Raw genomic sequence first — 115,343 nt, forward strand, 5'->3', positions numbered from 1 at the left:
GGATGTCGGTCGACGGAAGTAAGACTGGCAGGCCAGGAATGACAGTGTGACAGCAAAATGAATTTTTGTCGATGGGGATATTAACTTTTCTGTGAAAAATTGTCTTATAAGCTGCTTTATTTACAATTGGCATAAAAGATGATGGGTTTATAACGATTATAACATAAAAATAAATTCAATAACAGATAAAAAGTAAATTAATTATGGCATTAAGTATCAAACCTATCGGAGACAGAGTAGTAGTAGAAGCTGCTCCAGCAGAAGAAAAAACAGCTTCAGGGTTGTATATCCCCGATACAGCAAAAGAAAAACCATCTCAAGGTACAGTAGTTGCTGTAGGTACAGGTAAAGTTGACGAACCGTTAACTGTGAAAGTTGGTGACAAAGTATTATACGGAAAATACGCAGGTACTGAAATTACTTACGAAGGAAAAGAGTACTTAATTATGCGTGAGTCTGATATTTACGCGGTTATCTAATTAATAAGAAGAGATTATTTAAAAAGAGCTTACTGGCTCAATTAAGAATTCAATAGGTTATTTTAATGAAGCTTTAAAATTAGACGGATTAAAGATAGAATTTATTTGCAGTTCAATACTAACGTCTGATTATGCTTCTTGGAAATACTAAATACTCATAAAAAAATGGCAAAACAAGTAAAATATAACGTTGAGGCTCGCGAGGCCCTTAAAAAAGGTGTAGATACTTTAGCGAATGCAGTTAAAGTAACATTAGGTCCTAAAGGACGTAACGTAATTATTGAGAAAAAATTTGGTGCTCCAGTAATTACTAAAGATGGTGTTTCGGTAGCGAAAGAAATCGAATTGAAAGACGCTTTAGAAAATATGGGTGCACAAATGGTAAAAGAAGTAGCTTCCAAAACGGCTGATCAAGCTGGTGATGGTACTACAACTGCTACTGTATTAGCACAAGCAATCGTTGCTCCAGGTATCAAATCTGTTGCGGCTGGAGCTAATCCAATGGATCTAAAACGTGGTATTGACAAAGCTGTTGCAACTGTTGTTGCTAACTTGAAATCTCAATCTCAAGAAGTTGGTCAAGACAATAATAAAATTAAACAAGTTGCTACTATTTCAGCGAACAATGACGAAGTAATTGGTGCTTTGATCGCTCAAGCAATGGAAAAAGTAGGTAACGACGGTGTTATCACTGTTGAAGAGGCAAAAGGTACTGAAACAGAAGTAAAAACTGTGGAAGGTATGCAATTTGACCGTGGTTATTTATCGCCATATTTTGTGACAAATTCTGACAAAATGGAAGCGGAACTAGATAACCCATACATCTTGATCTACGACAAGAAAATCAGTAACATGAAAGAATTGTTGCCTATCTTGGAGAAACAAGTTCAAACTGGTAAACCATTATTGATCATTGCTGAAGACTTAGATGGTGAGGCACTTGCAACATTAGTTGTTAATAAAATCCGTGGTTCGTTGAAAGTTGCAGCTGTTAAAGCTCCAGGTTTCGGTGACCGTCGTAAAGCAATGTTAGAAGATATCGCTATCTTAACTGGTGGTACTGTTATCTCTGAAGAAAGAGGTTTCAAATTAGAGAATGCTGAGTTATCTTACTTGGGTCAAGCTGAAAAAGTTCAAGTTGACAAAGATAACACAACTATTATCAATGGTTCTGGTAATGTAGAGGATATCAAAGCACGCGTTGCTCAAATCCGTTCACAAATCGAAACAACAACTTCTGATTACGATCGTGAAAAACTACAAGAACGTCTGGCAAAATTGTCAGGTGGTGTAGCTGTGTTATATGTAGGTGCGACTACTGAGGTTGAAATGAAAGAGAAAAAAGACCGTGTTGATGATGCTTTACATGCAACTCGTGCAGCTGTTGAAGAAGGTATTATCGCTGGTGGTGGTGTTGCATTCATTCGCTCAACTGAAGCCTTGGTAAACCTTAAAGGTGACAACGAAGATGAGCAAATCGGTATTGACATCATTAAACGCGCTATCGAAGAGCCATTACGTCAGATCTGTAATAACGCTGGTATTGAAGGTGCAGTAATCGTTCAAAAAGTGAAAGAAGGAACTGCAGATTTCGGTTACAACGCACGTACAGACCGTTACGAGAACTTAATCGCTGCTGGTGTAATTGATCCAACTAAAGTATCTCGTGTAGCATTGGAAAATGCAGCTTCAGTTGCTTCAATGTTATTGACTACCGAGTGTGTCTTAGCTGACGAAGCTGAAGAAAACCCTGTAGGTGCTGGTGCTCCTCCAATGGGTGGCGGTATGGGTGGAATGATGTAAGATTCATCCTTATAAAAAAAACCTGTTATCTTAGATAACAGGTTTTTTTATGCCTTGTACTTAATGACGCCTTCTGTATTTCTCGTAATAATGATCGTATTCTCGAGGTGAATAATTACGTTTAGTACCCCATTCCTGCAGCTCGTCATTAAAAAAATGTAACCAATATTGACGAAATCCTGAGGCTGAATCTACTGGATTTTCAAGTTGAGGAGTATTATATTCGTATATTTCTAAGATGCCTTCCTGATACTTCTTAGCAGCCACAATAGCGTCTGGTTTTCCAAGTTTTTGAATAACTTGTGCTTTGGTCATACCAACTTGTATCTTTGTAAGATCAGGCCCTTGAAGTATTTTGCAGTTTGAAAATAAAATCAACGTAAATATGGTCGCTAATGTTGCTCTGAAAATCCTGTTGTAGTTCCTTTGAATCATAATATGTTGTTTCTTGTAAGATAGGGATTGCATCAAATAGTTTAATCATTTTTAATCTAATAACCTTTCGCTGTATCGTCTCCACGTGGGTCGGCTCCTGTCTGTAATTTACCATTTGGTAATACAAGTATATTCTCCACACGGCCGATTGCCCCTCTCGGATTTATCGTATAGCCATCTTTTGTCAATTGGCCACGTAAATTGGAATTGATAGCGTTATTTTCGACATCAATGCGATCAGGAAGCCATTGATGATGAAATCTTGGCAGGCTCACAGCAGATTGTGCATTTTGTCGGAAGTCAATAACGTTGAGGATAGTCTGAAAAACAGAGGTAATGATGGTTGATCCCCCCGGGGTTCCCACAACCATGAATAGTTTGCCATCTTTTTCTACAATAGTGGGTGTCATTGAGCTGAGCATTCTTTTGCCGGGCTGAATCTCGTTCGCTTTTTCCCCTGTAAGCCCATACATGTTTGGGACACCGGTCTTCACAGAGAAATCATCCATTTCATTGTTTAGGAGAAAACCTGCGCCGGCCACAAATACTCCCGAGCCATAAGAATCATTGAGTGTTGTTGTAATGGATACTGCATTCCCTTGCTCGTCTACGATATTGAAATGTGTCGTTTGTTCACTTTCATAGCCAGGAATGACATCTGCATTGACATCTTTGCTTAATGTCGCTTTACGGAAATTGAATGAATTGAGTTTATGTGCATTTGAGCTGGAGTCAATAAGCTGTTGGACGGGTACCCTAATAAAATCAGGATCTCCTAAATATTTGGCCCGATTGGCATATACATAGCGTTCAGCTTCGACCATGACACGAATGGTTGAATCGGTTTGAAAGCCCCAGCGTTGAAGTGGAAACTGTTCGACTGATTTGAGCAAGGCCAAAAGAGATGTTCCCCCACTCGAAGGCGGCGGCATGGAAATAACTTTGTGCCCCCTGTAATTTGTGGAAATTGGGGTACGCCAAATTGCCTGATAATCCAGTAAATCTTGATGATTGATAATGCCTTTCCCTTTGTCCATTTCGGCAACAATTAAGTCGGCCGTTTTACCTTTATAGAAGCCGTCTCGCCCTTCTATTGCGATTCTTTCCAGCGTTTTCGCGAGTTCCTCCTGGATAAATGGGTCAGCTGTTTTCCAAGCTGTGGTTTTGATAATTGCAGCACCAGAGGGATTCAGCTTGACAAAACGATCTTTATGGCTTTCAAACTCATTGGCTTGTCGTTGACTGATTTTAAAACCTGTTCTGGCGAGCTGTATTGCTGGGAGTACGAGATCTTTCCATTGCAACTTGCCATACTTTCTGTGTGCTTCCCACATACCGGCAACAGACCCAGGGATGCCTGAGGCCAATTGACTGTAAAGACTCAACTCAGGAATAACATTACCTTGGGCATCGAGATACATATCCCGGGATGCTTTTTGAGGAGCTTTCTCACGAAAATCTAGGGCATCTAAATTACCCCGATGATCGCGATAGAGCATAAAGCCGCCGCCGCCAATATTTCCTGCATTTGGATAAACAACTGCCAAAGCAAATTGCACGGCAACTGCAGCATCTATTGCATTTCCACCTTGTTTTAAAATCTTTACGCCGACTTCTGAAGCCAAAGGATACGCTGTGACTACGGCAGCCTTATTAAAAGTACTGGCCTGCTCGACCTTAGAATTTAGCTGTTGTTTTGTCGCACAAGAGGCAAGGCATATGCTCGCTATGAGCGAATAGGTTATGAATTTATACATCGTATTCGATTTAAAACTTTAAATATTATCTCAAAGAGTTGTACAAACAATACTATCTCCAATTATTTAAGTTTTTCGTTGTTTTTATGGCGGTCGGCATCCCGAATTGATTTCTTTTGAAGATTTTGTTCCAGAGCTTCTGTTAGATCAATTCCCGTTTGATTGGCAAGACACATCAAAACGAATAATACATCGGCCATTTCATCTGCTAAATTGACTTCTTTGTCTGATTTTTTGAAAGATTGCTCTCCGTATTGTCGAGCCATTATTCGGGCAACCTCACCGACTTCTTCCATGAGTATGGCGGTGTTTGTCAGTTCGTTGAAATAACGTACTCCGGTACTATTGATCCATTTGTCAATAACCTCTTGTGCTTCTTTAATTGTCATCTTTTTCAATAAAAAATTAAAAGTTGTCCTTATCTTTTGTATCCATGACGATGGTAACTGGACCATCATTCAGTAGGTCGATTTTCATATCTGCTCCGAATATGCCAAGTTGAACCTCTTTTTGGAGCAATTGACTTAACAATAAAGCCATCTCTTCATACATTGGTTTGGCTTTATCCGGTCTTGCTGCTCTGATAAAAGAAGGTCTGTTTCCTTTTTTTGTTTGAGCAAAGAGGGTGAATTGTGAGATGAGTAAGATATTTCCGTCTATGTCCTGTATCGATTTATTCATCAGGCCCTGTTCATCCTCGAAGATGCGTAAGTTGATGAATTTCTGTCCTAACCATTTCAGATCTTCTGTTGTGTCAGCTTCTTCAACTCCTAATAAAATCATTAAACCCTTCTGGATCTTGCCTGTAATCTGATTATCTACCGTACAAGAGGCGTTTTTCACTCGTTGTATAACTGCGCGCATAATGAAAAGTATAAAACCAAAGGTAAAAATTCCGATTGTTAAACACGATGTAATGTGCAATTTATCCGCCATATTAAATAAAAAACGTCTCTTGCTTCCTCAGGAAAAAAGAGACGTTTTTTTATTTAAATAAATTGTTTCTAAAATTTGAAATTCAAGCCCAATAGGAAATTTGTTGGTGCTTGTGGGAAATAGAAATTATAATATTTTCTGGTATCACCTTCCATCCAACCGAAGGTGTAGCCATTGGCTTCGTACTTTTCGTTTAAGATGTTGTTGACCTGTAAAGTTGCACTGATGTTTTTGATACCTAATGCTGTAAAGCTATAGTTTGCTAACAGATTGTTGACAAAATAAGAAGAAATGCTCCTCTCTTTCGCCGATGAATTATCTAGATATTGTGTTCCTACAAATTTGGATAGAAGAGAGAATGTAAGTGACGTTATCGGACTATAAGAAAAATTACTTGACAAAATCGTTCCCGGAGATAAAGCAATGTTTGTTTTTGAATAAAATATCCTTGTATCACCGATTACCTCTTCAAAGTCTTTAATTTTATTTTGGCTGAAACTAGCTGTTGCTTTCCAGTTGAACTGTTTGCTGATGTTCCATGATCCATCGAATTCAAGCCCCATTCTATAGCTATCTTTGACATTTTGTCGAATTGGAGAGCCAGTATCACTGATTTCGCCTGTTGGGATCAACTGATCTTTGTAAAACATGCCATATCCATTCAATCCGATGTTGAATTTTTCATTTGTAAAACGATAGCCAAATTCGATGTCCTGCATTTTTTCCGGGGTAGGGTCTGGTAAGGCGCTATTTTTCTCTATAAAATCCTTGCGAACAGGTTCTTTTTGTGCAAAGGCATAAGAAGCGTATACATTTGAATGGTCATTTAGCAAATAAGTTGCACCAGCTTTAGGGTTCAAGAAATTAAACTTAGGATGATAATTATAATTTTTCACCTTATCATCATCACCATACATGTGGTAATCTACATTCCGATATTGAATATCGGCCATTAATATCCACTTGTCTAGTTTGTAATCGACCTTTAAGAAATTACTGAAATCATTTTTTTGTGATTTCCCGAAGTAATATTTGTCGTCAAGAAAACCGGTTGATGCATATTGTGCCCAAATCACCTGGCCATAATGTTTTCCTTTGTATTGATTATAAGCTCCACCCCAAGTAATTTCAAGCTGATCATTCGGTCTGTAATTTAGGGCATAGGTCACGCCATAAAAATAATTATCAAGCCATCTCCTACGGACGAGATCTGTTTTTTGTATGGTATCTTTACCAATGATGACGTTAGGCAAACCGTATTTACTTAGTTTATCTCCCGGTCTCATTTCTTCATAGTAACCATAACCTCTTGTATAGTGTAAGGCTGTATTGAGTGTCAATTTGTCGTTCAGGATATTGGTATAATGAAGTTGATGATGTTTCTGCGTATAATTATCTGTTTGATTTTGATACGTATATAGATTATAATTCCGGCCAGCGTTCATGAAACGATCCTTCTCTGCGTCCGAGATTTCGAGTGCATTATCAGCATAGTCATCCATGCGCGATCGATCGCCAGTAATCAATGGTTCAGGAACGCCATTCCAGGCTTGATATGTCTTTTCTTTTCCCCAGAATACAATTCCTTTTAAAATATGTTTCTTGCCATAATAGCCTCCGTCCACATAGAAAGACTGTAAGTCTGAACTACCTCTCTCGATATAACCATCGCTACTGATTCGAGATAATCTGGCATTGAAGGCAAATTTGTCGTTAATTAGTCCGGTACCTACCTTGACTGTATTTTTCCAGGTATTGTAGGAGCCAAATGAATTGTTGAGTTCTGCGTAAGGGGGTTCGACTAAAGTATTGGACTGAATATTTAATGAGGCTCCAAATGATCCGGCACCATTCGTCGAAGTCCCAATACCACGCTGAACTTGGATGCTCTCAGTAGAAGAGGCAAAGTCGGGAAGGTTTACAAAAAATGAACCCATGCTCTCCGCATCATTTAAAGGGATTCCATTTAATGTTACGTTGATTCGTTGATTATCCGATCCCCTGATTGTCATTCCGGTATAACCTATGCCTGCACCGGCATCGGAATTGACCTGCACGGATGGAGTCTGATTTAAAAGGAATGGGATATCCTGGCCGAGGTTGTTACGCGTTATTTCTTCTTTGGAGATGTTTTTAAAGGTTGTAGGAGCATTTCTTTTGGCACGGGTAGATTGAACAAGCACCTCTTCCATTTGAATTGTACTAGGTTCTAACGCTACCGTAAGCTCCAAATTGTCTTTAACATCCACATTTTGGCTCCATGTTTTATATCCAAGAGAAGATACCTGGATCTGGTGCTTACCTGTATTGATACGATATAGTTTAATCAGCCCATTTTTGTCCGATTGGCCAGCAAAGGATGCTTGTCCATCTATAGATATGGAAACATACTGTAAGGGGGTCTGATTGGTATTGTCTACAGCTTTAATTGTCAGATTTTGTTGCGCAATGGCAATTTGGCTTGAAATAGTAGCTAAGGAGCTACAAATCAAAAATTTGATCATGGTAATGTATTTTGTTTGAGTTAAACAAATCATAGCAAGGGGTTACTACGACCGCACTATTTAACTAACCTCTCCCTACGCCAGCATTATCTGGATCAGGTGTACAGAATTTAATCTGTTGGGTATAATCTCAGCCTTTATTTGTGTTCCTGACAAAACAAGGCACCCCTATTCGATGCTGCGAATATATAAATTTAAAATTGAAATGAAGTATAAAGAAGTAATTTATGACAAATGAAAAAGAGCGGATTTGCGGTATTATTTCTTTTTGGTTAAAAATTTGTGCAAATTGTTGTTTTTGGTATTTATTGTTCTTTTTAGGTACCTTGGCATGAATTTTTCTACTAAAGGTATGTATTCATACAGGTCAAAAAAATTTAGTTACTAAATTGATAGTGAGGAGATAAAATGTTAAAATATTTAAGCGCTAATTATATTCTGCCGATTACTTCAATGCCAATAAAAGACGGTATTGTTTCGGTAGATGAGGAGGGGGTAATTCAAGGTATCTATGACCCAACTTCATTTACACCTTCAGATAAAACGAAGGTTGAGAGATATGAAGGAGTGATAATTCCAGGTTTTATCAATGCACATTGCCACATTGAATTGTCGCATATGAAAGGTATTGTTCCTAAAGGTACGGGGCTTCCGAGCTTTCTCAGTAAGGTGATGACAACGCGGTCGGCATCGATGAAAAAAATAGATGACGCTATGGCCAAAGCCGATCGAGATATGTACGAAAATGGTATTGTCGCAGTCGGAGATCACGCCAACACTGATAATTCTTCAAAATTGAAGGAAGATTCACAGATATTATATCACACATTTGTGGAGGTGCTCGGAATTGAACCTGAAGAAGCTGACTTTAAGTTAAAGGAGGCTAAATCGTTGACCCAAGAGTTTAGGAATGGGCATGTATCCATTACTCCGCACGCTCCCTATTCTTGTTCGAAGGTCCTTTTTAAAAAATTCAAGAAGATGGTTCCGGAAACAAATATTATCAGTATTCACAATCAAGAAAGTGAAGAGGAGAATAAACTGTTCCGTTATAAAATGGGTGAGTTCTTGGACTTTTATAAAAGTATAGGAAAAAATGCTGATGCGATTAAGGCGCAGGCAAGAAATTCGATTCAGTCTTATCTTCCTTATTTGCCTTATCCAAATAAATTATTGTTGGTTCATAACACCTATACCTCTCTTAAAGATTTGGATTTCGTAGAACGTATGGATCGTGATGTGATGTGGTGTCTCTGTCCAAAGGCCAACCTTTATATTGAGGGAACATTGCCAAAGGTTCAGAATTTTATGAATGCCGGACAGCGTTTAGTAATCGGAACGGACAGTTTAGCTTCAAACGATACATTGTCCATTTTGGAGGAGCTAAAGGTATTGCATGCGCACTTTGAGGATCTGGATTTCTTGCAGACTATTCAATGGGCTACAATCAATGGTGCTATCGCGTTGAACATTGAGGATGAATTTGGCTCCCTTGAAGTGGGTAAAAAACCTGGGATTGTGTTGTTGCAAGGTATGGAACACATGCGCCTAAATGAAGATGTTAAGGTAAAACGTTTAGCGTAGTATTTAATTCCCCAAAACTTCTGTACTTTTGCTCTTATTGAACCGTCCATGACTATAATAACGAAACTATAGTCATGGTAAGTTCCATCTGACCGATGGAAGAAAAAATAAGTTACAGATGAAACATTTGAATATTTCAATAAGAGGTAAAGTACAGGGTGTCTTTTTTAGATTGACAACCAAGGCGGTTGCAGATCAAGTCGGTGTTAGAGGCTTTGTTGTCAATTTAAAAGATGGTTCTGTCTATATAGAGGGCGAGGGCGACGATTTTGCGCTAGATTCACTATTGGAGTTCTGCCAAGAAGGACCCGAGGGTGCAATCGTTGAAAGTGTTGAGGTAAAGGAAGGCGAAATGAAGGGCTTCTCCAATTTTGAAGTAGTTAAAAGAGTTCAATCTTAAGTCTTTTCCGCCTTGTCAGTACTTAAAAAATTCGCCGGACAGACCATGATTTATGGCCTGAGTACGATTATAGCCCGTATGCTGTATTTCGTCATGACGCCATTGTATGTCCTCAAATATCCACCTGCGTCCTACGGAATATTTACTCATATGTACGCCTGGGCATCCATGATCAATGCCGTTTTGGCATTTGGTATGGAAACAACTTTTTTTAGGTTTCTCCAAAAAGTCGAAGAAAAGGATAAAAAGCAGGTTTTCAATAACAGTTTTATCGTCATTGCCTCTTTGGCAACATTATTTTTTATTACGGCCATAGTCTTTGCTGGCACTATTGGTAGCTGGTTGAATAAGGGAACTTACAATGCCGATTACGAGAGCTATGTGAAGTATTTCGCCCTCATATTGGCATTGGATGCTTTAGCTATTGTTCCTTTTGCGAAATTGAGATCGGAGGGAAGGCCTATTCGATTTGGTGCTATTAAATTGGCCAACATCGGTATTATGGTTATGCTTAACCTATTCTTTATTGCGCTAGTTCCCTATCTGATAAAAGATGGTGGTGCTTTGGGCACTTGGTGTTCCGGTTGGTATAGAAATGAATGGATAGGTTATATATTTATTTCTAATATTGTGGCAAGTGCAGCAACCTTTCTATTGCTCCTGCCTGAAATGAAAGGGTTTTATTTTAAACCCGAAAAGCAGCTAATCTTAAAGATGCTATCGTATAGCTTTCCGATTTTAATTGCCAATATTTCTTATATCATCAACGAAAATTTAGATAAAATTGTGTTGCCAATCTACCTGCCTAAGGATATTGGTGATCGCGATTTGGGGATCTATGGAGCCGTTGGAAAATTAGCGATGTTTCTGAGCATTTTTGTTCAGGCTTTTCGATTGGGTGCCGAACCATTTTTCTTTTCTTATGCAAAAAATGCTAATGCAAAGAAGACCTATGCGTTGATTATGGAATATTTCGTAATTGCCATGATGTTAGTTATGCTGGGGATTACAGCGAATATTGACTGGCTGAAGTATTTTATTAAAGGAAATGTGGAAACTCGTGACTTATATTGGTCTGGACTTTTCATCGTTCCGCTATTACTATTCAATTATGTGCTGCTGGGAATCTATATGAATCTTTCGGTATGGTATAAGCTTTCTGACCAAACGCGGTACGCTTTGTATATTTCATTGGTAGGCGCAGGAATAACTGTCGTTGCGAATTATTATCTGATTCCTAGATACAGTTATGTTGGAGCATCAATAGTCACATTTTTAGCCTACTTTTCTATGGTGGTGCTATCTTATGTATGGGGACAAAAACATTATCCTATACCTTATAAATTGGGCAAGATCCTGATATATATAATTGTAGGAATATGTTTCTCCTATCTATCCTATTTTGTATTTAATCATAATACCTTCGTTGGTAATGGGCTTTTGATTGCTTACATTGGAGGTGTATTTCTGATGGAAAGAAATCACCTCAAGCGATTCATAAAGAAAGACGCTTAAACGAAAAAAGGTCGTGCTAATGTTAACTTAGCAGACCTTTTTCTTTATAAATCGTAGACTTCAGGATTATACCATTTCTGCCGAGAAATTGTGTTCAATTTCATGAAGTACCTCAAGAATCTCTGCCTGGCTTTGAAGGCTAACCAATTTCATTCGGTGTTCTTTAAAGTTGGGGATTCCTTTGAAGTAATTCGCATAATGCCTGCGCATTTCAAAAATACCCAATTTGTCACCTTTCCATTCAATGGATTTGTTCAGATGTGTTCTGCAAACCTCGACACGTTCGGCAATAGTTGGTCCTTCTAAACGCTCACCAGTATTGAAAAAATGTTTTATTTCTCTAAAGATCCAGGGGTATCCGATTGCTGCACGGCCAATCATAATGCCATCCACTTCAAACTCCTGCCGCCATGCCGCAGCTTTTTCGACAGAGTCTACATCGCCATTGCCAAAAATTGGAATCTTGATGCGCGGATTGCGTTTGATATCACGAATCATAGACCAGTCCGCCTGACCTTTATACAGCTGCGCGCGCGTACGTCCATGAATCGCAAGTGCTTTGATCCCCACATCTTGTAACCTTTCGGCAACTTCGTATACATTTTTTGTGTTGTCATCCCAGCCAAGACGTGTTTTCACCGTTACGGGTAGATCCGTAGCCTCAACGACAGCTTTTGTCATTGCAACCATTTTATCGATGTCCTGTAGCAGGGATGAACCAGCTCCTTTACAGACTACTTTTTTAACTGGACAGCCGTAATTGATGTCGATTAAATTAGGCCCTGCTTTTGTGCAGATCTCAGCAGATTGACGCATACTTTCAATATCTCCACCAAAGATCTGAATGCCAATAGGACGTTCATATTCAAAAATATCAAGTTTTTGAATTGACTTTGCAGCATCCCGAATTAAGCCTTCCGAGGAAATAAATTCAGTATACATTAAATCAACACCATTCTGTTTGCACACATAGCGAAACGGAGGATCACTTACATCCTCCATCGGAGCTAATAACAATGGGAATTTACCCAAATCAATATTTTCACCAATCTTGACCGACATCTTCGATAATTTTTTACAAAGGTACAAAATTTGGCATTAGTATAAAGTTAGCTAACTGTCACGAGTTTAGAGCCGATTTTTGATCTCTTCAGATCCTGTCGAACGTTGACCGTTCGAATCGCTAACCCCGCCAAATTCAGAGTTAAGTGAAAGTATAGTCTTCCTAACGTCAGGGTTTGATTTCCTTATATTTCTTTTACAAATTCTTTGATAGCTTGTCCAGGATCGGCTGTCTTCATGAAATTTTCACCAATTAAAAATCCTTGGAATCCAGCTCTTTTTAGAGCTTTAATTGTCGAAGGATCAGATATACCGCTCTCAGACACTTTAATATATTCTGTTGGTATTTTGTTCAGGAGATCATAAGAATGCTGAATGTCGACAGAAAAATCTTTAAGGTTTCTATTATTGACACCAATTGCGTCAATGTCATCGAAAAGATTATCCAACAGTTCCTGTTCGTTGTGCACCTCAAGTAAAACATTTAAACCCAATTGGTGTGCATAGGCTGCAAATTCCTGTATTTCCTCCTTTTTCAGACATGCTGCAATTAAGAGGATGATATCTGCTCCATAAGCTTTCGCTTCGGTGATCTGATATTTATCCACGATGAATTCTTTTCTTAAGATAGGAATGCTAATAGCCTCGCGTGCTTTCGATAGATCTTCTAAATTGCCTTTGAAAAATTCGCTATCAGTAAGAACCGAGACTGCCGAAGCACCTGCCTCCTCGTATGCCTTTACAACATCTTCCACTGCTGAAGTACTATTGATGTCTCCTTTTGATGGCGATGCTCTTTTGTATTCCGCTATAATTCCTGTTTTTTCAGGATCAAGAATAGATTCTCTCAACGATAGACAAGCCACACTGAAATAGGGATAGTTTAATAGTTCCTCAAAAGGAACTAAAGCTTTTGCTTTTTCTACTTCTATTTTTTTTCGTTCAATGATTTTATCAAGTATAGTCATTTTTTTAGATGTTAGATTCCCAACCAGTTTTCAATTAATTTTTTACCATTTGTGGTCAATACCGACTCTGGGTGGAACTGCATTCCCCTTACATCGTATTCGGTATGGGTTAAGGCCATAATGATGCCATTCTCGTCGGTTGCCGTTACCTTGAGGCTAGCTGGTAGGGTGTCTTTGTTTACAGCCCAAGAATGGTAGCGTCCAATTTTGGAATCTTTTGGGAAGTCCCGAAACAATTTCTCTGACTCATCAACAACAGAAATATTTGTTGCTACGCCATGCAAAGGTTTTTCCATATTGAATAGTGTACCACCAAAGACTTCTGCAATAGCCTGTTGGCCTAAGCAAATACCCAATATACTTTTATGTGGAGCGTAGGTACGGATAACATCAAGTAATAATCCAGCTTCTTCTGGAATACCTGGGCCCGGCGAAAGAAGTATTTTATCGAAAGCATCAATATCTTCCAGTTTAAATTTATCATTTCTCCATACAACATATTCTTGATCTAATTCCTGTAACAAATGGACCAAGTTGTAGGTGAACGAATCGTAGTTGTCTATAACGACTATTTTATTGTTGCTCATAACCTTTTGCTATAAAATCTTGATTAATATAATTTTCAATTTCCTGGAATATGGACTGAATAAATTCGATTGGCAAATGAAATCTTTTTGCCAGTAGGACATAATTACTGTCCAGGTTCCGAATGATATTCTGCTCTTCGTTTTGCTCATCCTCGAAGGACTTGCCTTTGCCGATATAGGTTTTTCGTAATGCCAATAGCTCAACGATGCGGTTGTCAATGGTGTCTACCGAATCATGGATATGTTGCTTGTTGACACAGTATTCCAATGGTCTGATCATAATGTTTCTGCTAATTGTAATGCTTTTCGTAGCGCAGCAATTTTGTTATTTACTTCTTGTAGCTCCATTTCGGGGTCTGAATCTAATACGATACCGCCACCGGCCTGATAATGTAAGGTGTTTTGCTTACTTAGGAAGGACCGGATCATAATGGCATGATTAAAGTCTCCGTTAAAACCCATGAATCCGATTGCACCCGAATAAAATGAGCGTTGTAATCCTTCATAACGATCAATCAATGTCAACGCCATATGTTTTGGAGCACCTGAAAGCGTACCCGCAGGATATGTATCACCTACGATGTCAAATGGGTTGATATTATCTTTTAATGTGCCCGTTACTTTGGAGACCAAGTGGATAATATGCGAGTAATATTGTGGTTCCATGTAGGACTCAACTTTAACTTGGGTGCAATGTCTACTTAAGTCATTGCGGGCAAGATCGACGAGCATAACATGTTCGGAAGTCTCTTTTGGGTCTTCTTTGAGCTTGGTGGCTATCTTTTGATCTTCCTCCATGTTACCTGTCCGTTTGAATGTTCCTGCGATAGGGAAAATCGTCGCTTGTTTCCCGTGGATACGCAGTTGAGCCTCAGGCGATGATCCGAAAAGTTTAAAGTCACCATAATCAAAATAGAAAAGATAGGGCGAAGGGTTGATGGAGCGGAGCGCACGATAGACATTGAATTCATCACCGGAGAACGGTGTCTTAAAGCCTCTGGATGGAACGATCTGGAATACATCACCACGTTGGATATGCTCTTTCATCTTCTTAACCAACTGACGGTGTTCTTCATCGGTACGATTGGAGCTTTCCTCGCCAGCTAGTTTGAAGGTATATTCAGGGAAGTTTTTGTTCTGAATAAGGAACTGCATTCTTTCAAGTTCTGATTCTTCGTCATCCAGCAGATGTTCAAAAATATAGAGTTGATTACGGAAGTGGTCGATGGCAATGACATATTTGTAAACATGATATTGCATAAACGGTATTTTCCGTGCCGGATCTACCGTTGTTGTTAGTTTGATGTCCTCAAAGTGTTCAATACAATCGAAGGTGAAGTAACCAAATAGGCCATTGGAGATCAAGTTAAGTTCAGCAATTGTATGATCTTCGAAGGAATTCCTAAAATCGGAAACTTCTTGACGTAATTCGATTTCGTGCGCATTTTTTACGATACGTTCTCTACCCGGATAAGTGAGCGTCAGCTCTTTCTCATCGAGCTGGATTCCGGCAATTGGTTGACAACAGATGTAACTGATGTTGTTGTCGCGACTATGGTAGTCGGAGCTTTCCAGTAACAATGAGTTTGGAAAGATATCTCTTAGGCGAAGATAGATGCTCACTGGTGTAGTTGTATCCGCGAGCAACTTTCTGGTTTTTGTTTTGAATGTATACTTCATTTTTTGTGTCTTATCTTCTTGTTGTAAACTATGCATAAAAAAACCCCGATACTGGTCAGCATCGGGGTTGGAATTTCCATAAATGGTTTTGGTTGATTATGAAATATTATGACAATACCAATTAGTTCCCGATGCTTATTGCTTCAGGCCACCACCAATTTGTATTTGTATATCTTCGTGTCATTATTACACAAATTTATAAAAAAAAAATAAATAAGCAAACTTTTTGTGACAAAAAAACAAAAATTCACCTTATTTCTTAATCATTTAATAAATCAGGACGTCTTTCTTGCGTTCTTTTTAACTGTTGTTCATCTTTCCATGCAGCGATTTTTGCCTCATGACCACTAAGGAGAATATCAGGTACTTTGTGGCCTTTCCAGTCTGCAGGGCGTGTATAGATAGGCGCATCTAGTAATCCATCCTGAAAAGAATCTGAAAGCGCGGATGTCTCATCCGACAAAACTCCGGGAATCAGACGGATAACAGCATCTGTAACAATCGCCGCTGGAAGCTCACCTCCGGACAGTACATAATCACCGACTGAGATCTCTTTTGTTACATAAATATCACGGATACGTTGATCTATTCCCTTGTAATGCCCACAGAGAATCATCATATTTCTTTTTGTAGATAATCCATTCGCAATATCCTGATTGAATGTTTCACCGTCGGGAGTCATGTAAATGATCTCATCGTATTCCCGTTCAGCTTGCAATTGCTCTATACACTTGGCAAAGGGTTCTATTTGAAGGACCATGCCCGATCCGCCCCCGTACGGATAATCATCGACACTTTTGTGTTTATTTGTTGAATAGTCTCTTAAATTGTGGACATATATTTCAGCCAAGCCTTTGTTCTTTGCTCGTTGCAAAATAGAGTGTGCAAATGGACTTTCCAAGAGGTCAGGTAAGACCGTAATAATATCAAAACGCATGGGGCAAAGATACACAAAAATGCACCATTGTCTATTTATAAGATTGATTCGCTTATCTTTGTGCCAAAATTAAGTGTATATACAGTGATTGACGTAAATAATATTTCTGTTTCCTTTGGGGGAACAACTCTTTTTTCAGATGTATCTTTCTCCATCAATGAGAATGATAAAATCGCATTGATGGGTAAAAATGGTGCCGGTAAATCCACCTTACTGAAAATTATCGCTGGAGTGGGTAAACCTACTACAGGTAATGTTGCTGGTCCGAAAGATGCCATTATAGCCTATTTACCGCAACATTTGTTAACAGAGGATAACGTGACTGTTTTTGAAGAAACATCAAAGGCTTTCGAAGAAGTCTATGGTATGCGTGATGAGTTGGAAAACCTGAATGAGCAATTAAATATCCGTACAGACTATGAGTCTGACGATTATATGCAATTGATCGAACGTGTATCCGAATTAAGTGAAAAGTTCTATTCGATTGAGGAAGTTAACTATGATGCAGAAGTTGAAAAGGTCCTGAAGGGGCTCGGTTTTGAGCGTTCGGATTTTACAAGACAGACTTCTGAGTTTTCCGGTGGTTGGCGGATGCGTATCGAATTAGCTAAAATATTATTGAAAAAGCCCGATTTGATTTTATTGGATGAGCCAACCAACCACATGGATATCGAGAGTATCCAATGGCTGGAAGATTTCTTGGTCAATTCGGCTAAAGCAGTTATCGTTATTTCGCACGACAGAGCATTTGTCGACAATATCACCAATCGGACCATCGAGGTGACGATGGGAAGGATTTATGATTATCGTGCCAAGTATAGTCATTACTTGGAATTACGTCAGGAGCGTCGCCAGCATCAGCTAAAAGCGTATGAAGAGCAGCAACGCTTTATTGCGGACAATCAGGAGTTTATCGATCGTTTCAGAGGTACCTATTCTAAAACATTGCAGGTGCAATCACGTGTAAAGATGCTGGAGAAATTGGAAATCATTGAGATAGACGAGGTAGATACTTCTGCACTGCGTCTTAAATTCCCACCATCCCCGCGCTCAGGTCAATATCCTGTTATCGTTGAGGATCTAACCAAGGTTTATGATGAACACGTCGTATTTCAAAAAGCAAATATGGTCATCGAACGTGGTGAAAAGGTCGCTTTTGTCGGGAAGAACGGTGAGGGTAAATCGACCATGATCAAAGCAATTATGGGGGAAATCGATTTCGAAGGTACGCTGAAAGTAGGGCACAATGCAAAAATTGGGTACTTTGCACAAAATCAGGCCGCATTACTTGATGGAGAGATGACCGTTTTTGATACCATTGATCAAATCGCTGTAGGTGAAGTGCGTGTTAAAATGAAAGATCTCTTGGGTGCTTTTATGTTTAGTGGTGATGACACGACGAAAAAGGTGAAGGTATTATCTGGAGGAGAGCGAACTCGTCTGGCCATGATAAAACTTCTTTTGGAGCCAGTGAATGTATTGATTCTCGATGAGCCTACCAACCATTTGGACATGAAGACCAAAGATATTATCAAAGATGCCTTAAAGGATTTTGATGGTACGTTGATCCTTGTTTCACACGACCGTGACTTTTTGGACGGCTTGGCTGAGAAAGTCTTTGAATTCGGAAATAAACGCGTACGGGAGCATTTTGAAGATATTAAAGGTTTCTTGGAATACAAGAAGATGAGTAGCTTGAAGGATATTGAACGTTAGCATCTAAATAAACGTAGTATAAAACCCGGTAGGGGACTCAGTTTTAAAAAGCGGCTTTTATATCAAAAAGCCGCTTTTTTGCGTTTTAAACAATGATTAAATCGAATCTTCAAGCTTTTGTCCCTTAATCCCAAAGCGTGTGAAAGATACCTTCCCGATCAATACCACTACTCCGAGTCCAACTATTCCAAAATCGTAGTTATTCTTTTTATCTATGCTTATCGTTTAATACCGTTTTTCTAAGTTGATATTTACCGTTTATGTTGATACTATGAAAGACAATTATCAGCAGATCGGTATGCGGCGCTTTTCTCGCTCCAATTAGTTTGCTGGTATTGAGCCTTTTGTTGTAAACCAACAGATAATCCGTATATTGAGCTCTCCTAAACATCAATTTTATTTATGATCATTGGATTAGACATTGGGACATCATCTGCGAAAGCTGTTGCATTTGACTACGAAGGTAACATCTTGTCGCAGCATAGCATATCTTATCCTATATTAAACCCGTCGGAAGGCTGGTACGAGCAAGATCCGGAGATTGTTTATGCGGCATGTATTGAGTCTGTTCGGTATGTAATGATTAGCTTAAGGCAATCTCGTGCTGAGATACCGAAACCCGTATGTATTTCGGTGAGCAGTGCTATGCACGGACTGATCGCTGTTGACTCGGCGGGGCAGCCACTTAGCAATTGCATTATATGGGCAGATCGCAGAAGTGAGCATATTGCGGTTGCCTTGGAGGCAAGTGAGGCGGGCAGGCTGCTTTATCAGCAGACGGGTACACCAATACATCCCATGTCTTTGCTTTGCAAATTAATGTGGATAAAGTCCAACGATCAAAAATTATTTGCGCAGTCGCACAAGTTTATCGGTATCAAAGAATTTCTTTTTTACCGGCTCTTTGGAGTTTACGTAGTCGATCATTCCATCGCATCTGCAACTGGGCTTTTCGACATACATCACCTAACATGGTCTGATCAGGCGTTAAGCTTGGCAGGTATATCGGAAGAGCAACTAGCATCTCCAGTTCCGGTCGATTATATTTTAAATATGCCTAGCCAAAAAATTGCGGCCTTGATGCAGATCCCTGAAGATACCCCTTTTGTTATAGGTGGTAGCGATGGCTGTTTGGCTAATCTCGGGGTAGGGGCTATAAGTCCCGGAGTGGCTTCGGTAACAATCGGTACCAGTGGGGCTATTCGCGTAGCAAGTTCGCAGGCAAATCAAGAAAAAAAACAGAGACTATTTACATATCTACTTAGACCAAATGAATATATAATTGGTGGTGCGGTTAACAATGGCGGTGTATTACGCAACTGGTTTCGAGACAACTTTTTGTGCGAATTTACCCAAATGGAAGCAGATGGAGATCCTTCTGCGTCGTTAAATGCTTTGGTCGACTCCGTCGTTCCCGGGGCGGAAGGCTTGATATTCTTGCCCTATCTAACTGGTGAACGGGCACCACATTGGAATTCCAATGCAAAAGGCGTTTATTTTGGAATACAGTTGCATCATGGCAGGGCGCACTTTGCACGTGCCATGATGGAAGGGATGTTGTTTGCAATTTACAGTGTAGGACTCGCCTTAGAGGAGAACACCGGTCCCATTCATACGATCTTTGCAAGCGGCGGCTTAGCGCGTTCATCGTTGTTGGTGCAGATGCTTGCAGACATTTTCAATAAACCTGTATTTACCAAAAATACAGTAGAAAGCTCTGCTTGGGGAGCAGCATTGATAGGCTTGGAAGCCTTGGGTATACAGGGAGGTGGTCCTACTATAAAAATCAAACAAACGGAAGGAAAGCAAGATACCGAGCACTGTTATAAACCGAGTGCGGAGAATCACGCTGTATATGTTAGAAACTTCCAAAAATTTGAACGCCTGTACCATTTATTGGAAGCGGAGTTTTAACTAGATATAAATCATTATGCCTCTAATCATCGTTATTTTGGGAGTAGCTTTACTACTTCTTTTAGTCACTGTCGTCAGGTTAAACACGATCTTTTCATTACTGATAACCTCCGTTGCGGTCGGTTTTGCGATGAATATGAGTGCCGTCGATATCCTTAAATCTGTTGAAACTGGAGTGAGTACCACTATGGGCCAGTTGGCACTATTGTTGGCTTTCGGGGCTCTACTGGGGAAATTGATGGCGGAAGGTGGTGCTGCAGAAAAGATTACAACGGTGCTAACTGCTGTATTTGGCAAAAAGAACTTACCTTGGGCAATGGTTCTCACGGGCTTTTTAGTAGGAATTCCCTTATTCTACAATGTCGGTTTTATCGTCTTAGTACCATTCGTTTTCATGGTATGTGCTTCCAATAAAATGCCATTGCTTTACGTCGCCATTCCGTTGCTGGCAGCGCTGTCCGTGACACACGGTTATTTGCCTCCACATCCGGGAGCTACGGCCATAGCGCTTACCTACAAAGCGGATATAGGTTTAACAATGGTGTATGGCATTATTGTGGCAATTCCTGCCATAATTATCGGTGGACCGCTCTTTGGCAGGATGCTTAAGCGTATTCCGACCAACCCACCCACTGAGTTTTTTCCTGAACACAATCAAGCAGATCGAAAAGAGCTTCCCGGATTTGCAATTAGTATATTTACGGGGCTTTTTCCAATAATTTTAATTGCTTTTGGTTCATTTTCCCATCTAATATTTCCAGAAGGCTCCTCTTGGCTGAAGGCACTACGTTTCTTGGGTGACCCGGTGGTGGCTTTAATGATTGCATCGCTAATGGCGATGTACACAATGGGTATCCGCCAAGGCAAAAGTTTGCGGCAGCAGTCAGCAAGTGTGGAAGAAGCAATCCGCGGGATAATGATGATCCTTTTTATCATTGCAGCATCAGGCGCTTTCAAGCAAATTTTGGTAGATAGTGGTGTAGCGAATTACATCGCTGACCTAACCGCAGACCTGAGCTTGTCGCCTCTTGTGCTTGCATGGTTAATAGCCGGTATCATTCGCCTAGTTATCGGTTCGGCTAGTGTTGCTGGGCTCACGGCAGCGGGCATTATGCTTCCCATTGTGCAGGGAGGAGAGGTTACTCCTGAATTAATGGTGCTAGCGACGGGAGCGGGTAGTCTCATGTTCTCACACGTCAACGATCCGGGGTTTTGGATGTTTAAATCTTATTTTGGAGTGAGCATGAAGGATACGTTTCGCTCATGGACGGTGATGGAAACGCTCGTTTCTGTTATTGGGTTGATCGGTGTCTTGATTTTACACTGGCTTGGTCATTGACAGCGAATGGGAAAGTTTCATATTGCTAGGATACATTAATAGGACAGAGCGTCTTAAACGAATATTAAATTATATAGGCCCATAATCGGTTGATTATGGGCTTTTTTTTGATGAAAACCTTTGTTTGGTTTTTTTTTTCTTAATATCGTGACAATGAGCCAAATTTTGTTGTTCTAAAACTATGCAGAGATTACATCGTTTTTATATTTTTTTTATTGATTTGGGTAGGAAGCTGCCTCCCCGGGCTGTCAGCTTTCGGGCAAATTATCGCCTATACCGTCGACAATTTGCCAAGCCCCAAATTACAGGGACAGGATTATTTTGTCTCCAATCCTGATGGGATTCTATCCTCGGGTACAGTGGCCGAATTAGATGGCTTATCGACGCAGATTGAGGCTGCTACAAAAGGTGAATTTGCAATCGTTGTTGTGAATGATTATGTTGGCGACAGTGATTTCGAATTTGCCTTAAAATTATTCAATACCTGGGGTATCGGTAAGAAGGAAAGTAACAATGGGCTTTTGTTGTTTATTGCTAAAGACCGACATGAATACCGTTTTATTACAGGGTATGGTATGGAAAGTATTTTGCCCGATGCCTATTTAAAACGTATTGGAGAAAAATATCTCGTACCCAATTTTAGGAATGAAGATTACGACCGCGGTGTTAAGGAGGCCGCAGAATTTATTAAGACAATACTTACCTCACCGGATAGTAAGGCCGAGCTGGAACGCTTGATGCCAGAGGCAACGCCGGTCTGGAGCTTTAAAAGTCCTATTCTGCGAAATTCACTGTTGGTTTTAGGTTTATTTGCGATCTGTTATATCTGGTTGGGCGAAGTGACGCGAGCGATCAAAGGAAAGTTGACCAAAAAAAGTAAATATTTTCCGCCTTTAGTCAGTGGATGTGGCTGTATGGGGATATTAATGTTTATCTCGGTGTTTATCTGTGCATTTGCCCTCAATAATTTTGAGAAGGTCTATCAGTGGAAAAATCTACCTTATTTTATAGTTGTTTTTGGTAGTATTACCCTGGCGATGAAATACAATGCAAGCCGCACGCAAATTGTTAATTCCTATCAGGATGAGGAAAATATTCAAAGGGCTCTACGTAAATTTCGTGTCTGGGGTTTGGTTCCGCTATTACTGAGTCCATTGGCACTATTTGATCTCATTGGATTAAACAAGCGCATTCGGAAGAATCAACTTCGATTGATGCCGCCAGATCAATCTGGTCGTTGGTTGCGCATGAATAAGGATGATGTATCTACCCGTGAAAGTGCGTACCTGGATAAGGGGCAGCTTTTGGAGGAAAAAATCGGTAGTCGTTCGTATGAAATCTGGATAGATCAGGCGACCAATGAAACAAAGCTGGTTCCCTGGGACGAGAATGTTGGGTTCAGTGAATGTTCTGCATGTCATTATAGAACTTTTGAGACTGGACGTACCAAGACGATACGTGCAGCAACTTATAGTTCGCAGGGATTGGAGGAACGCTTTGACTTATGTAAGAATTGTGGACATCGGGTATCTCATGGTGAACACTCGACTCCAGTTAAAGTGCGCTCAACATCGAGTAGCTCTGGTGGAGGATCTAGCAGTAGTGGTGGCGGTGGAAGCTTTGGCGGCGGATCTTCTGGTGGGGGTGGTGCCGGTGGAAGATGGTAATCGGTAATTTAGGGCAAAAAAAAAAGGTTTCCAAACGGGGAGAATGAAAACCTTAAATAACCAATTATAAACCTAAATTATGATGACACAAATATAGTGTATATATTACACTATGCAAATTTTTTTTTAAAAAAAATGAAAAAATAAATTACAGCTAGCGCGAGATGATTTCTGTTTATAAATTAAAACCAAAATTTCAGCAGTTGCTGATGCCGATCTTGAACTTTTTACATAGAAAAAAGGTAACGGCAAACCAGATCACGATCGGATCTATTGTATTGTCTTTGATCATTGCTTTACTGTTTTGGTATGCTGATCGTTTCCCGATTTTCTTTTTGGCCCTGCCAATCGGATTGTTATTACGAATGGCCTTGAATGCCTTAGATGGCATGATGGCACGACTTTTTAATCAGACTAGCAAGACGGGCGAAGTCTTGAACGAAGTCGGAGATATTGTTTCGGATGTCGTGCTATTTTTTCCTTTGCTGAAGTTTCATCCAGAAAGCATATATCTTATCGTCGCTTTTATCGTATTAAGTGTTGTGAATGAATTTTGTGGATTGATCGGGAAGGTGATTGCCAATGATCGTCGTTACGATGGGCCGATGGGTAAAAGTGATCGTGCTTTGCTGTTGGGGGTATATGGAATTTTAGCATTATTGCATATTTCAATGGTTACTGTTTCAGGTTATATTTTTGGTGTTTTGTGCTTACTCTTACTTTTGAGTTCGGTAACTCGATTGAGAAAGGCTTTGGCGCATGGCTGATGCCAATAGCAAGTTCGCAGATGTTCCTGTTCGTGTTAGAAGCTGGGGTTATATTGTCTTGGTGTTGGCGGTTGCCTTCGTTCCACCAACAATATCACCCTTGTTTGTGGCCTGGATAACCTTTCAAGGGATGCGCGAGTTTGCTCGTATGTTTATCCCTGAATGTAAGACGCAACCATTGGTTTTTCTTTGCATGGCATTGTTGCAAGCGTTGCTCCTATACTTTTGTTCCTATCGAGAATATCTATTGTTGGCTAGCTTCTTGTGTTTGGTGACTGCTTTGTTTTTCAAATATGGTTTAAAGGTTAAGAAGGGAGCAGTATTTGGACTATTTTTGGGCGCGGTAGCTTGTTTGCTTGCATTTAGCCATTTAGCTTTTATCCGATCCATTAAAGTGGATGGCAACCCGTTCCTAGGACTAAAATTAATCGGATATATTGTTGTGTTAACGGAACTGAATGACGTCTTTCAATACCTGATGGGTAAGTTTTTTGGCAAACGTAAAATCGTTCCGCGTATTAGTCCAAATAAGACAATTGCGGGATGTGTGGGCGGTATCAGCTTAACAATTATATTGAGTAATTTATTGGGCTATTTTTTACTGCCATTTCAGAATTTTCTATACTTTTCGTTGTTCGGTTTGTTTTTCGGTATTTTGGGATTCTGGGGAGATGTCCTTTTTTCCTATCTGAAAAGAAAGACAGGAGTGAAAGATACTGGGGCATTAATTCCTGGGCATGGTGGATTATTGGATCGTATCGATAGTCTGATCTTCAATGCGCCCCTGTTTTATGCTTTGATTATCCTGTTGTTGGGGAATTAATAGGATTTGATGAATGTGGTAGTGAGAAGGCTAACTAAAATTTCAATCTGATGGCTTATCAACGTGCTGTTTTATTTTCGGGGGGTGGAACTCGGTTCAGTCTATATCTTGGTATGTACGCTGCGCTGGATGAGCTGGGCTTAAAGCCAGATCTGCTTATCGCGAGCTGCGGTGGTTCAATGGCAGTGGCTGTTATACAGGCCTTTGCTACACATGAAGCTCGCAAGTCCTATCTGCAATCAGACGAGTTTTATCAGTTTTTCCTACATCATCGGCTTACAGAACAGCGTCGTTTGGGGAGGCTGGGCGTGTATGTTTTGAAAAAACAGTTTAATAAGAAACGGGCACCCTTTATTGAGGACGTTTTTAATCGCTATCTCGTCCATATGGAACAGGATCTTTCCTTACTATTGCCTACATTGGATAGACCATTCTCAACAGCAATTCCAGCACTTGTGGTCGGCGCTAAAGTGCTGTTCAGTCCGTCTGAAGTTGGGCAGCGGCGTGGGGACCGGAAACTATATCAAAAGATATTGATGGGAACTCAGGATGTATTGGCAAACGTGCCCGTTGAGGCAATAGGAATTTCGGCTAGTAATTACGAGCATAGTGCAGTGGCTAAAGCGGTTCATTTGAGTGCTGAGTTTTCTATGCTACAGGCGGCCCGTATTTCGATGTCCGATATGTTTTATATTGAACCTGTATGCTCCAATAAAACCTATTATACGGGTGGAGCAATTGATCTTGTACCAATGGAGCTAGCAAAGTCGCTTGCTCAAAACATCATATGTGAGCGAAAACAACCTTATAAACCGCAAGAAGAAGCGTTGGTTCGGGCAGTATTAGGCTTTAGCGGAAATAAACGATTAACAGATTTGGAACAGCAGTTTCCTTATGCACATTGGATTGATACACAGAATGCCGCGGAACAATTAGCTGGGAAATACTGTAAAAAAGGAATTGATTGGTCTAAATTTGAAGTTACGCTGTCTTTCCCGATTGATCAACAAGAATTTGCTGAAGCGATGGAAGCGCAATGGAACTATGGCTATGAGGTGACATTAAATTCATTGAAATGAAAGTATTTATTGCCGGTGGTACAAGTGGAATAGGCCTTGCTTTGGCCAAGCGTTATCTTGAGGAAGGAGCAGAGGTAGCGGTATGTGGACGTGATCTGACGAAAATGTCAGCCTATCCTTGGGGACATAGCATCAGAAGTTTTGAAGTCGATGTATGTCAATTGAGCAGCCTGCAAAATGCCGTCAGTTCATTTTGTGCACGTATGCCTTTAGACCTCTTTATCAATTGTACAGGGAGTTACGCGGATGACGTTGCTCAACAAATAAGCTATCAGGAGGCGGTGGCTATGCTCCAGGTCAATATGATGGGTACTTTAAATTGTTTTGAAGCGGCGAGAACTGCTATGCAAGGTCAGTCGGAAGGACAAATTGCAATCGTTGCATCAGTTTCGGGAACGCTCCATTTTCCCAATTCAAGCCTATATAGTAAGACAAAGCGTGCTGCAATCCAAGTGGCTGATGCGTATCGTAGGGCACTTTGTCCGTATGGAATTTCGGTTACTGTTATTGCTCCGGGCTATGTTGATACGGATAAACTGCGAGCCCTCAATAAGCAAGATTTGTCTAAAAAACCATTCTTAATCCCTGTAGACGATGCAGCACAGCGTATAATGACAGCTATCGAACAGAAGAAGAAGCAAGTCGTTTTTCCGAAGCGTATGAAGTGGTTGATGGCATCTCTGGGACTACTTCCAAATATTGTGTTGAATAAAATTATGTCAAGGAAGGCCAAATGGATGAAAAACGACTGAAAAATAGGGGGCTGCAATTTGCTGTCTTCCTTTATTGTGCGCTATTTTTCCAGTTGACTTATTCTGCTGCTGCGGTCCATGCTGCAAATCAGACTACTGTATCTTCGTTTGTGTTTCCTTTTGAACACTTTATGCCTTTCGTTTCTTGGATGATTATCCCCTACATGAGTAGCGGTTTGTTCTTCGCTTTGGTTCCTTTCTGTTGTCGAAGTCGAGAAGAGCTTTGGGTCTATACGAAGCGTTTCAGTTTCATTACCATCGTCTCTATTTGTTGTTTTTTTATTTTTCCCTTGCGATTTTCCTTTGATAGGCCTAGTGTTGAGAATCCAATTTTTAAACTTTTCTTCGCTTTTTTAAGTAAGCATGACTCTCCATTTAATCAAGCCCCTTCGCTGCATGTGGCGTATGCATGTCTGTTTTGGTCTGTGCTCGGTAGGCAGCTAAAAGGCTGGACACGCTGGATAGTGGGGATTTGGTTGCTATTCATGGGAATTGCTACACTCACTGTTTATCAGCACCATCTGGTGGATGTGTTGACCGCGATGATTCTGGCTCATGTCGGATTTGTCCTATTCCCATCTCCATCGGTATTGCTTCATGACAGCGCATCATCTACACTAAAGGCGGGGGAGTTGCCCTTTTTGCCCGGGACCGAAAAGATGAAATTAGACGAAAGGGCGAAATTAGACTTGGAGGCCGAAGTTTGTCGTAGAAACCAAGGAATTGGCTACGTTTACTACGCCATCGGCTGGTGTTTGCTGTTACTGGCATTGTGGGGCGGGACTCATGCATTTGGATTATATCTTTTGTGTTGGCCATCCTTAGTCTGTATTGCGGTAGGAAGAAATTATGTTATCAATAATCCAACGTTTCTGAAAAATGAAGAAGGTTGGATACCCGGCTTTAAGAAATTGTTTTATAGCCCATACCAATGGATTTATTGGTTGTTGTGGCGATTCGTAAGACGTCGTAATAAATCATCATTGCTTGAGATTTTACCACGTTGTTATGTAGGCCCGAGGACGACAGCAGAAGATATCCGTGTGCTTGGTCTGAATAAGCATCTGGTTGTTTTTGACCTGGCTGCAGAATTGGAAGAAATAGCGATCCTACATGTACAGGAAAACTATCATTCATTTCCATTGTTGGATATAGCGGCAATTACGCTGGCTGATGCCGAAAGGATATTGGCTGCGCTCGTCATCCGTTATCAGCAATTGAAGCGAGGTGAAAATATGATTATACATTGCACAATGGGCTACAACAGGAGTATGATTTTTGCTGTTCTATTGTCACAAAAAATATTATCTTTAGATTTAATGGATGCTATAGATTTGGTTAAATCTCATAATAAGCATCTTGTGTTGCATAAACATACACTTCAGTTGATGGAGGTGCTAGTCGAGAGAAATAGCTAGACAGTCATTTGCATGATCTTTGTTGTTAAATATGCTATTTGATATTAGTCAATAAAATTATACATGAAATCAGGTTACTTCAAGAGTTTTGATCAAGGGGAGTTATTATATCGCGTTTGGAATTATCAGGCCGGACAGCGGGCATTGATCGTACTGCACCGTGGGCATGAGCATTCGGAACGTCTGCAGGAGATGGCTACGGATCCACAGTTTGCCGATCATTCAATCTTTGCATTTGATTTGCGCGGACATGGTTATACGAAAGAACCAGTTTCACCAATCTTTATGGATTATGTACGGGATTTAGATAGTTTCGTTCATTATATAGGCCGTGAATATTTGGTTGATCCGAAAGACATTTTCGTTATCGCCAATAGTATTGCAGGAGTTGTTGTCAGTGCCTGGGTACATGATTTTGCTCCTAAAGTCGCAGGTATTGCATTGTTGGCACCTGCATTTGAAATTAAATTATATGTGCCCTTGGCAAATCAGATGATTGCTTTGGGAACAAAGCTAAAAAAAGATCTGATTATCCAGAGTTATGTCAAATCTAACGTGTTGACTCACGATATAGACCAGCAGAAGGCTTACGATGCCGATCCTTTGATTTCCAAATCTATCAATGGCGCTTTGTTGGTTGATCTATTAAAAGCTGGCGAGCGTATCGTTGAAGACGCTGCGGCGATTGATATTCCTGTGATTGTCCTTTCTGCTGAAAAAGATTATGTGGTCAAAAATTCGATACAGAAAAAATTCTTTGTGACAATTGCTTCAAAGTTGAAGACCTTTATTACATTACGTAATTTCTACCATGGGATTCTATTTGAAACAAACCGGCAGAAGGTGTACCAGTATCTGCGAAATTTTATCGACAAGGCCTATGCCCGACAAAGTCCTGAGCTGACGCTTGAACCCGATGAGTTTTCGGTGAAAGAGTATGAACAATTATACCATAAGTTACTTCCTGCGGGTGAAAAATTGAATTATGCGGTCCAGAAATGGGCATTGGGTAAAATAGGTTCCTTAAGTAAAGGAATGAATTTAGGCCTGCAGTTTGGATTTGATTCTGGGATATCGCTGGATTACGTCTATCGCAATGAATCGCAGGGTAAAAACCGCTTTGGCCGCATCCTCGACCGTGGTTATCTGGAGGCCATCGGCTGGAAAGGAATTCGCATTCGAAAACAACACTTGTTACAGTTGCTGGAAGAGCATATAACAAAAGTTAAAGCTGCTGGGAAAACCGTTAAGATATTGGACATTGCGGGTGGAACCGGAAATTACTTATTTGATATTAAAGAAAAATATCCCGAGGCCGAAATCGTGATTAATGAATTCCTGTTGTCAAATATTGCCGTAGGAGAGAAGATTATCCGTAGAAACGGATTGCAGGGAATACGATTTACCAACTATGATTGTTTTGATCCAGCTACCTATTCCAAACTGGAATTTGAGCCTAACATTGTTATTATCTCAGGTATTTTTGAACTTTTTGGTGACAATGAATTGGCAAGTAGGGCTGTAAAAGGTGCAACTTCGATTTGTGAAGAAAGCAGTCATTTGGTTTATACTGGACAGCCATGGCATCCACAGTTAAAGATGATTGCTTACGTGTTAAACAGTCATCAGAAAAAAGACTGGGTGATGCGCCGCCGTTCGCAGAAAGAATTAGACCGTCTGATGGCCTACAATGGAGTCGTTAAGGAGCGTATGCTAATCGACGACTTTGGCATATTTACAGTCTCTTCGGGGGCTGTGAAGGGCGGGTAATCGTAAAAGATTGAAAAGCTCATAGCTTAGTAGTATTTTCTTTAATCTTACTCTCAATATTTTTTAATCTTATAACAAACTCAATAAAAAGTCCCATTTCGGGAACTTTTTATTGAAATAGCTTTGATTTTGCTTATCTCAGTTTTTTTTTAAATGGAGGTAAGTAAAATGGATATCTGATTCTTATATTCTCTGATCTCCTGGATAATATGTTCCAAATTTCCATTGAAGTCTAGTAGCTGTCCGAATACCTTATCGTCTTTGGCCAATCCACCATGCTTATTGTCCTTACTGAATATTTCTTTTATAAAATATTTTATTTAAAAATTTTATAATTGTATAGAATATCTTTACATTTGTTTTAGATATAAAATAATTTTGAGTCTCGTGCTTCGGGTCGGTCTAGTAACATTTCGAATGCGTGAGAAAATTATAAACCAATATAAATTTTTATGATTATGAATAATGTTGTGAATGGTAGTGGTGGATTAAGAATTGAAAATAATGGGCCAGTTACCAAAAATGAAAATCAGAAAACAACGAACCATATCTATCTCCATCCTGGAGAGCGGAGCGGTGAATTTGAACGATGGATGCGTGAAATTGGCGGATTGCTCCAAATAGATCGAGAGTATTCTGCTTTAAAACCACTTTTAGATCTCATTGTCGCAGTTTTGGAGCCAAATCGGATTTTCCTGATACCACACCCTGCTATAGAAAAATACCAAGTTAAACCTTATGTAGAGATTATTTTGGTATTGGATGGCTGGGAATATGATTTAGATCGGAATGAACCGATCGTAAAAAGTGTTCTTGAGTTGGTGTGCTTGAAGCAGAGTACCCTCGTGTTTAATATCTTTTCGGGAGATCGATGGGAAGCAGAAATGGAAGACGGGTGCTATTACAATATTGCCCATTGTCGATCTAAATTTCTAGTGTTTTCGGGAAGTCCCTATCGTTTGGTAGAACCCGATGGGGAGTCTCTGGAAAATTTTAAAGATAATTTCTGGTCTAAGTTCAATAACAGGGTTAAGATAATCGAGCATTTTTTAGAAAAATGTAACACCCTGCTTTGTGATGAAGAAATTGTTGCGGATCTTGCCCATACCCTTTTATCGTCTTGTTTAAAACAGATTTACCGTTTGGTAATCGATACTTTTTCATTAAATGTTCCGAATTTAAATCGCCCATGTAAGGAACTTGAAGAAATGGCAGCGAGAGTACTACCACAATTACGGGGGCAGATCAAGAAAGATATTGATGCTTATATAAATTGGCGTGTAGCCGATTTTGAAGATTTAGATGAAGATACATTGCGTATGAAACGTCACATTCCGGATATGGTGGAACTTGAACGTTTATTGGACATTGCTAAAATAGCCTTCGCGCAGAAGATGGTCGTATTATTTGGTTCTAATGAAATAGTACAATAGAGTGCAAAACAATTATAGAAACGAAATATCATACTAAATATCCTGAGAAGGGTGATCATATCATCGAATGTCAGCAAGAAGAACTAAATGTATAGCCGAATGTTAAATATAGATTTGCTGTTTTCATTATATGTTCCTCAGTTAACGTGTTACCTTCGATTTCTAAAGACGATTGAATCGTTTTTATACGGTTCTTTTTTCGTAGCTCCGTACTGGGTTTATATAAATGAGCAGCATTAATTTCTCCTATTCTTTCTGAAATAGAACTAACTAATTTTAAAGTTTCACTTGTAATAATATACGGTGGTTTCATTATGATGATACTATCATTTGATACTATCAAAGATAATCATTGATCAACCTAAAAATAGCTAATGCTTAAAAAATATTTGACAGTACTCGTATCAGAAATACTGCTATTCCAGCTGAATAGATAGGTAAAGTCCACTGGAATAGCAATGTTAAATATTAGTTCTTATAAGCACGAATGGCCTGTATGATACCCTCTAGGTTTTCATTAAAGTCCTGCATTTGTGCAAACACCTTATCATCTTTGGCCAAACCACCATGTTTATTGTTCTTGCGGAAGATTTGTTTGATGTGTTCCCAGCGTTCTTGTTCCACATTGTTTATCAATCCAGCGAGTTCTTTCAATTTTAGAAGATTACTTTCTGTATCGGCAGTAAGGGTTTGTGACTCGCTTTCATAATGTGCGAGGAGAACCTGATCAATCTCCTCATCGTTCATCATGGGCACAACTTGCGCAACGAGCTTGCTCATATTCCGGTAGGATCCTTGCATTTTGAACGGCGGTTCTGTTCGGTAATTGTCCTGCATGGCCGCACTTTGAATATAATTTTGATTGACCTTGATAACAATATTTCGGATCTTTAAAACATGTTTTAATACCGTTATAAAATCATCGATATCTTGCTTCAGGTAATTGCCTTCTAAATCGGGAAGTTGATCTGCCACCGATTGCGCATAGTTCACTAAAGCATAGAAGTCGTTGAAGGATTTGCTTGCTATTTTCTCTAGGTAGCTGTTTTCAATCGCCGCATTTTCGATCAAGCTTAGATTGAATAGTGCTTCGGTATCACCGATCACATCCCCTAGATTGTAGACATCGGCACGGTTGGCAAGCATATCTGGAATCTGAAATTTGGACCCGCTTTCTGTATAGGGGTTTCCAGCCATTACGATGCAGAATCTTTTCCCGCGCAAATCATATGTTTTACTCTCGCCTTCAAAAATACCATCGATCTTACGTTGCCCGTCAGCCAATGAAATAAATTTCTGTAGAAATTCCGGATTCAAATGTTGGATATCATCGAGGTAGAGCATCACATTGTCGGCCATTTCGAAAGCAAGATTAATCTTCTTAAGTTCCTCACGTTCCCCGGAAGTTTTGGCCTCCACAGGATCAATCGAAGTAATGGAATGTCCAATTGTAGGTCCGTTGATTTTCACAAAATGTAATCCCATTGTTTTCGCGAGGTATTCCATCAATGTTGTCTTTCCGTAACCTGGTGGAGAAATGAGGAGAAGCATACCCATTCTGGCGGTACGTTTATTGTCGCCAGCTGCCCCAAGTTGTTTAGCCAGGTTATTTCCGATCAATGGAAAGTAAACCTCGTTGATCAACTTATTTCGGACAAAAGATGTTAAGACTTTTGGTTCAAATTCTCCGATTTTCAGCTCCTTGGCATATGTTTTTCCAAGCTGCTCCTTCAAAGAAGCGAATTCTTGAAAACGAGGGGCATTCAATTCGGTAAATGTCTTCAACCTACGCAGAAATTGATGGTATTGAATCTGTTCTTCTCCATTGTTCAAGATCGGATGATTTCCCTTTAATCCCTGGATGAGGGCATTGTCTTTGGCGATGATCAATTGGTATTCATCTTTTGGATAAAGAAGTGTGACTGCAGTTTCCTCAATGTACTTGTGGAAAGCCTGGTAGTCACTGTTCTCGTCGATAAAAGAATTTAGCCAATTTAAAGTCAAATAGAAACGGTCTACGAGGCTAAATTGTGTATGCTGAATATCTGCTTCAAAGAGTTTGAAACTCTTTTTGTTTTCCAATAGCCTGATGAAAGCCTTCTTCAGTTCATCCGATTGCTCACTGACGACAAACTTGCTGTAGCTTGTGAAAGTCTGGAAAAGATAGCTCGCGATCTCCTCTCCATTAATTGTCGAGCGATCCAAATGAGTGTCCCAATTGTTAAATAATTTTGTGAGTTCCTCAACGACAGATTGGTAGCGTGTGGAATTTGGAAATGCTTTTAATACGGCGTGTGTAGACTGAATCAACGCTTTCTGTTTTTCCTGTTGGTCTTGGGCCAGTGAATGCCAAAACAACTGCGCCATAGCACGCAAATGAGGATCGTAACGTAAAAGATCAAGCTTGCTGTCTAGCTGTTTGATGGTATCATAGATTACCAGGGCATCAAAATTATGCACTCCTTTGACATAACCTTCCGAATAACTTTGCTCGACAGTCTGATTGATAAACAGGTTGGCATCAAAATCGTGCTGTCCTTTAGAAGCAAGGAATGTTTTATAAGCGAGATATTCAGCTCGGTATACATCTTTGTTTTCGGAAATCAGTTCCTGATCCCAAATATCTCTAAAGTTTTCAATTTCGGAACCTTTGACTTTTTGATAGAAGCTCGTTCCGGTAAGATGGAAGTATATTTCGTCATTTTTGCGCAAGAGCGTTAAACTGAGTGACTGATTATTGACGGCAAATTTATGCTTACCAAGAGCAATAATGTTCTCTCCATCTACAAAAAGATCATTCTTGTCACGTAAAACGCGTAATGCATCCTCTTGAGATTTTTTGAGTAGGTTTTCAAGATTTTCAGCTTTTGAAACATCACTGAGCGTTTTCAGTTCTTGCACAAGTTGTCTGATTTTGTCAATCATCAAATCTGAAGCAAAGAAACTTAGGATTTCCTCACGCGTTGCAAATGTCTTTGACTTGTTTTCGATATTCTTTAATACACGAAGGCCAATTTGTTCGAGTGAAGAGCTTCGTTTGTTGATCTGTTCAACGATTTGCTCTCTGCGGGAATTAAATGCTTTGATGATTTCATCGCGCTTATCTGCTATCTTCAGGGCGAAGTCCTCAAATTCTGAGAACTTACTTTCAAGTTCTTCCAGTTGAACAATGACCTTGGTATAATACTCGTCTACTTTTTGTGTTGTCGTAGAGAGTTCAAGGTAGTTGGTGACAGACTGCTCCAGTAACGTAAGTTGGGCAGAAAATTCTGCAATGGCTTCCGTACTTTTTAATGAATTGAGTTTGCGTGTAAGCTGCGACCGGACTTCATTCAAGGAAGAGAAAATAACAGCTATCTTTTCGATGATTTTGGTGGTTTGAGTGGAGTCGTCGATTTTTAAACTGTTTAGAATATCGATCAACAGCTCCAGCTCGCTCGATATAGCCGAATTGGCTTCCTCGATCGCCTTGGCGTCATAGACTTTGATAATTGCAGCAACATTGTTTTTCTGTTGCTCCACTTTCTGCTCATAGGGGTGTAAAGCCTCGTCGCGAAGCAAGAAGGCAATTGTCTTTTCGGCGAGTTCGGTGGTGATTGACTGTAGTTTATCGAGTAAAGCATCGATGCGGACTACATCAATATATTTGACATTTTTGAGGTCAATGATTTCGCCCTGTAAACGACGTGAATCTGCCAGTTGATGAACAAGTTGATCAAGCTTCTCGACTACTGTACTATTGATGGAAAAGGTAAGCTCCTCCATTTTCTTCTCGGCACTGCTATTGAGCTCTGTGGCGTATTTACGTTGGGCTTGGACCTTAACAAATTCATCAATTGCTGTATTGGCGACCTCCTTGATCTGTGCGAGTGGCTGCCCAAGATTTGACAAGGCTTCATCCTTTATCCAAAAATAGGAGTCAAGTAGGACAGTCGATTTTTTGAGTATATCCTCGTAAAGACCTTCATAACTGTCTTCTTTGTTGATGAGCTGTATGACTTCTTGTGCCTCGGCCATGACTTGTACGATCTGTTTATTACCGACCTTATAAAGCGGATCTTCTTTTTTTAGCTCATTTTCTTTGAGTACCGCCATGTAAGGGGTTTCCCAGATCTGAACCTGATGATGTCGTGTTGCTTCAGCCTCTGTGCGGAAGTAAATTAAACTACCGTCTTTGAAAAGGGTGAAGCCATTGCAGATGATCGGAGTTTCGACATGCTGCTGAATGATGTTATAAGACAGTAAGATGTAGGTATTCGTTTCCTCCTGACAAAAGATATAGAGAAAGTCTTCGCCGTTTGGTGATGCTATGCGCCTAAGAAAACTAACCTGGTCAAACTGGACGTCAAAGATTTTATGGGTGCCATTCTGCAGGTAGTATCCGTTAGAAAAAATGATTCCTTGATTATCGGGCAGTAGAATGGCCGATTCATTCAGCGATTTAAGGTTTACTACTTCCTTTGTCCGCTGGTTAAAGACAAATGCACGGAAATCTTCTTGATACGGTTTAATACGAACGGCAATCAAATTGCCAAGGTCTGCATAGTAGTAATCCGCATCATCCAGTTGTTGGTCTGCGTTTGAAACTTTTTCGGAGAAGATTCCTTTTCCCGTATCGGTATTGTTTTCAATTTTAAAAGTAATATCGCCATTGATCGCTTCTATAAAGATCTTGTCCTTAATGGAAATGTGCGGGTGTTTTCCGAGGCGACGGTCTTCCAAGGTTGTTTTTGTCCAGTCAAACTCAAACTGATTAGGCAATTTAACCTCATGAATGCTGCGGTCGTCCTGATATTGGAGCGTTCCGTCTTTAATCAACCACTTGAATGCCTTCAGGTCAGCAGGATTTTTGCTGGTCTGAAAGACCATATAAAGATAGTTTTCCGTACGTCGAAACTTGGAAAAGATCGAGTCGCGATAGTATTTATATAAATTTTGATAATCGCCAATGAAATTAGGATCATTGATCAGATCGAGCGATTGTGGGATAAATTGATTGTTTTCGAACGTATATACACTGAAAACATCTTCGAGTTTAATTTCGGTACGTAACCCAAAATGGACGTTATAACCGAATATACATAGATTGTCCAGGGCTAAAATACCGCGAGCAACACAGTTATTTTCTGTGGTGATCCGTTGGTTGGCCTTGAGTATAAAACTTGTCGCATTAAAGACTTCCTTGCGGGCATTATTTAGTTGCTGGAGTTTGATAGAAAGCTCTTCTTTTTGTGTAAGAAGTCGCTTCCGAATAATCTCGTATGCACCTTGATCAAGGGAGTCGTTCTGATTTGTTACGTTTTCTTCTGGCATAAAACTGAGCTTTATCGACTTTGTATATGTGGTAGAATCATTATTTATTACCTGCAGTGATTATGAACATTATCTGCAGGTAATAATGGGTATTAATTACGACAGCTTTTTATTGGATATTCCCAAGTTTTTCGCTAATCCGAATAAAGAATTGATAAAGCTTTTGTCTTCGCCATTTTCAGCGTCAGTCGCCGCTTGTTGAAGTTTAATCAATGCTGCTGAAACTGTGAGGTTCTTTATATCGTTTGTGGAAATTCCATATTTATCGGCTAATCCACGCACCTTCTCTGCAAGGTCTCCTTGTCCATCTGGACCTATCAGTGAATTCTTAATAGCTGTGGCATGTTTAGAGTTGTCAATCAAGTGATCAAAACCTTTGGAATTGGAAACTTGACGGACGATATTCTCAAAGAACATGGTTTCGCCACCAACGATATCTATTTTTGCCGTTTTAAGTGCTTCCGACAATACGCCAGCTTGTGCTTGAGCAATGTCTTTTTGGATATTGATGTGTGCGAGTTCAATATCACGTTCTTTTTGCAATTGCAATTTGAATTCTTCGTGATCTCTGCCCACACCATCCAATTTCTTCATCGCCTCAGCTTTCTCTTCGATACCTTTTGCTTCGGCAAGCGCTTTCTCACGAACAACTTCCGCTTGTGCTAAGCCCTCCTTACGCATTGCTTCCGCTTTCTTCTCGATCACATTAGCTTCAACGGTACCTTGTTTTTCTTCGGCTTCGGCTTTTGCAACCATTACTTCAGCTTCGGATAAGCCAAGCGCGGCTTCCTCTTTGGCTTGTGCTTCAGCAATAATCTTACGACTTTCGGCTTCCTTCAGCGATGCTTCTTTTTTCGCTTCAGCATCTATCAATAATTCCTGAGCACGTTTTTCGGCAATTTTACGAGCGGCTTCGGCATCGATTACTTTTTTCTCCGCTTCCTGCTCTGCAGCAATTTTTGCAGCTTCGGCCGCCTTAACAGTGGATATTAATTTTTCTTCTGCTTCTTGTGATGCCGCAATAACACCAGCTTGTTTCTTTCGTTCTACTTCACGGAATACTTCGATGTCTCGGACGCCTTGTTGCTCTTCAATAACCCCTTTCTCCAATTGTACGCGTTCCTTGATAACACCTTGGATACTTTTCTTCTCCGTCTCGATTGAGCGTTCTTTGTCGATTTGGGCTAAGGTAACAATCCGTTCACGTTCAGTTTGTTCCAAAGCACGGTCTTTCTCTACGCGTTCTGCTTCCACTGCGTCCGTGCGCTGTTTGTTTTTCTCAGCAATGATAATCTGACGCAGCTTATTTTCTTCCTGTACTGCCAGTTGCTCTTCGGTAGAAATCCGGACACTTTCGTACTTGAGACGTTCTTCTTCACGGACCTTTGCTATTTCTGCTTCTTCGCGTGCTCTGATGTTATCAATTTCCCGTTTTTGTTTTTCTTCTTTTTCAGCAAGTTGACGATCAAGTTCCAAAATCGCTTCACGAGCTTCCACGTTTTGCTTTCTAATCAACTTCTCTTCGTCACGACGGATAAAATTTGCATTGATATTTTGCTTGGCTGTTAGCTCCGTTATTTTTTTAATGCCTTCACTGTCTAAGATATTGTTTGGATTGAGATGCTCAATATCTGTCTGCTCAAGATAGTCGATTGCACAGTCATCTAGAATATAACCGTTCAGGTCAGTTCCGATGATATCCAAAATTTCGTCACGAAATTCCCGACGGGCTTCATACAATTCGATGAAATCAAATTTCTTACCGACTGTTTTTAGGGCCTCGGAGAATTTAGATTCAAAAATGCTTTTTAATGTTTCCGGCTCACTTGCACGATCACAACCTAAATTTTGGGCAACATTGATCACATCATCCACACTTTTATTGACGCGAACGAAGAAAGCAACTTTGATATCTGCACGAATGTTGTCCTTGCAGATCAAACCTTCACCTTGCATACGGGCAATCTCAATTTTTTTGATTGAGATGTCCATGATCTCCATCTTGTGAAATACGGGTACAACATACATTCCTTTGTTGAATGCTACTTTTGTACCACCAACACCAGTACGGACAATTGCTTTCCCTTGTGGAATTTTCTTATAGAATGCACTCAATACAACAAAGAATGCAAAAATTAAAAAGACAGCCAATCCGACAATTAAAAGTATAATTCCGTTTAAGCCACTTAAAAATAAAAGAGGTTGATATAGCATATGATTTGTATTTATTTAGATTTTAATAGTTGGGTTTACGATTAGGATGTAAAGGAATAAAAACCCGTTCTTTTAGAACAGTTGTTTAGGTGTCGAGTCCTTTCTTCTTTTTTCATTAAATATTGTCTATCGTGATTTCTTTGGTCACATAATAATATTTCTTGTCCTTGGATTCGTCAACAATAATGACATCGTCTCCGTAGCCTATTTTCTCCCCATTGTGGCTGACAACATTGAGGCGAATAGGGTCCTGTTGGATGATAAATTCGGCAGAACCTATTTTCTTGCCTTCAATACTGGCTCTCATTTTACCCATGCGACCAAGAAAATCGTGACTTTCTTCGCCATTGTAACCTATAGTTTTAAACATTTTAGCTAAGGGTTTGGTCAGAAAATGCATTAATATAAATGTAACAATGAAAACGGGGATTAGGATTAATACAGACTTTATTCCCCAAGAAGCAACATCGATAAAGAGCGAAGAAACAATGGTAATTATCCAGCCTATAAATTTGAATAGTGTTACAATAAGCATGATGGGTACTTTGCCAACATTTATGTAATCCATTGCTTTTGCAAAAAAGCCGGTTTCTGTATTAGCGTCGGTATCCGAATGATGATGGTGCGCATGATCGCCCCCCTCAGATGCGATATCATGTGAGCCATCGACGTCCGTGACATCAGGCGTAGGATGCAGGTCTATATCTGCATCGGCATCAAAGAGATGTACTCCATCACCCATCAGAAACATAAATAACCAATACACTACAGACATGCCAGTTAAGACTGTCATAATTCCATTGGATAATGGATTAAATAAGATATTGATCAGTTCCGTCATCGTGTTATTGTTTAAATTTTCTCCCTTTTGAATGTGTAATGGAACGACCAGGAACTGCCATTGACCTCAACGTCCTGCATGGTTACCAATTCCCAGCCTTGATTTCCAAGATCATTTAAGATTTCATCAATTTTTTCGGAGTCCAACTTTGTTCCCCAGAAACCCTTAGGTTCAATTTTTAGCGTTTTATACTCAAATCTTTTCATCATTATTTAATTTTCTTTTTAGTTCTTCTAATTCGTTGTTGACGGCTTCAGACCCGCCGATGGTCTCGTTAATCTCATCAACTTTACTTTTGTTGCCTAGTGCAATCTCACCATAGGCCTTCGCTAGTGCCTCGTCTTCCTCGACTTTCTCTTTCATGCGTTCTAACATGGAAATCGTACTATTTGAATCGATATTCGCGAGCTGCCGATTGACCATTTTAGCTGCGTTAGAGACCTTCACACGTGCCTTTAATGTGGAGAGTTCACCTTCCCATTTCGATATATTGAATTTGAGAATGTCTACATTTTTGTGCAGCTCATCGGCTGAACTTTGATGAATCACAGCTTGTTTCTCCAGTTCACTAACTTCGATTAATAACTGTTTTTTCAACAACAGCGCTTCCTTTGCCAGACCTTCGGCCTTTTCTGCCGTCAGCTCCCCCTTTTGTGCCTTTTGGAGTAATAGAATAGCTTTGTTCTCAAATTCATTGGCTTCTTCTTTTTTCTTTTCACAATTGTTTTGGGTACGTATGGCTAAGGCCTTCACTTTAGCATAAGCTTCCAACGATTGTTCCAGGTCCTCTTTCATCTCACGGATACCTTGTTCCGTCATTTTGATGGGGTCTTCCATTTTGTCCACGACTGCGTGGATCTCTGCTTGACCGATTCTGAAAATTCTCTTAAAAATATTCATTATTCTATAATTTTGAAAAACTTATTAACTGATTATAATATTCACTCATCAACAGACTCAGCGAGTTGATGGCTGCATCAAATTCGTTCTGGTCGAGATTATGTATTTGTAATGTATACCGAAATATAACTTTGGTACCATCTTCCGTTAACGCAAATCCGCCGTGGATAATATCTCTATTTTTTATCAATAGTGATTTGAACATATCCATGCTGTCATTGCTGATTGTAAAAAGGTATTGCTCAAAAATCAAGATGGGTTGGGCAATGCCTACAATGAGGTTACGAATTCCGTCGTCTTCATTTTCGATGACAAAGATTCCTTCTTTTGTATCCTTATGGGTAATGGTGTAACCGATGTTGGCGATATAATTTTCAATTTTTGAGAAGTACATAATCAAGTTTTTTATATATTGCACATATTCTTTGCATAAAGGTAATAAAAATGCAAAAATATTTTGCAATAAAAATTCAATTTTTTTTAAAATGAGTAACGTAGGGAACAATATTAAGAAATTAAGAAAAGTGAAAGGAATGAGCCAACAGGCATTTGGGGATGTTTTTAATCTTACTAGAGGTAATATTTCGTCTTACGAAGAAATGCGTGCGGAACCAAAAATTGAGATTGTTCTTAAGATTGCAAATTATTTTGGCATTCCTGTGCAGCATCTTATTGAAAAAAATCTATCTGTCAATGAAATTCTTAATTTCAATGATTATTTTGAACCAAATGTTTCTATTATTGGACGTAAAAGATTGTTACAAATCCCGCTACTGGAACGGGATGCTATTTTTGAAGCGAGTACTCATTTTTCGAAATTAGATGAGCTTCCGATAATTGAATTTCCTTTGCAAAGTAGGAGCCGTCTCATCGCAATCGAATATGCTGACGCTATTCCGGTACCGAGCGATTTTTTGGCTAGCCCTCAATCCATTTTGTTTTTTGAAGAAGTTGATGTTCAAAGCTTACATACTTTGGATAAGGCCTTTGGTTTGTATTTTTCCGAGGAAGAGTTCTTTATTGGAAAATACAGTTTGCAGGAAAAGGAGATTAGTTTAGCCTTAAATGTCTGGAAGAAGGTTGATTTCACTTTGGGAGAGAAAGCATATTTCTGGAAATTGTATGCCAAGTTTGAGCGAATATAATTGCGTGGAACTTTTCCCTGCTGTTTATTTGGTATTGCCGGTATCGAGCGTATTTACATATTGTTACCATATTCTAGGTTAATGGTGTTGTTGTACTATACTTATAGGGGGTTAACAAGGGGTTTGCAGGGATTTACCCCTGCTATACCCCTGTTAACCCCCTGTTAACCCCTTGTAACACCCCTGCTAAAAGCGGCCTTGAGGTTGATCTGATGCCGACTTTCCCGCAAGAAAAGAAGACTACAAAATCAGGACTGCAGATGTTAATGCTCACAAAAAATTTTGTGAAGTCGGGCATTGTAATTAAATTAGTTCGATAACAACGTAAAACTTTTGCGCTGGTGATTCACGTTTTTGGTTCATGAGAGCTTATTCTAAGCTGTTATCTCACAATAAAAATGGAAATTTGTGCAGGATTCGATCCAAGATCAGGAGTCAACATCTGGATAGTACGATAATGTATCATCAACAGCGAGTTGGCTTTTATGGGTAAGAATGAATCTCAAGGATGGTAATGTTATAAATCGGTAATCTTATAAGTAAGATAGATAATGATGAACTTGTTGATCCGCTAAAAGTAGTGTGATTTATTTAGTTTCAGTACAACATGCATAAACGGCTAAATTACCATGGATAAAAAACTAAATTTAAATAGATGAAGAAAGTAACCTTATTAGCATTAATTGCTGGATTTTATGTTATTTCCTGTAATAATTCCACGACTAAAAAAGTCGAAGTAAAAGATACGACTGCCGCTATTGACATAAAAAAAGATACGGCCAAAACGCTGTTGGAAAATAGAGGCGGCGAAGTGCCAATACCTAAATTTAGTTCTGTTGAGACACAAAAATTGGCGGAGGATTACACAAAATATATTAAGGAATTTATCGCTGTTGCCAAGAGTGGCGATGTTGTTAAGCTCAAGGAGCTTGCGTCCAAGCGTCAGGAATGGGCGACCAAAGAAACTGAAGCTGTTTCTAAGTTTACACCGGAAGATGCCAAATTATGGAAGGCTTATGCTGAGAACCTAGGAAGAGCGTTGACAGCAAGCCTAACAAAATAAGTTGTGAACAATCGACGAGGTAGAGGCTTGAAAAATCTACCTCGCCGACCCTACTAGAAGGGGAGGTCATCTTCATTTTCGTCCGGAAGTGTTGGGCTGTCTTCTTTGGCACCGTTTGACTCTGATAAAACCAAGAAATTATCTACTTTAATTTCTGTGACATATTGTTTTACCCCATCTGCATTCTCATAATTACGATAGGTGAGTTTGCCCTCAACCATGAGTTTGGTCCCACGTTGGCATTTCTTTTCAATGGTATTGTTTTGATTACCCCAAACCACGAGTGTATGCCATTGAACTTCTTCAACCCACTCGCCGGCTTTGTTCTTGAAGAGATCATTGGTGGCGAGACGTAATACGGAATAATTGGTGCCGGTGGAAGTTGTTTTGATTAATGGATCGTTTCCTAAATGACCAACCAATTGTACTTTGTTGCGTAATGTGCTCATGCGTCTAATTTTTAAATGTTTTTAATAATTCTTATTTTAGTTGACGGTCATTGGCTATTGATGCCAGATGATCTTAAGCAAAGGTGGGGCGGAGAAAAGACTATAGTCGTCTATTTACCATTTGTATTCGACTATAGTCGATTGTAACCGTTTGTTGTCGTTTAATCTTCCGTTATGAGTTCTGTCGAGAAAGTTTGCCTTGAATGTGGCAAGGGTATATATGGTCGTTCTGACAAGCGATTTTGTGATGATGCTTGCCGGAACGCCTATAACAATAAATTAAATAGCGACCAGACCAATATGGTGCGCAATGTGAATAATATCCTACGAAAAAACCGTCGTATTTTATTGGAAGCGTTGAGTGGGGAGGGTATGGTCAAGATACAGCGGGAAAAGTTAAAGCGGTTGGGATTTGATTTTAAGTTCCATACACATACTTTTTCCAATAACAAGGGACAGACCTATAACTTTATTTATGAAACAGGCTATCTGTTGCTGGAGAATGACTGGGTATTGATCGTTCAAAAGAAACCGCTATGATTTTGAACGCAACAAATTCATTTGTATTGGTTTAGTTTGCAGCACTGAGCTTGGCCTTCCTTATTGTGATATAATTAAAAATAGTGAAGGTTAGAATCAATATGTAGTAGCATACTGGGATGAGTAAAAAATAGGCGCTATTAAAGATATCGCTTAAAAAAGACGGTAGTGAAATCTTAAAAAAATCTGCAATAATAATATAGCCTATGAAACTTCCGAGAAAAAATAGTCCAACAGCATGTATTACAATTATTTTTTTTAGGTGCTTACTGTATAAGGCGTCTTTATTTTGCTTCGTATAGCCCATAATCGCTGGGACCAATAATCCTAATAATGGATTGACCAAAAAGGTGAGCGATGCTAAATATAGCGCTTTAATACTTCCTGTTTGATTGTTGTCGATACTGATTTGATTTACATTTGGCATAATGAGTTGTTCTAAAGGTATTTCCAAGATTTGACTGATCTGTTTGAGACTAAATCCACTGATTTCTTCAGTGCCTTTTTCGATGCGTTGCACTGTTCTTAGCGATACACCCGCCTGATCGGCGAGTTCCTGCTGCGTTAGTCCCTTACGTTTTCTTGATAGTTTGATTAATTGATTAGCTGATTGACTTTCCATAGTCTAAAGATGGGGAAATAGTCATTGAATTTCAGCAAAATTGATGCGACAATAATATGCCAATATCGTGCTTTAAGATATAACAGATTAATAATCAAAAGTTTTGGGAATTTGGTAAATATTTTGAATCTTTGCAATTTAACAGAGTAATTAATAAAAACGGAAGAATATGTTTGCAATATTAGAAAATCCCGCTTCGTCCACAGAGAAGATTCTCGGGAATATTCTTCGGAATACGGCCCTTTCCTAATCTTCTTTTTTAATACGTTAAGTAACCTACGTTGATATTGGCTAAAAATTGGCTCTCTAAATGGTGGCCCACGGTTCCAATATGCTTAGCTTATTATGGAGTTTTAGAAATCCAGTTACTTTCAAGATGATTGTGAAAGCTGGATATGAATGTTATGTTTTAGAAAATTTTATGAATTCAGTAAATAAATATGTCCTTCAGGCACTGGATAACTATCCAATGTATTTGGAGGAGACCATGGAATCCTTATCCTATGCGCTGTCTTATGATGAGTCCAATACAATGGCGCTGTGTTTGATGGGAAGAGTTCATGCCGAACAGCTATTGGACTATGAGCAGGCAAAAAGGTATTTCCAGGAAGCTTTGGTGCATAATGTGCAGGCACTGGAGGTATATCCTTATTTCATTCAGACACTGATTGATATGGGGGAGTATGAAGCTGCAAAAAAGACGATTAAATTTGCTTTGACACTTCCGGCGATGCCCTTGACAGGGATATGGATCAAGAAAGCACTTTTATTTGAAAAATTGAGAAAATACAAAAAGGCATTGAAGGCGTTAAAAATGGCACAACTTGAGAATGTTGATCTTGATTTTTCGTCAAGCCTGAAGTCGATTGAAGATCGGATTAAGGGGAAACAGGAAATTAAGAACGGGAAAGAAAAGGAAAACAAGAAAGAAAGGAAGAACACTCGAAAATAGTCTCACATTATCCGAATGACGGTTTTTGTTTTGAACCAAGGTCCAATAAAGAAGCCCTAGATGAAATTTCATCTAGGGCTTTATCAATATAGTTTAAGAATTATTCTGCTCTTAAGATTTTCGCAGCCTCAACCATCGACTCTAAAGCCGCTTTGGTTTCTGGCCAAGCACGAGTTTTCAAACCACAGTCAGGGTTAACCCAAAGTTGTTCTGCTGGAACTACTGCTTTTGCTTTACGCAATAGATCTACCATCTCATCTTTGCTTGGAACACGTGGTGAGTGAATGTCATAAACACCTGGACCAATATCGTTTGGATATTTGAAATCACCAGCGAAAGCATTCAACAATTTCATTTGAGAACGTGAAGTCTCAATTGTGATGACGTCAGCATCCATTGCAGCGATATCTTCGATTACATTATTGAACTCAGAGTAACACATGTGTGTGTGAATCTGTGTATCGTCTTCTACATTTGATGAAGAAACACGGAAAGCACGTACTGCCCAGTTCAAGTAATCTTTTTGATCAGCTTTACGTAGCGGTAATCCTTCACGGATTGCTGGTTCATCGATTTGTATAATTTTGATACCTGCTTTTTCCAACGCTTGTACTTCGTCTAAGATCGCCAATGCAATTTGGTAAGTCGTTGTTGAACGCGGTTGGTCATTACGTACGAAAGACCATTGTAAGATGGTAACCGGACCAGTCAACATACCTTTAACCGGACGGTTAGTCAATGATTGAGCGTATGAAGACCAACGGACAGTCATATCTTCAGGACGGTATACATCACCATAGATAATCGGAGGTTTTACACAACGTGAACCATAGGATTGTACCCAACCGTTTTGTGTAAATGCATATCCAGCTAGTTGCTCACCGAAGTATTCAACCATGTCATTACGTTCGAACTCACCGTGAACCAATACATCGATATCCAGTTGCTCTTGAAGACGGATTGTATTTTCAGTTTCTTCAGCAATTGCTTTATCGTACTCTTCCTGTGTGATCGATCCCTTTTTCAGATCAGCTCTCCATTTACGCACATCTTTTGTTTGTGGGAAAGAACCGATTGTTGTCGTAGGGAATGCTGGCAAGTTGAACTTCGCTTGTTGCGCTGCTTTACGGTCAGCAAATGCTGAAGTACGTTTCGCATCGTCATCAGTGATATTGCTTGTACGTGTTTTAACCTCTGGTTTGTGGATCAGTGGAGAAGTACGACGGCTTTCAGCTGCAGCTTTGTTCGCTTCGAAGCGTTTTGCTGTTTCAGCATCAACTTCACCTTCTGCTAATACGGCTAAGTCTTTTACCTCAGCTAATTTTTGTTTAGCAAATGCTAACCAGTTTTTTACTTCAGCTGGTAGCGATTGCTCATTGTGTTCATTGTCTAAGTCAAAAGGAACGTGCAACAATGATGAAGAAGGAGCTACCCAAACACGGTCTTTTCCTAATGCATCAACAGCTTGTTTGATTTTAACCAATGATTTTTCGTAATCATTTTTCCAGATGTTACGGCCTTCAACAATACCCAAAGATAATGTTAATGAAGCAGGAACTTTAGCTAGTACCGTATCCAATTGGTTTTCACCGCGTACCAAATCCAAATGTAAAGCATGGATAGGTAGGTTAACTGCGATATCTTCGTTATCTTTTAAAGCTTCGAAGTAAGTCGTCGCGATTAATTTGATATTTTTTGCAGCTGCAGCTAATTTTTCGAAAGTGGGTTGATATAAAGCTTTTACTTTAGCATCTAAATCCAATGCTAAGAAAGGCTCGTCAATCTGAACATATTGCGCACCGGCCTCAGCTAGTTTAGCTAATATTTGCTCATATACTGGAACAAGTTTATCCAATAAATCGATGCGGTCGAAGCCAGCTTCTTTTTCTTTACCGATCAAAAGGTAAGTGATAGGACCTAATAGAACTGGTTTAGTATCGATGCCCAATGATTTTGCTTCGTTATATTCATTTAAGAACTTTTCGGACGTCAATTTGAATTCTTGATCTTTTGTGAATTCTGGCACCATATAGTGGTAGTTGGTATCCAACCACTTGGTCATTTCCATTGCAGTCACGTCGATTCCTTCTTGTTGGAAACCACGCGCCATGGCAAAATATAGATCTAAGCTGTAATTGTTGTCTACTTTATTCAATAAAGAATGGTAACGAGCAGGAATTGCACCAACAGTAAGGGTTAAATCCAATACTTGATCGTAAAAAGAGAAATCATTGGAAGGGATCAAATCTATTCCAGCATCTTTTTGTGTTTTCCAATTGCCTTCACGAATTTTTTTTGCTGTGTCCAATAATTCCTCAACAGAAGATTTTTTAGCCCAATAGGCCTCATTGGCTTTTTTCAATTCGCGGAACGCGCCCACACGAGGGTAACCTAAATTGTTAGTCAATAACATAATGAATGTTTTTAATATTTCTTTTTCAACTATATTTCTTGCTAGAGAGAGAAGGACACACTAGAATTCGGTGACTTCGGCTTATCATTCCCATATCAAGTAGGGTAGAATTTAGCACCTTGTCAAGGGACAGGTTGCTAAGGCTTCATCGGGTCTATTCCCTCTGCCTTTCTCTATAAGCGACGCTAAGTTAGAACATTTCTTTTTGAAATGCAAATTTTTTATAAAAGTGCGTCAATTTTTTATATTCTACTAAGGATAAAATTGTTTTGTTCTTTTCTTTTCATCCATGATTTAGTGTATGCCATGTTTCAATACGCCGTGTAGCATAAAAAATGGGGAATGACTGTTTCTCATTCCCCATTCTTTTAGCTCACCAAAAGTTTGTAACCTTTTCCGTGCACATTGACAATTTCAACTTTACTATCTTCTTTTAGATATTTACGAAGTTTACTGAGAAATACATCCATACTTCTACCTGTAAAGTAGTTGTCATCATGCCATATTTTTAATAAAGCTTCTTCCCGGGTCAGCACATCATTTTTCTTTAAACAAAGCAAGCGTAGTAGTTCCGCTTCTTTGGTGGATAGTTTTTGCATCTGTCCTTTGTAAGAAATTTGCTGACTTGTATAATCAAAGAAATAATCACCAATTTCAAATTTATCAGCAACCACTTCCTCTTCTTTGTCTCGAACACTGCGTTTCAGCAAAGCATTGATGCGGAGCAATAATTCCTCCACTCGAAAAGGCTTTGTGATATAATCATCTCCCCCTAATTCAAAGGCTTCGGTTTTATCTTCCATCATCCCCTTTGCTGTGGCAAAGATAATAGGAACAGTATTGTTTGTTTTTCTGATTTCACGTCCAACTGTAAATCCGTCCTTTTTTGGCATCATGACATCGAAAATACAGAGGTCGTAGTTATTTTTTTTGAATTGAGAAATCGCTTCATCTCCATCTGTGCATAATGTGACGTCAAATTTTCCCTTTAATTCGAGATAGTCTTTTAAAAGATCCCCCAAATTAGGATCATCTTCTGCTAATAATATCTTTTGCATAATGATTATATTAATTTTCACCAATGTCCCTTGATGCTGATAAATCAGCTTTCCTCAACCTTTGAAATTTTTTAAAGAGGAAATATACAAAAAAGGAACGTTTTATTTTTTAATAGGCAAAATTACTTCAAAGGTCGTGCCCTTATCTTTTTCACTTTTAACTGTAATTTTTCCGTTCAGCCTTCTCAGGATGTCCTGGACATAACTTAAGCCAAGACCAAATCCTTTGACATTATGAACATTTCCAGTTGGAATACGGTAGAACTGGTCGAAAATCTTTTGCAGGTGATCCCGACTCATCCCAATACCGTTGTCGGCAATGGTGATAACAATGGTATCACCAACATTTTTGGATTGAATATTCACATGCAGATCTCCTTTGTTGTACTTAATTGCATTATCCAGTAGATTATAAAATACATTTGAAAAATGCAGCTCGTCACCAACAACAACATCTTTCGCCGCCGCTAGATCTATGGAAAATTTTCCGCCGATATTTTGCATCCTTAACTGCATACTGTCGGTAACTGCTGAGACAAGATCATTAATATGCACATCCACCTGGTCTAACTTTAATGTTTCCTTTTCCAATCGGGCTAGGTCAAGCACACGTTCGATGTGATTTCCGAGTCTAACATTTTCGTCGTAGATGATATTAGCCAATTTCTGAACGCGCTTATGGTCGGCATTGATGTCTGGATCTTTAAGTGACTCGCTGGCAATCATAATTGTTGCAACAGGTGTTTTAAACTCATGCGTCATGTTGTTGATGAAATCTGTTTTCATTTCCGAAACTTTCTTTTGTCTGAAGATGATAATCAGTGTATAAGCAAAACAACCCACCAACAAGAAAAGTAGTGCCAGCATAGGTAGTAACAGATAGCCCATATTATCTGCGATTATCGCCTTTTTATTGGGAAAATAGATTGTTAATTTCCCTGGCGCAGCACCGATATCACCTTTAAAAAGTGCGGTCGAGTATTTTGTTGTATTTGTCGGGTTATTTAGAGCGGCTTCGTTTAAAATATTATTTAGTAATATATTGTTTGTACTCCATATTTCAATATTAAAAGGAGCTTTAATATCGCGTTGAGCCAACTCATCTTTGATCAGTTCCTGGACAATGATGACATTCAACCGATCCTTTAACGGACGCTTTGCTAGCTCCATTCCAATAGCAACATCTTCGATGTAATCTGCCTTTTTACCACCGAGCATAGCAACGGAGTCGTAAACGTTGAAACCGGACCAAGAATTCTTTCTGTTTAGCACATCGAGCCTTTTTTCCAAATCAGAGATGGTTTTTGCAAGTTTTGCATTCTCTCTCGGAGGTAAGGTGGCTACCCTGAATTTTGTCTGTTGATTGACCAATGGGTCCATTAGTGGGATAACAAACCGCGTGCTGTCATCTTTCCCATTCACCTGATCATCTACTTTGGACGCATTTAACATGATAAAAGCTTGTACCAGATTATCGTCGGTAAGCTCATTTGAAACAGAAAATTTGATAAATTTCTGGTATTCCGGTCTTTTGATGTATGTTTCGTAAAAAGAATTTTTGATTTCAATTACATTTGGGTATAAAGCACGCAATTGGTCTTCTTGCTCTTTAAAGTTTGAGAAAACAACATGTTGTTTGTTTTTTAATTCTTCAATTCTATACTGTATTTCGAGTTGCTCGGCCAACAGACGTTGTTTGGCCTGTTCCTGCTTGGATTTTTCAATGTTACGTTCCTGTTGAACTTTAGCAAAGTCGACCACCTCCCGTCGTTCAAGCTTTCCGGCAACAGCTGTAATCGCAGCATTGACGGACTCATCAAATAATTGGGATTTTTGACGATATGAATCTCTCAGAAAATAGAATTGCATAGCCAATACCCCAATTAGAGCTAGAGACATCAGTCCAATGATTAATACAATGCTATTTTTCTTCATTAGGGTTGGGTGTTAAATAAATGTATTTTGAATATATCACAAAGTTTATAGCACTCAGTTTATTTACCTTTTGCGTATCCATCCCTTATACCATGTGAGTGGCCATTTAAGGTCCGGTAGCTCATATTTTCTTAAATTGTTACAAATATAAAGATGCTAATGTGTTTTGAAGCTGTTTTAACAATGTTTAACAGCAATCTGTTTAAATATAGGTGCTGTTGTTTGTAAATTAGTGAATAGAAATAAATTATATGCTGAATTGGCCTATTGATAAATTAAATCTACGCAGTTGAGTCTGCTGCTGTAGAAGTGAATAAGCCGAGTATAACGTGTTCATTGGTGAAAATGAGTGCAAATACTCTTTAACAACTATATAAAAATGAAAAGCTACGTATTATTATTGGTATTATCTTCGCTAGGCACGATTGCTTTGGGGCAGGTAAAGGTAAAGCCGCAGATTCCTTTGATGGAGGAAAAAGAATCAAAGATGCCTGTCTTTAAATTGGATTCTTCAGATGAAAAGTATCATATGCCCATTAAGAAGCCAAATCGTGTGGACGGTCTAGCCCCAATGCCGGGAACGGAAAAAATGCCCAAAGGTGATGAGAAAGAAAACAATCTTCCTTTTAGCCGCTTGAATGATTCGCTAAAGGTGAAGGACTTTAAATTAAAAATCGACTCCTTGTATCCAAACAAGCAAAAAAAATAGCGTTCTATCTAGAACGCTATTTTTTTTTGCTTTAATCCTTATTGTCCATTATAGCTGGGAAACACGGATTGTATTTGTTTTGCCTTTTTCGATTAACGGTGTCGAAGCTGTATTGATAATGATAGATCCAGGTTTAACGTAGTTATTTTTTACAATAAATTTGTTAACATCATGGATAGATCCATCCGTGCTTTCGAACTTGTCGTAGATAAAAGTTTTTACTCCCCAAAGTAGGCTGAGTTGTTTCAGCAATTTTTGTGTTCCTGTGAAAACTAAGATATCTACATTTGGTCTATAACTTGTAATTTCAAACGCTGTTGCACCAGATGATGTCAATACCGCAATTGCAGATGCATTTGTTTTTTGAGCAAGGTAAACCGAAGAAGCGCAAATCGCATCCGGAATAAGTGTTCCGTCGTGGATTTCACTAACTTTCTCATTATAATAAGGATAAGAAGTTTGTTCCACGTGGATAATGATTTTGCTCATTGTTTCGATAACGATTTCAGGGAATTCACCGACTGAAGTCTCGCCACTTAACATCACAGCATCCGCTCCATCCAATACGGAGTTGGCTACGTCATTTACTTCAGCACGTGTAGGACGTGGTGTAGTGATCATACTTTCCAACATCTGTGTCGCAATGATCACTGGTTTTGAAAGATCTCTACATTTCTGTACGATGATCTTTTGAAGTCCTGGTACCTCTTCCATTGGAAGCTCAACACCCAAATCTCCACGAGCAACCATAACAGCATCTGTAGCTTCGATAATTGCATCAATATTTTCAATCGCTTCTGGTTTTTCAACTTTTGCGATTACACGTGCATGGCTTCCTTTTGCCTCAATGATTTTTTTACATTGAAAAATATCTTCTGCCGAACGGACGAAAGACATAGCGATCCAGTCTGCACCATGATCCAAGGCAAAATTCAAGTTGTCTAAATCTTCTTCGGTCAACGAAGGGATCGATACTTTAGTATTTGGTAAGTTAACGCCTTTACGTGAAGTAAGGACACCTCCGTGTACAACTTCACAGGTAACAGTGTCTTTATGATTGGTCTCTAAAACACGAAGTTGAAGTTTTCCGTCATCAAGTAAAATGATTTCGTTGGCTTCAACATCGTTAGGAAAGTTTTCGTATGTAATGTAGATTCTGTTTTCGTCTCCGATAAGTTCGTGTGTTGTGATTTCAACTTTTGAACCATTCACGAGAACAGCGCCACCTTCTTTCATTTTTCCGATCCTAATTTTTGGACCTTGTAAATCGGCTAAGATGGCAACATTGAATCCTGTTTCATTATTTATTGCATTTATAGTTTCGATTACCTTAAGGTGATCTTCCTGGCTGCCATGAGAGAAATTCAACCGGCACACATCAACCCCTTTGGCAATCATGTTGGTCAAAACTTGTTTGTCTGCCGAGGCAGGGCCTAATGTTGCGACAATTTTAGTCCTTTTTTGAACTTTTTCCATCTGTTATTTTGTATTTTAAATGTTCTTCATTAATCACAACAAATAGCTAACTATATTGTTGTGTTTTGTCAAAACTAAATCGAATTAATTTAGATCTAAACTGGGGTGTATTTGCTACACTAACCTACAGTTTGCTAAAATATGAGATTTTCTTTAGATTTCAATATTTTTGGCGATATTTCTTTTGCAATGACGACTTCGGGTAATTTGCTGATCCTTTTGATAATATGTTCCACGTCATCCTCACAGATGTAGTTTTTGATAATGATAAAAAAATCAAAGTGGGGGTTTTCGGGAATTAAATAAGTTCCTTCGATGCTCTTATTGTTGATAAGAAAATATTCCGTATCAGCATCGGGGATAAGGTAATGAAAAGCAGTGAAGTGGTAGCTTATTTTTTTCTTTGTGTCAAAGATAATATGATATTCAAGTTCTTCTTCGGGTTTGTTTTTTTGTCGACCATCATGGTCGTATTTACTTTCTTTTCCTCTGGAAAAATTCAGATTAGTCTCCTTGTTGATAAAATGGCAGAGTCGGTAATCTTTCAGAGGACAGGTGATGGCGAGTAGGGTAAAATCCAACTCTTCGTCCATATCCATATCTAATCTTGCTACTAACTTATTGACCACTTTAATGCTTAAATATATGCTCCTCTGCTAACGAAGGTACTAATAAATTTAAGGTTGGAATATACTTTTTGTGTAAAATTTGAGTTAATTAGCTGAGCGTTTGGAATACAAAATATTTTTTGTTATACTTGAACTAAGTTAATATAGAGTGGGTTAGCTAGTATAAGACGCGAATAAGTTCGGTCGCCTAACGTGGTGACTTTCATCTAAATATCAATTTAGGTTTGAATTTTGATGAAATTTATTTTTCTTTGCACAGATTTATTAAACAATTAAACTATAAAATCATGTCAGATATCGCTTCAAGAGTAAAAGCAATTATCGTTGAAAAATTAGGTGTTGACGAAAACGAAGTAACACCAGAAGCTTCATTCACTAATGATTTAGGTGCTGATTCACTTGACACTGTTGAGTTGATCATGGAGTTTGAAAAAGAATTCAACGTTGCTATTCCTGATGATCAAGCAGAGACTATTGGTACTGTTGGTCAAGCAATCGCTTATTTAGAAAAAAACGTTAACTAACTAATTTAATTAGGCTAATCGTAATAAATGGAGCTTAAAAGAGTAGTAGTAACAGGATTAGGCGCCCTTACACCAATTGGAAATACCGTCTCAGCTTACTGGGAGGCGTTAATAAATGGTGTAAGCGGAGCTGCTCCTATTACGCATTTTGATGCGTCAAAATTCAAGACTCAGTTTGCATGTGAGGTAAAGGGGTTTGATCCGCATGAATTTATGGATCGTAAGGAAGCTCGTAAAGTCGATCCTTTTGTCCAGTATGCAATTGCGTCAACAGATGAGGCAATTAAAGATGCTGGCTTAGATTTTGAAAAATTAGATACAAATCGTATCGGAGTAATTTGGGGCTCAGGAATAGGGGGGTTAACAACTTTCACTGAAGAAGTTGCAAACTTTGCAAAAGGAGATGGAACACCTCGTTTCAATCCTTTCTTCATTCCTAAGATGCTCGTTGATATTGCTCCAGGACATATTTCAATGCGTCATGGTCTTCGTGGCCCTAACTTTTCTGCCGTATCGGCTTGTGCCTCGGCTACCAATGCAATGATAGATGCTTTTAACTATATTCGTATGGGCAAAGCTGATGTGATTGTTACGGGTGGATCAGAAGCTACAGTCAATGAGGCTGGAATTGGAGGGTTCAATGCTATGCATGCTTTGTCAACCAGAAATGACGACCCTAAAACAGCCTCACGTCCTTTTGATAAAGATAGAGATGGTTTTGTTTCGGGAGAGGGTTCAGGTGCCTTGATCTTAGAAAGTTTGGAGCATGCCTTAGCACGTGGAGCAAAAATCTATGCAGAGATTGCAGGGGGTGGAATGAGTGCTGATGCGCATCATATCACAGCATCGCATCCTGAAGGATTGGGCGCAAAACTGGCTATGACAATGGCTGTAAATGATGCAGAGATGGATTTTTCAGATATTGATTATATCAATGTTCATGGGACTTCTACACCGGTCGGTGATATTAGTGAAACGAAGGCTATTGTTGACCTGTTTGGTGAACACGCCTATAAATTGAATATCAGTTCAACTAAATCAATGACAGGGCACCTTTTGGGTGCTGCAGGAGCTATAGAAACTATCGCTTCTATATTGGCTGTTCAAAATGATATTGTCCCTCCGACAATCAATCACTTTACAGACGATCCGGAAATTGATAATAACTTGAATTTTACATTCAACAAAGCGCAAAAACGTATAGTTAATGCGGCGTTGAGCAACACATTCGGTTTCGGTGGCCACAATGCTACTGTTATTGTGAAAAAATATAAAGCTTAATGTTTGATCCTTCAAACATGGTTTGATAATATGAGCTAGCGACAGGTTCTTTAACTAGGACTTGTCGCCTTATTTTTAGAAGAGATGCCTTTTGCAAGGATATATAAATTATATTTTTCGCCAGATCGGGAATACGTTAGAAAACTAAAAAACCTGCTTGGATTTGTCCCCGGAAATGTACATCTGTACAAGATGGCTTTTAGACACAAGTCTGTTGCCGTTACAATTAAAGAGGGCGCAAAGAATAGCAACGAACGTTTAGAATTCTTGGGTGATGCTGTTTTGGGTTCGGTTGTGGCTGAGCTGTTATTTAAGAAGTATCCTTATAAAGATGAAGGGTTCCTGACTGAAATGCGCTCAAAAATTGTCAGTAGAGCGAACCTAAATCAACTTTCCAGAAAGTTGGGTTTTAATGAGCTTATCCAGTTTGATGCGCGAATGATCAGTTTTCCGAATAAACAGGGATCCTTATTGGGTGATGCTTTTGAGGCATTGGTAGGGGCAGTCTATCTGGATAGGGGCTATGTTTTTACAAAGAGCTTTTTGTTGAATCGAATTATTAAACCGCACGTCGATATTCATCTATTGGAACAGACGGAAACAAACTTTAAGAGTCGATTGATTGAGTGGTGTCAACATACGGGCAAAGAGATCGTATTTCGGCAAACAGACAACCCAGAAGGGGAGTCTTCTAAAATGTTTAGTATTGAGGCGGTCGTTGATGGCGTTGTTTGTGGACTTGGCCGTGATTTTAATAAGAAATCAGCAGAGAAATCTGCTGCGGAAAAAGCCTGTGAATTCCTTAAAATTCTGGAAGTAGAATAAAGGATTTTGTTAACTTTGCCAAATATGGCAGTAGTAAAACCTTCTTTGGCAAAGGGAACGCGTGATTTTTCGCCTTCCGAAATGATCAAACGTAACTATATTTTCGATACACTGAAAACGGTATTCAGAAAATATGGCTATAATGAAATACAGACCCCTTCATTTGAAAATTTGACAACCCTTACCGGTAAATACGGTGACGAGGGTGATAAATTGATCTTTAAGATTCTTAATTCGGGTGATTACTTGGCGAAAGCGCCAGATAACCTGCTTCACGATAAAAATTCCAATAAGCTCATTCCTCATATATCAGAGAAAGCATTAAGATATGATCTTACGGTGCCGTTTGCACGCTATGTTGTGATGCACCAAAATGATATTACCTTACCATTTAAGCGTTTTCAGGTGCAACCTGTGTGGCGTGCAGATCGTCCGCAGCGCGGAAGATACCGTGAGTTTTATCAATGTGATGTCGACGTGGTCGGGTCAGAAAGTCTATTGAATGAAGCTGAGTTTATTTTGATTTATCAAGAAGCCTTCGAACGTTTTGGACTGAAAGATTTTAATATCAAAATCAACAACCGGAAAATTCTTTCAGGTATTGCTGAAATCATCGGAAAACCGGAACTGATTGTGGATATGACCGTCGCGATCGATAAATTGGATAAAATCGGGTTAGAAGGTGTCAACAAAGAGTTGTTGGAAAGAGGTTTCACCGAGGCAGATCTTGCCATTTTGAAACCTATAATTTTATTGGAAGGCTCGAATGATGAGAAACTGTCTTCCTTAAAAACGATTTTAGCAACTTCTGCTGTCGGTTTAAATGGTATCGCTGAGATTGAGGAAGTGTTTGACTATGTCGGCAAATTAGGTGCTGAAGAAAAATTGCTTAATCAAATCATAGATCTGGATATTACATTGGCTCGAGGCCTCAATTATTATACAGGTTGTATTTTTGAGGTCAAGACGAATGAGGTTGCCATGGGAAGTATCGGTGGCGGTGGTCGCTACGATGATCTCACGGGTATGTTTGGTCTGAAGGGGCTGACCGGAGTCGGTGTTTCCTTTGGTGCGGATCGTATCTATGATGTGTTGGAAGAGCTGGACTTATTTCCTATCGGTAAGGCCGATTCTACCAAACTCCTGATTATAAATTTTGATAAACAACTGGAAAGTTACACCCTGAATTTACTCAATAAGCTTCGGAAGGAAAATATCGCTTCGGAACTCTATGCTTCTCCTGTAAAATTGAAGAAACAAATGGGTTATGCGGATGGGAAAGGAATCCCCTACGTATTATTAGTGGGTGACGAAGAGGCTACTTCAGGGCAATTGTCATTAAAGGACATGGAAAGCGGGGAACAGGTAAAGGTAACTGAAAGTGAGCTGATACAAAAACTTCGATAGCAAACAGTTTGCATAAAATAGATTAAGCCAAATGATTATTAAGTCCTTTGGCTTTTTTATTTTCATAAGTTTTTGATTTATTTGATTGTGCCGTTCATTTATTTGTAATCAAATGCTATATACTTTAAATCAAATGTCTTAGAAGTGTCTTAAAGTATAAATAAAATTGATTTTTGGGCAAGGAAATTCGTCCAAAATTATTAGATTTGTAGTCTAGAATAGTAAGAAAATCAAAACTTTGAAATGAGTTCAACACCTATAACAAAAGAGACATATTTGGAGTGGTATAAGTCTATGTTACTTATGCGTAAGTTTGAAGAAAAAGCAGGTCAACTTTACGGACAGCAAAAGATTCGTGGTTTCTGTCACTTGTACATAGGACAAGAGGCTGTAGTCGCTGGAACGATGTCAGTAATCAAACCGGAAGATTCTTTAATCACTGCTTATCGTGATCACGCCCACGCTTTGGCTAAAGGCGTTTCTGCAAATGCTTGTATGGCTGAATTATATGGAAAGATCACGGGTTGTTCAAAAGGTAAGGGAGGTTCTATGCACTTCTTCTCCAAAGAACACAAATTCATGGGTGGCCATGGTATTGTTGGTGGTCAGATTCCTTTAGGTGCTGGTATCGCATTTGCTGAAAAATATCTTGGTACAGATAATGTAAATATCTGTTATATGGGTGATGGAGCTGTGCGTCAAGGTGCATTCAATGAGACATTGAACATGGCGATGTTGTGGAAACTCCCTGTTATCTTCGTGTGTGAAAACAACGGTTATGCAATGGGTACTTCTGTACAACGTACAACGAACATGCAGGATATTTACAAAATGGGCTTAGGTTTCGATATGCCTTCTGCTCCGGTTGATGGAATGGATGTTGTTGCTGTACACAATGCGATGGACGAAGCTGTTCAACGTGCTCGTGCAGGTGAAGGTCCAACATTCCTAGAAATTCGTACATACCGTTACAAAGGACACTCAATGTCTGATCCAGCTAAATATCGTACGAAAGAAGAACTAGAAGCGTATAAAGACCGTGACCCATTGTTGTCGACTAAACATGCTATTTTAGAAAACAACTATGCAGATGACGCTTGGTTTGCAGAAGTTGAGGCTGATGTGAAAAAGGTCGTTGAGGAGTCGGTGAAATTTGCAGAGGAATCTCCTTATCCAACTGCAGATGAATTGTACAAAGATGTATATGTACAACAAGACTATCCATTTATTTTAGATTAATACTCTTTAACTTGATAATATAATAAAGAATGGCTGAAGTAGTAAGAATGCCGAAAATGAGCGATACAATGACCGAAGGGGTCATCGCGAAATGGCACAAAAAAGTTGGTGATAAAGTAAATTCTGGTGATTTAGTAGCTGAGATTGAAACAGATAAAGCTACGATGGACTTTGAGTCTTACCAAGAAGGAACTCTTTTATATATTGGTCCCAAAGAAGGCGAAGCAGTAGCTATTGATGCTGTTATTGCTGTTTTAGGAGAACCGGGTGAAGATTTTCAAGCATTGTTGAGTGGTGATGCACCTGCTGCTGAAAAAGCACCAGAAAAAACCGAAGAAAAAAAAAGCAGAAGAAGTTTCTGGTCCAGAATCTTCGGCTAGTACTGTAACTCCTGAAGAATTGGGATGTACTGTTATTACAATGCCTTTGTTAAGTGATACCATGAAAGAGGGGGTCATTGCGCAATGGAACTTCAAAGTTGGTGATACGATAAAATCTGACGATGCTATTGCTGATGTAGAAACTGATAAAGCGACTATGGAGGTTACAGCTTATGCTGATGGCACCTTGTTATATGTTGGTCTCGAAGCTGGACAAGCTGCAAAGGTAAACGACATCATCGCGATTGTTGGTCCTGCTGGAACTGATATCACACCTTTGTTAAATCAAAAATCTGCACCTGCAAAGGCGGAAACTGCTGAAGCTCCTAAAGCTGATTCAGCTGCTGCTGTAACTGCTGCACCGGTAGCATCGTCTTCAAGTGATGATTCTCGTGTGAAAGCTTCTCCTTTAGCACGTAAAATTGCACAAGAAAAAGGTATCAATTTAAGTGATATCAAAGGTTCTGCAGATGGTGGCCGTATTGTGAAGAAAGATGTTGAATCGTTTGTTCCTGTTGCTGCACAACCTGCGGAGACAAAAGCTGTAGCTGCTCCTGCAACAGAAGCAAAAGCAATCACTTTGCCTACATTTGTTGGTGAAGAGCGCTATACTGAAAAACCAGTTAACCAAATGCGTAAAACTATTGCGCGTCGTCTAGCAGAGTCATTGTTTACAGCTCCACACTTCTATTTGACTGTATCAATTGACATGGACAATGCAATGGCTGCTCGTGCGCAGATCAATGAGGTTGCTCCAGTAAAAGTTTCTTTCAATGATATCGTTGTAAAAGCTGTTGCTGTTGCTTTGAAAAAACATCCTGCTGTAAACTCTTCATGGCAAGGCGATAAAATCCGTTTCAATGAGCATACCAACATTGGTGTTGCAATGGCTGTTGAAGATGGTTTATTAGTTCCTGTTGTGCGTTTTGCAGATGGTAAATCATTGTCACATATCTCTGCAGAGGTGAAAGACTTCGCCCAAAAGGCGAAAGCTAAAAAATTACAGCCTGCGGATTGGGAAGGATCTACATTTACAGTTTCCAACTTAGGTATGTTTGGAATAGACGAATTTACATCCATTATCAACTCACCAGATGGAGCTATTCTTTCTGTTGGTGCTATTCAAGCAGTTCCTGTTGTTAAAAACGGTGCTGTAGTTCCTGGGAATGTAATGAAAGTGACTTTGGGTTGTGATCACCGCGTGGTTGATGGCGCAACTGGAGCTGCATTTTTGCAAACATTGAAATCTTTGGTTGAAAATCCAGTAAGATTATTAGCATAATCCTTTAATAGAGGAATTAAAAGCCACTTTAGTAATAAAGTGGCTTTTTTTATGGCCTTAATTGATTAAGCTCATTCCACAGGAAAGCTTTTTTTACCGATAATTTCTATCGTTATCCGTTTGGTTGAAGGAAGTACAGGTTGTTCAACTCTATAGTGAAAGAGACGCTGTGCGTAAAAAAGGTAACATATACGATGAATAACAATTATTGTAGGGAAAAATTCGTTTTTTTATACTAAAATCTTCATTTTAGCATTATTATCAGTATGCTGGTCCTTCTATTACGAGCTTCAATAATTTGATATTATTTAGGACACAGGAAATAGGGGGTATTTATTGATATACAATACAGAAAACACAAAAATCCGGGAGACTTAGTATAGTGAAATTATTTTTTTTAAAGGGAATGGTCGCTCTTTTGTTTGTATCTACAGTGGCTTGTAGTTCAAAAGAGAAAAAACAGAAGGAAGCAGCGATAGCGCAGGCAAAAGTGGATAGCACAAGGCTCGTCTATAATCCAAATAATGCAGATCAGAAGATCGATGCTTTTATGAAAAATCTTCATTCAAAAGCTGCATTCAATGGGAATGTTCTTGTTGCGAAAGATGGTAAAATCTTATATCAGAATACATTCGGCTGGGCAAATTACTTAAAACGGGATAGTCTAAAAATTGATGACAAATTTGAACTCGCTTCCGTTTCTAAACCGCTTACAGCTGTCGGAATTTTAAAGTTAGTAGAGGCAGGAAAGTTACGTCTCGATCAAACGATCAATGACTTCTATCCGGATTTTCCTTATCCTGGTATTACCATAAAAATGTTATTGACACACCGTTCGGGATTACCTAATTATGTTTATTTTTCCGAGGAACATTGGCCTGATCGTAAGAAAGGAATGACGAATCAGGATGTGATGAAAATGCTGACTGAATTTAAACCCAATCGCTATGGTGCGCCAGGAGGGCGTTTCTTTTACAATAACTCCAACTTTATGGTCTTAGGGGCCATTATTGAAAAGATATCAAAGCAAGATTACGCTACGTATATGAAAGACAGCGTATTTAATGTTGCAGGAATGACAAATACAGCTGCACTTTCTAAGGCAGTGTATGATAAAATTCCGACTAACGTTATTGGACATGACAAGGTATGGCGAAGATCGGTCGTGCAAAATTTTCAGGATGGACCGCTTGGTGACAAAGGAATTTATAGTACGGTGCGTGACCTTTATCGTTTTGATCTTGCTTTGAGAGATGGACGATTGTTAAAGCAGTCAACATTGGATTCGGCATACCGAGGATATCCGGATGCCAAAAAGGGAATTTTTAGCTATGGTTATGGTTGGCGTACGTTTGAGCATGGTAATGATCATATCGTATACCATACAGGTTGGTGGCACGGTTTTAGACATATTTATGTAAGAGATTTAAAGAGAAACATAGTTATTGTTTTACTTTCTAATATGACAAATGGAAGCTTGGTCAAATTGGACGAGCTTTATAAAATCATGGGAATGCCAGTATTGCGTAAAAATGCGTATAGCAACCATGGTGATTTTATCATCGATGAGTAATTTTTGAGCGATGCTACTTTGAGAATTTAGATTATCTTCTTTATCCTATTGTAACGAGAAGGCAAAGAAGATAATCTACATGCCCTGAGTATGCATGCAACAGGTAAACACAAAAGATATAAAAAGGGATGAAAAAAACATTGATTTTAGGTGCTAGTACCAATCCTTCACGTTATTCGAATAAAGCTGCAAATATGTTGCATAAACATGGGCATGCTATCGTTAATATTGGCTTGAATGGAGGGGAAGCCGCCGGAGTTCCTATTGAAAAGAAAGGTGATATCCATACAGATATTGATACTGTGACAATGTATCTTAGTGAGCCTAATCAGAAAGAATATTACGATTATATATTAGCGACGAAGCCAAAACGAATAATATTTAATCCTGGTGCGGAGAATGCAGAATTGGAACAGCTCGCTATGGAGCACGGTATTAAGACAGAAAGAGCCTGTACTCTTGTCTTGTTGAGTACAGGGCAGTTTTAGATTTTGGATTTATGAAGCAATTCAACCGATAGGTACTTCGTGATAAAATAATTTGTCAGACCCACGGTATTGCTGTCGAGATTTAGACTTGACACTTTGATGTCACAATGTTCCTTCAAAATGGCCATGGTATAGGAATTTATGGCTTGTTGTATCGGAATCGTGATCAATTCATTTGCTTTTGCAATTTTTCCACCCAACACGATCAATTCGGGATTGAGTAGCTGTATTAAAGATGCAAATGCTTTTCCTAGGTTTGTTCCTAGTTTTGAAATCTGATTTATTGCAAATTGATCACCCTTGTTTGCCGCTTCAATAATATGTGTCGGTGTTAAATGTTGTAATTCATCGGGTTGTAATTCATTTAATTTAGTCAGCTCTCCTTTTTGGATTTCCTGTTTAGCATTGTTGACCAAAGCAATTCCGGAAGCTACGGTTTCCAAACAGCCTCTTTTCCCACAATAGCAAAGTTCACCGTTGTCGATAAATGGCATATGTCCTACTTCGCCGGAGTAGCCATCACGGCCTAGGTAGACTTCGCCATTGGACACGATTCCTAAACCTATCCCCCAATCCATTAGGATAATTAAACTGTTTTTTGTGTTTTTTGCCAATCCAAATTTCAATTCAGCATAAGCTGCGCCTTTGACGTCATTCAGAATGAAGACCGGTTTTTTATATATGCGCTCAAAATAGTTTGTTATGGATTGATTGTCGTCATGTAAAAAAGTCTCGTTAGTACCTTCTTCAGCATTGATTAGTCCTGGCATGCCAATAATAATCCCTGTTAGGTTCTCAGTATCAACTGATTTATCGATAAGATATTGATCAACGATTTGTGTGATAGCGGCTAGATTTTCTCCATTTCGAGATAATTCATTATCCAGCTCAACAGTTTCAGCAATAATGTTCTGGTTGTTGTCCATTATGCTCAGTGTGATGGAGAAACGTTGGAGTTCAATCGATAGCACCTGAAACAATCCATCACATAGCTTATATAAATTGGGTTTACGTCCACCAATAGATTCTCCTTTGTCAAATTGACGGATAAAATCATCTTCCAGCAATTCTGCAATAAGGCTATTTACCGTAGGCAGGCTTAAATAGAGGTTTTTTACAATGTCATTTACCGATACAGATCCTAATTCGGCTATTAATTTTATAATGGAGATTTTGTTGAACAGATTTTTCTTTTCAGGTTTACTCTCCAATTTTTTGTTAATCAGTAAGTTTACGGCTTTAGTCATAAAACGTCAAATTTTGAAATAGAATCCTCAGGGCTTTAATTTAGCAAAAGTTTTGGAATCATTTGGTTATTTTTCTCACTTGACAAGCAAGTGGGCTAATTAGCAAAAAGGGGATAAGATTCCTTATCCCCTCTCTACGTATAAGTTTAGACTATTTGAGTTTTTTTACTCGAATATCTTTAAAGAATACTTCGGTACCGTGTCCTAGAAACCCGATATGACCAGAGGTTCGTTTAAGCCCAGGATGTTGTTTGCCATCCAGGGTTCCATTTTTGCTTGCCTCGGCGATATCCGCATCCACGATAACCGCGCCATTCAGTGTAACTTTGATGCGATTTCCTTTCACCACGATTTCCTCGGAGTTCCATTCACCTACGGGTTTTAAATGACCTTTTTTGGCAGGAACAACTCCATAAATTGAACCGTGATATTGGTATTGCTTTAAGTCTTTATAAACATCTGCACCATCATCAAGTACCTGGATTTCCATGGCCTCATATGCGGCATCTCCCTCCAGAGGAGCGCGTATTCCCACACCATTGTTGGCACCAGGCGTTAATTTGAAGTCGAAGCGATAAATGAAGTCTGCATATTCTTCTTTTGTGTAAAGGTTTCCACCAAATTTTGCATTTGGATACACCCAGATATAACCTTCGTCGTTGACAACATAAGCTTGGTTTTCTGTCCACTTGTCGAGGTTTGTTCCATCAAAAAGTACTTCAAAACCTTCTTTTTTCTCTTGATCGCTCAATTTAAAGATTTGTTTTCTTGGGAATTCCTTGATAAAAAGATCTCTATAATAAACAACTGAACCATGCGCTTGTAACTCAATTTGTTCGGTAGGGAAAATTGATTGGTTTCTATCCCAATAGTTTTCAAGAGGAATATTATCGGTTACTAACTGTCCATTTAACCAAACTGTGACTTTATCGTCTACCATTTTGATTTTAAATGTATTCCATTCGCCAGTAGCATTGTCGGCAACCTTCAACGGTTTGCTTTCATTTTTCTGGTTGTTATATAATCCGCCAGAGCCAACTTGGGCGCCGACTCTTGTATTCGCAATATCCCAAATTTGTACTTGGGGAGTACCTCTCAAGTAGATACCGGCATCACCTTCTATACCGCCATAGTTTTCCAATTTCCAGTCTACCAGCATTTCAAAATCGCCATATTTCTTTACGGTCGCCAGATTATCGCCTTTACCACTGAAGGCAATTTCACCATTGGATGCTGTCCAACCTTTGCGCATGATATCGTCGGCTTTAGCTTGTTCTGCTGCTAAAGTTTTCTCGTTCATTTTACTGCGTTTGATCGGATCTGCTACCAAACCTTTCCAGCCACTTAGGTCTTTACCATTGAACATCGAAACATAACCTTCTTTGATCGGCATTTCAGCGAGATAGCGAACAACAGCTTCCTTAAGGTATCCACTTTCACTACCCGACAATTTACCGATTACCTGTTCAAGAACCTCTCTAACCTTTTTGCCATAGAACTTGTTGTCCATCGCAATGTTCATCGCTACATTGGCCGCAGTTCCGCCAAGTTGCGCGTCGCTCATTAAATCAGCGGCAAAAACTAAAGACTGGTATGTTCCTGTAGGTTGTAACGCAGATAATGCTGCTTTTTTCTGATCTGTGGTTTTGGCGACGTTGAATGCATCTCTTAATAACAAAGTTTTCTGTTCAGGCGTATTCGAAGAAGAAGAAATTGATTTAATTAATCCTCTGTATACCGTATTGAAAAGATTATCGTCTTTTTCTGTTCGGGAAAGAGATACCAATTCTGGCAGTGCGTTGGAGGTAGACCAGCTAGCCAAAGACTCAATTGCTGCGGACCGTAGACCTGTATTATTGTTGTTAAGGTATGCAGTTACAGCTTTCAATGACTGGGCGTCACCAAGCCCAGCAAAAACAGGGAAATACTTAGCGGTATTAGGCGCTGCAGACTTCGATATATTAGCTGCTAGTTTTTCTGTTAATCCCTTTGAATTTGTGCTTGACTGAACCACATTGACAATGGCACGTTGCAATAGCACGGCAGATTTATTGTCTGTTGTATTGTTTAACCTACCGAATAGTTCTTCTAAGTCCGATTCCTGAGCGACATTTGGGAGTGCTTTGTTGATCGCTTCTTCGACAGCAGGGTTTGCACTCTTTATGGCTAATACAGCTTTGGATGATGCATTGTTGGAACGTTTACTTAAAATATCCAGCAATTGAATCTTTTTGTCGTCGTCTACAGTGGCAAGTGCATTGTTGACATCAGTAACGACATTTGCATCTTTCGATGAAAGGATCAATGCTTTTACCGAATTGTTAAATTGTTGATCAGCGTTGAGCGCCTGGATTAAGGTATTGGTTTCTTTACCCTGAGATAGTGTATTTAGTGCACTTAATCCAGCTAATTTAGTTACGGGAGACTGTGTTTTATTTACTAATGCCTGGATTAGTTTTAAGCTGCTTGCCGAACCATTGTGGGCTAAGTAGTTCAATACACTTTCTTGCACTTCAGGAGTACCCTTGCTTGCTAAAGCAAGCAAGCTTTTTGCGTCGGCGCCTTTTCCGTATTTTCCGAGTAATTGTAATGCAATGTTACGGTAAGCACCATTATCGCTCTTAACAGCTGCTAACAAGTTCTTTTGTTGTTTCGCTGGGTCGATGGTTGTCAATAATTTAAGCGATGCAATTTGGCCGTTGATCGATTTTACTTTTTGAGATTCCTGAAAAAACTTGTTTAGGAACTTAACCGCATCTTGGTCGTGTTTATTGTCGATCAATGCTTGAGCATAGTCAATACCAAGTCCTACTGCATCCAATTTGTCATAGCTATAACCGGCAGCATTTAGTTTTTCCTGGAATAGCGATTCTGAGGCTGTGCCCCCGATTTTGCTCAGCGCGATTAATGCTGTTCGTTGGAAACCATCCGAATTATATTTTTGCGTTAATCCTAAAATGGCACTTTCAGCATTTTTATCTTTTAGATCTCCGAGTGCTGTAACCAGGGCAATGGCAGTTTTCTCTGTTGTGGATGCTGCTAAAGCTTTTTCTAAGGCTGCTGTCGATTCAGGGGTGCGAATAGATACTAGGGTTCTCGCTGCTGCATCGGCAAGATAATCGTTTGTCAAACAATTAGCGACAGCTGGTATAACTGTATTATCGGCGCATTGACGTAACAGGCGTAGAGCAAAGACCTGATTAGTTGGTTCACTCAATTGCGTTATGGATTTTGCCAATCCTTCAACAAACACTCTTTTCTGCTGTTCTTTGCCTGGTTGGTTTACGTAAAACGAATAGCTGTTTGCCGCAAATTCTATCGGAGCATTGTTGCTACCTGGTGCTTTAAGTCCTTTGAGGAAGGTAACGACGTCATCAGAAGAAAAACCTTCCAGCTCATGCATGGCAAGTAAAAACTTTTCTTTTTCTTCGGCAGGCTGTTGTGCCAATACGTCTGCTATTTTAGTTGCAGTCGTTCTATTTTGTGGTTGCTGAGCGTAGGTTGCACTAGATATAAGAAGCAATACGGTCAGCGAATTGAATATTCTTTTCATTAGGATATCTTTTTAAATAGACCAAGGGCCTCTCATTGGTTGGTGAATTAATCTATTTGCGGCGTCGTCATTAATAAATAGCTCATTTTGGGAGTCATATTTTAGTGATCTGTTCAGTCGCAATGCTGCTAATCCCATGTTGACCAAGGTACAAGAACGGTGTCCATTGATTTCATTCAGCGCAAACTTTTCTCTTGTGCGAACGGATTCCAAGAAGTCAGTAATCTGTGGTGCCGGTTCAGGGTACTGTGCAAGTTTTCTTTCCAAATCCGGTATATCTGATTGGAATCCTCGATATAATTTACCTTTTGGACCTTCAATATAGGCTGCCTTTTCATCTTTCGCCTCACCGTCTAAAATGATCTGACAACCATCGGCATAGGTAAATGTAATTCGTCTCCATGTGCCCACTGCATCCGGATGTTGCTGCGGAGCATCAACGTCGACGGAAATCGGGCTTTCGTTGTCTTTACCTAAGAAGTATTGAACAGGATCCATATAATGTTGCCCCATATCTCCTAGACCGCCACCATCATAATCCCAATATCCTCTAAAAGTAGTATGTACGCGGTGTTTATTGTAAGGCTTGTATGGCGCCGGACCTAACCAAAAATCGTAGTCAAGTTCAGCCGGTACTTTCTCCTCTGGTAAATTTTCTTTTCCTACCCAATAGAACTTCCAGTCAAAGCCGGTATGTTTGCTTATCGTAACTTTCAAAGGCCAACCTAACATGCCAGTATCAACTAATTTTTTGATTTTGCTTACTGGAACATTCATTCCATAAAAGTCATCCTTGAAACGAAACCAGGTATTTAAACGGAAGATATTGCCATGTTGTGCAATGGCTTCTTTCACTTTTTTACCTTCACCGATAGTACGTGTCATTGGTTTTTCACACCAGATATCTTTTCCTGCTTTTGCCGCTTCAATGGACATCAGTCCATGCCAATGTGGCGGAGTAGCAATATGCACAATATCTACTTCCGGAGATTTAATCAACTCCCTAAAGTCATGGTATTCCTTCACACCACCGCCTAAGTCTTCTTGTGCTGCCGCTAGATGGGTTTTGTCTACATCACAAATGGCTACTGTTTTAGTTCCGGCGTAGCCAAAGTGTCCACGGCCCATATTGCCGACACCAATTACACCTTTGGTTAGATGGTCGCTCGGAGCAAGATAGCCCTGTCCTCCGAGTACAAAGCGTGGTACAATAGAAAATGCCGCAGCACCGACCACGGATTTTTTTATGAAATCACGCCTTGATGAATTCTGTTCTTTCATTTTGGTTGGATTAGTTGTTTTATAATTGATCCACTATTAGGCTGTTAAAAATAACGGCATTGGATATTTAATCTTAAAAATAGATAAAAAACTGATAAATGTAAACTGATAACTAAAATTTTACGTATTGTTTATTTGTGTTTTGTTAAAAAATAACAAAAGAATACTGCTGAATTCATTTCTTTCATATATAGCTACCCCATTATTGCGTATGCTGTGTTGTTTTGTCTACTAAATTGTTACATTTCAGAGAGGTAGCTATTCGATGTGATGGACAGAGAAGAGCTTGAATCTAGGTTTTCCTCAATCGTTTTCGTAAAAGAGGCTTGATTTCAGGAGAATAATCCAGCATCTTTATGGTCGCTCTGATAGCATTAAATCCTAATGATGAATCTAAGAATACTGTTTTTACTCGTTTGTATCCTATGCCAGCCATTTGGAGGATCAGCTCAATTTAGAATTCCAGTGTTGGGCCATACGATTTATGAAGGTGTGTTTACTGGCAATGGTCTCCTGGGAACGATGACTTACTTAGCCGGTAAGAATTCGATGCGTGTGGATATTGGAAGAACTGATATTTATGATCATCGAGCGAATTCGGCCGATAAATTGTTTGATCAGGCGCGTATGTCGTTAGGTCATTTTGAAATAGAATTTGAAAGCCCTATTGTGCAGGCACAAGGAGAAATTCATTTAAAAGATGCCTATGCTGAGGCGAAAGTCGGCACAGACCAAGGGATGGTGAGAATTCGGACGACCACCTTATCAAATGACAACATTATTTTGCTAGAGGTATTTAAAAAAGATTTTAACGGGAATTACCATCTTACATGGAAACCCGACGAAGCCATCAGTCCAAGGATGGGATTCAGCTATACGCAAAAACCGAAAAACTATCCGACAAATCCAAAAGGAAGTTTTGGCGCGCAAGGCGAAACAAAATATTTTGATCAGCCTCTCCTAGCCGGGGGAGGGTATGTGACGGCTTATTGTGGTAGATCCGGCAAAGAAGTGGATACCTATTTAATTACCGTAGATTATAACCAGCAGGGAACCGCTTATGTCAAAAAGGCGATCAATTATGTTCAGAATTTTAATGAACAAAAGTTAACGAAGGGACTGGCATCCCATCGCAAGTGGTGGACAGACTATTTTGCAGCATCTACACTGGAGCTGCCAGATACGGTTTACCAGCAGTTTTATGATATGCAATTGTATAAACTTGCCAGTGCAACAAGGTCAGATAAGCCCGCTATGGATTTACAGGGGCCCTGGACAAGTCCAACTCCGTGGCCAGCGTACTGGCTTAATCTTAATATGCAACTTGCTTATTCCCCTGTTTTCAAAGCGAACCAGCTCGGTATTGCAAGCTCGTTGATCCAGATGATTGATCGGAATAAAGATAATTTAAGACAAAATGTTCCCGAGCCTTATCGCTATAACAGTTTGGCTGTAGGTCGCTCCTCGGGGCCAAGTTTATGGAGTCCTGTTCTTCTGGCAAAAAATGTCACACTTGATGGGGCATCCGATGGTGAAAAAGAATTGGGAAATCTTGTATGGCTGTTGCATAGTTATTATCAATATTATCGAGCGACACTGTCGCAGGAAATATATGATCGCTTATTTCCGCTACTGAAGGAAGCGATAAATTATCATTTGCACTTATTGGAAAAAAATCAAGCAGGAAAATACCATATCGGTGTGAAAACCTATTCGCCAGAATATTCAAAAGGGTATGCTTATGATACAAATTATGATCTTTCTATTTTCAAATGGGGGCTCAAGACGCTTATAGAGCTGGATCAAGAAAGAGGCGGCAAAGATAAACTTCATGCTGTCTGGACAGATGTATTGGCCAACATGATTGATTATCCACAAGATGTCGATGGCTTTATGATCGCAAAAGACCTTCCCTATGGCGAGTCGCATCGTCACTATTCGCATCTAATGATGATTTATCCTTTTTACGATATAAATTGGGATCAGGTAAATAATCAAGCTCTTATTGAGCGCTCTATTGCACATTGGCAGAGCAAAAAGCAATGGTTGCAGGGCTATTCATTTACAGGTGCTGCCTCTATGTATGCCATGATGGGGAGAGGAGATTCGGCTTTGGCTTCGCTGGATGTGCTATTGCAGAAATATATTAAAGCCAATACGCTATATGCTGAAAGCGGTCCGGTGATAGAAACCCCACTGGCAGCGATGGCCAGTATTCAAGAATTGTGTATGCAGTATTGGAATGGTGTATTACGCGTGTTTCCTGCTATTCCTCATAAATGGAAGGATGTTTCCTTTACCAATTTTTTGACAGATGGTGGAAATCTCGTATCAGCAGAGCGAAAAAATGGAAAAACGGCCAACATCCGGATCAAAAGTCAATATGGAGGTCGTCTACGTTTAAAATCCGATATCGGAATACCAGAAATAAAGATACAGGGAAAAGGTACGTTTGATATAAGGAGAGATGGAACAATTGATCTGAAGCTTGATAAGGGAGCAATCGCTTTGATTAATGTACATTGATAAAAGGTAAGTTAAAGAAATTACGTTGAAACTGGATATTCAAGCTCCTTGAGCCAATTGCTTAAAATTCCTCAATCAATTGAAATAAAGAAAGCATATTATTTAGGTATAAAATTGAAGCGCTAATGCGCTGATCAAATAAAAATATAAGAATAGAAAATAATGAAATTAAAACAACTTTCCGTGTTATTATTGACCGTTTTGGGTACTTCGACTGTCGTTCAGGCGCAAACGGCAAAACCGAATCTATCCAAGGCGTTTATTCAGCAGCAGCTAGATGCTGCAGCGAAGCAAATAAAAGTCCTGGCGAGCGAAACTCCGGCAGAAAAGTTTCCAAAAACTTTCGAAAATGGCAAAGAGGTATTTTCTTCGTCGAGCTGGTGGTGTTCGGGGTTTTATCCAGGGACATTGTTGTATTTATATGAAGGTACCAAAGATGAAGGGCTGTTAAAGAAAGCAACCGAGAAATTGACCTATCTAGAAAAAGAAAAGAACAACAAGGGTACACATGATTTAGGGTTTATGTTATTCTGTAGTTTTGGAAACGCATTGCGTCTCACGGGTGATAACCAAAAGTATGGACCAGTACTCAGCACCGGCGCCAATTCCTTAGCATCTCGCTATAGTCCAACTACCAAAACGATTCGTTCTTGGGATCACGGATCATGGCAGTATCCGGTTATAATCGATAATATGATGAACCTGGAGTTTTTGACACAGGTGTCTAAAATGACTGGAGATAAAAAATTTTATGATATTGCGGTATCTCATGCTGAAACAACCTTGAAAAATCACTTCAGAAAAGATTATAGCTCATACCATGTGATCGATTATGATAAAAACACAGGTAAGGCGATTGGTAAAAAGACCCATCAGGGCGCATTTGATGAATCGGCATGGTCAAGAGGACAAGGATGGGCGCTGTATGGTTATACCATGATGTACCGCGAGACAAAGAAGAAAGAATTTTTGAAGCAGGCCCAGCAAATCGCAAATTATATCCTAAGCAATCCGAATTTGCCTGCTGATCTGGTTCCTTACTGGGATTTTGATAAAGATAAAATTGCGCAGTCAGATAAAATGTATCCGAATAAGGATCTGCGGGATGTATCTGCGGCGGCATTATATGCGTCTGCTTTGTTAGAGCTCTCACAATACACAAAGGGAAGTGAAGCTTTGAATTATTTTGATAAAGCAGAAACGATTCTTAAGAACCTGTCGAAGGCACCTTATCTGGCACCTTATGGTCAAAATGGTGGGTATATCTTACAACACAGTGTTGGAGCGCTGCCATTAAATTCGGAAATCGATGTGCCGTTGACCTATGCCGATTACTATTATGTGGAGGCCTTGGTTCGTTATCAGCGCCTATTGTCCGGAGAACCTATGATCAAAGAGATCGCTAAATAAGGTTGTCAACAGTTAAAAGCTTATTTTAGTGGGATCGGATCGTTTAAAAAATGATTTGTTTTAAGTAAGGCTCAAACTTGATTAAAAACGTAGTTAAAGCTAAAAGACAGAGGTGGCATAGCCACCTCTGTCTTTTTATTGGGAATTACAGCGTTTATTGAGCATTACGGGGACCACGGTTCGATATAACAGGGTTTAGCTATTCTGGTTGGTCGTAGCGGTTTGTTCCGACGGATTGTATCCAAACTGTTTTTTAAATTCCTTACTAAAGTACTTCCTGTCCGAAAACCCCACAGCATAGGCGATCTCACTGATGTTCATGTCAGAATTCAGTAGTTCTTTCGCTTTGTTTAGCCTATACGTTTTAACATAATTATTGAGCGATAAATTGGATATTGCCTTCAGTTTACGATAGAGAATTGGAGCGCTCATTCCCATTTTACGTGATATAAAATTAACATCAAAGCCATCTGACTGGATATTTTCTTCGATCAACTCATTTAGGGATGAGATGAATTGCGCATCAAGTTCATTGTCGAATGAAGCTGTTTTGACCTGAAATTCTTTACTCTTTTTGTGGCTGATAGCCATGAGATTCTGAGCGGAGAGAAATAGTTGTTTATTGTCGAAGGGCTTTGTTAAATAGATATTTGCACCCTGCTCCAGGGCTAAGGTTTGTGAATGGCTGTCTGTTACGGCTGTCAACAAAATGAACGGAATATGGCTTGTCACCATATTTGTTTTAACGGCCTGACACAGTTGGGCTCCATCCATATAAGGCATCATCAAGTCTGAAATAATCAGGTCAGGGATATATTCCAATGCTTTGGAAAGAGCTTCTTCGCCATGATCAGCCGTAATGATTGTGTAGGTGTCCTGAAACAGACTGACTACCGTTGCTAATAATTCTTTGTTGTCTTCTACAATTAAAATAGTTTGTTGCAAGGAAGTATCAAGCGTGCTTGGTACCAGTATGCTAACGTCCTCTGTTTCCTTTGCAAGGAGGCCTATTGCTTGCGGCTCTACTTTCTCGCCAGCTTGTTTCAGTAAGGTTACCGTAAATACCGTCCATTTTCCTTTTTCATCCTCCTTCGAAAAACAACGAATCTCTCCCTTGTGTTGCTGCACAATTTGTTTGGTAAGTGCCAATCCAATGCCTGTGCCGATTGCATCATTAGCTTGTTCTTCACGATAGTATTCTTCAAATATTTTGAACTGATTGTCTGTGGCAATACCAATGCCACTATCAACTATGTTTATGGAAAATGAGTCATCGCTTTCGATCAGCTCAAGGTAAACGGTACCATATTCGGGTGTATATTTGATGGCATTGGATAGTAGATTAAACATCACTTTGTCAAACTGCAGGGTATCAATGGATTGTAATCCTACTGCATCCAACTGACGTATATAATAGTTGAGATGTTTTGTTTTGGCAAGGTCATTCAGTAAGTAGAACGTATCTTCTATGTATTCTCTAAAAGAGATGTCGGTTTTCTTCAGTACAAAGTGTTTGTCATCGAATTTTTTAAAGTCCAGCAGCTCGTTGATAACACCAAGGAGTTTACTGGCATTCTTTTTTATCCGTTTTACTTTGTTTTGGGTAGCGGTAAGATTGGCCGTTTCGGAAATAATTTCGTCTAATGGAGCGGTAATCAAAGTCAACGGTGTGCGAATTTCGTGCGATATCTGTGTAAAGAATTTTATTTTCTTTTCCTGTTCCCGTTCTGAATTGATCAACATCTCACGTTCGACAACAAACTTGATGACAAAATGTACACCCAAGATAAACAAGCCGGCATACAACAGATAAGCCCACCAGGTTCTCCAAAAGGGAGGTTTAATATCGATATTGATCCGTAGGGGGATACTGCTCCAAATGCCATCGTTGTTACTGGCGAATATGGTCAAAGTATGCATTCCGACCGGAATGTTGGTATATCGTATTGATGGAGTACTTGTTTCAACCCAATCCTTGTCAAAACCATCGAGCTTGTATCGGTATCTATTTTTTAGTGGTTTGATGAAATTAGAACCTGAGAAATTAATCGTAACAAAGTTTTCATCATGTCGGAGTTTGAGCTGATAGCTATTGGGATCTGTCGTTTTCTGAATCCGTCCGTAGTTCAATGGTGTCTCTTCGAGAAAGATATTTCGGAAGAGTACCTCGGGTATAGTCTGATTGAAGATTATTTTTCGGGTATCCAGGGCAACTACACCATTGAGTGTTGTGACGAATAATGTTCCTGTTTTGCTGGCAAAGACTTTGGCTCCAAGTAGATTTTTGACCGGTAGGCCGTCATATTGATTCAGGAGGTAACTATCTTTTGTTTTGGGATTATAGCATATTAGTCCATTTTTACTGGTAAGCCATACCTGATTGTTCACAAAGATGGGCCAGCCTAATGAGTTGTTTGGAAAGCGAGATACCTTGGTTAAGTGATCGCGCTGGTCAAAATGATATAAATACTCTTTGGATGTCAGCCAGATGTCCCCGTTCGGATGAACATAAAATCCACCTAGCGTCAATGTATCCAGCTGTTTTATTGGTTTTATGTTTGATTCATTCGGTTTTTTGCGAAAAAGTGCACCTCCTCTGAGAAAATAAGTCTGCTGTCTATTGTCCGCTTGGATATCATCAATTGTACCTGTTTTTAATGCAGCGTTATATGCTGCAGGTTTTCCAGGATCTACGATGTAAAGCCCTTTATTGGTTCCGAGGTAAATGCGATGTACGGGATCGACGTAAATGCTATAAATATTGTTTTTGAGGTTTAGGAGATCTTTTTCCAGGTAAAAGTGTTGTGTGTTTCCAGATTGTGCATCGATAATGGAATAACCGCCGCCGTACTGTGCTGCATAAATTTTGTTATCTCTAACGTATAGATCCTTGATCAGGTTTGACTGGGTTAATTTAGACAAAGGAGAGGTGGTTTCTGTTCTTTTGTCAATTTTGTTGATTCCTTCTTCTTCTGTTCCAATCCAAAACGCATTTTCTGACTCTGCGAAACTGCCGGTGATATCGCTATTGAGGCTGAGACCTGGACGCGAACGTGTTGAATAATGCTGTATGGGGATCAGATCGGGGTAGATGGCATTGATTCCTCCAAAATAAGTTCCTATCCAGGTGATCTGTTGTCGATCAATAAAGATATCATAGATAGAGTTTTGACTCAATGAGTTTTTGACGGAGGTATTATGTTTATAGTTTAAGAAATGTGGTGTCCCGTTAAAGATGGAGAGTCCTTTTAGTGTTCCAATCAGTAGTTCTCCTTGTTTAGTTGGGACAATTTTCCGGATGTTATTGCTGAGCAGATTGCTATTTGTTTCTGTTAGGTTATTCCATTTTTTATCAACGAAGTTGTATTGGAATATTCCATGCAATTTTGTACCAACCCACAGGATGTTTTTATGAAGATACATTGTGCTGAAAATCTGCTCTTTTAACGGCAGGGGAGATGCTATAAGATTCTGGTTCGTAGAAATTTGATTATTTTTCAAAGAAAAAGACGTTATGCCATTCATGCTCGCCATGATATAGGTTTCTGGTCCTGTCTGAATAATCGATTGTACTCGGGATTGGTTAATGAGTTTTTTGAGATTGTAGGTACCTGCTGTGGGGATAGCCTGATAGAGACCTTTGTCGGTGCACAGAAATATTTTGTCTGAAAGGAGCTGTATGTCGGCGACAGTAATTTTTTCTTGAAAAGGTTTTCCTTGTTTAAATACCGCTTTGCGTTTGTCGATATCGAAAATAAATAACTGCGTTGCTGTAGCAATGAAAAGGTCATTATTTGCGTTGATGGCAATCTTGTTAATGTAATCTACCTTTTTAAATACGGTATCCTGTACGAGAATATTAGTGATATTCTGGGAGTCGTATACAAAAAGGTTGGCTCCGCCGCCGAACCAAAGTTTACCTTGTTTATCTTGAGCAATTGTTAATACCGCCTGTTTATCCAATACGTTCTCCTGGCTTAGTGTCTCAAATTTTAAATTCTGTGCATGACAAAGGGAAATGATGGATATCAACAGCAGAAATTGTCGCGATAAAATAGGTAGTATGCTCATGGTTATGGGGTATTTGTGTCAAATTTAAGATTTTACCCCCAAATATTTATGAATTTTACCCCTCTTAATTTGCTCATAAACCCATCTTTGGCCTATTAAACAACCAATTTTTATTATAAAACTAATTTCCTAAAGTATGGCAAAGTTTTACAAAGTTGGACTGTCTGCTATGATGATGTTTACTGTGGGTGCGAGTATGGCACAACAGAAAATTTCAATTACGGGGCGGATTACAGACAGTCAAGGAGCACCTTTATCGGGTGTAACGATTCGAGAAAAGGGTGGAAGTGTTTCTACTTCTACAAATGCAAACGGTACCTATTCATTGTCAGTTGGCTCCAATGCAACCATCTTAGTTTCCTATATCGGTTATCAAAATCAAGAGGTTGTTGTCAATGGTCGCAATGTCGTCAATGTAACTATGGACGGTGCAAGTGCTGCCATTGATGAAGTTGTAGTCGTGGGGTACGGACAACAGAAGAAGGCGAAATTGTTAGGGTCGGTTGCGACGATTGATGGCAAGAAGCTTGAAAGTAGAGCGGTAACGAACGTATCTTCGGCACTTTCGGGGCTTGCAGCCGGTGTCCAAGTCAAAGTCGGTAATGGTAAGCCTGGTAGTGATGGAGCAACCATTCGCGTACGCGGTACAGGTACCATGAACAATAATGATGCTCTTGTCATTATTGACGGTATTCAGGGGGTAATGGATGCAGTAAATCCGGAAGATATTGAAACAATATCAGTATTAAAAGACGCGTCTTCGGCAGCTATCTATGGTGCGCGGGCTGCGAATGGAGTTATTGTCATTACAACGAAGAAAGGAAAAGGCGGACAAGCGCCGCAAATAAAATATTCAGGTTTGTTTTCGAGAACAACGCCAAGCGCAAAGCCTGAATTTGTAAGCGATTATTTGAGACATATGAGCTTGTTTCAAGAGGCCGCAGAAAATATCGGCGAGAAAGGCCCATATACGCAAAGTGCTATTGATACCTGGACGGCGGCAAATGCTGATCCAAATGGTTTGACTGCTCAGGGCATACCAAATTATGTCGCATATCCCAATACAAACTGGGGCGATTGGATTTATGAGAATGCCTGGTTAAAAAGTCATAATGTCAGTGTTTTGGGGGGGAGTGAAAATATCCGCTACAATCTATCTGGAAGAATACAGGATAACCCTGGCATTATGCACAATACAGGGATGAAACGCTATGAAGGGCGGGTGAATCTGGAGACAGATGTTACCAACTTCCTGACCGTGGGTACACAGACATTTGTTGTTAAAGAAGAACGTTCTATGGCTTCAGATGCCAATCTGTATAATTTTTTGCGGCAAACTACACCAGGTATTTACCCAATGTATGACAGTAAGTTTGGAAGCGCTGTGCTCAGCTCCGGAGAATCATCTCAGCTGAACAATTTATTGACCTACCTTTACGATAATAAAGGAAGTAATGAACGTACACGGCTCAACGCAACCTTATTTGCAAATGTTAAACTTTGGAAGGGTTTGACGTTTGAAACGAAATTTAATTACCAGAGCCGATTTGATGAAGTGAAAACCTGGTCTGATCCGTCACCACGGTATGACTTTTCAACCATGACGATTACGTCGACTCCTGTTAACCTTGCGACCTCGACGACTGGACAGTCCTATAATAAAATTTACAGAAAATCTTTTGATAACGTATTGCGTTATAACACGACGATTGGTAAACATACGATTGGTGCATTAGTTGGTCATAATGAATTTTATTACAACGATTCTGGATTTAGTGCTTCTACAAAAGGATTGATAGATGCTACCATTACTAATATCGGTACAGGAACCGAGATGAATAGCATCTCCGGCGCAGAATCTGATAACTCCATGCGTTCTTTTTTCGGTCGCTTTAGCTACGATTATGATGGGAAATATTTAGCCGAATTTAGTTTACGCCGAGATGGTTCATCAAAATTTGGTCTTGGCAAGAAATATGGTACTTTCCCTTCTGTTTCGTTAGGATATATATTGTCTAAGGAATCATTTATGAAGGCGGTAGATCCTTATTTGCAAGATATTAAAATTCGTGGATCGTGGGGTAAATTAGGGAATGATGGCGGAGACGATCTGAACGTATATGGATGGCATGGTGTGTATGGCCAGGTAGGTTATTCTTTCAACGGCGCGCAGGCTAATGGTCTTAGATTGTCACGTTTTGGCAATAACTTGTTGCAATGGGAAGATTCCGAAAATAAGGAGCTTGGATTGGAATTTGCAACATTAAACCGACGCGCATCCGTGGAACTAAGTTTATACGATCGTAAAACTTCAAATATTATTCGTACAGCGCAGATGCCAATTACTGCGGGTACTGCTAGTGCTCCCTTTTATAACCAGGCCGCTATGCGTAATAAAGGAATTGAGCTTAACCTGAACTGGCGGGATAAGATCGGGGATTTCAGTTATAACATTGGTGGTAATTTCTCGTATAATAAAAATAAAGTTACGGAATACGAGGGTAAGCTGGTTCAAGGTATGGTTGATGACGGAACGGGAAAAATGGTATGGCAGACTAATTTAGGTGATGTATCTACAGGTGGTGTAAACCGAAGACTTGAGGGATACCAGTTGGATGAATTCTATTTACGTCAAGTATATAGAGGAAATGGTAGTTATTTTAATTCCGACGGATCCGTCAATGTTAACGGTGGACCTACTACAGGGATGATCCGTACGGATCAGGATTACGAGTGGGCAAAAGCGATGAAAGCTGCTGGTTATTCTTTTGTAACCTCATCCCAAGCCATTGCGGATAGCTATGGTTCGAATGCACGGATGTATTATGGAGACTTGATCTATGCCGATCTGAACGGAGATGGTATTTATGGAAATAATGCCGACCAGTACTTTACCGGAACGTCGACAAGTCCTAAATATATCTATGGATTTAATCTCGGATTCTCTTATAAAGGTCTTGATATGTCTATGATTTGGGCAGGAGAGGCTGGAGGACAGTATTATTGGACAGATGCTGGTTATAATAACAATGTGTTGATCCTTGGTAACCAGGTAACCACTCGTATTGCAGATGACCATTATTTCTATAACCCGGCGGCACCAAATGATCCACGTACCAATCAAAATGGATATTTCCCTAGATTGAAATACGGAACTTCTGCAGAAAATATCAATAATCAGGCAAGCGATTATTGGTTGTATAATGCAAATTTTTTAAAGCTTAGAAATTTGCAAATAGGTTATACGTTTGATAAGAAACTAACTGAAAAAGTTAAAGTACGTAGTTTAAGGGTATTTTTCTCTGGAGAGAACCTATTGATGTTTACTGATTTTCCGGGGTTAGATCCAGAAGTTGGTGCAGGAGCAGAATATCCAACAATGAAACAGTTTGCTTTTGGTTTGAATATTGGATTCTAAAAAGAGAAAGATTATGAAAAATAATATAAAAAAATATAATTTGTGGAGTAAAAAAATATTGCTTAGCGTGACTCTCGGTTCAGCAACATTGTTTTCTGCTTGTCAGAAGGATTTATTGGATACAGTACCTAAAACACAGGTATTGACCAATAATATGTGGCTAACTGAAAACCTTACGGACCAAGGTGTAAATGGTGTATATCAAGGTTTGCGCCTCGGTCAGATGCTTTATGTATATGATTCCTATGTTACTCTCCAAGGCCGGGATAATTCAACCTTGATGAATGCAACTGCCACAAGTTCATCCGGGATTTTTTCATCCACTTGGCAAAATTTATATGAAGGTGTTCATCGGAGCAATAATGCGATCTATGGGATAGCCAATGTGTCACCAGTGGGAGCAGAGAAAAAGGCTAAATTAACTGCAGAAGTAAAATTCTTACGCGCCTATTACTATTATCGATTGAATCAGTTGTATAAAGGAGTGCCTATTTATACCGATCCAATCGAATGGGACAAAGTTGATAAACCAAGGAATACTGAACAGGAAGTTTGGAGCTTTATCATTAAAGATCTCACGGATTGTATCAACGAAGCTCAGTTACCAAATCGCTATGATAAAGGAAATGCAAACTTTGGCCGGGTGACAAAATCTGCCGCTTATGCGCTCCGTGGTAAGGTTTATATGTATACGCAAGAATGGGCAAAAGCAATCGCTGATTTCGAACAAGTCAAAAGCCTGGGACACAGTTTATTTAGCGATTATGCATCTCTATTTAAAGGAGATAATGAACAAAGTCCCGAAATTATATTTAGCATCCAAAATATGGCTTTGGCAGGATATGGCTCCGATTACCAATTTAGATTCGGATCACGTTCAGCATTTGGGTCCAATTGGAATACTTATTTAGTACACCCTGATGCTGCAGACCGCTATCAACGCAAAGATGGATCTAAGTTTAATTGGGACGATTACTTGCCAGGCTATAATCAGATGTCACCGGGCCAAAGGGAGGTGTTTTTCTTGCGGAATAATTTGACCGCTACTGAAATATCTAATATTGACAAACGGACTACAAACAAGCTTGATATGTCTTTGTATTTGCCTACCGGTAATGAAGAACGCCTGAAGAAAGCCTATGAAGATCGTGATCCTAGACTAGCAAGTAATGTGATTTTACCTTACTCTACATTTGTGGGAGCCAATGGTGCAACAGATCAAACCTTTACGTCAAGATGGCCATATAGACAGGAGTTTGGTGGCGTATTTGATTTGAGAACGGATATCGTCCCTAATTTTTACTACTACCCACGTAAGTTTGTTTACGAAGGTGCTAATCCAGGTATACCAAATAGAGAAGCTGGAGCATATGATTATATCGTCATGCGTTATGCAGATATCCTTTTGCTATGGGCGGAGGCATTGAATGAGTCAACAAAGCCTAGCGAGGCAGTATTAAAGGTAAATGAGGTCAGAAAGCGTGCAGGAGTTGGAGAATTACCCTTAGGAATTGGTGAGCAGGATCTCCGAAAAGAAATTCGTGAAGAACGCCGTCGTGAGTTGATGTGTGAAGGTGTTATTTATTTTGACGAGTTGCGTTGGAAAACATTGAAAGAGACTTCTTTTTATACAGGAAATGGTATTAAACAAGCATGGGGAGGAGTCGTTTCTCCGTATGACTGGAGAGGTGATCAGCTCTATACATGGCCAATTCCACAAGTGGAACGGGAACGAAACACAGCCTTGACACAAAATAGTGGCTGGGACGATTAAGAAATAGGAGAAGATTTTTCTGTCTCCTGTAAAGAAGTTGTTATCAATCGCTCATGCAATCGTTTGCTCGAGCGATTGATTTCTTTTTGTTTGTTTTTTTTAGTTAAAATAAAGATTTTTAATGTTTTGTGTAACACTTCGATTGTGTTCGTTATAAACCAATGTCAATGAAAAGAAGACTCTTATTAAAACTATTGGGCGGTGCCGGAATGGGCGCACTGGCGACATCTTTTGCTGGTGAAGCGAATGCCAATGTTGCCGCGTCGGAAAGAAATAATTACAGCGAGAACGATCGTGCCTATTGGGTATCTATTTTACATAAGATGGCTGCTCCAATATTAAGCAATATCAGTAAGCAACAATGGCGTAAAAATATGCCGATGGAAGTGAGTCCTACTTTCGATAGTAGGGATCCTGGAGTCGGATACCTGGAAGCTTTCGGTCGTTTGTTGGCAGGTATGGCTCCTTGGTTGGCCTTACCGGATGACGCAACTGAAGAAGGTCAATTGCGTAAAAAATTACGTGACCAAGCATTATTGGGTATACAATATGGTGTAGATCCAAAATCTCCGGATTATTTTACTTGGCGAGGACCTTCATCTCAGACCCTTGTGGATGCAGCGCATCTTGCACTGGCTTTTCTGAGGGCCCCAAAAGCTTTATGGCAGCCTTTGGACCAGGCCACTAAGCAAAGAGTCGTCGAAGAGTTTAAACTGCTACGGAAGATCAAGCCCAATGAAAGTAATTGGCTGCTTTTTGCGGCAATGACAGAAACATTTCTTTACAGCATAGGAGAGGAATGTGCACGGGAAAAGATCGATTATGCGGTCAATAAATTTGATCAGGAATGGTATGTGGGGGATGGCTGGTATAGTGATGGTGCCCATTTTAGTTTTGACCACTACAATGGTTATGTGATCCATTGTATGCAGGTGGAGTCACTGCGTCATAACATTTCAGCGGGAGGAAAATACAAGGAAATGTATGATAGAGCCTATAAACGAATGCAGCGTTATGCGCATCACCTGGAACGCATGATCTCTCCGGAAGGTCATTATGTCGTTGTTGGACGCTCCTCAACTTATAAAAATGCCGCATTCCAGCCTCTAGCGACTGTTGCCTTAGAAAATAAGCTACCCGAAGATATCTCAAAGGGACAGGTTAGGGCTGCATTGACCACGATACTTCGACATATTTATATTGATAAGACATTTGCACCCTCAGGATGGCTGCGTATGGGAGTGGTAGGTGACAAACAATCCAATCTCGCAGATTACTATACAAACGCAGGTTCGATGTATGTGGCCTCCCTGTCATTCTTGCCATTGGGGTTACCGGCAGACGATGAGTTCTGGACCTGTGCTCCACAACCCTGGACTTCCCAAAAATGCTGGAATGCTGAGCAATTTCCCAAAGACTATTATGTAAGTTATTAAACAAAAAAGAATAAAAAAGCAAAAGATTAAGGACTGGATAAAATGAAGATACAACACTATATTACGGGGGCTTTAATGATCGGATTAGGAATGCAGGGAATTTCCTGTTCCAGTCAGCGAAACTTAGGGACAGTGAAATTGGGGCTTGACAAAGAATTTGTCCGTACCAATTTAGAAGATGCACACAAACAAATCGCTTACCTCGCAGCATCGATCGGTGAATCGGATATGCCTACAACCTATAAAGATGGTAAATATGTGAATTGGGGTTCAAGCTGGTGGTGTTCGGGGTTTTATCCCGGTACAGTGCTCTATCTCTATGAATATACCAAAGATGAGAAGCTATTAACGGAAGCAAAAAGTAAGCTGAAGGAACTCGAGAAGGAAAAGAACAACAAGGGGACACATGATTTGGGTTTTATGTTGTACTGCAGCTTTGGTAATGCATTACGCTTGACGGGAGATTCGGCTGCTTATAAGGAAATTTTAAGTACCGGAGCAGCCTCATTGGCGACCCGTTTCCACGAAGCACCCAAAACTATCCGTTCATGGGATGGGGGCAAAAACTGGGATGGCCAGCCTTGGACTTACCCAGTGATTATTGACAACATGATGAACCTGGAGTTTCTGACGGAAGTTTCCAAAATGACAGGTGATAAGCGTTATCGTGATATTGCGGTGCAACATGCCAATACAACGATGGTCAATCACTACCGAAAAGATTACAGTTCCTACCATGTCGTGGATTACAATCCAAAGGATGGAAGCATTATTTCGAGAAAGACTGCTCAAGGTGCGTTTGATGAGTCTGCATGGGCTAGGGGACAGTCTTGGGGACTGTATGGTTATACGATGATGTACCGCGAGACCGGCGACAAGAAATATTTGGAGCAAGCTCGACATATTGCACAGTTTTATCTGAATCATCCCAATCTTCCAAAAGATCTGATACCTTATTGGGATATGGACCAGAACAAGCTTACTCCGGATAGTAAATATTATAGCCAGAAAGATCTTCGTGATGTGTCGACCGCTTCGGTGACCGCTTCGGCTTTGCTGGAACTGGCGCAATACACAACAGGTGGTGAAAGCCAGCTGTATATCTCAAAGGCTGAGCAGATGTTGCGGTCTTTATCATCTAAACCCTACAAAGCAGATTATAAAGAAGCCGGTGGCTATATTTTAAAACATAGTGTTGGTTCGATTCCACATAAAACAGAGGTTGATGTTCCTTTAACCTATGCTGATTACTATTATGTAGAGGCATTGGTTCGGTATGATCGGTTGCTTCGCGGAGAAAAGGTCATCAAGCCATAGAAACTATCATAAGTGCCTAGTCTTTGAAACAATGTTTGATTTATTGTTTCAAAGACATGATAATAATTCTATTGAATACTACAATTTTTAGAGCGAATTTTTTATTAGGTCACAATAGATCATGAACCATAAACATATATCAAATCCTGCTCCTTTGATATGGAAAGATGGTTCAGTTCTTATCGTTTTTAAAGGACGTAGCCGTGGAAAGAACTATCCATTTCAGAGCGAGCTAAAAAGAGGTAAATAGCCAAGAGAAATTTTCATTGGGAGGATCTCTTGTTCAGGGCTGTTCCATTAGTAGCAATAGATAAACAATATGATCTACATCTCCCGGATGTATTAGAGGCATATTGTTCCAATTATAAACTACCAATATCATAAATCTAACAAAGAATGAGAACAACAAACAGTAAACTCAGATTCATTGCAGTCGCACTGATGAGCACACTTTCGGCAATGATGGCCTGTCATAAGGATATGCTGAAGCCCGAAAGCTCTATTGCTCAGCTGCAAAAAAAAGCAGCTACTTTTGATTCCGCAAATGAGGTCAGCCTTTTGCCCGTCGCAGATGCGTATGTTCAGGATGGGACTAACGCCAGTACCAATTATGGTGATAATAGTTGGCTGATTGCCAAAGATGATGCTCCAGGTTATCGAAGGGATATCTATCTGCGTTTTGATCTGACCGCATTGCCCAGCAATGTTGCTAGTGTACAGTCAGCACGTGTTGAATTGGCTGGTGGGGTTTCCAGTGCTGCGGATACAGCAAATGCCAAGTGGCTGTACTACACAACGCTTGAAAAAGATTGGGGTGAGAAAACGATCAATTGGAATAATGCGCCAGCGACAGGGACAAAGCTTGGAGAAGTCAATGGAAAACTAAAAGTTACAAATGGAATTGTCTATCTCGATATTCCCTCCTCAGTGATTCAAGAAGCTTTGGATTCGGACAGAAAATTGTCTATTAAGATTGTCGCACAGCGAAAAACCTCCGGTTCTACTTCATTTTATTCCGACTTTCAGTCTAAAGAAGCACAGGATGTGGGACTTCGACCAAAATTGAAAATTGATTATACAGCATCGGGGCCAAACTTTTATAGCAACCTAGTCATGGATAAAGTAACCTTTGACTCCATTCAGCTTGATCTAGCAACATTATCCGCCGCCCAAACGCTAATAAACAATCAAGTTACTGTTAAAGCAAATGATGCATTGAATACAGTTCCTGTTCCGGTTGCAAAAATTTCAGATCCCGATGGCAAGAATAAAGTGCAGACTGATGCAGCTAAGGTGTATTCGTTGGCGCTACAATATTTTTTGTTTCAGGAGCAGGCAAATGCAGGGCAATATGTTGATAAGGCGAAGGAATTTCTTCTTTCTTGGGCAGCCGTTAACGCAGCAACAAGCCAAACTCCCGATGAAAGTATATATCTTCCATTTCTTACAGGATATTCACTTATTCGTGCAAAAATTGATGCTAACAGCAGGATGACGATCGACAATTGGTTACGGACAAGATATAACTTTTACAAAACTCAATCGGTCAGAACCAATAATTGGGAAACTATCCGTAATCTGTTGATGATTGATATCGCTTATATACTGAATGATGGAGCGCTTATCAACCAAGCGACGTCAGATTTTAGTACTCATCATAATAAAAATTATCGTGCGGATGGGGCTAGCATAGATTTTCTTGGCAGGGATGCCTTTGCCTATCATGTGTATGATCTAGAGTTTATCGGACAGATTGGTCGCACTTTTTATATCAAACGAGGCCGGCATATGCTTGATAGTTTGGTAAATCACCGTGCTACAAAATGGGTTAATTTAAGAATTAATCCCAATGATACGCCAGTCTTGGGTGGATCTATCAGGGATGCGGTCTCTTTTATGGCCCCTTATGTCTTGGATCCTGACAATAATATTCATCTTGAATTTGTCAACACCGAATGGGCTCCTGACAAAACTAGAGCTGATTATAATAAATCGTTTAATGCGGCAGGATCCAGCTATGCTTTTGTCCAGATGGCATCCATTATGAAGGGCGAGATGTTCGGTTTCCTGAAAAAGTTAAATCCTAGTTTCAACAGATATACTGATTTGCGTTACTATATTAACTCTTATGGGCCATCTTTAAGTACTTCGCCTATGACCAATGTGACATTGTATGGTGATACTCCTTTCCGTGGCTGGTATAAACAGCTTGGCATTGGAAGTTACAGTCTTACTGATTTGCAAGGACTGGGTGTTACGAACGACCAACTGAGCAGTATTAGTATTCCAAAAGGTTTTAAGGTTACACTCTATGAAAATGGAGATTTTACAGGAGATTCTGTGCTATTAACTGGACATACCATTGATTTGTCAATCTTAAACTTTAACGATAAGACATCTTCGCTGTTGATTGAATATCTTTAGTCAATTTATCTAAATGAAAAGGTGTTTTTTGTAATTATAGTGTGTGCTTGACCTATGTCCATTTCTTCTATGTAGAAACATTGGTGCGATATGACCGGTTGCCCCTTGGAGAAAAGGTAATCAAGCAATAAGAGCTATTTTTTTGAGTTTTCAACAAAGTTATTAACACGATGTGGAAAAGTGAAGTATATTACATACTTCACTTTTTTGTTTTATTAGATTTAATCCGCTCTATTAGAACCAAGTTTCTTTATGCTGTTCTCTGTCAAATACAGCGTCTCTCATTTATTGCACATTGGTATAACAAGTTTACATCAATTTTTATATTAGCAGGGGTTTAACAGGGGTATTATCCCTGTTAAACCCCTGCTAACCCCTAATAAAAATAGTGTTACTCCTTTTTTAATTCGGAATCTGATGTTAACTTGTTAATTATTTACTCCTGAAGAAGCAAGTTACAGGTAGGTTTTATATTTGATACATGTCCGATAAAGATAGGCGAGCAGAATTAAATACGTTTATGCAATGTATCTGTCGTGTTCATAATTTAAAATGATACCTTTTTTGTGACTAAAATTCATTACTAAATCATTTGGTCTTTTCGTACTTTTATCCCAATGACCGATATTCAAAAGAGATTCGACCGCATACTTGCTATTTATATGCATCTACAGGCTAAACCTGTGGTCACTGCTGCTGCTTTGGCAGAACGCTATGAAGTAAGTCCGCGTACGATTTATCGTGATATCAGATCCCTGATGCAAGCAGGGATTCCGATTTACGGTGAAGCGGGAAGCGGTTATTCTTTGGTGGAGGGATATAAAATGCCACCTCTGCAATTTACCCGAGAGGAGGCATTGAGTTTTGTGGCAGCGGAGAAACTGGTGGAAAAGTATACAGATCGGAATCTTGCGCATCATTTTACAACAGCATTGCTAAAAATGAAAGCCATATTACGGGGTAACGAAAAAGAACAGGTAGCCTTAGTTGGGGATAACTTTCTGGTGCGCGGTGGGCGTCATCAATTCAATGAGAAGCTAACCCATGGCACCAATATACTGATCGAAAGCATCGCTGCTAAAAAATGTGTGGAAATCTATTATTCCAAACCTTCGGATAAAACTCCAGAAAGGCGTGAAATCGAAGCTGTGGGTATTTTTGTGGAGAGCAAGTTTTGGTATGTCCTCGCTTTTTGTAGATTACGACAAGATTACAGGCAATTCCGTTTGGACAGAATAAACAATATTAGAATACTTGCCGAAGATTTTGGAAAAGAGCATCCCGAGTTATCTTTCTTTCTGAATAAACGTCATGACGTTCCCACGACAAAAGTCGTTGTGCAAGTAGATAAGGATATGGCCCGCTATATGGAATGGGATCGTCACTATTTTGGTTTCCAAAAGGAAACTGTCACCGATAATTATGTAGAGATGCATTTCGAATGCATTAATATGGAGAACGGCTTTGCGCGCTGGTATCTGATGTTTGCTGATAAAGGAACAATTATTGAACCCGAATCGTTAAAAGAGGTCGTAAAGCGTCTGCTTTCATCGGCTTTGGAACAAATCTAAAAGATACTATCCATAACCTAATTTACAGTAGTTTTTTGAGCAACTGCGGATGCAGAGATTCGATATGCCTTCGGTATCTGTTCGAGCCTGCTTCGTGTCAGAGTCAGCTTGTATCCGTGGTGAGTCTGACATGAGTCCGTGGTGACTCCGAGTTAAACTCGGAGTCACCACGGTTGTACTTCTTTCTCACCCCGCATTTATGTGCGATAGGGCACGAATCAGACCAGAAAGAGGGGCGAATAGAAATCGAAGGATGCTCAAATAGTGGGAATAACACGGACTCAAGATCGGCGCAATGGATAATCGGTGCGAGTATGAGTTTTTGAGGAGGTGACTAACTACCCTCTTTCCCAAAAAAATGGAGGTTCTATACCAAGTAATCTTAGATAAACAAATCCTTGGCCACGGTGGTGGATTTCATTATCGATAAAATAAAGGATGCTGTGAATGACTGGCGATTTGTACTGGCCGAATAGGTTGAATTCTTCGGCAAAGCGTTCTTCTGGAATTTGATTGAACAATTCACTGATCTGAGGAGTAGCTTCATCCCAGGCCTGAAGCAATTGTGCTTTGGTCGAATAACTGAGATTCTCATTGAGTTCGCCGCTCTTGTTGGTGACAATTTCTTGGAGACCTGGCGCAGCAATACCTAATAGCTCCTTAATCATATCTGCAAAAGTGCGCATGCCTTCTACTTTGTAATTGAACAATCCTTCTTCTGGAAATTTTTCAATAGTCTGTCTTGTCAGGTTTCTGTGGCCTAACCAATGCTGAAGTAGCTCGTTTTTGGAAATGATTTCTGTTTTCATGATTCTCGTATTTTAAAGTTTTTATAGTAAGCAATACATCGCCTTCTGCGTTGTACGATAGTTCAAAATTAGGGTGATCTGTGACAACTGTATGGCAGCAGAAATAAATGCAAGTAATTTTATTTTTCTGGAGGTGATTTAATCGGAGCGGAGAGCTGGATAGGTATTATTCGGAAATTTGACGCGGATAAAGAAAAGATCTAGAAAATAAAAAAAATAATTCACTAATTATTTGACAGTTATAAAAATGTTTGTAACTTTGCAGTCCCTTAATGGGAATAGTATGTCTTGAGCGAAGCCCTACTGCTTCGAAGGACTTTTAATTAATTAATTTACAACATGTCAGGTATTATTGGAAAAAAAGTAGGAATGACGAGCCTGTTTAACGCTGATGGGAAAAATATTCCTTGTACAGTGATTCAGGCCGGGCCGTGCGTGGTTACGCAGATACGTACGGAAGAAAAGGATGGCTACTCGGCAATTCAACTTGGTTTCGACGAAGCTAAGGAGAAAAACACGACAGCTCCTTTGAAAGGGCACTTTGCGAAAGCAAACACAACGCCTAAGCGTAAGTTGGTAGAGTTTAAAACTTTCCCAGATGCAAAACAACTTGGTGACGTAGTTGACGTTACTCTTTTTGAAGAAGGTGAGTACGTAGATGTAGTCGGTACTTCAAAAGGTAAAGGTTTCCAAGGTGTAATGAAACGTCATGGATTTGGTGGTGTAGGTGGTGCGACTCACGGTCAGCACAACAGATTACGTGCTCCAGGTTCATTAGGTGCTTCATCATGGCCTTCACGCGTATTCAAAGGTATGCGCATGGCTGGTCGTACAGGTGGTGACAGAGTTAAAGTTCAAAACTTACAGGTGTTGAAAGTTTACGCTGAGCAAAACCTTATCGTTGTTAGTGGTTCCATTCCAGGAGCTAAAGGTTCTTATGTAATCGTAGACAAATAGTAGAGATGGAAGTTAAAGTTTTAAATTTATCAGGTAAAGAAACAGGTGCCAAGGTGCAACTTCCTGAGTCGGTATTTGGGTTAGAGCCTAACGATCATGCGATCTATTTGGATGTGAAACAATACTTAGCGAACCAACGCCAAGGAACTCACAAATCTAAACAACGTAACGAAATCGCGGGTTCTACTCGTAAATTACACAAACAAAAAGGTACTGGTGGTGCTCGTGCGGGTTCTATCAAATCTCCATTGTTTAATGGTGGTGGTCGTGTATTCGGTCCTCAACCTCGTGACTACTCGTTCAAATTGAACAAAAAATTGAAACAAGTAGCACGTAAATCAGCATTGTCTTACAAAGCAAAAGATAATAACATTGTGGTATTGGATGAAGTAAAATTCGATGCTATCAAAACTAAAAACTATGTTGCTTTAATCAATGCGTTGAATGTAGCTGATGAGAAAACATTGTTGGTATTGCCAGCTTACGATGAAATTGTTTATAAATCAAGCAGAAACTTGAAAAAAGCAAAAGTTATTGTTGCATCTGATTTAAATACATATGATGTATTGAACGCAACAAAATTATTGTTGACTACAGATTCTGTTAAATCTTTGGAGGAAGCATTAGCTAAGTAATATGGAAATTATCAAAAAACCTATCTTGACTGAGAAAGCTTCTATGTTAACGGAGAAATTAAACCGTTACGCTTTCAAAGTAGATCACAGAGCAAACAAAATCCAGATTAAAGCAGCTGTTGAGGCTATGTTTGGTGTTACAGTTCTTGCTGTAAACACTGCAGTAGTAGCTGGTAAAGCAAAAAGCCGTTACACAAAAGCAGGTTTCGTATCTGGTAGAGCTCCTAAGTATAAAAAGGCTGTCATTACTATTAAAGACGGCGAAACTATTGACTTTTACAGTACTATATAATAAAAAATGGCAGTTAAAAGATTCAAACCGGTAACCCCTGGTACTCGTTTTAGAGTAGGCGCTGACTACTCTGATGTTACTACAAACGTTCCTGAAAAATCGTTAGTAGTAAAAATCAACAAGAAATCAGGCGGTCGTAATAACTCCGGTAAAATGACTATGCGTTATCTCGGTGGGGGACATAAAAAAGTATACCGATTAATTGATTTCAAACGCGATAAAAAAGATATCCCTGCAAAAGTAGCTACTATCGAGTACGATCCAAACCGTACTGCTCGTATTGCCTTGTTGCATTACGCTGATGGTGAAAAACGTTACATCCTTGCTCCAGCTGGTTTAGTAGTTGGTCAAACTGTAATCGCAGGTGATAAAGTTGCCCCAGAAGTTGGTAATACATTACCATTAGCAAACATTCCATTGGGTTCTATCATCCACAACATTGAATTAAATCCTGGTCAAGGTGGTTCAATTGCTCGTTCGGCTGGTACTTATGCTCAATTGTCTGCTCGTGATGGTAAATATGCCATCATCAAATTGCCTTCGAGCGAAACACGTATGATCTTATTGACTTGTGTTGCTACAATTGGTTCAGTATCGAACCATGAAAGATCTAACCAAGTGTTAGGTAAAGCAGGTCGCAAACGTTGGTTAGGTCGTCGTCCAAGAGTTCGTGGTGTTGCGATGAACCCAGTAGATCACCCTATGGGTGGTGGTGAAGGCCGTACTTCAGGAGGTCACCCACGCTCACGTACAGGTGTATTAGCTAAAGGCTTCAAAACACGTTACAAGAAGAAAACATCGAATCGTTACATCATTGAGAGAAGGAAAAAATAATGGCTCGTTCAATTAAAAAAGGTCCTTATATCGATCACAACTTAGAAAGAAAAGTTCTTTCTATGAATGAAACTAACAAAAAGTCAGTTATCAAAACATGGTCTCGTAGATCAATGATTTCACCTGATTTTGTTGGCCATACCTTCGCAGTGCACAACGGGAATAAATTTATCCCTGTTTATGTAACAGAGAATATGGTAGGTCACAAGCTTGGTGAATTCGCGCCTACGCGTACATTCAGAGGCCACGCAGAAAAGAAAAAATAATAGGTAATGGAAGCAACAAAAAAACTTAAAAAGTCTGTCTTAATTAGACAACGCAAAGAGCAAGAGAAAGCTCAAAAAGGAGGAGCTTCGGATGCCAAATTATTGAACTGCCCTACTTCGCCTCGTAAGATGCGTTTAGTGGTAGACTTAATTCGCGGTCAACGTGTTGAAAATGCATTATACATTTTGAAACACTCAAGTAAAGAAGCTGCTGCTCGTGTAGAAAAATTATTATTATCTGCAATCAAAAACTGGGAAGCCAAAAACGAAGGTAAATCAGTGGAAGAAAGCGAACTAATTGTAAAAGAAGTATCAGTAGGTGGCGGTCGTCAATTGAAAAGATTGCGTCCAGCTCCTCAAGGTCGCGGATACAGAGTTCGTAAACGTTCAAATCACGTTACGTTGGTAGTTGATAGCAAATTAAACGTTGAACAAAACTAATTTATTGAGAAATGGGACAAAAAGCAAATCCAATAGGTAGCAGATTAGGAATCATCAAAGGTTGGGATTCTAACTGGTTCGGAGGTAAAAACTATTCCGATAAATTAGTTGAAGACGAAAAAATCAGAAAATATCTTTCTGTTCGTATTGCAAAAGGTGGTGTAGCTAAAGTTGTTATCGAAAGAACTTTAAAACGTATCACTGTTACAATTCACACTGCTCGTCCAGGTATCGTTATCGGTAAAGGTGGTCAAGAAGTTGACAAGATCAAAGAAGAGTTGAAAAAACTGACTAAAAAGGATGTTCAAATCAACATTTTCGAGATCAAACGCCCTGAGTTAGATGCTAAGTTAGTAGCTGAAGGTGTCGCTAAACAATTAGAGGCACGTATTTCATTCCGTCGTGCAATGAAAACTTCAATCGCTTCTACCATGCGTATGGGTGCAGAAGGTATCAAAATCATGTGTTCTGGTCGTTTAGGTGGTGCTGAAATGGCGCGTACTGAACAATACAAAGAAGGAAGAACTCCTTTACACACATTGCGTGCTGATATCGACTACGCTTTAGCTGAAGCATTGACTACATACGGTAAAATCGGTATCAAAGTTTGGATCTGTAAAGGTGAGGTTTACGGTAAACGTGACTTATCTCCAAACATTGGTCAAGCATCTGGTGTAAAATCACGTGGCAACCACGAAGGTGGTGGCGAGCGTCGTGACAACCGTAACAACAAAGGTGGTCGCGGTGGAAACAACCGTGGTGGAAACCGTGGTGGAAACAACCGTGGTCCGAAAAAAGATTAATAGTTATTTAGATTACAACAAAAACCTGCTGAAAAAGCAGATTTAAAAAGTATACGAACATGTTACAGCCAAAAAGAACGAAGTTCAGAAAGATGCAGAAAGGCCGCATGAAAGGTAACGCTTCTCGTGGAGCGGAGTTAGCTTTCGGTTCTTTCGGTATCAAAACAATGGAGCAAGCATGGATCACTAGTCGTCAAATCGAGGCAGCTCGTATTGCGGTTACACGTTATATGAAACGTGAAGGTCAAGTTTGGATTCGTATTTTCCCTGACAAACCTGTTACGAAAAAACCTGCAGAGGTACGTATGGGTAAAGGTAAGGGTGCTCCAGAATACTGGGTAGCAGTAGTACGCCCAGGCCGTATGTTATTTGAAGCAGAAGGTGTGCCTTTGGAAATTGCCAAAGAAGCTTTACGCCTTGCAGCGCAAAAACTTCCGGTTCAAACTAAGTTTGTGATTCGTAGAGACTACGTTGAAGCATAAAAATCTTGGTAATGTCATCATTTAAGCGTTAGGGCCGTTACCCCTAACGCTATATATAAAGCGATGATAACCCAAATAACAACTGAAAAAACATGAAAAATTCAGAAATTTTAGAATTATCTAATGAGGACTTAAAAGCTCGTCTTGTAGAAGAGAAAACAGCCCTTACAAAATTGAAATTTGCACATGCTGTTTCAGCTATTGAGAACCCTAACGTGATCAAAGCAGCACGCAAAACTATCGCTCGTATCAGTACAGAGATCAGTGCACGCAAAGCTGCAGCTAAAAATGAAACAGCCTCTGAGGCGTAAAATTTAAAGTCGAAATGGAAAGAAATTTAAGAAAAACAAGAATCGGCTTAGTAGTTAGCAACAAGATGGACAAATCTATCGTGGTATCAGTGGAACGTAAAGTGAAACACCCGATCTATGGTAAGTTCGTTAAAAAAACTACTAAATTTAAAGCTCATGACGAAACTAATACCTGCGGTATCGGCGATACGGTATTAATCATGGAAACTCGTCCGCTGAGTAAAACAAAAAACTGGAGATTAGTAGAAATTATAGAAAGAGCTAAATAACATGGTACAACAAGAATCAAGACTTAATGTAGCTGACAATAGCGGTGCTAAACAAGTTTTAGTAATCCGTGTATTGGGCGGTACGCGCAAGCGTTATGCATCAATCGGAGATAAGATTGTTGTATCGGTGAAAAGCGCTATGCCTTCAGGAAACGTGAAAAAAGGTTCCGTTTCTAAAGCAGTAGTCGTTAGAACGAAAAAGGAAATCCGTCGTAAAGATGGTTCATATATCCGTTTCGATGACAACGCCGCTGTATTATTAAATAATAATGATGAACCACGTGGTACACGTATCTTTGGCCCTGTTGCTAGAGAGTTGCGTGAGAAACAGTTCATGAAAATTGTATCATTAGCACCGGAGGTTTTATAATTATGGCACAGAAAACAAAAACAACTACGCACAAAATCAAAATTAAAAAAGGTGATTTAGTGAAAGTTATCGCTGGTAACTCTAAAGGTGTTCAAGGAAAAGTATTAACTGTTTTAGTGGATAAAAATAGAGCTATCGTTGAGGGCGCTAACATCGTAAAAAAACACACTAAACCAAGTGCAGCTAATCCTAATGGTGGTATCATTGAGAAAGAAGCTGGTATTCACATCTCTAATTTAGCTGTTATCGATCCTAAAACAGGTGCAACTACACGTGTAGGTCGTAAGTTAAATGCAGATGGTAAATTAGTTCGTTACGCTAAAAAATCAGGGGAGGAAATTAAATAATGACTTACGTACCAAGATTAAAAGTGAAATATGCGGAAGAAATCCGTAAAGCACTTCAAGAAAAATTTCAGTATAAAAGTATTATGCAGGTTCCTAAACTTGAGAAAATCGTTGTTTCACAAGGCGTAGGAGCTGCAACAGCTGACAAAAAATTAATCGATAACGCTATCGCTGAGTTGACTTTAATCACAGGTCAACAAGCCGTTGCTACAAAATCGAAAAAAGATATTTCAAACTTTAAATTACGTAAAGGTATGCCTGTAGGGGCACGTGTTACTTTACGTGACAACAATATGTTTGAATTCTTGGATCGTTTGGTAGCAGTATCGCTTCCACGTATTCGTGACTTCCGCGGTATCAACGATAAAGGTTTCGACGGACGTGGTAACTATAACTTAGGTATCACTGAGCAAATCATTTTCCCTGAGATCAACATTGATAAAATCAACAAGATCCAAGGTATGGATATCACTTTCGTGACTTCTGCTCAAAATGATGTTGAGGCTTTAGAATTGTTGAAACAATTCGGTTTACCATTTAAAAATCAAAATACTAATAACAATGGCTAAAGAAGGATTAAAAGCACGCGAAGTAAAACGCGCTAAATTGGTAGCTAAATATGCGGCAAAACGTGCAGAATTAAAAGCTGCTGGCGATTACGTTGCATTAGATAAATTACCTAAAAATGCTTCTCCAGTACGTTTACACAATCGTTGTAAATTGACTGGCCGTCCTAAAGGATATATGCGTCAATTCGGTATCTCTCGTGTAACTTTCCGTGAGATGGCTTTAGATGGCAAAATCCCAGGGGTGAAAAAAGCTTCTTGGTAATTAAAAAAAAAATACTTAATTTTGCCCGGGCAATTCAATTTAGGATTGCCGGGGTTTTTGCATTTTAAAATTGTTTAACAGATAGAAGGTCCCATACCAATGGTTGGGAGGGAAACCGCTGTCACAAATTTTCATATATAATGACTACAGATCCAATTGCGGATTACCTTACACGAGTAAGGAATGCCATCAAGGCCAACCACAGGGTTGTTGAAATTCCTGCATCGAACCTTAAAAAAGAGATCACGAAAGTTCTTTTTGACAAAGGTTACATTGCTAATTACAAATTCGATGAGAATGGCGTACAGGGTACGATCAAAATCGCATTGAAATATAATCCAATTAGCAAAATTCCGGCTATTCGTACGTTGACACGTGTGAGTAAACCTGGTTTAAGAAAGTATGCAAGCGTTGATACTATGCCTCGTGTTTTGAACGGTTTAGGTATTGCTATCTTGTCAACATCGAAAGGTGTAATGACAGATAAAGAAGCTAGACTTCAAAATGTTGGTGGTGAAGTTTTATGTTACGTTTATTAATCTAGGTAAAAGCACAAAGAAATGTCAAGAATTGGAAAAGCGCCTATCGCTATCCCTGCTGGGGTAACTGTTACTATTTCGGACAAAAACTTAGTTTCAGTAAAAGGTCCTAAAGGCGAATTAACACAACAAGTTGACCGTGACATCACGATTGCTCAAGAAGAGGGCAATATCGTTGTAACACGTCCAACTGATCAAAAGAAACACAAAGCATTACACGGTCTATACCGCTCCCTGTTGGCTAACATGGTTCACGGTGTGACTGAAGGTTACAAAACTACGCAAGAGTTAGTCGGTGTAGGTTACCGTGCTTCAAGTACTGGTAATGTATTAGAGTTAACTTTAGGTTTCTCTCACCAGATTGTTTTTGTATTGCCAAAAGAGGTTAAAGTATCAACTACTGCTGATAAAGGTAAAAACCCTACAATCACTTTAGAGTGTGCTGACAAACAATTGATCGGACAGGTAGCGGCAAAAATCCGTGGCTTCCGTAAACCAGAACCTTACAAAGGAAAAGGTGTTAAGTTTGCAGGTGAAGTATTGAGAAGAAAAGCAGGTAAATCAGCTAAAAAATAATAATCATGGCAGGACAAAAAGCATCTCGTAGAGAGAGAATCAAAAAAGGAATCAGAAAAAACCTTGCTGGAACGTCTGAACGTCCACGTTTATCGGTTTTTAGAAGTAACAAAGGTATCTATGCGCAAATCATTGACGACAATGCAGGTAAAACATTAGTTGCTGCATCTAGCTTGTCAAAAGAGTTTGTTGCATCTGGTAACAAGGTTGATCAATCTAAAGCTGTAGGTAAATTGGTGGCTGAAAAAGCATTAGCAGCAGGTATTAATAAAGTAGTTTTTGACCGTAATGGGTACTTATACCATGGCCGTATCAAATCTTTGGCTGAAGGTGCTCGCGAAGGCGGTTTAGACTTTTAATCATAGAAAGAAATGGCATTAAGCAATATAAAAAGAGTAAAATCAAGCGAAATTGAATTAAAAGATCGCTTAGTAAGTATCCAACGTGTAGCTAAAGTTACTAAAGGTGGTCGTACTTTCAGCTTCTCTGCAATTGTTGTAGTAGGTGATGAAAACGGTATCGTAGGTTACGGTTTAGGTAAAGCTAAAGAGGTAACTGAAGCAATCACGAAAGGTATCGATGACGCAAAGAAAAATTTGGTAAAAGTTCCTATTATCAAAGGTACTGTTCCTCACGCGCAATATGGTAAATATTCTGGTGGTTCAGTTTTGATTAAACCAGCTGTAGGTGGTACAGGAGTTTTAGCCGGTGGTGCAATGCGTGCAGTATTGGAGTCTGCTGGTATCAAAGATGTATTGGCTAAATCATTAGGTTCTTCTAACCCACACAACGTGGTAAAAGCAACTGTAACTGCTTTAGCAGAAATGCGTGATGCGTATACAGTAGCACAACACCGCGGTGTCGATTTGAATAAAGTATTTAACGGTTAATTATCATGGCAAAAATCAAAATCACCCAGATAAAGAGCGTTATCGACAGAAGCGAGCGCCAAAAGAAAACTATTGAGGCATTGGGTTTGAAAAGAATCAACCACTCAGTAGAAGTTGAAGCTACTCCATCAATTATTGGAATGGTACGTAAAGTAAACCATTTAGTAGCTATCGAAACTATTTAATATTAGCATATGGAAGAGGTCTTTGGGCTTCTTCCATTACTTGTTATTAATAATCATTATTTTTTAATCGCTAGTACCTGTTTAGTGAGAGCGAAGGGCTAGCACAATTTAGTTTAAAAATGAACTTAAGTAATTTAAAACCTGCAAAAGGTGCAGTAAAAAGTAGCAAACGTATTGGCCGTGGTACTGGTTCTGGTCGTGGTGGTACTTCAACGCGTGGTCACAAAGGTGCTGGTTCTCGTTCAGGTCACTCTACGAAAATCGGTTTCGAAGGTGGTCAAATGCCTTTGCAACGTCGTGTGCCTAAATTTGGTTTCAAAAACATCAACCGTGTTGAGTACAATGGTGTGAACCTAGATACTTTACAAGCGTTGATCGAGAAACACAATTTAACAGCTGTAGATTTCGATGCATTGAAAGCTCATGGTTTAGTGTCTAAAAATGACAAAGTTAAAATCTTGGGTCGCGGTGAATTGAAAGCTAAAGTTGAAGTAACAGCGCACGCGTTTACTGCTTCTGCTCAAAAAGCTATTGAAGCTGCAGGCGGTTCTATCGTTAAAATTTAATAAATGAAGAAACTAATCACAACCTTAACCAATATTTGGAAAATCGATGATTTACGTACGCGTATTCTAAATACCTTACTTTTTCTTTTGATTTACCGTATTGGATGTCACGTGGTATTACCAGGTGTAAATCCTCATGCTTTGGCTTCTGGTCAAAAAGAGGGTTTATTGGGCTTACTGGATATGTTTGCGGGGGGATCTTTCTCTCGTTCGGCTATCTTTGCTTTAGGGGTAATGCCATATATTTCGGCATCCATTGTTGTTCAATTGCTGGGCATCGCGGTTCCTTACTTCCAAAAGATGCAGAAGGAAGGGGAAAGTGGTCGTCAAAAAATGAATCAAATTACTCGCTATTTAACTTTAGGGATTACTTTGCTTCAGGCTTTTGCTTATGTACGTACTCAAATCGAGCCAAGTGCTAAGACAATAGCTGACCCATTATTCACTATTCTAACTGCTATAGTTTTGACAGGCGGTACTTTATTTGTGATGTGGTTAGGGGAAAAAATTACTGATAAAGGTATCGGTAATGGTATTTCTTTGATCATCATGACTGGTATTATCGCTCAATTGCCAAGTGGTATCACTGCGGAATGGGTTTCTAGAATGGCGAAAGGTGGTGGTGGTCCAATTCCATTGTTGCTTGAATTTGTAGCTTTGTTCTTTGTTGTGATCTTTACGATCTTGATCGTACAAGGTGTTCGTAAGATCCCTGTACAATACGCGAAGAAAATCGTTGGAAACAAGCAAGTCGGTGGAGTACGGCAGTATATACCTTTAAAGGTAAATGCTGCAGGTGTAATGCCTATCATTTTTGCGCAGGCAATCATGTTTGTGCCAATGAGTTTAGGACAGTTCTTCCCAAATCTTCAATCGGAATTTTTGACTTCGTTGAGTAACTATACTTCTGTAGCATATAACGTGACATTTGCGGTGTTAATTATCGCATTTACGTTTTTCTATACAGCGATTATGGTGAACCCACAACAGATGTCGGACGACATGAAGAAGAACGGAGGTTTTGTACCGGGTATTAAACCGGGATTGGAAACTAGTAATTTTATAGACCGCGTAATATCAAATATTACATTTCCAGGTGCAATTTTCTTAGCGATCATTGCTATTCTACCTGCTATTGCAAGTTTGTTTGGTATTAATAATCAATTTGCGCACTTCTACGGTGGTACGTCATTATTGATTTTAGTAGGTGTGGTGTTGGATACTTTGCAACAGATCGAATCTCATTTATTGATGCGTCATTACGATGGATTAATGAAAACAGGTCGTATTAAAGGTCGTTCGGCCGCGTCTGTTGAGGGAATGGATCATTCGGCAATTTAATTTCTTTAGATGTCTAAAGTATTTTATAAGTCAGCAGAAGATATAGAGCAATTGCGGAAGTCAGCAGATGTGCTTTCGCAATTGCTTGGTGAAATCGCAAAAGTGATTAAACCTGGGGTAAAGACTATATCTCTTGATAAATTAGCTTATGAGTATATTCATGATAACGGCGGGACGCCTGCGTTCTTAAATTATCAGGGATTTCCATATTCTTTGTGTATATCTGTCAACGATCAAATTGTACACGGCTTTCCAAGTGATTATGAAATTAAAGATGGAGATCTTGTTTCGGTCGATGGTGGTGTCAATCTGAACGGCTTTATCAGTGATTCAGCATATACCTTTGGTGTAGGTGAAATATCTGAGGAGGCACAGTTGTTATTGGATGTAACAAAGGAATCATTGTACAAAGGTGTTGAACAGGCGGTGGCTGGTAAACGTGTTGGGGATATCTCTTCAGCTGTTCAGGAGTATGTGAGCAAATTCGGATTCGGAATTGTTCGCGAGCTGGTTGGACACGGAGTTGGTTATCACTTACATGAAAAACCTGAGGTTCCTAATTATGGAAAACGAGGTGCTGGTCCTAAATTGGAAGAAGGTTTGGTTATTTGTATCGAGCCGATGATCAATGCGGGGCGTGCAGGTGTTCGTTTTTGGGATGATGGTTGGACAGTAAGTACAGTGGATGGGAAATTATCGGCGCACTTCGAACAGATGGTTGCAATCCGAAAAGGAGAACCAGATGTGTTGCTGACATTCGAACATGTAGAGAAAGTTTTGAACAAAAAGTAGTTGGTTTTCAATTATTTTTATTTATCTTTGCACTCCTGTTCGCAGGCTTTTAAATTAAATTTAATCGAGAATATATGGCTAAACAAGCCTCAATAGAACAAGACGGTATAATTAGAGAGGCACTTTCTAATGCTATGTTTAGGGTAGAGTTGGAAAATGGACATGAAATCATTGCCCATATTTCTGGTAAAATGCGCATGCACTATATCAAAATTTTACCTGGTGATAAAGTTAAATTGGAAATGTCTCCGTATGATTTGACTAAAGGAAGGATTACTTATCGCTATAAATAGCCGTAAGCCCTTGTATTAGCGCAAGCTTTTGAAAAAATAAATATCATGAAAGTAAGAGCATCAATAAAAAAAACGTAGCGCGGACTGTAAGATCATCCGTCGTAAAGGTAAAGTTTTTGTAATCAACAAAAAGAACCCAAAGTTTAAACAACGTCAGGGTTAATTCATTAAAAAAATAATAGCTTAATATTATATGGCAAGGATAGCAGGTATTGATTTACCTAAAAACAAAAGAGGTGTGATCGGCCTTACCTATATTTTTGGTATCGGTCGTACAAGAGCTGAATATATCTTGGAAAAAGCTGGTATCAGCGAAGATGTGAAGGTACAAGAGTGGAATGATGAGCAATTGGCAGCAATTCGTACCATCATTAACGACGAATTGAAAGTTGAAGGTGCATTGCGTTCTGAAATTCAATTAAACATCAAACGTTTAATGGATATCGGTTGTTACCGTGGATTGCGTCACCGTAAACACTTACCAGTTCGTGGTCAACGTACTAAAAACAACTCACGTACTCGTAAAGGTAAACGTAAGACAGTTGCAAACAAGAAAAAAGCTACTAAATAATAAATAAGAAATGGCTAAAACTAAAAAAGCTGCAAAAAAGCGTATCGTTGTTATCGAACCTGTAGGTCAGGCTCACATTAACGCAACGTTTAACAATATCATTGTAACTTTGACAAATAATCAAGGTCAAACTATTTCTTGGTCTAGTGCTGGTAAAATGGGTTTCCGTGGTTCTAAAAAGAACACTCCATACGCTGCTGGTCAAGCTGCACAAGACTGTGGAAAAGTTGCTCACGACTTGGGTTTACGTAAAGTTGAAGTGTTTGTTAAAGGACCTGGTGCTGGTCGTGAATCGGCAATCAGAACATTACAAACAGTAGGAATTGATGTGACTACTATCAAAGATATCACTCCACTTCCTCACAACGGTTGTCGTCCTCCAAAACGCAGAAGAGTTTAATTAATTTAAAGATAAGATTCATCGGCTATAGGCTGATAGATACTTTAATTGTAAAAGAAAATGGCTAGATATACAGGACCTAAGTCCAAAATTGCCCGTAAATTTAGAGAGCCGATCTTCGGCCCAGATAAAGCGTTAGAAAAGAAAAATTACCCTCCTGGACAACATGGAGCTTCTAAACGCAGAGGTAAACAATCTGAATATGCTATTCAGTTGTTAGAAAAACAAAAAGCAAAATACACTTACGGTGTATTGGAGCGTCAGTTCTCAAACTTATTTGTTAAAGCTGCCTCTAAACAAGGTATTACAGGTGAGATCTTCTTGAAATTGTTAGAAGCTCGCTTGGATAACGTAGTTTACCGTTTAGGTATCGCTACTTCTCGCGCCGCTGCTCGTCAGTTGGTATCCCATAAACACGTTACTGTTAACGGCGAAGTTGTTAACATTCCATCATATAGCTTGCGTCCAGGTGACGTTGTAGCAGTTCGTGAACGTTCTCAAACACTTGAAGCCATCACAAATTCAGTTGCAGGTCGTACTGTAAACAAATTTTCTTGGTTAGAGTGGAATGCGAAAGAATTGACAGGTACTTTCTTAAGCTATCCAGAAAGAGCTGACATTCCTGAAAACATCAAAGAGAACTTAATCGTTGAGTTATACTCTAAATAATAAATAAAATAGAAGAATGCATAGTCCAATTTTTGGGGTATGCATCTTCTATTGTATTACAATTATTATTACAAATAAAACATTAAAAGAAAATAAATGGCAATTTTAGCATTTCAAAGACCGGATAAAGTTATCATGCAAAAATCTACGGATTTTGATGGTACGTTTGAATTTCGTCCATTGGAGCCTGGTTTTGGTGTAACCATTGGTAATGCTTTGCGCCGTATTCTATTGTCCTCTTTAGAAGGATATGCAATTACGTCGATAAGGTTTTCTGGCGTTTCGCACGAATTTTCAACGATCAAAGGTGTTGTTGAAGACGTAACTGAAATTATCTTGAACTTGAAACAAATTCGTTTCAAAAAAACAGGTGAGATTGGTGACAACGAAAAGGTATTTGTAGTAATCAATGGTCAAGAGCAGTTCTTAGCTGGTGATATCACAAAATTCTCTAATAACTTTACGGTCTTAAACCCAGACATGGTAATCTGTAACATGGATAATTCAGTGACAATTGAATTGGAATTGAGTATTGCCAAAGGTCGTGGATACGTAAATGCTGATGAGAATAAAGTTGTTGATGCTCCAGTAGGTGTTATCGCAATCGATTCGATCTTTACTCCGATCAAGAATGTTAAATATACCATTGAGAATTACCGTGTAGAGCAAAAAACTGACTACGAGAAATTGTTGTTGGATATCTCTACTGATGGCTCAATTCACCCCGAAGAAGCTTTGAAAGAAGCTGCTAAGATCTTAATTCAACACTTTATTTTATTCTCTGATGAGAATATGCTTCTTGAGTCTCAAACGAAAGAAGAAACTAAAGTTGTTGACGAAGAAATCTTACATATGCGTAAGATCTTGAAAACAGAATTAGTAGATCTTGATCTTTCAGTTCGTGCATTGAACTGTTTGAAAGCTGCGGATATTCGCACATTGGCTGAGTTGGTAACTTATGACGTAGCTGATATGTTGAAATTCAGAAACTTCGGTAAAAAATCGTTAAGCGAAATCCAAGAGTTGGTTAAATCGAAAGGTTTATCATTCGGAATGAACTTGGCAAAATACAAATTAGACGAAGAATAATAATTTATTAAGCGACCACTAGTCGTAATTCCTTTTGGCTGTCTGGATATGTGATGTTCACATAAATGACATATACAAAAACGGTACGATTAGTATAATAAAATCAAAATGAGACACGGAAAAAAAGTAAATCACTTAGGCCGTACGGATAGCCATAGAAAAGCAATGTTGGCTAACATGGCAACATCATTAATCCTACACAAACGTATTACAACTACTTTGGCTAAAGCTAAAGCATTACGTACGTATGTTGAGCCTTTGATTACTAAATCTAAAAACGACACAACACACTCTCGTCGTACAGTATTCGCTTATTTGAAAGATAAAGACGCTGTTTCTATCTTATTCCGCGAAATTTCTGAAAAAGTAGCTAACCGTCCAGGTGGTTACACTCGTATCATCAAAATGGAAAACCGTTTAGGTGATAACGCGGAAATGGCTTTCATCGAACTAGTTGATTACAACGAAATCTACGGTAAAAAAGCTGCTGCTGCTGAGAAAAAAGCTACTCGTCGTCGTGGTGGTGCTAAAAAAGCTACTACTACTGCTGAAACTGAAGCTCCTGCAGAAGTTAAAGCTGAAGTAGAAGGTGAAGAAAAAGTAGACGGAGAATAGTCTTCTTCTGATCTAGCATAAAAAAGTCCTCTTTTTAAGGGGACTTTTTTTATTTTATGACCATTCCTACCGTTATAACTAATATATTTGTAATGCTAAAATCTGATAGTTTTTTCTATTACTAGCTATTTCGTTTATCAATCTATAATTCATTAAGATGAAACCATTTGATGTTTATCCCATTAATCCCATTAACATAGTAAAGGCTAATGGATCAACGGTGTGGGATGCCGAAGGAAATGCTTACTTGGACTTGTATGGTGGCCATGCTGTGATATCGATCGGACACACGCACCCACATTATGTACAACGCATCACAGAACAATTGAACCGTATTGGGTTCTATTCCAACTCTGTCGAGATTCCAATTCAGCGTGAACTTGCCCGATTGTTAGGGGAAGTTTCGGGAAAGGTTGATTATGATTTATTTCTTTGCAATTCCGGCGCGGAAGCAAATGAAAATGCATTGAAGCTGGCTTCTTTTTACAATAAGCGTAAGAAAGTCATAGCGTTTTCAAAAGCTTTTCATGGAAGGACTTCATTGGCCGTAGCGGCAACAGATAACCCGAGTATCGTGGCTCCCGTCAACGAGACCGATAATATTGTATTTCTTCCTTTCAATGATGAGGATGCACTAAAGGAAGCATTTTCAGCTTATGGTGAGGAAATATCTTCTGTTATTATCGAAAGTATTCAAGGTGTTGGTGGAATTAGGGAAGCATCCGTTGCCTTTCTTCAATTGATCCGCTCACTTTGTGATCAATATAATGCCGTGTTTATTGCAGATGAAGTACAATGTGGGTATGGAAGGACAGGTTCCTTCTATGCACAGGATTATTCTGGAGTAGATGCGGATATTTACACGATGGCGAAAGGAATGGGGAATGGTTTTCCTATTGGTGCAATCAGTATATCGTCCAAATTTAAAGCGACTTACGGGAGTTTGGGAACGACATTTGGTGGCAATCATCTCGCATGTGCTGCCGCACTGGCTGTATTGGAGGTTATCCAACAAGACAAACTGATGGAGAATGCGGCTCAAGTCGGACAATATCTTATTGATGAGCTTAAGCAAATTGAGGAAATTGTAGAGGTGAGAGGCCGAGGATTAATGATCGGTATAGAACTACCTGAATCTTTGGCCCATGTGAAGAAAGATCTCTTGTTAAAGAACCGTATCTTTACAGGGGAGGCTAAGCCTTTTGTGATTCGCTTGTTGCCTGCTTTGAATATTACGAAAGATCATGCTGATCAGTTTTTATCGGCATTGAAAGCACATATCAAAGCAGTAACGGTTGCATAGAACCTTAAAGCTGTCGATCAAATTATCCAATAGCCACACATTGGCTCATGTAAATTTGATTGCGCTGTAGTAGTTAGAATATATACTGAGTGTGACGGGCCTATTGATTGCTCGTTGAAAATGCACTCGAATAAATAAATATAGATGAAAAAGTTTTTCTCTGTTAAGGATGTGTCTAGTGTAGCGGACGTTGTTCAAGAAGCGTTAGCTTTGAAAGCGGCACCATATGACAATCAGGACCTTGGTCAACATAAAACGTTGGGACTTGTATTTTTGAATCCGAGTTTGCGTACGCGTCTGAGCACACAAAAAGCGGCAATGAATTTGGGCATGAATGTGATGGTCATGAATATGGATAAAGATGGTTGGGCGCTTGAAACACAGGATGGTGTTGTGATGAACGGGACAACTGTTGAACATATTCGCGAGGCCGCTGCTGTTATGGGCGAGTATTGTGATATTTTGGGACTTCGTTCCTTTCCAAAATTGAAAGATCGTGAAGAGGATTATAGTGAAGACCTGTTCAACAAATTCATTAAGTACTGTGGTGTTCCTGTTGTTTCCTTAGAGAGTGCAACACGCCATCCACTGCAGAGTTTGACAGATATGATTACCATCACTGAGTACAAGAAGACTGAAAAGCCGAAAGTGGTATTGGCTTGGGCTCCGCATGTTAAGGCATTACCTCAAGCGGTACCTAATTCTTTCGCAGAATGGATGTGCAAAGCACAAGAAGAGGGATTGGTCGATTTTACGATAGCTCAACCTATGGGCTATGAGTTAAGTGAAGAATTTACCGCTGGAGCAACCATATCTAATAATCTTGAAGAAAGTTTAAAGAATGCTGATTTTGTCTATGTGAAAAACTGGTCTTCTTATCAAGAATATGGCGAGGTATATGGTGTTGATGAAGATTGGATGATGGATAACAAGAAGCTCAATTTGACGAATGATGCCAAAGTAATGCATTGTTTGCCAGTAAGAAGAGATCTTGAATTGTCTTCTGAGATTTTAGATGGACCAAATTCACTCGTGATTAAAGAGGCTAGCAACCGTGTATGGGCTGCTCAGGTTGTTTTGAAACGTATGTTAGAGGATTTGGCATAGTCCAATCCTATAGATTATTGAAAAACTATTTTTATTGGGAAAAGTTGCGTAATGGCTAATAGTGTATTAAATATAATTAAAATTGGCGGGAATATTATTGATGATGAACGCCAATTGGATTCTTTTTTGGAAAAGTTCTCTGCATTGTCAGGGAAAAAGATTCTTGTACATGGCGGTGGTAAAATAGCGACTCGCCTGGCTAGTGAACTTGGAATTGAAGCCCAAATGATAGAAGGGCGTCGTGTGACAAATGAGGAAATGTTACGCATTGTAACAATGGTATACGCTGGATTGACAAACAAGACAATCGTTGCTAAGTTGCAAAATTTGAAATGCGATGCCGTCGGATTAACCGGAGCTGATGGGGATGTCATAAAAGCTATAAAGCGTCCTGTAAAAGATATCGATTATGGCTTTGTAGGTGATTTGTTGCATGACTCTGTAAATACCCTGGCCATCAAGAAGTTTTTGGAAGCAGGGTTTGTTCCTGTGTTTTCAGCTATTACACACAATGGCCTTGGACAATTGCTCAATACCAACGCGGATACTATAGCTTCTTCATTGGCGGTGTCTTTGGCTTCATTATATGAAACTTCTCTGGTTTATTGTTTTGAGAAGAACGGCGTTTTACGCGATGTAACAGATGAGAATTCAGTAATCCCAACGATTAAGTCAGAAGAGTTTGAACATCTTAAGGAATCCGGCGTGGTGAATGACGGGATGATTCCTAAGTTGCAAAATGCATTCAATGCTATAAATAAAGGTGTTCAAGAGGTCTATATTGGAAATGCTAATAATTTGCATTTGTTTCAACAAGGACAATTTGGCACTTGCTTGACATTAAAATAAAAATCTAACCTAAACCCAACGATCGCTATGAAAAAGGTCACCATTATCGGAAGCGGTAATATCGGTCTTTCTTTGGCAAAAGGACTTGTAAAAAGTGAATTTGCCAATGCTGCCGATATTACATTGACGAGGAGAAATTTGAATGCACTGGCCGAAGAAGCGAGCCAGGGCTTCTCAGTAAGTAATGATAATAGGCTCGCTGTAAAGGGGGCTGATATTGTTGTTTTCGCAATACTACCTCAACAACTAAAAAAGGTATTGGTGGAAGTCGCTCCAGTCATTGACAAGACAAATCAGATTTTTGTCTCTATTGTGTCAGGAGTCTCTTGTGCTGATTTGAAAGCAGAGTTGGGTGCAGATGCCACAGTTATACGGGCAATGCCCAACACAGCAATAGCAATAGCTCAATCAATGACTTGTATCGCCAGCGACAATGCTTCGGACGATAGTTTGAAGGAGGTTGAGAAGATGTTTGAAACTGTTGGTTCAGTGGTTGTCATTAATGAAGACCTGATGACATCGGCAACGGCATTGTGTGCCTGCGGTATTGCGTTCTTCCTGCGTGCTATTCGCGCGGCTTCACAAGGTGGAGTTGAAATCGGATTTCATGCGCATGACGCATTAAAAATGGCAGTTCAAACTGCAAAAGGCGCTGCTGATTTGCTATTGCATACCAATGCTCATCCAGAAGGAGAGATTGATAAGGTTACGTCACCAAAGGGATGTACAATAGCGGGATTGAACGAAATGGAACATAACGGTTTTAGTTCTGCTTTTATAAAGGGAATTAAACTGTCTGCGGATAAAGCAGGAGGACTATACCATGAAGGATAAACAGCGCCTATTTGAAGATGCGCTGTCCCTTTTAAAACAATTAATTGGACTGTCGTCTTTAAGTAAAGAGGAAGAGTTCACGGCAGATTTAATTGATCGCTTCTTTCAGGAGCGTGATATAAAAACACATCGGAAAGGCAATAATGTCTGGGTATATAACGCCCATTATGATATCACTAAACCTACGATATTGCTTAATTCGCATCACGATACAGTTAAACCAAATACGGGTTATACGAGAGATCCTTTGGCAGCAACTGTAGAGGAAGGTAAATTGTTCGGATTGGGAAGCAATGATGCTGGGGGCTGTTTGGTATCATTGATAGCTACATTTTTGTATTTTTACCAGCAGACGGAGTTGAAGTATAACTTCTGTCTGGTCGCCAGTGCTGAAGAAGAGATCTCAGGTAAGAACGGTGTAGAATCTGTTTTGGATGATATCGGTCCAATTGATTTTGCAATTGTGGGTGAACCTACCTTATTGGATTTGGCAATTGCAGAAAAGGGGCTGATGGTGTTGGATTGTACCGCTTTAGGAACTGCTGGACATGCCGCACGTAATGAGGGCGATAATGCTATCTATAAAGCGATCAAGGATATTGAATGGTTTCAAAATTATACATTTGAAAGGACTTCTTCAACTTTAGGCCCAATTAAGATGTCGGTAACCGTGATTCAGGCGGGATCACAGCACAATGTGGTACCGGCTACTTGTAACTTTGTTGTCGATGTCAGAACCACAGATGCTTATTCGAATGAAGAGACGTTGGATATTATCAAGTCTCATGTAAAATCAGAGGTCACAGCGAGATCGACGCGCCTGAAGTCTTCTTCTATTCCTGAAACGCATCCAATCGTCAAAGCAGGCATTCTACTGGGACGTAAAGTATATGGTTCACCGACGATGAGCGATCAGGCTCTTATTCCTGTCCCTTCTCTGAAGCTGGGACCTGGCAATAGCGCGCGGTCGCATATGGCAGATGAGTTTATCTATATCGATGAAATTAGAGCAGGGATCGATCTCTATATCGCAAAATGTTAGAAAAGAATTAGTATAAAAAAAGCTTCATTTATTATGAGTTTTTATACTAGACTAAGCTGATTTGACGTTTGATACTCTCCTCAAGAGAGATGATCGTCTCGGTACGTTGAATCCCTGGTACGGATTGAATATCTTCATTCAATACTTTTCTCAGGTGAACTGTATCTCTACAGATAATTTTTGCAAAAATACTGTATTGGCCAGTACAATAGTGTAATTCGACCACTTCTTTGATTTCTTTCAATTTATCTACCGCATCTGCATATTGTGAACCTTTTTCAAGATAGATACCCAAAAAGGCCGTGATATCAAATCCGACTTTTTGAGGATTGATAATTAGATTTGACCCTCTAATGATACCTAGTTCTTCCATCTTCTTCATTCTAACGTGAATTGTACCACCTGATACAATTAGCTTTTTTGCTATTTCTGTATAAGGAATAGAGGCATCGTTCATTAGAATAGACAAGATTTGGATATCCAAATTGTCTAGATCATAGTTTGCATATTGATTTTCCATTAACAATGGTTTTTGTGTTCATTAATTGGTCGTTGCATCAAGATCTGACCAATAGCTAAAATAATTAAATTTATTTCAAAATTACTAAGAATTTTCGGTTTATAGATGTAAATTTAATAAAAAATACTTATTCATATTGATAATGTTATATGTTTTTGATTGAAAGTGATTATAATTGTTTCATGATGATCTTATTATAGGTTAAGTGATTGTTTTCATGTTTAATATCAAGATTATGATAAATTAATTTAGTATTGCCTTTTTTAGAAGTAGGAAAAACAGTTGGCATATTGAAAATCTAATCAGTTCGAATTTAGCATATGATGGGGCAAAATGTAGCAGACTGTGTGATGTTTGAGTAAACGAAAAATAAAATACGGAATAGAGATGGAAGAAGTTCAAGATGTAAAGATTTCGAAAAAGAAACCAATTTTTGAAGTAGGGGAAGGACTTCATAAATACCTTAAGCTGTATCAGCGAGACGAAAAGTTGCCGATAGGATATAAAGATCTACTGAATTTTACGGAGACAGTACCTGTCATGGATAAATTTGGCAACGATACTTTTTGGGAGACTCCACTGTATCCGCAATATCTTATCGATCAATTGTATGACGGATTGAAGGTGATTTATGCTAAACTGAAAGCATCAGGTAATACGCGAATCGTCCAGCATAAGTATATTGATCGTGTAGAGTACTGTGGCTTTGGCAATACTAAACCATTTCGTATTCGTATCGTAAACCGTTTAAATGATGTGTACGATTATTTTTACATCAAGCAAGCCGATGCGTCGCGAATATATGGATTGGAGTTAGAAGAAATATTGTCGCCAAATCAGGTGAATTATATGGTAGACCATGATACTTTGGTTGAAGAACATATTGTTGGAATCCCCGGGGACACTTTTTCGAAAACACGTATGTTCTCGCCTGATTATAATCTGACCCGGATTTCCAAAGAATTTGTCAAGTTTAATGAACGATGTATTATTACCTTGTTGGGGGATATGAGGGCCTACAATTTTGTGATGCAGATTACACCAGATTTTGATGATTTCCAGTTTCGAATTCGGGCAATAGATTTTGACCAGCAGTTTTATGAAGGAAATCCGAAAGTATATATGCCTCAATTTTTTAAGGAGAATCTTCCCTATGTCAAATTAGCGATGGAACATCTAAATGAAAAAACTGTGCTGCAATACCAGCAGGAGGAGCGTTCTTCCATTGTGCATAGAGTCCGGAGTGAAAGACATCGGATCGCTGATCTGAGGGATGCTTCGCAAACGCAGGTCCTTTCTACGCAGGAGAATATCAAACAGTTACGTGAGGGCTACGCTGAATTTTATCAAAATAACTCTTACCTCAAGTGTAAGACGATGACGGATATTGTTGAGTTGAATGTGAAGAATGTGATTCGTCAGGTACAAATGTAATTACTTGATCCGATCTTTGTTGTCTTTGATAAAGGCGGACCATCCAGTGTACGACTTGCTGCTGCCTGATGCTGCATTTTTCTGAAAGGAGTGGCAGACAGCGATTGCCAATCCGTCGGTGGCATCTAAAAATTGTGGTGTTTCCTCAAATTTTAATAGATTTTTTAGCATAGCGGAAACCTGCTCCTTTGTAGCATTTCCATTTCCTGTAACGGATTGTTTTATCTTTCTTGGAGAATATTCAAAGATTGGGATATCTTGCGCCAGCGCCGCCGCCATGGCAACACCTTGCGCTCGCCCTAATTTGAGCATGACCTGTATGTTTTTTCCATAAAATGGTGATTCAAGAGCTACGCAGTCGGGATTGTATTCCTGCATTAGAGCAGAAGTTTTTTTGAATATACGTTGTAGTTTTAGGGCATGGTCATCTAAATGTCCCATTTTGATGACCCCCATTGAGACCAAGGATATGTTATTGCCGACTTCTTTGATGATACCATACCCAAGTATTACTGTTCCGGGGTCTATACCTAAAATTATTCTTTCTTTCGCCTTTTCCTTCTGCATATACAATAATACAAATTTTGCGTTTTATTCGCGGATTGCGTTCGACAAAACTTAATCATTTGGCTAAAATTTAGTAACATTGCTCTCTAATTATCAAAAGTTGACTGGAAGACAAAAAAAATACATCAGTCTTTTATTGAAGATACTGGTTTTCGCCCTAGCAACCTGGTATATCGTTGTGAAGGTATCCGATAGAAGCAATATTGAGAAGTTCAAAACCCTAATTGCCGGTTTGGAGCAGCATTCGGTTGTTTGGACCCTTATTTTAATTGTGGTTTTAATGCTTGTCAACTGGTTGCTTGAAGTTGTGAAATGGCGGTATCTTGCATCTAAACTGGAGCATATTTCATTTTGGAAGGCTTTCCAATCCGTTTTCTGCGGGCTTACCTGGGCTATTTTTACACCCAATAGGATTGGCGAATATGGCGGGCGGGTACTTTTTCTACAGCCCCAACATCGAGCAAAAGGAGCCGTAGCGATGGGCGTTGGATTATTTGCGCAATTGGTGCTCACAAGCGTTGCGGGGTCACTAAGTATCGCTTGGTTTATCTGTAAATTTCTTTCTACTCCTTTAACAGTACAATTTGGGGTATGGCTACTTGCTATTATCTATGCTGGAGGATTTGTCATCTTATATTTCAATGTAAAATGGATCGATTTATTGGTCGGGAAAATTAAGTTTTTGACGCGAATTAAGCCCTTCTTTGAAGTATTAGAGCATTATTCAATGCGTGAGCTCAGTATTGTTCTTTTAAATTCTTTGGCGCGATTTGTTATTTTTACTTCGCAGTATATCATCTTGATGAAGCTAACTTTGCCTGAGTTACCACTTTTATCCATGATTCTGATGATTTTTATCCTGTTTTTTGTTCAGGCAGCTCTGCCTACATTGGATATTTTTGATTTCAGTGTGAGAAGTTTTGTTGCTAGCAATCTATATAGCTATATTACCACACAAGAGATTGCTGTAATGGCTATTGTTTCCTGTATTTGGTTCGTTAATTTGATTCTTCCAGCTATATTTGGTTCTATTTTTGTTTTTAAGATTAATTTTTTCGGTGATACAAATTCTTAACTATTTATTGATCATTTTTGCCTGCGTATATGCAATTCTAGTTTTATGGATGCGCAGAGGCTGGTCCTTGATTTCAGAACCTAACCGTTCTATTAGGCCAACAATGACCGTATCTGTGATTATTGCTGCGCGGAATGAGGAGTTAAATATTAGACGCACCATTGAATCCATACTCGGGCAGAATTATCCTAATGAGCTCCTGGAGCTCATTATTATCGATGACCATTCAGACGACAACACGTCTTTGATTGTGAAAGAATATGAAGAGAAAGGTGTCAAGCTGATTCAATTGAATGAAAATGGCCGTTTGAATTCGTACAAGAAGTTGGCAATTTCAAGAGCAATAGAATGTTGTCATGGTGAAATTATTATTACCACTGATGCAGATTGCCGCATGGGATCGAACTGGTTAGCAACGGTTATCAGCACATTTGAGAAAGAAGGTGCTTATTTACAATCTTCTCCAGTGGTGTATTCAGAAGAAAAGAGTTTTTTTGAACGACTGCAGACCCTGGAATTTTTGTATTTGATAGGTCTGGGCGCTGCAGGTATTGGTAACAAAAAACCAACGACCTGTAATGGTGCTAATTTGGCCTATCGAAAGGATATTTTTAAACAAATGGGCGGATTTAAAGGGATCGACGAGCTTGCATCCGGTGATGATGAACTTTTTTTACATAAGGTGGCAGAACAATATCCCGAGCGAATAACGTTTTGTAAATCAAAAGATGCTGTTGTTTATACGGATGCCAAACCGGATTTGAAGTCATTCATTAGTCAGCGTAGACGCTGGGCTTCAAAAAGTACCAAATATAAAAATAAAGGTGTCATCGCATTAGGGATTTCCATTTGGTTCTTTAATTTATTGATTTTGTTAGCTTCGGTTCTTGCTCTTTTCGGTGTGAAATTCGTTGCTTGGGTTGTGCTTTTTGCATTGCTATTAAAGATGGTCGTCGAATTTATTTTTATTGAACCTTTGACAAGGTTTGCAAGCAGAAAGGAACTCTTATGGTATCTTCCTTTATTGAGCTTGGCTCATATCCTTTATCTGGCTTATATAGGCATATTGGGTAATGTAGGGAAGTACGACTGGAAAGGAAGGCAGGTCAAGTAGCTTATTCCTATTTTTCGACCTTTAGTTTTATTGCTTCCTCAGCTAATTTAACGATCTCCTCAATATTCTTACCCTCCGTATCCAAAGGATCTAGCACTTCCCAGGTCATATGAAGAAATGGGGTTAATGGATACATGCCATATTGTACCATTTCATATGATCCTCTAATGGCAATAGGAACAACGAGTGCATTCGGATTTTTCTTTAGTAAAGTGGCAATTCCACCAACATGAAAGGCCTTCATTTTTCCGGTTTTCGATCTTGTTCCCTCTGGAAAAATAAACGCGGACCAGTTTTTGGTTTTCATATTATTGGCAAGTTTCAATATTTCAGCAATAGATTGTTTGGGGTCATTGCGATCTATATTTGCGGCACCACCATGTTTTAAGTTGAAGGAGATGCTAGGTATGCCACTGGCAAGTTCTATTTTAGAAATAAATTTCCCATGAAATCTACGCAAGAAATAGATCATTGGAGGAATATCAAAAGTACTTTGATGATTTGCTACAAAGACAATGGGTTGTCCTGTTGGAATATTTTTATTGTCGATAAATGTCACCCGATTAAATAGCGTGTAATAGCAGGCAACGAGGCAGGCATTTAATATATCTACACTCTTTTTATGTGCATTGTATCCACCCAGCTTTAAACATAACCACTGTATGGGGTGGAAAATAATTAGGGATAAACCAAAACAAAACCAAAATATAATAG

Annotated in this window: 104 protein-coding genes, 2 pseudogenes and 1 riboswitch (1 of these 107 running past the window's edge); of the genes and pseudogenes, 74 read left to right on the top strand and 32 right to left on the bottom strand. The window is 39.4% G+C overall.

The genetic code is table 11. The features are described from left to right. Nucleotides 1–203: 203 nt before the first annotated feature. Together BV902_RS03625 and groL are read left to right on the top strand one after the other, a co-directional pair. Entirely contained in the window at nt 204–479 is a 276-nt protein-coding gene (locus BV902_RS03625; protein ID WP_028070710.1) for a co-chaperone GroES, read from the top strand. Nucleotides 480–644: 165 nt separating this feature from the next. Continuing rightward, nucleotides 645–2,282, top strand: a complete 1,638-nt coding sequence (gene groL / locus BV902_RS03630; RefSeq protein WP_070561631.1) for a chaperonin GroEL — start codon at nt 645–647, stop codon at nt 2,280–2,282. 60 nt (nt 2,283–2,342) lie between these two features. Here the strand turns inward: groL and BV902_RS03635 are convergent, their stop codons facing one another. The 5 genes from BV902_RS03635 to BV902_RS03655 form a co-directional block, all read right to left on the bottom strand. Continuing rightward, nucleotides 2,343–2,717 (bottom strand): hypothetical protein, encoded by a 375-nt coding sequence (locus BV902_RS03635; RefSeq protein ID WP_075990822.1) that lies wholly within the window; start codon nt 2,715–2,717, stop codon nt 2,343–2,345. Between the two features lie 56 nt (nt 2,718–2,773). Beyond that, complete coding sequence (gene ggt / locus BV902_RS03640) at nt 2,774–4,474, bottom strand: gamma-glutamyltransferase (RefSeq protein WP_075990823.1); 1,701 nt, start codon at nt 4,472–4,474, stop codon at nt 2,774–2,776. Between the two features lie 62 nt (nt 4,475–4,536). Further along, on the bottom strand, nt 4,537–4,863 hold the full coding sequence (locus BV902_RS03645) for a nucleotide pyrophosphohydrolase (RefSeq protein WP_075990824.1): 327 nt from the start codon (nt 4,861–4,863) through the stop codon (nt 4,537–4,539). Between the two features lie 16 nt (nt 4,864–4,879). Beyond that, nucleotides 4,880–5,338 (bottom strand): D-aminoacyl-tRNA deacylase, encoded by a 459-nt coding sequence (gene dtd, locus BV902_RS03650; RefSeq protein ID WP_075994611.1) that lies wholly within the window; start codon nt 5,336–5,338, stop codon nt 4,880–4,882. A gap of 140 nt (nt 5,339–5,478) precedes the next feature. Next, nucleotides 5,479–7,914 carry a TonB-dependent receptor gene (locus BV902_RS03655; RefSeq protein ID WP_075990825.1) on the bottom strand — a complete coding sequence of 812 codons (2,436 nt, stop codon included), beginning with the start codon at nt 7,912–7,914 and terminating at the stop codon, nt 5,479–5,481. Between the two features lie 408 nt (nt 7,915–8,322). On the opposite strand from BV902_RS03655, the gene BV902_RS03660 reads away from it, so the two are divergent. From BV902_RS03660 to BV902_RS03670, 3 genes are all read left to right on the top strand, one after another. Then, complete coding sequence (locus BV902_RS03660) at nt 8,323–9,498, top strand: amidohydrolase family protein (protein WP_075990826.1); 1,176 nt, start codon at nt 8,323–8,325, stop codon at nt 9,496–9,498. Nucleotides 9,499–9,616: 118 nt separating this feature from the next. Beyond that, nucleotides 9,617–9,898 (top strand): acylphosphatase, encoded by a 282-nt coding sequence (locus BV902_RS03665; RefSeq protein WP_046674815.1) that lies wholly within the window; start codon nt 9,617–9,619, stop codon nt 9,896–9,898. Between the two features lie 45 nt (nt 9,899–9,943). Beyond that, on the top strand, nt 9,944–11,413 hold the full coding sequence (locus BV902_RS03670; RefSeq protein WP_075990827.1) for a lipopolysaccharide biosynthesis protein: 1,470 nt from the start codon (nt 9,944–9,946) through the stop codon (nt 11,411–11,413). Nucleotides 11,414–11,479: 66 nt separating this feature from the next. On the opposite strand, the gene dusB is transcribed toward BV902_RS03670, so the two are convergent. From dusB to trmD, 6 genes are all read right to left on the bottom strand, one after another. Next, entirely contained in the window at nt 11,480–12,475 is a 996-nt protein-coding gene (gene dusB, locus BV902_RS03675; protein WP_046674816.1) for a tRNA dihydrouridine synthase DusB, read from the bottom strand. A gap of 185 nt (nt 12,476–12,660) precedes the next feature. Continuing rightward, a complete protein-coding gene (gene trpC / locus BV902_RS03680; protein WP_075990828.1) occupies nt 12,661–13,443 on the bottom strand; it encodes an indole-3-glycerol phosphate synthase TrpC in 783 nt (260 codons plus the stop codon). An 11-nt stretch (nt 13,444–13,454) separates the two neighbouring features. After that, nucleotides 13,455–14,030, bottom strand: coding sequence for an anthranilate synthase component II (locus tag BV902_RS03685; RefSeq protein ID WP_075990829.1), 576 nt, complete (start codon nt 14,028–14,030; stop codon nt 13,455–13,457). Then, the gene (locus BV902_RS03690) at nt 14,017–14,310 is read right to left on the bottom strand and encodes a chorismate mutase (RefSeq protein ID WP_075990830.1); all 294 of its coding nucleotides are present in this window, start codon (nt 14,308–14,310) and stop codon (nt 14,017–14,019) included. Before BV902_RS03690 ends, BV902_RS03685 begins: the two co-directional genes overlap by 14 nt. Next, the gene (locus tag BV902_RS03695; protein WP_075994612.1) at nt 14,307–15,710 is read right to left on the bottom strand and encodes an anthranilate synthase component I family protein; all 1,404 of its coding nucleotides are present in this window, start codon (nt 15,708–15,710) and stop codon (nt 14,307–14,309) included. Before BV902_RS03695 ends, BV902_RS03690 begins: the two co-directional genes overlap by 4 nt. Nucleotides 15,711–15,969: 259 nt before the next feature. After that, on the bottom strand, nt 15,970–16,647 hold the full coding sequence (gene trmD / locus BV902_RS03700; RefSeq protein ID WP_075990831.1) for a tRNA (guanosine(37)-N1)-methyltransferase TrmD: 678 nt from the start codon (nt 16,645–16,647) through the stop codon (nt 15,970–15,972). Nucleotides 16,648–16,731: 84 nt separating this feature from the next. Here trmD and BV902_RS03705 point away from each other — a divergent pair, with 84 nt between their 5' ends. The 11 genes from BV902_RS03705 to BV902_RS03755 all read left to right on the top strand — a co-directional run bounded on the left by BV902_RS03705 (nt 16,732) and on the right by BV902_RS03755 (nt 31,325). Then, entirely contained in the window at nt 16,732–18,363 is a 1,632-nt protein-coding gene (locus tag BV902_RS03705; RefSeq protein WP_075994613.1) for an ABC-F family ATP-binding cassette domain-containing protein, read from the top strand. 402 nt (nt 18,364–18,765) lie between these two features. Further along, nucleotides 18,766–20,277, top strand: coding sequence for a gluconokinase (locus tag BV902_RS03710; protein WP_075990832.1), 1,512 nt, complete (start codon nt 18,766–18,768; stop codon nt 20,275–20,277). A gap of 16 nt (nt 20,278–20,293) precedes the next feature. Next, nucleotides 20,294–21,616 carry a gluconate:H+ symporter gene (locus BV902_RS03715; protein WP_075990833.1) on the top strand — a complete coding sequence of 441 codons (1,323 nt, stop codon included), beginning with the start codon at nt 20,294–20,296 and terminating at the stop codon, nt 21,614–21,616. 215 nt (nt 21,617–21,831) lie between these two features. Next, nucleotides 21,832–23,283 carry a TPM domain-containing protein gene (locus tag BV902_RS27515; protein ID WP_172840642.1) on the top strand — a complete coding sequence of 484 codons (1,452 nt, stop codon included), beginning with the start codon at nt 21,832–21,834 and terminating at the stop codon, nt 23,281–23,283. A gap of 164 nt (nt 23,284–23,447) precedes the next feature. Then, nucleotides 23,448–24,050: a CDP-alcohol phosphatidyltransferase family protein gene (locus BV902_RS03725; protein ID WP_075990835.1), complete on the top strand. Its 603-nt coding sequence runs from the start codon at nt 23,448–23,450 to the stop codon at nt 24,048–24,050. Beyond that, nucleotides 24,043–24,873, top strand: coding sequence for a phosphatidate cytidylyltransferase (locus tag BV902_RS03730; protein WP_075990836.1), 831 nt, complete (start codon nt 24,043–24,045; stop codon nt 24,871–24,873). Before BV902_RS03725 ends, BV902_RS03730 begins: the two co-directional genes overlap by 8 nt. Before the next feature lie 50 nt (nt 24,874–24,923). Further along, nucleotides 24,924–25,952 carry a patatin-like phospholipase family protein gene (locus BV902_RS03735; RefSeq protein ID WP_075990837.1) on the top strand — a complete coding sequence of 343 codons (1,029 nt, stop codon included), beginning with the start codon at nt 24,924–24,926 and terminating at the stop codon, nt 25,950–25,952. Next, nucleotides 25,949–26,704: an SDR family NAD(P)-dependent oxidoreductase gene (locus BV902_RS03740; RefSeq protein ID WP_075990838.1), complete on the top strand. Its 756-nt coding sequence runs from the start codon at nt 25,949–25,951 to the stop codon at nt 26,702–26,704. The genes BV902_RS03735 and BV902_RS03740 overlap by 4 nt, the downstream gene beginning before the upstream one ends. Continuing rightward, nucleotides 26,686–28,122, top strand: coding sequence for a phosphatase PAP2 family protein (locus BV902_RS03745; RefSeq protein ID WP_075990839.1), 1,437 nt, complete (start codon nt 26,686–26,688; stop codon nt 28,120–28,122). Before BV902_RS03740 ends, BV902_RS03745 begins: the two co-directional genes overlap by 19 nt. 63 nt (nt 28,123–28,185) lie before the next feature. Further along, nucleotides 28,186–29,892, top strand: a complete 1,707-nt coding sequence (locus BV902_RS03750) for a bifunctional alpha/beta hydrolase/class I SAM-dependent methyltransferase (RefSeq protein WP_075990840.1) — start codon at nt 28,186–28,188, stop codon at nt 29,890–29,892. A gap of 458 nt (nt 29,893–30,350) precedes the next feature. Next, on the top strand, nt 30,351–31,325 hold the full coding sequence (locus BV902_RS03755; RefSeq protein ID WP_075990841.1) for a hypothetical protein: 975 nt from the start codon (nt 30,351–30,353) through the stop codon (nt 31,323–31,325). Between the two features lie 468 nt (nt 31,326–31,793). Here the strand turns inward: BV902_RS03755 and BV902_RS03765 are convergent, their stop codons facing one another. From BV902_RS03765 to BV902_RS03790, 6 genes are all read right to left on the bottom strand, one after another. Beyond that, nucleotides 31,794–36,638 carry a DNA repair ATPase gene (locus BV902_RS03765; protein WP_075990842.1) on the bottom strand — a complete coding sequence of 1,615 codons (4,845 nt, stop codon included), beginning with the start codon at nt 36,636–36,638 and terminating at the stop codon, nt 31,794–31,796. Nucleotides 36,639–36,734: 96 nt separating this feature from the next. Further along, nucleotides 36,735–38,852, bottom strand: coding sequence for a flotillin family protein (locus BV902_RS03770; protein ID WP_075990843.1), 2,118 nt, complete (start codon nt 38,850–38,852; stop codon nt 36,735–36,737). Nucleotides 38,853–38,967: 115 nt separating this feature from the next. Beyond that, a complete protein-coding gene (locus BV902_RS03775; protein ID WP_075990844.1) occupies nt 38,968–39,693 on the bottom strand; it encodes an OB-fold-containig protein in 726 nt (241 codons plus the stop codon). 11 nt (nt 39,694–39,704) lie between these two features. Continuing rightward, a complete protein-coding gene (locus BV902_RS03780) occupies nt 39,705–39,902 on the bottom strand; it encodes a DUF4177 domain-containing protein (RefSeq protein WP_083663469.1) in 198 nt (65 codons plus the stop codon). Continuing rightward, a complete protein-coding gene (locus tag BV902_RS03785) occupies nt 39,886–40,593 on the bottom strand; it encodes a PspA/IM30 family protein (RefSeq protein ID WP_075990846.1) in 708 nt (235 codons plus the stop codon). Before BV902_RS03785 ends, BV902_RS03780 begins: the two co-directional genes overlap by 17 nt. Before the next feature lie 4 nt (nt 40,594–40,597). Further along, on the bottom strand, nt 40,598–40,987 hold the full coding sequence (locus tag BV902_RS03790; RefSeq protein WP_075994614.1) for a YbjN domain-containing protein: 390 nt from the start codon (nt 40,985–40,987) through the stop codon (nt 40,598–40,600). Between the two features lie 91 nt (nt 40,988–41,078). Here BV902_RS03790 and BV902_RS03795 point away from each other — a divergent pair, with 91 nt between their 5' ends. Then, a complete protein-coding gene (locus tag BV902_RS03795; protein WP_075990847.1) occupies nt 41,079–41,738 on the top strand; it encodes a helix-turn-helix domain-containing protein in 660 nt (219 codons plus the stop codon). A 655-nt stretch (nt 41,739–42,393) separates the two neighbouring features. Continuing rightward, nucleotides 42,394–42,801 carry a hypothetical protein gene (locus BV902_RS03800; protein ID WP_075990848.1) on the top strand — a complete coding sequence of 136 codons (408 nt, stop codon included), beginning with the start codon at nt 42,394–42,396 and terminating at the stop codon, nt 42,799–42,801. A gap of 53 nt (nt 42,802–42,854) precedes the next feature. On the opposite strand, the gene BV902_RS03805 is transcribed toward BV902_RS03800, so the two are convergent. Then, nucleotides 42,855–43,250: a single-stranded DNA-binding protein gene (locus BV902_RS03805; RefSeq protein ID WP_075990849.1), complete on the bottom strand. Its 396-nt coding sequence runs from the start codon at nt 43,248–43,250 to the stop codon at nt 42,855–42,857. A 174-nt stretch (nt 43,251–43,424) separates the two neighbouring features. Between BV902_RS03805 and BV902_RS03810 the strand changes: the two genes are divergently transcribed. After that, complete coding sequence (locus BV902_RS03810) at nt 43,425–43,790, top strand: hypothetical protein (RefSeq protein WP_075990850.1); 366 nt, start codon at nt 43,425–43,427, stop codon at nt 43,788–43,790. Nucleotides 43,791–43,821: 31 nt separating this feature from the next. Here the strand turns inward: BV902_RS03810 and BV902_RS03815 are convergent, their stop codons facing one another. Further along, complete coding sequence (locus BV902_RS03815) at nt 43,822–44,412, bottom strand: helix-turn-helix domain-containing protein (protein WP_075990851.1); 591 nt, start codon at nt 44,410–44,412, stop codon at nt 43,822–43,824. Nucleotides 44,413–44,833: 421 nt separating this feature from the next. Between BV902_RS03815 and BV902_RS03820 the strand changes: the two genes are divergently transcribed. Next, nucleotides 44,834–45,364, top strand: coding sequence for a hypothetical protein (locus tag BV902_RS03820; protein ID WP_075994615.1), 531 nt, complete (start codon nt 44,834–44,836; stop codon nt 45,362–45,364). A gap of 100 nt (nt 45,365–45,464) precedes the next feature. Here the strand turns inward: BV902_RS03820 and metE are convergent, their stop codons facing one another. From metE to BV902_RS03835, 3 genes are all read right to left on the bottom strand, one after another. Next, complete coding sequence (gene metE / locus BV902_RS03825) at nt 45,465–47,777, bottom strand: 5-methyltetrahydropteroyltriglutamate--homocysteine S-methyltransferase (RefSeq protein ID WP_075990852.1); 2,313 nt, start codon at nt 47,775–47,777, stop codon at nt 45,465–45,467. A 78-nt stretch (nt 47,778–47,855) separates the two neighbouring features. Next, a riboswitch (SAM riboswitch) is annotated at nt 47,856–47,959 on the bottom strand. A gap of 186 nt (nt 47,960–48,145) precedes the next feature. After that, nucleotides 48,146–48,835 carry a response regulator transcription factor gene (locus BV902_RS03830; protein WP_172840643.1) on the bottom strand — a complete coding sequence of 230 codons (690 nt, stop codon included), beginning with the start codon at nt 48,833–48,835 and terminating at the stop codon, nt 48,146–48,148. 102 nt (nt 48,836–48,937) lie between these two features. After that, complete coding sequence (locus BV902_RS03835) at nt 48,938–50,770, bottom strand: sensor histidine kinase (protein ID WP_075990853.1); 1,833 nt, start codon at nt 50,768–50,770, stop codon at nt 48,938–48,940. Between the two features lie 379 nt (nt 50,771–51,149). On the opposite strand from BV902_RS03835, the gene BV902_RS03840 reads away from it, so the two are divergent. Continuing rightward, on the top strand, nt 51,150–51,479 hold the full coding sequence (locus BV902_RS03840) for a hypothetical protein (RefSeq protein ID WP_075990854.1): 330 nt from the start codon (nt 51,150–51,152) through the stop codon (nt 51,477–51,479). A 48-nt stretch (nt 51,480–51,527) separates the two neighbouring features. On the opposite strand, the gene pyk is transcribed toward BV902_RS03840, so the two are convergent. Together pyk and BV902_RS03850 are read right to left on the bottom strand one after the other, a co-directional pair. Then, a complete protein-coding gene (pyk, locus tag BV902_RS03845) occupies nt 51,528–52,955 on the bottom strand; it encodes a pyruvate kinase (protein WP_075990855.1) in 1,428 nt (475 codons plus the stop codon). Between the two features lie 134 nt (nt 52,956–53,089). Beyond that, entirely contained in the window at nt 53,090–53,584 is a 495-nt protein-coding gene (locus BV902_RS03850) for an IPExxxVDY family protein (RefSeq protein WP_236590175.1), read from the bottom strand. A 287-nt stretch (nt 53,585–53,871) separates the two neighbouring features. Here BV902_RS03850 and BV902_RS03855 point away from each other — a divergent pair, with 287 nt between their 5' ends. From BV902_RS03855 to BV902_RS03890, 8 genes and pseudogenes are all read left to right on the top strand, one after another. After that, nucleotides 53,872–54,108, top strand: a complete 237-nt coding sequence (locus tag BV902_RS03855; protein WP_028070665.1) for an acyl carrier protein — start codon at nt 53,872–53,874, stop codon at nt 54,106–54,108. Nucleotides 54,109–54,135: 27 nt separating this feature from the next. After that, nucleotides 54,136–55,389 (top strand): beta-ketoacyl-ACP synthase II, encoded by a 1,254-nt coding sequence (gene fabF, locus BV902_RS03860; RefSeq protein ID WP_046674847.1) that lies wholly within the window; start codon nt 54,136–54,138, stop codon nt 55,387–55,389. Between the two features lie 84 nt (nt 55,390–55,473). After that, complete coding sequence (gene rnc, locus BV902_RS03865; RefSeq protein WP_075990857.1) at nt 55,474–56,214, top strand: ribonuclease III; 741 nt, start codon at nt 55,474–55,476, stop codon at nt 56,212–56,214. Between the two features lie 24 nt (nt 56,215–56,238). Next, nucleotides 56,239–57,621, top strand: coding sequence for a histidine--tRNA ligase (gene hisS, locus BV902_RS03870; RefSeq protein ID WP_075990858.1), 1,383 nt, complete (start codon nt 56,239–56,241; stop codon nt 57,619–57,621). A 243-nt stretch (nt 57,622–57,864) separates the two neighbouring features. Further along, a complete protein-coding gene (gene pdhA / locus BV902_RS03875) occupies nt 57,865–58,860 on the top strand; it encodes a pyruvate dehydrogenase (acetyl-transferring) E1 component subunit alpha (protein WP_046674850.1) in 996 nt (331 codons plus the stop codon). A gap of 29 nt (nt 58,861–58,889) precedes the next feature. Then, nucleotides 58,890–60,522: pseudogene (locus BV902_RS03880) on the top strand (2-oxo acid dehydrogenase subunit E2). Between the two features lie 382 nt (nt 60,523–60,904). Further along, entirely contained in the window at nt 60,905–62,095 is a 1,191-nt protein-coding gene (locus BV902_RS03885; RefSeq protein WP_075990859.1) for a serine hydrolase domain-containing protein, read from the top strand. A 128-nt stretch (nt 62,096–62,223) separates the two neighbouring features. Then, nucleotides 62,224–62,583 (top strand): CoA-binding protein, encoded by a 360-nt coding sequence (locus BV902_RS03890; RefSeq protein ID WP_075990860.1) that lies wholly within the window; start codon nt 62,224–62,226, stop codon nt 62,581–62,583. Here BV902_RS03890 and BV902_RS03895 read toward each other — a convergent pair. From BV902_RS03895 to BV902_RS03905, 3 genes are all read right to left on the bottom strand, one after another. After that, nucleotides 62,580–63,830, bottom strand: a complete 1,251-nt coding sequence (locus BV902_RS03895) for an ROK family transcriptional regulator (RefSeq protein WP_075990861.1) — start codon at nt 63,828–63,830, stop codon at nt 62,580–62,582. The two genes, BV902_RS03890 and BV902_RS03895, sit on opposite strands and share 4 nt — an antisense overlap. A gap of 151 nt (nt 63,831–63,981) precedes the next feature. Next, complete coding sequence (locus BV902_RS03900; RefSeq protein ID WP_075990862.1) at nt 63,982–67,383, bottom strand: DUF1080 domain-containing protein; 3,402 nt, start codon at nt 67,381–67,383, stop codon at nt 63,982–63,984. Nucleotides 67,384–67,395: 12 nt separating this feature from the next. Beyond that, entirely contained in the window at nt 67,396–68,664 is a 1,269-nt protein-coding gene (locus BV902_RS03905) for a Gfo/Idh/MocA family oxidoreductase (RefSeq protein WP_075990863.1), read from the bottom strand. 384 nt (nt 68,665–69,048) lie between these two features. On the opposite strand from BV902_RS03905, the gene BV902_RS03910 reads away from it, so the two are divergent. After that, nucleotides 69,049–71,190 carry a glycosyl hydrolase family 95 catalytic domain-containing protein gene (locus BV902_RS03910; RefSeq protein WP_157625878.1) on the top strand — a complete coding sequence of 714 codons (2,142 nt, stop codon included), beginning with the start codon at nt 69,049–69,051 and terminating at the stop codon, nt 71,188–71,190. 162 nt (nt 71,191–71,352) lie between these two features. Beyond that, nucleotides 71,353–72,600, top strand: coding sequence for a glycoside hydrolase family 88 protein (locus BV902_RS03915; RefSeq protein WP_075990865.1), 1,248 nt, complete (start codon nt 71,353–71,355; stop codon nt 72,598–72,600). A 195-nt stretch (nt 72,601–72,795) separates the two neighbouring features. Here BV902_RS03915 and BV902_RS03920 read toward each other — a convergent pair whose 3' ends face one another. After that, nucleotides 72,796–76,671 carry a hybrid sensor histidine kinase/response regulator transcription factor gene (locus tag BV902_RS03920; protein ID WP_075990866.1) on the bottom strand — a complete coding sequence of 1,292 codons (3,876 nt, stop codon included), beginning with the start codon at nt 76,669–76,671 and terminating at the stop codon, nt 72,796–72,798. Nucleotides 76,672–76,807: 136 nt separating this feature from the next. On the opposite strand from BV902_RS03920, the gene BV902_RS03925 reads away from it, so the two are divergent. From BV902_RS03925 to BV902_RS03950, 6 genes are all read left to right on the top strand, one after another. Continuing rightward, nucleotides 76,808–80,089 (top strand): SusC/RagA family TonB-linked outer membrane protein, encoded by a 3,282-nt coding sequence (locus tag BV902_RS03925; RefSeq protein ID WP_075990867.1) that lies wholly within the window; start codon nt 76,808–76,810, stop codon nt 80,087–80,089. Nucleotides 80,090–80,102: 13 nt separating this feature from the next. Then, on the top strand, nt 80,103–81,863 hold the full coding sequence (locus tag BV902_RS03930) for a RagB/SusD family nutrient uptake outer membrane protein (protein ID WP_075990868.1): 1,761 nt from the start codon (nt 80,103–80,105) through the stop codon (nt 81,861–81,863). Nucleotides 81,864–82,030: 167 nt separating this feature from the next. Continuing rightward, nucleotides 82,031–83,299: a DUF2264 domain-containing protein gene (locus BV902_RS03935; RefSeq protein ID WP_075994617.1), complete on the top strand. Its 1,269-nt coding sequence runs from the start codon at nt 82,031–82,033 to the stop codon at nt 83,297–83,299. 42 nt (nt 83,300–83,341) lie between these two features. Then, on the top strand, nt 83,342–84,616 hold the full coding sequence (locus tag BV902_RS03940) for a glycoside hydrolase family 88 protein (protein ID WP_083663470.1): 1,275 nt from the start codon (nt 83,342–83,344) through the stop codon (nt 84,614–84,616). A gap of 396 nt (nt 84,617–85,012) precedes the next feature. Next, entirely contained in the window at nt 85,013–87,040 is a 2,028-nt protein-coding gene (locus BV902_RS03945; RefSeq protein WP_075990870.1) for a CBM96 family carbohydrate-binding protein, read from the top strand. Nucleotides 87,041–87,657: 617 nt separating this feature from the next. Then, nucleotides 87,658–88,611, top strand: coding sequence for a helix-turn-helix transcriptional regulator (locus BV902_RS03950; protein ID WP_075990871.1), 954 nt, complete (start codon nt 87,658–87,660; stop codon nt 88,609–88,611). Nucleotides 88,612–88,949: 338 nt separating this feature from the next. On the opposite strand, the gene BV902_RS03955 is transcribed toward BV902_RS03950, so the two are convergent. Further along, nucleotides 88,950–89,420, bottom strand: a complete 471-nt coding sequence (locus BV902_RS03955) for a DinB family protein (protein ID WP_075990872.1) — start codon at nt 89,418–89,420, stop codon at nt 88,950–88,952. Between the two features lie 339 nt (nt 89,421–89,759). Here BV902_RS03955 and rplC point away from each other — a divergent pair, with 339 nt between their 5' ends. The 34 genes and pseudogenes from rplC to BV902_RS04125 all read left to right on the top strand — a co-directional run bounded on the left by rplC (nt 89,760) and on the right by BV902_RS04125 (nt 109,919). Next, entirely contained in the window at nt 89,760–90,377 is a 618-nt protein-coding gene (gene rplC / locus BV902_RS03960) for a 50S ribosomal protein L3 (RefSeq protein ID WP_046674864.1), read from the top strand. Nucleotides 90,378–90,382: 5 nt separating this feature from the next. After that, a complete protein-coding gene (rplD, locus tag BV902_RS03965; protein WP_075990873.1) occupies nt 90,383–91,012 on the top strand; it encodes a 50S ribosomal protein L4 in 630 nt (209 codons plus the stop codon). Between the two features lies 1 nt (nt 91,013). Continuing rightward, nucleotides 91,014–91,304: a 50S ribosomal protein L23 gene (rplW, locus tag BV902_RS03970; RefSeq protein ID WP_075990874.1), complete on the top strand. Its 291-nt coding sequence runs from the start codon at nt 91,014–91,016 to the stop codon at nt 91,302–91,304. Between the two features lie 6 nt (nt 91,305–91,310). After that, nucleotides 91,311–92,138: a 50S ribosomal protein L2 gene (gene rplB, locus BV902_RS03975; RefSeq protein ID WP_046674867.1), complete on the top strand. Its 828-nt coding sequence runs from the start codon at nt 91,311–91,313 to the stop codon at nt 92,136–92,138. Further along, nucleotides 92,138–92,404, top strand: coding sequence for a 30S ribosomal protein S19 (rpsS, locus tag BV902_RS03980; protein ID WP_002997495.1), 267 nt, complete (start codon nt 92,138–92,140; stop codon nt 92,402–92,404). The genes rplB and rpsS overlap by 1 nt, the downstream gene beginning before the upstream one ends. A 6-nt stretch (nt 92,405–92,410) precedes the next feature. Continuing rightward, the gene (gene rplV, locus BV902_RS03985) at nt 92,411–92,845 is read left to right on the top strand and encodes a 50S ribosomal protein L22 (protein WP_070570408.1); all 435 of its coding nucleotides are present in this window, start codon (nt 92,411–92,413) and stop codon (nt 92,843–92,845) included. Nucleotides 92,846–92,856: 11 nt separating this feature from the next. Then, nucleotides 92,857–93,648 (top strand): 30S ribosomal protein S3, encoded by a 792-nt coding sequence (gene rpsC, locus BV902_RS03990; protein WP_075990875.1) that lies wholly within the window; start codon nt 92,857–92,859, stop codon nt 93,646–93,648. Nucleotides 93,649–93,707: 59 nt separating this feature from the next. Further along, complete coding sequence (rplP, locus tag BV902_RS03995) at nt 93,708–94,130, top strand: 50S ribosomal protein L16 (RefSeq protein WP_046674870.1); 423 nt, start codon at nt 93,708–93,710, stop codon at nt 94,128–94,130. A 92-nt stretch (nt 94,131–94,222) separates the two neighbouring features. Next, the gene (rpmC, locus tag BV902_RS04000; RefSeq protein WP_046674871.1) at nt 94,223–94,441 is read left to right on the top strand and encodes a 50S ribosomal protein L29; all 219 of its coding nucleotides are present in this window, start codon (nt 94,223–94,225) and stop codon (nt 94,439–94,441) included. A 14-nt stretch (nt 94,442–94,455) separates the two neighbouring features. Continuing rightward, nucleotides 94,456–94,710 (top strand): 30S ribosomal protein S17, encoded by a 255-nt coding sequence (rpsQ, locus tag BV902_RS04005; protein ID WP_046674872.1) that lies wholly within the window; start codon nt 94,456–94,458, stop codon nt 94,708–94,710. Between the two features lies 1 nt (nt 94,711). Continuing rightward, the gene (gene rplN / locus BV902_RS04010) at nt 94,712–95,080 is read left to right on the top strand and encodes a 50S ribosomal protein L14 (RefSeq protein WP_046674873.1); all 369 of its coding nucleotides are present in this window, start codon (nt 94,712–94,714) and stop codon (nt 95,078–95,080) included. 2 nt (nt 95,081–95,082) lie between these two features. After that, on the top strand, nt 95,083–95,427 hold the full coding sequence (rplX, locus tag BV902_RS04015; RefSeq protein WP_070570406.1) for a 50S ribosomal protein L24: 345 nt from the start codon (nt 95,083–95,085) through the stop codon (nt 95,425–95,427). Continuing rightward, nucleotides 95,427–95,996, top strand: a complete 570-nt coding sequence (rplE, locus tag BV902_RS04020; RefSeq protein ID WP_046674875.1) for a 50S ribosomal protein L5 — start codon at nt 95,427–95,429, stop codon at nt 95,994–95,996. The genes rplX and rplE overlap by 1 nt, the downstream gene beginning before the upstream one ends. Next, nucleotides 95,989–96,258, top strand: coding sequence for a 30S ribosomal protein S14 (rpsN, locus tag BV902_RS04025; RefSeq protein WP_028071569.1), 270 nt, complete (start codon nt 95,989–95,991; stop codon nt 96,256–96,258). The genes rplE and rpsN overlap by 8 nt, the downstream gene beginning before the upstream one ends. A 140-nt stretch (nt 96,259–96,398) precedes the next feature. Further along, nucleotides 96,399–96,797, top strand: coding sequence for a 30S ribosomal protein S8 (gene rpsH / locus BV902_RS04030; RefSeq protein WP_046674876.1), 399 nt, complete (start codon nt 96,399–96,401; stop codon nt 96,795–96,797). A gap of 21 nt (nt 96,798–96,818) precedes the next feature. Further along, complete coding sequence (gene rplF / locus BV902_RS04035; protein WP_070570404.1) at nt 96,819–97,373, top strand: 50S ribosomal protein L6; 555 nt, start codon at nt 96,819–96,821, stop codon at nt 97,371–97,373. 5 nt (nt 97,374–97,378) lie between these two features. Further along, the gene (gene rplR, locus BV902_RS04040; RefSeq protein WP_046674878.1) at nt 97,379–97,732 is read left to right on the top strand and encodes a 50S ribosomal protein L18; all 354 of its coding nucleotides are present in this window, start codon (nt 97,379–97,381) and stop codon (nt 97,730–97,732) included. Nucleotides 97,733–97,744: 12 nt separating this feature from the next. Next, nucleotides 97,745–98,263, top strand: a complete 519-nt coding sequence (gene rpsE / locus BV902_RS04045; protein WP_075990876.1) for a 30S ribosomal protein S5 — start codon at nt 97,745–97,747, stop codon at nt 98,261–98,263. A gap of 5 nt (nt 98,264–98,268) precedes the next feature. Next, a complete protein-coding gene (gene rpmD, locus BV902_RS04050; protein WP_046674880.1) occupies nt 98,269–98,448 on the top strand; it encodes a 50S ribosomal protein L30 in 180 nt (59 codons plus the stop codon). 119 nt (nt 98,449–98,567) lie between these two features. Then, a complete protein-coding gene (gene rplO, locus BV902_RS04055; protein ID WP_070570400.1) occupies nt 98,568–99,014 on the top strand; it encodes a 50S ribosomal protein L15 in 447 nt (148 codons plus the stop codon). A gap of 3 nt (nt 99,015–99,017) precedes the next feature. After that, nucleotides 99,018–100,355 carry a preprotein translocase subunit SecY gene (gene secY, locus BV902_RS04060; RefSeq protein WP_046674882.1) on the top strand — a complete coding sequence of 446 codons (1,338 nt, stop codon included), beginning with the start codon at nt 99,018–99,020 and terminating at the stop codon, nt 100,353–100,355. Between the two features lie 9 nt (nt 100,356–100,364). Continuing rightward, nucleotides 100,365–101,147, top strand: coding sequence for a type I methionyl aminopeptidase (map, locus tag BV902_RS04065; protein ID WP_046674883.1), 783 nt, complete (start codon nt 100,365–100,367; stop codon nt 101,145–101,147). Between the two features lie 74 nt (nt 101,148–101,221). After that, complete coding sequence (infA, locus tag BV902_RS04070) at nt 101,222–101,440, top strand: translation initiation factor IF-1 (protein WP_002997456.1); 219 nt, start codon at nt 101,222–101,224, stop codon at nt 101,438–101,440. A gap of 45 nt (nt 101,441–101,485) precedes the next feature. Beyond that, nucleotides 101,486–101,603, top strand: a pseudogene (ykgO, locus tag BV902_RS04075) (type B 50S ribosomal protein L36). 30 nt (nt 101,604–101,633) lie between these two features. After that, nucleotides 101,634–102,011 (top strand): 30S ribosomal protein S13, encoded by a 378-nt coding sequence (gene rpsM / locus BV902_RS04080; RefSeq protein WP_046674884.1) that lies wholly within the window; start codon nt 101,634–101,636, stop codon nt 102,009–102,011. Nucleotides 102,012–102,021: 10 nt separating this feature from the next. After that, nucleotides 102,022–102,411 carry a 30S ribosomal protein S11 gene (gene rpsK / locus BV902_RS04085; RefSeq protein WP_046674885.1) on the top strand — a complete coding sequence of 130 codons (390 nt, stop codon included), beginning with the start codon at nt 102,022–102,024 and terminating at the stop codon, nt 102,409–102,411. 60 nt (nt 102,412–102,471) lie between these two features. Beyond that, nucleotides 102,472–103,080: a 30S ribosomal protein S4 gene (gene rpsD / locus BV902_RS04090; protein ID WP_046674886.1), complete on the top strand. Its 609-nt coding sequence runs from the start codon at nt 102,472–102,474 to the stop codon at nt 103,078–103,080. A 96-nt stretch (nt 103,081–103,176) separates the two neighbouring features. Beyond that, entirely contained in the window at nt 103,177–104,169 is a 993-nt protein-coding gene (locus BV902_RS04095) for a DNA-directed RNA polymerase subunit alpha (protein WP_046674887.1), read from the top strand. A gap of 108 nt (nt 104,170–104,277) precedes the next feature. Next, nucleotides 104,278–104,784 carry a 50S ribosomal protein L17 gene (gene rplQ / locus BV902_RS04100; RefSeq protein ID WP_075990877.1) on the top strand — a complete coding sequence of 169 codons (507 nt, stop codon included), beginning with the start codon at nt 104,278–104,280 and terminating at the stop codon, nt 104,782–104,784. Between the two features lie 157 nt (nt 104,785–104,941). Beyond that, nucleotides 104,942–106,087, top strand: coding sequence for an aspartate aminotransferase family protein (locus BV902_RS04105; protein ID WP_075990878.1), 1,146 nt, complete (start codon nt 104,942–104,944; stop codon nt 106,085–106,087). A gap of 144 nt (nt 106,088–106,231) precedes the next feature. After that, nucleotides 106,232–107,194, top strand: coding sequence for an acetylornithine carbamoyltransferase (locus BV902_RS04110; protein ID WP_075990879.1), 963 nt, complete (start codon nt 106,232–106,234; stop codon nt 107,192–107,194). A 51-nt stretch (nt 107,195–107,245) separates the two neighbouring features. Then, entirely contained in the window at nt 107,246–108,043 is a 798-nt protein-coding gene (argB, locus tag BV902_RS04115) for an acetylglutamate kinase (protein ID WP_075990880.1), read from the top strand. A gap of 27 nt (nt 108,044–108,070) precedes the next feature. After that, on the top strand, nt 108,071–108,877 hold the full coding sequence (proC, locus tag BV902_RS04120; protein WP_075990881.1) for a pyrroline-5-carboxylate reductase: 807 nt from the start codon (nt 108,071–108,073) through the stop codon (nt 108,875–108,877). Continuing rightward, a complete protein-coding gene (locus BV902_RS04125) occupies nt 108,867–109,919 on the top strand; it encodes a M20 family metallo-hydrolase (RefSeq protein ID WP_075990882.1) in 1,053 nt (350 codons plus the stop codon). Before proC ends, BV902_RS04125 begins: the two co-directional genes overlap by 11 nt. A gap of 46 nt (nt 109,920–109,965) precedes the next feature. Here the strand turns inward: BV902_RS04125 and BV902_RS04130 are convergent, their stop codons facing one another. Continuing rightward, nucleotides 109,966–110,439, bottom strand: coding sequence for an Lrp/AsnC ligand binding domain-containing protein (locus tag BV902_RS04130; protein WP_046674894.1), 474 nt, complete (start codon nt 110,437–110,439; stop codon nt 109,966–109,968). Nucleotides 110,440–110,826: 387 nt separating this feature from the next. On the opposite strand from BV902_RS04130, the gene BV902_RS04135 reads away from it, so the two are divergent. After that, complete coding sequence (locus BV902_RS04135; RefSeq protein WP_046674895.1) at nt 110,827–111,873, top strand: hypothetical protein; 1,047 nt, start codon at nt 110,827–110,829, stop codon at nt 111,871–111,873. On the opposite strand, the gene ruvC is transcribed toward BV902_RS04135, so the two are convergent. After that, nucleotides 111,874–112,440, bottom strand: coding sequence for a crossover junction endodeoxyribonuclease RuvC (ruvC, locus tag BV902_RS04140; RefSeq protein WP_075990883.1), 567 nt, complete (start codon nt 112,438–112,440; stop codon nt 111,874–111,876). A gap of 100 nt (nt 112,441–112,540) precedes the next feature. On the opposite strand from ruvC, the gene BV902_RS04145 reads away from it, so the two are divergent. Together BV902_RS04145 and BV902_RS04150 are read left to right on the top strand one after the other, a co-directional pair. Further along, nucleotides 112,541–113,515, top strand: coding sequence for a lysylphosphatidylglycerol synthase domain-containing protein (locus BV902_RS04145; protein WP_075994618.1), 975 nt, complete (start codon nt 112,541–112,543; stop codon nt 113,513–113,515). After that, the gene (locus BV902_RS04150; RefSeq protein ID WP_075990884.1) at nt 113,499–114,629 is read left to right on the top strand and encodes a glycosyltransferase; all 1,131 of its coding nucleotides are present in this window, start codon (nt 113,499–113,501) and stop codon (nt 114,627–114,629) included. The genes BV902_RS04145 and BV902_RS04150 overlap by 17 nt, the downstream gene beginning before the upstream one ends. A 7-nt stretch (nt 114,630–114,636) precedes the next feature. Here the strand turns inward: BV902_RS04150 and BV902_RS04155 are convergent, their stop codons facing one another. Continuing rightward, nucleotides 114,637–115,343, bottom strand: partial view of a lysophospholipid acyltransferase family protein gene (locus tag BV902_RS04155; RefSeq protein ID WP_075990885.1) — the 3' portion only. 28 nt of this gene lie beyond the right edge of the window; only the last 707 of its 735 coding nucleotides appear in the window; the start codon falls outside the window, past its right edge; its stop codon occupies nt 114,637–114,639.

Origin of the sequence: Sphingobacterium sp. B29 (assembly GCF_001952815.1) — a bacterium.
GTDB classification, from domain to species: domain Bacteria; phylum Bacteroidota; class Bacteroidia; order Sphingobacteriales; family Sphingobacteriaceae; genus Sphingobacterium; species Sphingobacterium siyangense.

Excerpts from the sequence above, each read along its gene's own strand:
- rplB (WP_046674867.1), top strand. The coding sequence starts at position 91,311 with ATGGCAGTTAAAAGATTCAAACCGGTAACCCCTGGTACTCGTTTTAGA.
- BV902_RS03790 (WP_075994614.1), bottom strand. The coding sequence starts at position 40,987 with ATGTACTTCTCAAAAATTGAAAATTATATCGCCAACATCGGTTACACC.
- trpC (WP_075990828.1), bottom strand. The coding sequence starts at position 13,443 with ATGACTATACTTGATAAAATCATTGAACGAAAAAAAATAGAAGTAGAA.
- fabF (WP_046674847.1), top strand. The coding sequence starts at position 54,136 with ATGGAGCTTAAAAGAGTAGTAGTAACAGGATTAGGCGCCCTTACACCA.
- rpmC (WP_046674871.1), top strand. The coding sequence starts at position 94,223 with ATGAAAAATTCAGAAATTTTAGAATTATCTAATGAGGACTTAAAAGCT.
- BV902_RS03725 (WP_075990835.1), top strand. The coding sequence starts at position 23,448 with ATGATTTCTGTTTATAAATTAAAACCAAAATTTCAGCAGTTGCTGATG.
- BV902_RS03835 (WP_075990853.1), bottom strand. The coding sequence starts at position 50,770 with ATGAAGAAAAATAGCATTGTATTAATCATTGGACTGATGTCTCTAGCT.
- BV902_RS03945 (WP_075990870.1), top strand. The coding sequence starts at position 85,013 with ATGAGAACAACAAACAGTAAACTCAGATTCATTGCAGTCGCACTGATG.
- rplV (WP_070570408.1), top strand. The coding sequence starts at position 92,411 with ATGGAAGCAACAAAAAAACTTAAAAAGTCTGTCTTAATTAGACAACGC.
- rplF (WP_070570404.1), top strand. The coding sequence starts at position 96,819 with ATGTCAAGAATTGGAAAAGCGCCTATCGCTATCCCTGCTGGGGTAACT.
- rpsH (WP_046674876.1), top strand. The coding sequence starts at position 96,399 with ATGACTACAGATCCAATTGCGGATTACCTTACACGAGTAAGGAATGCC.
- rpsQ (WP_046674872.1), top strand. The coding sequence starts at position 94,456 with ATGGAAAGAAATTTAAGAAAAACAAGAATCGGCTTAGTAGTTAGCAAC.
- rnc (WP_075990857.1), top strand. The coding sequence starts at position 55,474 with ATGCCTTTTGCAAGGATATATAAATTATATTTTTCGCCAGATCGGGAA.
- BV902_RS03915 (WP_075990865.1), top strand. The coding sequence starts at position 71,353 with ATGAAATTAAAACAACTTTCCGTGTTATTATTGACCGTTTTGGGTACT.
- BV902_RS03695 (WP_075994612.1), bottom strand. The coding sequence starts at position 15,710 with ATGAAGTATACATTCAAAACAAAAACCAGAAAGTTGCTCGCGGATACA.
- rpsN (WP_028071569.1), top strand. The coding sequence starts at position 95,989 with ATGGCTAAAGAAGGATTAAAAGCACGCGAAGTAAAACGCGCTAAATTG.
- BV902_RS03785 (WP_075990846.1), bottom strand. The coding sequence starts at position 40,593 with ATGAATATTTTTAAGAGAATTTTCAGAATCGGTCAAGCAGAGATCCAC.
- BV902_RS03890 (WP_075990860.1), top strand. The coding sequence starts at position 62,224 with ATGAAAAAAACATTGATTTTAGGTGCTAGTACCAATCCTTCACGTTAT.
- rplW (WP_075990874.1), top strand. The coding sequence starts at position 91,014 with ATGGAAATTATCAAAAAACCTATCTTGACTGAGAAAGCTTCTATGTTA.
- BV902_RS03955 (WP_075990872.1), bottom strand. The coding sequence starts at position 89,420 with ATGAAAACAGAAATCATTTCCAAAAACGAGCTACTTCAGCATTGGTTA.
- BV902_RS03940 (WP_083663470.1), top strand. The coding sequence starts at position 83,342 with ATGAAGATACAACACTATATTACGGGGGCTTTAATGATCGGATTAGGA.
- BV902_RS03820 (WP_075994615.1), top strand. The coding sequence starts at position 44,834 with ATGAATTCAGTAAATAAATATGTCCTTCAGGCACTGGATAACTATCCA.
- BV902_RS03810 (WP_075990850.1), top strand. The coding sequence starts at position 43,425 with ATGAGTTCTGTCGAGAAAGTTTGCCTTGAATGTGGCAAGGGTATATAT.
- secY (WP_046674882.1), top strand. The coding sequence starts at position 99,018 with ATGAAGAAACTAATCACAACCTTAACCAATATTTGGAAAATCGATGAT.
- BV902_RS03730 (WP_075990836.1), top strand. The coding sequence starts at position 24,043 with ATGGCTGATGCCAATAGCAAGTTCGCAGATGTTCCTGTTCGTGTTAGA.
- trmD (WP_075990831.1), bottom strand. The coding sequence starts at position 16,647 with ATGCGTTTTGATATTATTACGGTCTTACCTGACCTCTTGGAAAGTCCA.
- rplX (WP_070570406.1), top strand. The coding sequence starts at position 95,083 with ATGGCACAGAAAACAAAAACAACTACGCACAAAATCAAAATTAAAAAA.
- dtd (WP_075994611.1), bottom strand. The coding sequence starts at position 5,338 with ATGCGCGCAGTTATACAACGAGTGAAAAACGCCTCTTGTACGGTAGAT.
- rpsK (WP_046674885.1), top strand. The coding sequence starts at position 102,022 with ATGGCTAAAACTAAAAAAGCTGCAAAAAAGCGTATCGTTGTTATCGAA.
- BV902_RS03930 (WP_075990868.1), top strand. The coding sequence starts at position 80,103 with ATGAAAAATAATATAAAAAAATATAATTTGTGGAGTAAAAAAATATTG.
- rpsS (WP_002997495.1), top strand. The coding sequence starts at position 92,138 with ATGGCTCGTTCAATTAAAAAAGGTCCTTATATCGATCACAACTTAGAA.
- rpsE (WP_075990876.1), top strand. The coding sequence starts at position 97,745 with ATGGCATTAAGCAATATAAAAAGAGTAAAATCAAGCGAAATTGAATTA.
- infA (WP_002997456.1), top strand. The coding sequence starts at position 101,222 with ATGGCTAAACAAGCCTCAATAGAACAAGACGGTATAATTAGAGAGGCA.
- BV902_RS03665 (WP_046674815.1), top strand. The coding sequence starts at position 9,617 with ATGAAACATTTGAATATTTCAATAAGAGGTAAAGTACAGGGTGTCTTT.
- BV902_RS03635 (WP_075990822.1), bottom strand. The coding sequence starts at position 2,717 with ATGATTCAAAGGAACTACAACAGGATTTTCAGAGCAACATTAGCGACC.
- BV902_RS03840 (WP_075990854.1), top strand. The coding sequence starts at position 51,150 with ATGAAAAGCTACGTATTATTATTGGTATTATCTTCGCTAGGCACGATT.
- BV902_RS03750 (WP_075990840.1), top strand. The coding sequence starts at position 28,186 with ATGAAATCAGGTTACTTCAAGAGTTTTGATCAAGGGGAGTTATTATAT.
- BV902_RS04125 (WP_075990882.1), top strand. The coding sequence starts at position 108,867 with ATGAAGGATAAACAGCGCCTATTTGAAGATGCGCTGTCCCTTTTAAAA.
- groL (WP_070561631.1), top strand. The coding sequence starts at position 645 with ATGGCAAAACAAGTAAAATATAACGTTGAGGCTCGCGAGGCCCTTAAA.
- BV902_RS03780 (WP_083663469.1), bottom strand. The coding sequence starts at position 39,902 with ATGATGAAAAGATTTGAGTATAAAACGCTAAAAATTGAACCTAAGGGT.
- metE (WP_075990852.1), bottom strand. The coding sequence starts at position 47,777 with ATGTTATTGACTAACAATTTAGGTTACCCTCGTGTGGGCGCGTTCCGC.
- ggt (WP_075990823.1), bottom strand. The coding sequence starts at position 4,474 with ATGTATAAATTCATAACCTATTCGCTCATAGCGAGCATATGCCTTGCC.
- pdhA (WP_046674850.1), top strand. The coding sequence starts at position 57,865 with ATGAGTTCAACACCTATAACAAAAGAGACATATTTGGAGTGGTATAAG.
- rplE (WP_046674875.1), top strand. The coding sequence starts at position 95,427 with ATGACTTACGTACCAAGATTAAAAGTGAAATATGCGGAAGAAATCCGT.
- BV902_RS04135 (WP_046674895.1), top strand. The coding sequence starts at position 110,827 with ATGGAAGAAGTTCAAGATGTAAAGATTTCGAAAAAGAAACCAATTTTT.
- rplD (WP_075990873.1), top strand. The coding sequence starts at position 90,383 with ATGGAAGTTAAAGTTTTAAATTTATCAGGTAAAGAAACAGGTGCCAAG.
- BV902_RS03755 (WP_075990841.1), top strand. The coding sequence starts at position 30,351 with ATGAATAATGTTGTGAATGGTAGTGGTGGATTAAGAATTGAAAATAAT.
- BV902_RS03950 (WP_075990871.1), top strand. The coding sequence starts at position 87,658 with ATGACCGATATTCAAAAGAGATTCGACCGCATACTTGCTATTTATATG.
- pyk (WP_075990855.1), bottom strand. The coding sequence starts at position 52,955 with ATGGAAAAAGTTCAAAAAAGGACTAAAATTGTCGCAACATTAGGCCCT.
- BV902_RS03740 (WP_075990838.1), top strand. The coding sequence starts at position 25,949 with ATGAAAGTATTTATTGCCGGTGGTACAAGTGGAATAGGCCTTGCTTTG.
- BV902_RS03895 (WP_075990861.1), bottom strand. The coding sequence starts at position 63,830 with ATGACTAAAGCCGTAAACTTACTGATTAACAAAAAATTGGAGAGTAAA.
- BV902_RS03685 (WP_075990829.1), bottom strand. The coding sequence starts at position 14,030 with ATGAGCAACAATAAAATAGTCGTTATAGACAACTACGATTCGTTCACC.
- BV902_RS03770 (WP_075990843.1), bottom strand. The coding sequence starts at position 38,852 with ATGCTATATCAACCTCTTTTATTTTTAAGTGGCTTAAACGGAATTATA.
- proC (WP_075990881.1), top strand. The coding sequence starts at position 108,071 with ATGAAAAAGGTCACCATTATCGGAAGCGGTAATATCGGTCTTTCTTTG.
- BV902_RS03935 (WP_075994617.1), top strand. The coding sequence starts at position 82,031 with ATGAAAAGAAGACTCTTATTAAAACTATTGGGCGGTGCCGGAATGGGC.
- BV902_RS03735 (WP_075990837.1), top strand. The coding sequence starts at position 24,924 with ATGGCTTATCAACGTGCTGTTTTATTTTCGGGGGGTGGAACTCGGTTC.
- BV902_RS03815 (WP_075990851.1), bottom strand. The coding sequence starts at position 44,412 with ATGGAAAGTCAATCAGCTAATCAATTAATCAAACTATCAAGAAAACGT.
- rplO (WP_070570400.1), top strand. The coding sequence starts at position 98,568 with ATGAACTTAAGTAATTTAAAACCTGCAAAAGGTGCAGTAAAAAGTAGC.
- BV902_RS03905 (WP_075990863.1), bottom strand. The coding sequence starts at position 68,664 with ATGAAAGAACAGAATTCATCAAGGCGTGATTTCATAAAAAAATCCGTG.
- rplC (WP_046674864.1), top strand. The coding sequence starts at position 89,760 with ATGTCAGGTATTATTGGAAAAAAAGTAGGAATGACGAGCCTGTTTAAC.
- BV902_RS03625 (WP_028070710.1), top strand. The coding sequence starts at position 204 with ATGGCATTAAGTATCAAACCTATCGGAGACAGAGTAGTAGTAGAAGCT.
- BV902_RS03690 (WP_075990830.1), bottom strand. The coding sequence starts at position 14,310 with ATGATCAGACCATTGGAATACTGTGTCAACAAGCAACATATCCATGAT.
- BV902_RS03910 (WP_157625878.1), top strand. The coding sequence starts at position 69,049 with ATGATGAATCTAAGAATACTGTTTTTACTCGTTTGTATCCTATGCCAG.
- rplR (WP_046674878.1), top strand. The coding sequence starts at position 97,379 with ATGGCAGGACAAAAAGCATCTCGTAGAGAGAGAATCAAAAAAGGAATC.
- BV902_RS03795 (WP_075990847.1), top strand. The coding sequence starts at position 41,079 with ATGAGTAACGTAGGGAACAATATTAAGAAATTAAGAAAAGTGAAAGGA.
- BV902_RS03900 (WP_075990862.1), bottom strand. The coding sequence starts at position 67,383 with ATGAAAAGAATATTCAATTCGCTGACCGTATTGCTTCTTATATCTAGT.
- hisS (WP_075990858.1), top strand. The coding sequence starts at position 56,239 with ATGGCAGTAGTAAAACCTTCTTTGGCAAAGGGAACGCGTGATTTTTCG.
- BV902_RS03645 (WP_075990824.1), bottom strand. The coding sequence starts at position 4,863 with ATGACAATTAAAGAAGCACAAGAGGTTATTGACAAATGGATCAATAGT.
- BV902_RS04130 (WP_046674894.1), bottom strand. The coding sequence starts at position 110,439 with ATGGAAAATCAATATGCAAACTATGATCTAGACAATTTGGATATCCAA.
- BV902_RS03920 (WP_075990866.1), bottom strand. The coding sequence starts at position 76,671 with ATGAGCATACTACCTATTTTATCGCGACAATTTCTGCTGTTGATATCC.
- BV902_RS03925 (WP_075990867.1), top strand. The coding sequence starts at position 76,808 with ATGGCAAAGTTTTACAAAGTTGGACTGTCTGCTATGATGATGTTTACT.
- BV902_RS04095 (WP_046674887.1), top strand. The coding sequence starts at position 103,177 with ATGGCAATTTTAGCATTTCAAAGACCGGATAAAGTTATCATGCAAAAA.
- argB (WP_075990880.1), top strand. The coding sequence starts at position 107,246 with ATGGCTAATAGTGTATTAAATATAATTAAAATTGGCGGGAATATTATT.
- BV902_RS03715 (WP_075990833.1), top strand. The coding sequence starts at position 20,294 with ATGCCTCTAATCATCGTTATTTTGGGAGTAGCTTTACTACTTCTTTTA.
- BV902_RS03745 (WP_075990839.1), top strand. The coding sequence starts at position 26,686 with ATGGATGAAAAACGACTGAAAAATAGGGGGCTGCAATTTGCTGTCTTC.
- rplN (WP_046674873.1), top strand. The coding sequence starts at position 94,712 with ATGGTACAACAAGAATCAAGACTTAATGTAGCTGACAATAGCGGTGCT.
- rpsD (WP_046674886.1), top strand. The coding sequence starts at position 102,472 with ATGGCTAGATATACAGGACCTAAGTCCAAAATTGCCCGTAAATTTAGA.
- BV902_RS03775 (WP_075990844.1), bottom strand. The coding sequence starts at position 39,693 with ATGACGGAACTGATCAATATCTTATTTAATCCATTATCCAATGGAATT.
- BV902_RS03800 (WP_075990848.1), top strand. The coding sequence starts at position 42,394 with ATGAAGAAAGTAACCTTATTAGCATTAATTGCTGGATTTTATGTTATT.
- BV902_RS04105 (WP_075990878.1), top strand. The coding sequence starts at position 104,942 with ATGAAACCATTTGATGTTTATCCCATTAATCCCATTAACATAGTAAAG.
- rplP (WP_046674870.1), top strand. The coding sequence starts at position 93,708 with ATGTTACAGCCAAAAAGAACGAAGTTCAGAAAGATGCAGAAAGGCCGC.
- BV902_RS03655 (WP_075990825.1), bottom strand. The coding sequence starts at position 7,914 with ATGATCAAATTTTTGATTTGTAGCTCCTTAGCTACTATTTCAAGCCAA.
- BV902_RS03830 (WP_172840643.1), bottom strand. The coding sequence starts at position 48,835 with ATGCAAAAGATATTATTAGCAGAAGATGATCCTAATTTGGGGGATCTT.
- BV902_RS03765 (WP_075990842.1), bottom strand. The coding sequence starts at position 36,638 with ATGCCAGAAGAAAACGTAACAAATCAGAACGACTCCCTTGATCAAGGT.
- rplQ (WP_075990877.1), top strand. The coding sequence starts at position 104,278 with ATGAGACACGGAAAAAAAGTAAATCACTTAGGCCGTACGGATAGCCAT.
- BV902_RS04110 (WP_075990879.1), top strand. The coding sequence starts at position 106,232 with ATGAAAAAGTTTTTCTCTGTTAAGGATGTGTCTAGTGTAGCGGACGTT.
- rpsM (WP_046674884.1), top strand. The coding sequence starts at position 101,634 with ATGGCAAGGATAGCAGGTATTGATTTACCTAAAAACAAAAGAGGTGTG.
- ruvC (WP_075990883.1), bottom strand. The coding sequence starts at position 112,440 with ATGCAGAAGGAAAAGGCGAAAGAAAGAATAATTTTAGGTATAGACCCC.
- rpmD (WP_046674880.1), top strand. The coding sequence starts at position 98,269 with ATGGCAAAAATCAAAATCACCCAGATAAAGAGCGTTATCGACAGAAGC.
- BV902_RS03670 (WP_075990827.1), top strand. The coding sequence starts at position 9,944 with ATGATTTATGGCCTGAGTACGATTATAGCCCGTATGCTGTATTTCGTC.
- BV902_RS03805 (WP_075990849.1), bottom strand. The coding sequence starts at position 43,250 with ATGAGCACATTACGCAACAAAGTACAATTGGTTGGTCATTTAGGAAAC.
- map (WP_046674883.1), top strand. The coding sequence starts at position 100,365 with ATGTCTAAAGTATTTTATAAGTCAGCAGAAGATATAGAGCAATTGCGG.
- BV902_RS03660 (WP_075990826.1), top strand. The coding sequence starts at position 8,323 with ATGTTAAAATATTTAAGCGCTAATTATATTCTGCCGATTACTTCAATG.
- rpsC (WP_075990875.1), top strand. The coding sequence starts at position 92,857 with ATGGGACAAAAAGCAAATCCAATAGGTAGCAGATTAGGAATCATCAAA.
- BV902_RS03710 (WP_075990832.1), top strand. The coding sequence starts at position 18,766 with ATGATCATTGGATTAGACATTGGGACATCATCTGCGAAAGCTGTTGCA.
- BV902_RS03855 (WP_028070665.1), top strand. The coding sequence starts at position 53,872 with ATGTCAGATATCGCTTCAAGAGTAAAAGCAATTATCGTTGAAAAATTA.
- dusB (WP_046674816.1), bottom strand. The coding sequence starts at position 12,475 with ATGTCGGTCAAGATTGGTGAAAATATTGATTTGGGTAAATTCCCATTG.